The organism is Aquabacter spiritensis, assembly GCF_004346185.1.
GTDB lineage: Bacteria > Pseudomonadota > Alphaproteobacteria > Rhizobiales > Xanthobacteraceae > Aquabacter > Aquabacter spiritensis.
Window position 1 is genome coordinate 1 of sequence record NZ_SMAI01000014.1, and the last position, 109929, is coordinate 109929.

110 protein-coding genes and 2 tRNA genes (1 of these 112 only partly in view) are annotated in these 109929 nt (G+C 67.8%); 46 read left to right on the top strand and 66 right to left on the bottom strand.

Features of this window, described 5'->3' with window-relative positions; translation table 11 throughout:
- Positions 1–230: 230 nt before the first annotated feature.
- Positions 231–701, bottom strand: a complete 471-nt coding sequence (locus EDC64_RS18655) for a Ros/MucR family transcriptional regulator (protein WP_274594957.1) — start codon at positions 699–701, stop codon at positions 231–233.
- Between the two features lie 311 nt (positions 702–1012).
- On the opposite strand from EDC64_RS18655, the gene EDC64_RS18660 reads away from it, so the two are divergent.
- A complete protein-coding gene (locus tag EDC64_RS18660; RefSeq protein WP_132034191.1) occupies positions 1013–1249 on the top strand; it encodes a hypothetical protein in 237 nt (78 codons plus the stop codon).
- Positions 1250–1340: 91 nt separating this feature from the next.
- Here the strand turns inward: EDC64_RS18660 and EDC64_RS18665 are convergent, their stop codons facing one another.
- The 5 genes from EDC64_RS18665 to EDC64_RS18685 all read right to left on the bottom strand — a co-directional run bounded on the left by EDC64_RS18665 (position 1341) and on the right by EDC64_RS18685 (position 5627).
- Positions 1341–1832 (bottom strand): YciE/YciF ferroxidase family protein, encoded by a 492-nt coding sequence (locus EDC64_RS18665; protein ID WP_132034193.1) that lies wholly within the window; start codon positions 1830–1832, stop codon positions 1341–1343.
- A 116-nt stretch (positions 1833–1948) separates the two neighbouring features.
- Positions 1949–2692, bottom strand: coding sequence for a DUF2243 domain-containing protein (locus tag EDC64_RS18670; RefSeq protein ID WP_132034195.1), 744 nt, complete (start codon positions 2690–2692; stop codon positions 1949–1951).
- Positions 2693–2719: 27 nt separating this feature from the next.
- Complete coding sequence (locus EDC64_RS18675) at positions 2720–4108, bottom strand: NAD(P)/FAD-dependent oxidoreductase (protein ID WP_132034197.1); 1389 nt, start codon at positions 4106–4108, stop codon at positions 2720–2722.
- 97 nt (positions 4109–4205) lie between these two features.
- Positions 4206–5084 carry a manganese catalase gene (locus tag EDC64_RS18680; protein ID WP_132034199.1) on the bottom strand — a complete coding sequence of 293 codons (879 nt, stop codon included), beginning with the start codon at positions 5082–5084 and terminating at the stop codon, positions 4206–4208.
- A 33-nt stretch (positions 5085–5117) separates the two neighbouring features.
- Positions 5118–5627, bottom strand: coding sequence for a ferritin-like domain-containing protein (locus EDC64_RS18685; protein ID WP_132034201.1), 510 nt, complete (start codon positions 5625–5627; stop codon positions 5118–5120).
- A 377-nt stretch (positions 5628–6004) separates the two neighbouring features.
- On the opposite strand from EDC64_RS18685, the gene EDC64_RS18690 reads away from it, so the two are divergent.
- Entirely contained in the window at positions 6005–6286 is a 282-nt protein-coding gene (locus EDC64_RS18690; RefSeq protein ID WP_132034203.1) for a hypothetical protein, read from the top strand.
- Between the two features lie 58 nt (positions 6287–6344).
- A complete protein-coding gene (locus tag EDC64_RS18695; RefSeq protein WP_165933816.1) occupies positions 6345–6602 on the top strand; it encodes a DUF2934 domain-containing protein in 258 nt (85 codons plus the stop codon).
- Between the two features lie 79 nt (positions 6603–6681).
- Here the strand turns inward: EDC64_RS18695 and EDC64_RS18700 are convergent, their stop codons facing one another.
- The 7 genes from EDC64_RS18700 to EDC64_RS18730 all read right to left on the bottom strand — a co-directional run bounded on the left by EDC64_RS18700 (position 6682) and on the right by EDC64_RS18730 (position 13285).
- Entirely contained in the window at positions 6682–6993 is a 312-nt protein-coding gene (locus tag EDC64_RS18700; RefSeq protein ID WP_132034207.1) for a hypothetical protein, read from the bottom strand.
- An 816-nt stretch (positions 6994–7809) separates the two neighbouring features.
- Positions 7810–8763: an amidohydrolase family protein gene (locus EDC64_RS18705; protein WP_132034209.1), complete on the bottom strand. Its 954-nt coding sequence runs from the start codon at positions 8761–8763 to the stop codon at positions 7810–7812.
- A 378-nt stretch (positions 8764–9141) separates the two neighbouring features.
- Positions 9142–9216, bottom strand: a tRNA-Thr gene (locus EDC64_RS18710).
- Between the two features lie 139 nt (positions 9217–9355).
- Positions 9356–10093 carry an SDR family oxidoreductase gene (locus EDC64_RS18715; RefSeq protein ID WP_132034211.1) on the bottom strand — a complete coding sequence of 246 codons (738 nt, stop codon included), beginning with the start codon at positions 10091–10093 and terminating at the stop codon, positions 9356–9358.
- Positions 10093–11427, bottom strand: coding sequence for an FAD-binding oxidoreductase (locus tag EDC64_RS18720; RefSeq protein WP_132034213.1), 1335 nt, complete (start codon positions 11425–11427; stop codon positions 10093–10095). Before EDC64_RS18720 ends, EDC64_RS18715 begins: the two co-directional genes overlap by 1 nt.
- Positions 11424–11837 (bottom strand): GtrA family protein, encoded by a 414-nt coding sequence (locus EDC64_RS18725; protein WP_132034215.1) that lies wholly within the window; start codon positions 11835–11837, stop codon positions 11424–11426. Before EDC64_RS18725 ends, EDC64_RS18720 begins: the two co-directional genes overlap by 4 nt.
- Positions 11837–13285, bottom strand: coding sequence for a UbiA family prenyltransferase (locus EDC64_RS18730; protein WP_132034217.1), 1449 nt, complete (start codon positions 13283–13285; stop codon positions 11837–11839). Before EDC64_RS18730 ends, EDC64_RS18725 begins: the two co-directional genes overlap by 1 nt.
- A gap of 209 nt (positions 13286–13494) precedes the next feature.
- On the opposite strand from EDC64_RS18730, the gene EDC64_RS18735 reads away from it, so the two are divergent.
- The 3 genes from EDC64_RS18735 to EDC64_RS18745 are packed head-to-tail and all read left to right on the top strand — an operon-like array spanning position 13495 to position 16404.
- Complete coding sequence (locus EDC64_RS18735) at positions 13495–14661, top strand: ABC transporter ATP-binding protein (protein WP_132034219.1); 1167 nt, start codon at positions 13495–13497, stop codon at positions 14659–14661.
- Between the two features lie 10 nt (positions 14662–14671).
- Positions 14672–15589 carry an ABC transporter permease gene (locus EDC64_RS18740; RefSeq protein WP_132034221.1) on the top strand — a complete coding sequence of 306 codons (918 nt, stop codon included), beginning with the start codon at positions 14672–14674 and terminating at the stop codon, positions 15587–15589.
- A complete protein-coding gene (locus EDC64_RS18745; RefSeq protein ID WP_132034223.1) occupies positions 15586–16404 on the top strand; it encodes an ABC transporter permease in 819 nt (272 codons plus the stop codon). Before EDC64_RS18740 ends, EDC64_RS18745 begins: the two co-directional genes overlap by 4 nt.
- A gap of 166 nt (positions 16405–16570) precedes the next feature.
- Here the strand turns inward: EDC64_RS18745 and EDC64_RS18750 are convergent, their stop codons facing one another.
- From EDC64_RS18750 to EDC64_RS18765, 4 genes are read right to left on the bottom strand one after another with little or no spacing between them, the layout of a single operon-like run.
- Entirely contained in the window at positions 16571–18637 is a 2067-nt protein-coding gene (locus tag EDC64_RS18750) for a hypothetical protein (RefSeq protein WP_132034225.1), read from the bottom strand.
- A gap of 55 nt (positions 18638–18692) precedes the next feature.
- Entirely contained in the window at positions 18693–21566 is a 2874-nt protein-coding gene (locus tag EDC64_RS18755; RefSeq protein ID WP_132034227.1) for a DUF4159 domain-containing protein, read from the bottom strand.
- Positions 21563–22492 carry a DUF58 domain-containing protein gene (locus tag EDC64_RS18760; protein ID WP_245504778.1) on the bottom strand — a complete coding sequence of 310 codons (930 nt, stop codon included), beginning with the start codon at positions 22490–22492 and terminating at the stop codon, positions 21563–21565. The genes EDC64_RS18755 and EDC64_RS18760 overlap by 4 nt, the downstream gene beginning before the upstream one ends.
- Positions 22493–22500: 8 nt before the next feature.
- Positions 22501–23502, bottom strand: coding sequence for an AAA family ATPase (locus EDC64_RS18765; protein ID WP_132034229.1), 1002 nt, complete (start codon positions 23500–23502; stop codon positions 22501–22503).
- Between the two features lie 260 nt (positions 23503–23762).
- Between EDC64_RS18765 and EDC64_RS18770 the strand changes: the two genes are divergently transcribed.
- Genes EDC64_RS18770 through EDC64_RS18785 form a run of 4 tightly spaced genes read left to right on the top strand, consistent with a single transcriptional unit; the run spans position 23763 to position 26501 of the window.
- Positions 23763–24332, top strand: a complete 570-nt coding sequence (locus EDC64_RS18770) for a DUF1285 domain-containing protein (protein ID WP_132034428.1) — start codon at positions 23763–23765, stop codon at positions 24330–24332.
- Positions 24329–25021 (top strand): CoA pyrophosphatase, encoded by a 693-nt coding sequence (locus EDC64_RS18775; protein ID WP_132034231.1) that lies wholly within the window; start codon positions 24329–24331, stop codon positions 25019–25021. The genes EDC64_RS18770 and EDC64_RS18775 overlap by 4 nt, the downstream gene beginning before the upstream one ends.
- Positions 25018–25278, top strand: a complete 261-nt coding sequence (locus tag EDC64_RS18780) for a DUF6111 family protein (RefSeq protein WP_132034233.1) — start codon at positions 25018–25020, stop codon at positions 25276–25278. The genes EDC64_RS18775 and EDC64_RS18780 overlap by 4 nt, the downstream gene beginning before the upstream one ends.
- Positions 25275–26501: a CCA tRNA nucleotidyltransferase gene (locus EDC64_RS18785; RefSeq protein WP_132034235.1), complete on the top strand. Its 1227-nt coding sequence runs from the start codon at positions 25275–25277 to the stop codon at positions 26499–26501. The genes EDC64_RS18780 and EDC64_RS18785 overlap by 4 nt, the downstream gene beginning before the upstream one ends.
- Positions 26502–26525: 24 nt before the next feature.
- Here EDC64_RS18785 and EDC64_RS18790 read toward each other — a convergent pair whose 3' ends face one another.
- The 3 genes from EDC64_RS18790 to EDC64_RS18800 form a co-directional block, all read right to left on the bottom strand.
- Positions 26526–26765 carry a YodC family protein gene (locus EDC64_RS18790; protein ID WP_132034237.1) on the bottom strand — a complete coding sequence of 80 codons (240 nt, stop codon included), beginning with the start codon at positions 26763–26765 and terminating at the stop codon, positions 26526–26528.
- A gap of 86 nt (positions 26766–26851) precedes the next feature.
- Complete coding sequence (hemF, locus tag EDC64_RS18795; RefSeq protein ID WP_207916140.1) at positions 26852–27736, bottom strand: oxygen-dependent coproporphyrinogen oxidase; 885 nt, start codon at positions 27734–27736, stop codon at positions 26852–26854.
- A 120-nt stretch (positions 27737–27856) separates the two neighbouring features.
- Positions 27857–28330 (bottom strand): tRNA (cytidine(34)-2'-O)-methyltransferase, encoded by a 474-nt coding sequence (locus EDC64_RS18800; RefSeq protein ID WP_132034241.1) that lies wholly within the window; start codon positions 28328–28330, stop codon positions 27857–27859.
- Between the two features lie 364 nt (positions 28331–28694).
- Between EDC64_RS18800 and petA the strand changes: the two genes are divergently transcribed.
- The 3 genes from petA to EDC64_RS18815 are packed head-to-tail and all read left to right on the top strand — an operon-like array spanning position 28695 to position 31368.
- Positions 28695–29219 carry a ubiquinol-cytochrome c reductase iron-sulfur subunit gene (gene petA, locus EDC64_RS23865; protein ID WP_245504779.1) on the top strand — a complete coding sequence of 175 codons (525 nt, stop codon included), beginning with the start codon at positions 28695–28697 and terminating at the stop codon, positions 29217–29219.
- Between the two features lie 38 nt (positions 29220–29257).
- A complete protein-coding gene (locus EDC64_RS18810) occupies positions 29258–30517 on the top strand; it encodes a cytochrome b (protein WP_132034245.1) in 1260 nt (419 codons plus the stop codon).
- A 20-nt stretch (positions 30518–30537) separates the two neighbouring features.
- Positions 30538–31368 (top strand): cytochrome c1, encoded by an 831-nt coding sequence (locus tag EDC64_RS18815; protein ID WP_132034248.1) that lies wholly within the window; start codon positions 30538–30540, stop codon positions 31366–31368.
- A 125-nt stretch (positions 31369–31493) separates the two neighbouring features.
- On the opposite strand, the gene EDC64_RS18820 is transcribed toward EDC64_RS18815, so the two are convergent.
- A complete protein-coding gene (locus EDC64_RS18820) occupies positions 31494–31907 on the bottom strand; it encodes a VOC family protein (protein WP_132034250.1) in 414 nt (137 codons plus the stop codon).
- Between the two features lie 149 nt (positions 31908–32056).
- On the opposite strand from EDC64_RS18820, the gene EDC64_RS18825 reads away from it, so the two are divergent.
- The gene (locus EDC64_RS18825) at positions 32057–32602 is read left to right on the top strand and encodes an adenine phosphoribosyltransferase (protein WP_132034252.1); all 546 of its coding nucleotides are present in this window, start codon (positions 32057–32059) and stop codon (positions 32600–32602) included.
- A 51-nt stretch (positions 32603–32653) separates the two neighbouring features.
- Here the strand turns inward: EDC64_RS18825 and EDC64_RS18830 are convergent, their stop codons facing one another.
- From EDC64_RS18830 to EDC64_RS18840, 3 genes are all read right to left on the bottom strand, one after another.
- Positions 32654–33346 (bottom strand): fumarylacetoacetate hydrolase family protein, encoded by a 693-nt coding sequence (locus EDC64_RS18830; RefSeq protein ID WP_132034254.1) that lies wholly within the window; start codon positions 33344–33346, stop codon positions 32654–32656.
- A gap of 147 nt (positions 33347–33493) precedes the next feature.
- Entirely contained in the window at positions 33494–34150 is a 657-nt protein-coding gene (msrA, locus tag EDC64_RS18835) for a peptide-methionine (S)-S-oxide reductase MsrA (protein WP_132034256.1), read from the bottom strand.
- A 188-nt stretch (positions 34151–34338) separates the two neighbouring features.
- Entirely contained in the window at positions 34339–34641 is a 303-nt protein-coding gene (locus EDC64_RS18840; RefSeq protein WP_245504780.1) for a hypothetical protein, read from the bottom strand.
- A 222-nt stretch (positions 34642–34863) separates the two neighbouring features.
- Between EDC64_RS18840 and EDC64_RS18845 the strand changes: the two genes are divergently transcribed.
- Both EDC64_RS18845 and ppa read left to right on the top strand, forming a co-directional pair.
- Positions 34864–35373: a GNAT family N-acetyltransferase gene (locus EDC64_RS18845; protein WP_132034260.1), complete on the top strand. Its 510-nt coding sequence runs from the start codon at positions 34864–34866 to the stop codon at positions 35371–35373.
- Between the two features lie 45 nt (positions 35374–35418).
- A complete protein-coding gene (gene ppa / locus EDC64_RS18850; protein WP_132034262.1) occupies positions 35419–35946 on the top strand; it encodes an inorganic diphosphatase in 528 nt (175 codons plus the stop codon).
- Positions 35947–35989: 43 nt separating this feature from the next.
- Here ppa and EDC64_RS18855 read toward each other — a convergent pair whose 3' ends face one another.
- Positions 35990–36703: an alpha/beta hydrolase gene (locus EDC64_RS18855; RefSeq protein ID WP_132034264.1), complete on the bottom strand. Its 714-nt coding sequence runs from the start codon at positions 36701–36703 to the stop codon at positions 35990–35992.
- A gap of 119 nt (positions 36704–36822) precedes the next feature.
- Here EDC64_RS18855 and EDC64_RS18860 point away from each other — a divergent pair, with 119 nt between their 5' ends.
- The 3 genes from EDC64_RS18860 to EDC64_RS18870 all read left to right on the top strand — a co-directional run bounded on the left by EDC64_RS18860 (position 36823) and on the right by EDC64_RS18870 (position 40644).
- Positions 36823–37176 (top strand): winged helix-turn-helix transcriptional regulator, encoded by a 354-nt coding sequence (locus tag EDC64_RS18860; protein WP_132034266.1) that lies wholly within the window; start codon positions 36823–36825, stop codon positions 37174–37176.
- A 161-nt stretch (positions 37177–37337) separates the two neighbouring features.
- Entirely contained in the window at positions 37338–38939 is a 1602-nt protein-coding gene (locus EDC64_RS18865; RefSeq protein WP_165933817.1) for a nitrilase-related carbon-nitrogen hydrolase, read from the top strand.
- Between the two features lie 7 nt (positions 38940–38946).
- Positions 38947–40644 carry a formate--tetrahydrofolate ligase gene (locus tag EDC64_RS18870; RefSeq protein WP_132034271.1) on the top strand — a complete coding sequence of 566 codons (1698 nt, stop codon included), beginning with the start codon at positions 38947–38949 and terminating at the stop codon, positions 40642–40644.
- Between the two features lie 108 nt (positions 40645–40752).
- Here the strand turns inward: EDC64_RS18870 and EDC64_RS23870 are convergent, their stop codons facing one another.
- The gene (locus tag EDC64_RS23870; protein ID WP_245504781.1) at positions 40753–41109 is read right to left on the bottom strand and encodes a hypothetical protein; all 357 of its coding nucleotides are present in this window, start codon (positions 41107–41109) and stop codon (positions 40753–40755) included.
- Positions 41110–41121: 12 nt separating this feature from the next.
- Complete coding sequence (locus tag EDC64_RS23875) at positions 41122–41421, bottom strand: ArsR/SmtB family transcription factor (protein ID WP_245504782.1); 300 nt, start codon at positions 41419–41421, stop codon at positions 41122–41124.
- 341 nt (positions 41422–41762) lie between these two features.
- On the opposite strand from EDC64_RS23875, the gene EDC64_RS18880 reads away from it, so the two are divergent.
- Together EDC64_RS18880 and EDC64_RS18885 are read left to right on the top strand one after the other, a co-directional pair.
- Complete coding sequence (locus tag EDC64_RS18880) at positions 41763–43787, top strand: sensor histidine kinase (RefSeq protein ID WP_165933818.1); 2025 nt, start codon at positions 41763–41765, stop codon at positions 43785–43787.
- Positions 43788–43820: 33 nt separating this feature from the next.
- Positions 43821–44531 carry a response regulator transcription factor gene (locus tag EDC64_RS18885; RefSeq protein ID WP_132034275.1) on the top strand — a complete coding sequence of 237 codons (711 nt, stop codon included), beginning with the start codon at positions 43821–43823 and terminating at the stop codon, positions 44529–44531.
- Between the two features lie 58 nt (positions 44532–44589).
- Here the strand turns inward: EDC64_RS18885 and EDC64_RS18890 are convergent, their stop codons facing one another.
- From EDC64_RS18890 to EDC64_RS18920, 7 genes are all read right to left on the bottom strand, one after another.
- A complete protein-coding gene (locus EDC64_RS18890) occupies positions 44590–45834 on the bottom strand; it encodes a M20/M25/M40 family metallo-hydrolase (protein ID WP_132034277.1) in 1245 nt (414 codons plus the stop codon).
- Between the two features lie 92 nt (positions 45835–45926).
- On the bottom strand, positions 45927–46703 hold the full coding sequence (locus EDC64_RS18895) for an NAD(P)-dependent oxidoreductase (protein ID WP_165933819.1): 777 nt from the start codon (positions 46701–46703) through the stop codon (positions 45927–45929).
- A 319-nt stretch (positions 46704–47022) separates the two neighbouring features.
- Positions 47023–48108 (bottom strand): FAD-dependent monooxygenase, encoded by a 1086-nt coding sequence (locus tag EDC64_RS18900; RefSeq protein WP_132034281.1) that lies wholly within the window; start codon positions 48106–48108, stop codon positions 47023–47025.
- 148 nt (positions 48109–48256) lie between these two features.
- A complete protein-coding gene (locus tag EDC64_RS18905; RefSeq protein WP_132034283.1) occupies positions 48257–49156 on the bottom strand; it encodes a polysaccharide deacetylase family protein in 900 nt (299 codons plus the stop codon).
- 184 nt (positions 49157–49340) lie between these two features.
- Positions 49341–50207, bottom strand: a complete 867-nt coding sequence (locus EDC64_RS18910) for a substrate-binding periplasmic protein (protein WP_132034285.1) — start codon at positions 50205–50207, stop codon at positions 49341–49343.
- A gap of 32 nt (positions 50208–50239) precedes the next feature.
- Entirely contained in the window at positions 50240–51010 is a 771-nt protein-coding gene (locus tag EDC64_RS18915) for an amino acid ABC transporter ATP-binding protein (RefSeq protein ID WP_132034287.1), read from the bottom strand.
- Positions 51007–51672: an amino acid ABC transporter permease gene (locus EDC64_RS18920; protein WP_165933820.1), complete on the bottom strand. Its 666-nt coding sequence runs from the start codon at positions 51670–51672 to the stop codon at positions 51007–51009. The genes EDC64_RS18915 and EDC64_RS18920 overlap by 4 nt, the downstream gene beginning before the upstream one ends.
- 583 nt (positions 51673–52255) lie before the next feature.
- Here EDC64_RS18920 and EDC64_RS18925 point away from each other — a divergent pair.
- Positions 52256–52999 carry a GntR family transcriptional regulator gene (locus EDC64_RS18925; protein WP_132034291.1) on the top strand — a complete coding sequence of 248 codons (744 nt, stop codon included), beginning with the start codon at positions 52256–52258 and terminating at the stop codon, positions 52997–52999.
- A gap of 64 nt (positions 53000–53063) precedes the next feature.
- Positions 53064–53654 carry a flavin reductase family protein gene (locus EDC64_RS18930; protein WP_132034293.1) on the top strand — a complete coding sequence of 197 codons (591 nt, stop codon included), beginning with the start codon at positions 53064–53066 and terminating at the stop codon, positions 53652–53654.
- A 265-nt stretch (positions 53655–53919) separates the two neighbouring features.
- Here the strand turns inward: EDC64_RS18930 and EDC64_RS18935 are convergent, their stop codons facing one another.
- The 13 genes from EDC64_RS18935 to EDC64_RS18995 all read right to left on the bottom strand — a co-directional run bounded on the left by EDC64_RS18935 (position 53920) and on the right by EDC64_RS18995 (position 65885).
- The gene (locus tag EDC64_RS18935; RefSeq protein WP_207916133.1) at positions 53920–54765 is read right to left on the bottom strand and encodes a porin family protein; all 846 of its coding nucleotides are present in this window, start codon (positions 54763–54765) and stop codon (positions 53920–53922) included.
- Positions 54765–56237 carry an arylsulfatase B gene (locus EDC64_RS18940; protein WP_132034295.1) on the bottom strand — a complete coding sequence of 491 codons (1473 nt, stop codon included), beginning with the start codon at positions 56235–56237 and terminating at the stop codon, positions 54765–54767. The genes EDC64_RS18935 and EDC64_RS18940 overlap by 1 nt, the downstream gene beginning before the upstream one ends.
- A 12-nt stretch (positions 56238–56249) precedes the next feature.
- Positions 56250–57233 (bottom strand): formylglycine-generating enzyme family protein, encoded by a 984-nt coding sequence (locus EDC64_RS18945; protein ID WP_420808969.1) that lies wholly within the window; start codon positions 57231–57233, stop codon positions 56250–56252.
- 153 nt (positions 57234–57386) lie between these two features.
- Entirely contained in the window at positions 57387–58430 is a 1044-nt protein-coding gene (locus EDC64_RS18950) for an AraC family transcriptional regulator (RefSeq protein ID WP_132034299.1), read from the bottom strand.
- A 71-nt stretch (positions 58431–58501) separates the two neighbouring features.
- Entirely contained in the window at positions 58502–58840 is a 339-nt protein-coding gene (locus tag EDC64_RS18955; RefSeq protein ID WP_132034301.1) for a hypothetical protein, read from the bottom strand.
- A gap of 198 nt (positions 58841–59038) precedes the next feature.
- Positions 59039–59632 (bottom strand): VOC family protein, encoded by a 594-nt coding sequence (locus tag EDC64_RS18960; RefSeq protein ID WP_207916134.1) that lies wholly within the window; start codon positions 59630–59632, stop codon positions 59039–59041.
- Between the two features lie 132 nt (positions 59633–59764).
- Positions 59765–60976, bottom strand: a complete 1212-nt coding sequence (locus tag EDC64_RS18965) for an NAD(P)-binding domain-containing protein (RefSeq protein ID WP_132034305.1) — start codon at positions 60974–60976, stop codon at positions 59765–59767.
- Positions 60973–61290, bottom strand: a complete 318-nt coding sequence (locus tag EDC64_RS18970; RefSeq protein ID WP_132034307.1) for a YciI family protein — start codon at positions 61288–61290, stop codon at positions 60973–60975. The genes EDC64_RS18965 and EDC64_RS18970 overlap by 4 nt, the downstream gene beginning before the upstream one ends.
- Positions 61291–61299: 9 nt before the next feature.
- Positions 61300–62034, bottom strand: a complete 735-nt coding sequence (locus EDC64_RS18975) for an ABC transporter ATP-binding protein (RefSeq protein ID WP_132034309.1) — start codon at positions 62032–62034, stop codon at positions 61300–61302.
- On the bottom strand, positions 62024–62743 hold the full coding sequence (locus EDC64_RS18980) for an ABC transporter ATP-binding protein (protein WP_132034311.1): 720 nt from the start codon (positions 62741–62743) through the stop codon (positions 62024–62026). Before EDC64_RS18980 ends, EDC64_RS18975 begins: the two co-directional genes overlap by 11 nt.
- On the bottom strand, positions 62740–63690 hold the full coding sequence (locus EDC64_RS18985; RefSeq protein ID WP_132034313.1) for a branched-chain amino acid ABC transporter permease: 951 nt from the start codon (positions 63688–63690) through the stop codon (positions 62740–62742). Before EDC64_RS18985 ends, EDC64_RS18980 begins: the two co-directional genes overlap by 4 nt.
- A complete protein-coding gene (locus tag EDC64_RS18990; RefSeq protein ID WP_207916135.1) occupies positions 63687–64568 on the bottom strand; it encodes a branched-chain amino acid ABC transporter permease in 882 nt (293 codons plus the stop codon). Before EDC64_RS18990 ends, EDC64_RS18985 begins: the two co-directional genes overlap by 4 nt.
- Before the next feature lie 51 nt (positions 64569–64619).
- On the bottom strand, positions 64620–65885 hold the full coding sequence (locus EDC64_RS18995; protein WP_207916136.1) for an amino acid ABC transporter substrate-binding protein: 1266 nt from the start codon (positions 65883–65885) through the stop codon (positions 64620–64622).
- Positions 65886–66048: 163 nt separating this feature from the next.
- Here EDC64_RS18995 and EDC64_RS19000 point away from each other — a divergent pair, with 163 nt between their 5' ends.
- The gene (locus tag EDC64_RS19000; protein WP_132034314.1) at positions 66049–66426 is read left to right on the top strand and encodes a nuclear transport factor 2 family protein; all 378 of its coding nucleotides are present in this window, start codon (positions 66049–66051) and stop codon (positions 66424–66426) included.
- A 15-nt stretch (positions 66427–66441) separates the two neighbouring features.
- Entirely contained in the window at positions 66442–67311 is an 870-nt protein-coding gene (locus EDC64_RS19005) for a fumarylacetoacetate hydrolase family protein (RefSeq protein WP_132034316.1), read from the top strand.
- Positions 67312–67327: 16 nt separating this feature from the next.
- Here EDC64_RS19005 and EDC64_RS19010 read toward each other — a convergent pair whose 3' ends face one another.
- The 3 genes from EDC64_RS19010 to EDC64_RS19020 all read right to left on the bottom strand — a co-directional run bounded on the left by EDC64_RS19010 (position 67328) and on the right by EDC64_RS19020 (position 69722).
- Entirely contained in the window at positions 67328–68044 is a 717-nt protein-coding gene (locus tag EDC64_RS19010; protein WP_132034318.1) for a GntR family transcriptional regulator, read from the bottom strand.
- Positions 68045–68410: 366 nt separating this feature from the next.
- Positions 68411–68486: transfer RNA gene (locus tag EDC64_RS19015), tRNA-Phe, on the bottom strand.
- Positions 68487–68714: 228 nt separating this feature from the next.
- Positions 68715–69722 (bottom strand): MDR family oxidoreductase, encoded by a 1008-nt coding sequence (locus EDC64_RS19020; protein WP_132034320.1) that lies wholly within the window; start codon positions 69720–69722, stop codon positions 68715–68717.
- A gap of 178 nt (positions 69723–69900) precedes the next feature.
- Here EDC64_RS19020 and EDC64_RS19025 point away from each other — a divergent pair, with 178 nt between their 5' ends.
- Positions 69901–71340 carry a class II 3-deoxy-7-phosphoheptulonate synthase gene (locus EDC64_RS19025; protein ID WP_132034322.1) on the top strand — a complete coding sequence of 480 codons (1440 nt, stop codon included), beginning with the start codon at positions 69901–69903 and terminating at the stop codon, positions 71338–71340.
- Positions 71341–71377: 37 nt separating this feature from the next.
- On the opposite strand, the gene EDC64_RS19030 is transcribed toward EDC64_RS19025, so the two are convergent.
- Both EDC64_RS19030 and EDC64_RS19035 read right to left on the bottom strand, forming a co-directional pair.
- Positions 71378–71881, bottom strand: coding sequence for a GNAT family N-acetyltransferase (locus EDC64_RS19030; protein ID WP_132034324.1), 504 nt, complete (start codon positions 71879–71881; stop codon positions 71378–71380).
- Between the two features lie 262 nt (positions 71882–72143).
- Positions 72144–72788 (bottom strand): hypothetical protein, encoded by a 645-nt coding sequence (locus EDC64_RS19035; RefSeq protein ID WP_132034326.1) that lies wholly within the window; start codon positions 72786–72788, stop codon positions 72144–72146.
- 126 nt (positions 72789–72914) lie between these two features.
- Here EDC64_RS19035 and EDC64_RS19040 point away from each other — a divergent pair, with 126 nt between their 5' ends.
- The 5 genes from EDC64_RS19040 (at position 72915) to EDC64_RS19060 (ending at position 76737) form a co-directional block, all read left to right on the top strand.
- The gene (locus EDC64_RS19040; RefSeq protein WP_245504783.1) at positions 72915–73292 is read left to right on the top strand and encodes a DUF4212 domain-containing protein; all 378 of its coding nucleotides are present in this window, start codon (positions 72915–72917) and stop codon (positions 73290–73292) included.
- Positions 73293–73304: 12 nt separating this feature from the next.
- Positions 73305–75266 (top strand): sodium:solute symporter family protein, encoded by a 1962-nt coding sequence (locus EDC64_RS19045; protein ID WP_132034328.1) that lies wholly within the window; start codon positions 73305–73307, stop codon positions 75264–75266.
- A gap of 244 nt (positions 75267–75510) precedes the next feature.
- Positions 75511–75825, top strand: a complete 315-nt coding sequence (locus tag EDC64_RS19050) for a YggT family protein (protein ID WP_132034330.1) — start codon at positions 75511–75513, stop codon at positions 75823–75825.
- Positions 75822–76145: a hypothetical protein gene (locus EDC64_RS19055; RefSeq protein WP_132034332.1), complete on the top strand. Its 324-nt coding sequence runs from the start codon at positions 75822–75824 to the stop codon at positions 76143–76145. The genes EDC64_RS19050 and EDC64_RS19055 overlap by 4 nt, the downstream gene beginning before the upstream one ends.
- Before the next feature lie 226 nt (positions 76146–76371).
- Entirely contained in the window at positions 76372–76737 is a 366-nt protein-coding gene (locus EDC64_RS19060) for a hypothetical protein (protein ID WP_132034334.1), read from the top strand.
- Here the strand turns inward: EDC64_RS19060 and EDC64_RS19065 are convergent, their stop codons facing one another.
- From EDC64_RS19065 to EDC64_RS19085, 5 genes are all read right to left on the bottom strand, one after another.
- The gene (locus tag EDC64_RS19065) at positions 76738–78903 is read right to left on the bottom strand and encodes a DUF294 nucleotidyltransferase-like domain-containing protein (protein ID WP_132034336.1); all 2166 of its coding nucleotides are present in this window, start codon (positions 78901–78903) and stop codon (positions 76738–76740) included.
- 27 nt (positions 78904–78930) lie between these two features.
- Positions 78931–79275 carry a hypothetical protein gene (locus tag EDC64_RS19070; protein ID WP_132034338.1) on the bottom strand — a complete coding sequence of 115 codons (345 nt, stop codon included), beginning with the start codon at positions 79273–79275 and terminating at the stop codon, positions 78931–78933.
- Positions 79276–79403: 128 nt separating this feature from the next.
- Positions 79404–80168: an HpcH/HpaI aldolase family protein gene (locus EDC64_RS19075; RefSeq protein ID WP_132034340.1), complete on the bottom strand. Its 765-nt coding sequence runs from the start codon at positions 80166–80168 to the stop codon at positions 79404–79406.
- Between the two features lie 96 nt (positions 80169–80264).
- Positions 80265–80675, bottom strand: a complete 411-nt coding sequence (locus tag EDC64_RS19080) for a carboxymuconolactone decarboxylase family protein (protein ID WP_132034342.1) — start codon at positions 80673–80675, stop codon at positions 80265–80267.
- Positions 80676–80748: 73 nt separating this feature from the next.
- Positions 80749–81723, bottom strand: coding sequence for a tripartite tricarboxylate transporter substrate binding protein (locus tag EDC64_RS19085; RefSeq protein ID WP_132034344.1), 975 nt, complete (start codon positions 81721–81723; stop codon positions 80749–80751).
- Positions 81724–81857: 134 nt separating this feature from the next.
- On the opposite strand from EDC64_RS19085, the gene EDC64_RS19090 reads away from it, so the two are divergent.
- Positions 81858–82778, top strand: a complete 921-nt coding sequence (locus EDC64_RS19090; RefSeq protein WP_132034346.1) for an amidohydrolase family protein — start codon at positions 81858–81860, stop codon at positions 82776–82778.
- Positions 82775–83452, top strand: coding sequence for a GntR family transcriptional regulator (locus EDC64_RS19095; RefSeq protein WP_132034348.1), 678 nt, complete (start codon positions 82775–82777; stop codon positions 83450–83452). The genes EDC64_RS19090 and EDC64_RS19095 overlap by 4 nt, the downstream gene beginning before the upstream one ends.
- A 51-nt stretch (positions 83453–83503) precedes the next feature.
- Here the strand turns inward: EDC64_RS19095 and EDC64_RS24055 are convergent, their stop codons facing one another.
- Both EDC64_RS24055 and EDC64_RS19100 read right to left on the bottom strand, forming a co-directional pair.
- A complete protein-coding gene (locus tag EDC64_RS24055) occupies positions 83504–83629 on the bottom strand; it encodes a hypothetical protein (RefSeq protein ID WP_274594958.1) in 126 nt (41 codons plus the stop codon).
- Positions 83630–83727: 98 nt separating this feature from the next.
- Entirely contained in the window at positions 83728–85902 is a 2175-nt protein-coding gene (locus EDC64_RS19100) for a primosomal protein N' (RefSeq protein ID WP_132034350.1), read from the bottom strand.
- Between the two features lie 81 nt (positions 85903–85983).
- Here EDC64_RS19100 and obgE point away from each other — a divergent pair, with 81 nt between their 5' ends.
- The 3 genes from obgE to EDC64_RS19115 all read left to right on the top strand — a co-directional run bounded on the left by obgE (position 85984) and on the right by EDC64_RS19115 (position 89845).
- Entirely contained in the window at positions 85984–87021 is a 1038-nt protein-coding gene (obgE, locus tag EDC64_RS19105) for a GTPase ObgE (RefSeq protein WP_132034352.1), read from the top strand.
- A gap of 163 nt (positions 87022–87184) precedes the next feature.
- A complete protein-coding gene (proB, locus tag EDC64_RS19110; protein ID WP_132034354.1) occupies positions 87185–88366 on the top strand; it encodes a glutamate 5-kinase in 1182 nt (393 codons plus the stop codon).
- Between the two features lie 222 nt (positions 88367–88588).
- A complete protein-coding gene (locus tag EDC64_RS19115; RefSeq protein ID WP_132034356.1) occupies positions 88589–89845 on the top strand; it encodes a transglycosylase SLT domain-containing protein in 1257 nt (418 codons plus the stop codon).
- A gap of 126 nt (positions 89846–89971) precedes the next feature.
- Here the strand turns inward: EDC64_RS19115 and cls are convergent, their stop codons facing one another.
- The gene (gene cls / locus EDC64_RS19120; RefSeq protein ID WP_132034358.1) at positions 89972–91417 is read right to left on the bottom strand and encodes a cardiolipin synthase; all 1446 of its coding nucleotides are present in this window, start codon (positions 91415–91417) and stop codon (positions 89972–89974) included.
- A 200-nt stretch (positions 91418–91617) separates the two neighbouring features.
- Here cls and EDC64_RS19125 point away from each other — a divergent pair, with 200 nt between their 5' ends.
- Positions 91618–91938 carry an ArsR/SmtB family transcription factor gene (locus tag EDC64_RS19125; RefSeq protein ID WP_132034360.1) on the top strand — a complete coding sequence of 107 codons (321 nt, stop codon included), beginning with the start codon at positions 91618–91620 and terminating at the stop codon, positions 91936–91938.
- Positions 91935–92399, top strand: a complete 465-nt coding sequence (locus EDC64_RS19130) for an SRPBCC family protein (RefSeq protein ID WP_132034362.1) — start codon at positions 91935–91937, stop codon at positions 92397–92399. Before EDC64_RS19125 ends, EDC64_RS19130 begins: the two co-directional genes overlap by 4 nt.
- A gap of 32 nt (positions 92400–92431) precedes the next feature.
- Here EDC64_RS19130 and EDC64_RS19135 read toward each other — a convergent pair whose 3' ends face one another.
- From EDC64_RS19135 to EDC64_RS19160, 6 genes are all read right to left on the bottom strand, one after another.
- Positions 92432–94072, bottom strand: coding sequence for a hydantoinase B/oxoprolinase family protein (locus EDC64_RS19135; RefSeq protein WP_132034364.1), 1641 nt, complete (start codon positions 94070–94072; stop codon positions 92432–92434).
- A gap of 1 nt (position 94073) precedes the next feature.
- A complete protein-coding gene (locus EDC64_RS19140; RefSeq protein WP_165933821.1) occupies positions 94074–96113 on the bottom strand; it encodes a hydantoinase/oxoprolinase family protein in 2040 nt (679 codons plus the stop codon).
- Between the two features lie 55 nt (positions 96114–96168).
- Positions 96169–96969: an ABC transporter permease gene (locus EDC64_RS19145; protein ID WP_132034366.1), complete on the bottom strand. Its 801-nt coding sequence runs from the start codon at positions 96967–96969 to the stop codon at positions 96169–96171.
- Positions 96966–97808 carry an ABC transporter permease gene (locus EDC64_RS19150; protein WP_207916137.1) on the bottom strand — a complete coding sequence of 281 codons (843 nt, stop codon included), beginning with the start codon at positions 97806–97808 and terminating at the stop codon, positions 96966–96968. Before EDC64_RS19150 ends, EDC64_RS19145 begins: the two co-directional genes overlap by 4 nt.
- A gap of 96 nt (positions 97809–97904) precedes the next feature.
- Positions 97905–98969 carry an ABC transporter substrate-binding protein gene (locus EDC64_RS19155; protein ID WP_132034368.1) on the bottom strand — a complete coding sequence of 355 codons (1065 nt, stop codon included), beginning with the start codon at positions 98967–98969 and terminating at the stop codon, positions 97905–97907.
- An 82-nt stretch (positions 98970–99051) separates the two neighbouring features.
- On the bottom strand, positions 99052–100128 hold the full coding sequence (locus EDC64_RS19160) for an ABC transporter ATP-binding protein (protein ID WP_132034370.1): 1077 nt from the start codon (positions 100126–100128) through the stop codon (positions 99052–99054).
- 135 nt (positions 100129–100263) lie between these two features.
- Here EDC64_RS19160 and EDC64_RS19165 point away from each other — a divergent pair, with 135 nt between their 5' ends.
- From EDC64_RS19165 to EDC64_RS19200, 8 genes are all read left to right on the top strand, one after another.
- Positions 100264–100881 (top strand): cupin domain-containing protein, encoded by a 618-nt coding sequence (locus EDC64_RS19165; RefSeq protein WP_245504785.1) that lies wholly within the window; start codon positions 100264–100266, stop codon positions 100879–100881.
- 71 nt (positions 100882–100952) lie between these two features.
- A complete protein-coding gene (locus EDC64_RS19170; RefSeq protein ID WP_132034372.1) occupies positions 100953–101303 on the top strand; it encodes a RidA family protein in 351 nt (116 codons plus the stop codon).
- A gap of 31 nt (positions 101304–101334) precedes the next feature.
- Complete coding sequence (locus EDC64_RS19175) at positions 101335–102594, top strand: NAD(P)/FAD-dependent oxidoreductase (protein ID WP_132034374.1); 1260 nt, start codon at positions 101335–101337, stop codon at positions 102592–102594.
- 136 nt (positions 102595–102730) lie between these two features.
- Complete coding sequence (locus tag EDC64_RS19180) at positions 102731–103726, top strand: Gfo/Idh/MocA family protein (protein WP_132034376.1); 996 nt, start codon at positions 102731–102733, stop codon at positions 103724–103726.
- A gap of 14 nt (positions 103727–103740) precedes the next feature.
- On the top strand, positions 103741–104886 hold the full coding sequence (locus EDC64_RS19185; RefSeq protein WP_132034378.1) for a DegT/DnrJ/EryC1/StrS family aminotransferase: 1146 nt from the start codon (positions 103741–103743) through the stop codon (positions 104884–104886).
- Positions 104887–105074: 188 nt separating this feature from the next.
- A complete protein-coding gene (gene murJ / locus EDC64_RS19190) occupies positions 105075–106637 on the top strand; it encodes a murein biosynthesis integral membrane protein MurJ (protein WP_132034380.1) in 1563 nt (520 codons plus the stop codon).
- Positions 106638–106774: 137 nt separating this feature from the next.
- Positions 106775–107965 carry an efflux RND transporter periplasmic adaptor subunit gene (locus EDC64_RS19195; RefSeq protein WP_132034382.1) on the top strand — a complete coding sequence of 397 codons (1191 nt, stop codon included), beginning with the start codon at positions 106775–106777 and terminating at the stop codon, positions 107963–107965.
- 10 nt (positions 107966–107975) lie between these two features.
- Positions 107976–109929: the 5' portion of an efflux RND transporter permease subunit gene (locus EDC64_RS19200; RefSeq protein WP_132034384.1), read on the top strand. 1238 nt of this gene lie beyond the right edge of the window; 1954 of the gene's 3192 nt are visible here — the first part of the coding sequence; it begins with the start codon at positions 107976–107978; its stop codon lies beyond the right edge, outside the window.

A 109929-nucleotide genomic window follows, 5' to 3' on the forward strand; every position in this document is an offset into this window, starting at 1 on the left:
CCCCAAAATCGACCGACGCCATAGCCAAAAACCGACCGGCCCCAACCCAAACAAAAACCCCGCCGAAAAATCGACGGGGTTTGTCAGCGGTCTGAAGCCCCGCGTCAATGCGGGGCTTTTTTGTTGCCTTTCGGCAGGCTGGTCTTCGGGAAAGTCCGGGACCGCGGATCAGTCCCGGATCCCCGAGACGCCCCCCGCGAGGGCGGCGTTCGGGTTCGGGGTGCGATGCGTCAGGACGCCTTGGCGCGGCGGGGGGCCGGCTTGGCCGGCTTGGTGGCGACCGGCGCCTTGCGGCGCTGCTGGCCCAGACCCATCTGCTTGGCGAGCTCGGAGCGCGCCGCGGCGTAATTGGGCGCCACCATCGGATAATCCGCCGGCAGGTTCCACTTCGACCGATAGGCCTCGGGCGTCATGTCGTAGGTTGTACGCAGGTGCCGCTTCAACGACTTGAACTTCTTTCCGTCCTCGAGACAGATGATGAAGTCGGGCGTCACGGACTTCTTCACCGGAACCGCCGGCTGCTGCGGCTCGGCCGAAGGCACTTCCGCCTTGGTCAGCCCGGTGAGGGCGGCATGCACCGAATTGATCAGCGCCGGCAACTCGGCCGCGGACACGGAATTGTTCATCACGAACGCGGAAACCACGTCCGCCGCAAGGCCCAAGTAGTCGGGTTCGCTCACAGTCTTCAGTTCGTCTGCCAATGCTGCCTCCTTGTAGGTAAATTTCAGGAATGACCGAATGAAACGGCGCGTGCAATCTACCTAAAGTAAAAAGTGCTTGTGTCCAATAAATAAATAGCACCGTCCCGCGCGATTGCGCGCACCGGCCCAAAAGGCTTGGCGCCCAAGGGATCTCGGTGCCTCCGATTCGGCGAAGACGGCGCCGGAGCCGGCATGGCGCGCGAATCGGCGCGGCAGAATCAGCGCGGGACGGCGGATTTGCAGGCTTCCCTCAGGCAACTTTGACCGTCGGCGGGCGTTGACAGGTCATGCCGACAGATCAGGAGTCCGCCATGACGCTTCCGCCCCCGTCCACGCAGCCGCGTCCCGCGGCGCGGGCCGAACAGACCCGCAAGGACCAGACGCGCACCGAGGAGACCGGCGATCACGGCGGTCCGGCGCATGAGCAGAAGGCCGGGCCCGCCGACGCGCCCGGCAACCGGCCGCCACCCGAGGCGGAAGTTGCGAACGCCAAGGCGGGCGGGTTGCGCGGCGCGCCGAGCCCGGTCGGCGAGAACGATCTCGCCTGACCGCGACAGGGCGTTGCCGCGCGCGGGCGGTTTGCGGTGCCGAGGATCGGCCCGGCGGCCCCGAGGCCGCCGGGCGAAGCAGAAGCGGGGATCACGCCGCCTTGGCGTTCTCGCCGCTCTGCGCGAGCTGGGTGAGCAGCTTGTCGGTCTTGATTTCTTCCTGGAGCGTCTGGTCCAGCAGGTTCGCCGCTTCGGCCATGCCGAGTTGCTTCGCCCAGGTCTTGAGCGTGCCGTAGCGGGAGATCTCGTAATGCTCGACCGCCTGCGCCGCCGAGAGCAGGCCGGCATCGAGCGCCGGGCTGCCGGCGAAGTCCTCCAGGATTTCCTTGCCCTCCTCGATGATGCCGAGGATCGCCGGGCACTGCTTGCCGCGTGCCGGCTTGCCGAGCATGTCGAAGATCTTCTCCAGGCGCTCCACCTGGATCTCGGTCTCGTCGTGATGGGTCTCGAACGCCTTCTTCGCCTCGGGCGACTGCGCGCCGCGCTGCATCTTCGGCAGCGCCCGCAAAATCTGCTTCTCGGCGTAATAAATGTCCTTGAGCGTGTCCAAGAACAAATCGTGCAGCGTCTTTTCCTTGGCCATGGGTCGTCTCCGGGTGTGTGACCTCGCAACCCGGCGGGCGAAGGTTTGTTCCGCGCGGCGGGGGCTTTGCCGGGCCGCGGCGGCGGCCAGACGCCGCCGGGACGAACGTCTCGCCCTCAGCTCGGCTGGCTCCAGGCGAAGCAACCGAGTCCGCCGGTGGTGCCCGAGACCATTAGGGCGCCGCGGCGGAAGAATTCGGAGCGCCGCGCGTGGGGCAGGTCGACGACGACCACGCCCATTGCGGGATCGGCCCAAACCAGCCGGGCATCGAGCGCACCGATCGCATTCATGGCCGATCCGGGGGAGACGCCGGGCGCGAAGACCACCACCGTCAAGGGCTGGCCGGGCGGTGGTCGGAGCGACCAGGCGCCGGTGCCGATGCTCGCAAGGGTCGCGAGCAGCAGCGGCATTGCGCGGCGAGCCGATGGCGGGCCGCCCCCGCGTGCCAGAGCTTGGCCCAGGCCGAATGGGACCAGCCCGAACAGCACGACCCAGCCGAGATCCCACGCCAGCGGCACAGGGCTGTCGACCCGGATGCGGTGGATCCCCAGCAGCCAGTGCGAGAGCACGGCATCGACCATGTGCCAGAGCCCAAAGCCGGCGAGCAGTCCGGCTGCGAGCAAGCGTCCACTCTGCCCCGGCCTGCGCCAGAGCTGCCAGAGCGCAATGGCTGCAAGGCCGTACATCGACGCATGGAAATAGCCATCCCAGAGGACCTGCAGGCGCAGGTCGGCCACCTCCGGAACGAGACTGAGCAGATGATGCCATTGAAGGATCTGGTGAAGCAGAATGCCGTCGAAGAAGCCGCCCAGGGCAAAGCCGAGCGTCGCGGTCCACAAGCCTCTCACTGATCGTTCCATGGCGCGGCGCTCCGCTCGGACATCGGGTCAACCGGGCGGCGGGCCACCCTGTTCCCCAACGACGTCCCTCGTTTGCGCCGTCATCGGTGGCGCCGTTCCCCGTGGCAACGTCTCGAGCTGGCGCTGGGTGCCGGTGATGAGCCGGGCTCCGCGCTGATAGGTCAGGTAGTTCCAGAGCCAAGTAAAGGCGACGGTGAGACGGTGGCGGGTGCCGACCAAGAAGTAGATATGCACCACGCTCCAGAAGGCCCAGCCGACAAATCCCTGCAGTTCGAGCCGCCCGATCTTGGCGATGGCCGACTTGCGGCCGATCGTGGCGAGGTCGCCCTGATGGCGATATCGGAACGGATCCGGCGCCGGGAGGCCGCGCGCGCGGGCCGCGATCACCCCGGCCACATAGGCGCCCATCTGCTTGGCCGCCGGCGCGATGCCGGGCACCGGCCCGCTCGCCAGCGTCACGCGTGCCGTGTCTCCGATCGCGAAGATCTCGGGATGGCCAGCGACCGAGAGGTCCGGCAGCACCTTCACCCGTCCGGCCGGATCCCGCTCCGCGCCGATCCACACGCCCGCCTGCGATGCCGCGACCCCCGCCGCCCAGATGATCGTCTCCGACTCGATGACGCCGTCCTCCAGCTGCACGCCGGAGGGGCCGATTCCGGTCACGCGGGTTCCGGTGCGCACCTCGACGCCCATCCGCTGGAGACTTTGGGCCGCGGCATCGGACAGATGGGGGGGAAAGGCGGAGAGGATCCGCGGTCCCGCCTCCAGCAGGACGACGCGGGCCGTGCGCGGATCGACGTGGCGGAAGTCGAGCGGCAGCGCGTGATGCGCCAGCTCGCGGACCGCCCCCGCCATCTCGACTCCGGTCGGGCCGCCGCCCACGATGACGAAGGTCAGCAGGCGTTCGCGCGCCTCCGGCATGAGTTCGGCCCGCTCGAAGGCAAGCAGAAGTCGGCGGCGGATCTCCGTCGCGTCCTCGATCCGCTTCAGCCCCGGTGCCGAGGACGCCCATTCGTCATGGCCGAAATAGGCGTGCGTCGCCCCGGTTGCGAGCACGAGGATGTCATAGGGAATTCCGCCCGCCCCCGTGAGCACGCGACGTGCGGCGATGTCGATTCCGGTCGCCTCCGCCATCAGGACCGTGGTGTTGAGTTGGGGACCGATAATGCCCCGGATGGGCCAGGCGACGTCTGCCGGCGACAGCGCGGCCGTGGCGACCTGATAGAGGAGCGGTTGGAAACAGTGATGGTTCTGTCGGTCGATGACCGTCACGTCCACCGGGGCTTCGCGCAATCTCTTGGCGACTTCCAGCCCCGCAAAGCCCGCGCCGACGACGACGATGCGGGGGCGGCGCCCCGCATCCGGTTCGTGACCCGCATCCGGTTCGTGAGAAGGGGCACCCTCAAGGCCGGACATGACACCCTCGAGACTGGATCGGGGCCACGCGGCTTTCCCGCGCCGCCCCGACCGGTTTTCAGCGACAGAGCGCGATTTCGCGCGGCCAGCGCCCCGATTATTCCGCGGCGATCGGCGGCACCGGGGCAGGCGGGGTACCGTACATACGCGGGTCGATCTTTCCCAGCTTGCCGTCGTCGTTCGCCAGCGGCTGGATCTCGGCATAAGAGAATTCGCCGCGCCCGTCGGGCGAAGGACCGTTCGCCCACGGACCCTTGCGGCTTTCGCTGCCCGACGACGCGCCGATGAACTGGTAGGCCACGTCGACCATTTCCTGGTCCTGCGGGAAGTTCGACGGCACCGGCGTCATTTCCAGCCCGTCTTCCTCCAGTTCGCGGATGGCCGCCAGCCATTGGTTCTGATGCATGGTATCGCGCGCGATCAGGAAGGAAAGCATGTCGCGCACCCCCCGGTCCTCGGTCATATTATAGAGGCGCGCCACCTGGAGCCGTCCCTGGCTCTCGGCCGTCAGATTGAAGCGGAAGTCGGCCAGCAGGTTGCCGCTCGCCGCCATGAAGCCGGCAGTCCACAGATTCCCGGCACTGTCGACGGGACGCGGGCCGGAGCCCGCCACGATGACGTGCTGCGGGTTCATCCCGGCGAGGATCGCGTCCTCGATCCGCGCCCCGCCCATGATGGCGCCGACGGCGCTGTTTTTGGCGGCCTCTTCCTGCGTCTCGACCGGAGAGGTTTCCAGCAGCCGGGCGATCATCGTCGCGAGCATTTCGACGTGGCCGATCTCTTCGGTGCCGATGTCGAGGATCATGTCCCGATACTTCTGGGGTCCCCGGCATGACCAGCCTTGAAACAGATAGGTCATCATGACGCTGATCTCGCCCCACTGACCGCCGAGAGGCTCCTGGAGCATTTTGGCGAACTGGGGATCGGGCTTGTCGGGTTTCGCCTGATACTGCAAATGCTTGGTGTGGGTGAACATGCTGTCCTCCTTTCGCCTGAACGAGGATGTGGATCAGCGCTGCGCCGCGGCGCCCTGTTCCTGAAGGCTGAGATAGCGGTCGGTGACCCGCGGGAGATGGTCGGCGAGCCAGCGCGCCATCGCCTCTTCCTCGGTGAGCGTGGCGCTCAGGAGCGGCACCGCCGCATTGAAGCCGCCGGCCTCCGCCATGGAGATGAGCGACCGGTAGGCGGCGATCTCGTAATTCTCGAAGGCGAAATCCGCGAAGGCGTTCTTCAGGATCTCGTCGTCCGCCACGGTGTGGCCCAAGGCGGCCATGCTTCCCATCATCGACGCGGCCGTATCCTTGAACGTGGAGGACTCCTCCCCGAGTTCGTGCAGGATCTTATCGAGACGATCCAACTGGCCGTTGGTCTCCTCGACATGCCCCCGCAGGCGGTCGGCCAATTCGGGATAGCTCTCCAGCCGTTCGATCTGCCGATTCATGATCGACAGTGCTTCGTTCTCGACGGCATGCGCGTTTTTCAAACCGACGACGAACACATCTCGGACGCTTTGCGCCATCTGCTTGTCCTCCTGTGACCGGTTGACCACCACGCCGGGCAGTCGGCGGGTAAAGTCTCTCCCAAACCGGGTGTTCCACTTAAGTGTGCAGATATGCATCTCGATGCGTAAGAATTTGAAGTTCATTGCGAAGGTCAAGACTGCCTTATTCGCCCGTTTTGCTGTCCAGCTCATGGTTCGAAGACGACAGAAGCCGCCAGAAAAGCGCAAGTCGGACCCGGCGGGCGGGGGGGTGAACGCCTCGGCGGGACGCACCGGACGGGAGGCGAGGCGAGCGTCGGAACATCGCACCGGGGGGGAGGGTTGGTTTCGAGACGGCGCCCGGCGCACCCCGAAAGCGCCGGAGGTGCCTGCGCGCGGGGGCGAGAGGAATGAGCATGACCGATCGAGACGATGTCGCCCCGCGGTCCCAGGTGAATCTGGATGCGGCGATCGCCGCCCACCGGCAATTGCTGGTCCTGATGTTCCGTGTTCTCGGCCATGACCCGGCGCGGCGGGACGCGCTGGTCGAAGCGATCGACCAGAAGCTGACCTTTCACGACGGGCACGAGGATCCGGGGCTCGAAGCCGACGGCGCCTTCGCCTTCGAGCGTCGGGTCAATGCGGAGTTCCGGCGCGTTCTGGAAGATGTCCGGGCGGGATTGGGGCGCGCCGCGTGAGGCCCGCCGCCGGTAGAGGTCCCATCGTCGTGAGGAGGCAGATATGGATCGGAACGAAATGACCGAGCGCGAGACGCGCATTCGGGAGAAAGCCTTTGAGCTCTGGCGGTCGGAGGGGATGCCGGAGGGCCGCGAGGCGCTGCATTGGGAGATGGCGTCCGAGATCGTCGGCCTCGAAGACGCGGCCGGGACCGCGCGCATTCCCTTTGGGGCGAGCGCGAAGCCCGCCGTCGAGCCCCAGGAGGCGCTGAGCAATACCGGGGAATTTCCCACCCTCACCGACCAGGGCGAGATGCAGCCGCCGAAACGGCGGTGAGGCGCTTCGGTCCGACCGGTCCCGCAGCCGAAGCTGCGGGCCGGCTCGGGCGGCCCTCGGCCCCAAGGCCATGGTCACATCATCGGGCGATGACCCAACTGACGGTGGCCATGATCACCAGCAGGCCGACCACGGCGCCGAATACGGCGACCCAGGTGCCCGAGGTCGGGTGGGTGCGGGGCGGTGCGCGATGGTCCTCTTCGCTCTGCGGGCCGCTGTCGGACGGAGACGCCACCGGGCGCCCGCCCGTGCCCTCCACCGCCGGTCTGGTCCCCGCCGCCTCGTCGTCGGTGCCGAGCGGCGCCGCCGCCGGATCGGGATAGGACACCTTGTCCCGGGTTTCCCCCGCATCGATCGCGGCGCGCCGTCTGGCGCCGTCGGAGCCGGTCATCGCGGGCCTCCCTCGGCGCGGCGGACTTTCGTGCCCGGGTCCCGGTGGTGCAGGGCCGGGGCACACCCCCCGCCGCCCCTTATTGGCGCAGCCGCGGGCGTGAGCAGGTTTGTCATGGACCATCTCCGGGGTTCCGGGAGCAACACGACCCGGCGCCCGATTGTTCCGACTGCCGGGGATCGGCGGGACCTCGCTGAGGACGACCTGCGATGGGGTGAAGCGGTCGGGGAATTCCCGAGGGGTGAAGTATGCCGATGTTCTGTCGACGGAAGAGCGGAAAGCGCGCGCGGTCGCGTGCGACCGCAAACCCGACGGCGCCCGAAAATTCACTACGTTCTCAAAGACTTGGATCTGGCCAAGATCGACGAAAAATTCGACGTCGCGTCGGTTCGCACGGCATTGAACACCAGCCGGACCTCGTCAGGCATCTCAACGACGTCGCTTGACCACTACATCAATGGATCCAAGGTGCCCGACGTCATTGGCGTTCACATCTCCCTACCAGAACGTGGCGAATCGGTAGTAACGCTGCCATCCTGTGCATGCCAGGGTTGTGGGGGCGCCTCGATGTCTGGGAATCCCGGTGTTTTTCGGCGACGCCCGGTCGGCTCCCCCGCCGTGATCGCGCCAGAGATCCGCGGGACGCGGCCGGCTTCCCTGCTCGGCATGAGCGAGGGCCTCAGGGGGCGGTGGGCTGCGTCGCGGCAGGAGACGATAGGCGCCTGCTCCATCTTCCCGCCGTTCGGCGAGCCATCGGAGGAGAGCGAATGACCCGCCTGCGAGCGCCCGAGGGCGATCGAGCTTTCTCCGCGCAATCTAGAGGCGCAGCAGCCGTTCGGCGTTGCCGTGGCAGATCTTCGCGCGGATTTCTTCTCCGATCGGCGCGGATTCGATGAAATCGGAGGCGACCTGCGGATCCTCATACGGATAGTCGACCGAGAACATCACGTTGTCGTCGCCCAATGCCTGGAGGGTCGCGTTGAGCGCCACAGGGTCGCATACCCCCGAAGTGGTGACGGCGATGTTGCGCTTGATGATCGCCGAGGGGAGATCGTCCGGCGCGAGCTTCTCGCCCAGGTCGAACTCCCGCCGGCTGTCGAGGCGCCAGAGGAGGAAGGGCAGCGTCTCGCCCATATGGCCGAGAATGATCTTCACGCTGGGAAAGCGGGTGAGCGTGCCACCAAACACCAGCCGCAGCGCGTGGGCGGCGGTTTCCGCGGTCCAGGCCCAGATTGGACCGCCGAGTTCGGGGCGATGCGCAAACATGGCGGGATGGTCGGCCATGCTGCCAGGATGCAGATAGACGGGGACATCGAGTTCCTGCACACGCTCCCAGAAAGGGATGTACTGGTCCTCGTCCAGATAGTGTCCGTTGGTCTGGCCGTTGATCAGCGCGCCCCGAAAGCCAAGCTCCCTGACGGCGCGTTCGAGTTCGGTTGCGGCGGCCCCGGCGTCCTGCATCGCCAGATGGGCAAAGCCGGCATAGCGATCCGGCCGCTTCTGCACCTCCCGCGCGAGGAAATCATTGGCGTCGCAGGCGAGCCGGATCGCCTCCTGGGCATCGCGGACGCCCTGAACCCCCGGCGTGGTGACGGAGAGCACCATCACCTCGATGCCGGTCCGGTCCATCATCTCGAGCCGCAGCGCGTCGAAATCGGCCAGACGACGTTCGACATCCGCGAAGAGCGCGTCGCTTTGCGTCGGCCTTGCCACGTATTTCCCGGCGAGCCCCGGCGTCGTGAAGTGCTCTTCAAGCGCGATTTTGCGCATGTGTCCGCTCCTCTTGGGTCGTCGCGTGGCGCCGTGGGCCATTGTCCCAGTGCGAGCACCTGTAACATGAAAACTCCGGGGAGGCCTGCCGCCGGTCCCCCGCGAAGCGCGCCTTACCCTGGCCGGCGAAAGGGGGGAGCGATATCGCCATTGTCACGGCAAAGACCAAGCCGCTCCGGCGATCGGCGGCGGTTCCTTTTGGCTGCGCGTCGCCGTCGCCGCGGAGGATGACCCAGGAACGCTCGAAGCGCCCGGAGGCGGCGGCCGGCGGAACGCCTCGTGAACGGGCTTCCCCAGTTTTCCCCCAGACCGGGGCGCGCGTTCTTGCCGTGTTCTGCCTGTCTGTGCGCGGACGATGCCGGGAAACGGCGAGAAAGCTGGTGCTGCGAGAGAGGATTGAACTCTCGACCTCTCCCTTACCAAGGGAGTGCTCTACCACTGAGCTACCGCAGCAAACCTGATCCGGGGCCGAGGGGTCGGCGCTGCCCGCGAGCGCGGGACCGGATGCGGCGGATGCACCGCCGCGAGCGCGCCGTTCCTGCCACAAGCGCGCGGGGTGCGCAAGCCTTCCCGCTGCGGCGCGCCGCGGCGTTCACAGTTTCAGCCGCTTGAACAGCGGTTCGGGAAGCAGCCGCACCAATGTCATGACGAGGCGCCAGACCGGCCGGGCATAGACCACGTCGCGCCGCCCGGCCATCGCCGCGGCCACCGCCTTGGCGACGTCGTCCGGCGTCGCGGTGAGGAGCGGCGGCAGTTTCAGATGCGCCGTCATGCGGGTGCGCACGAAGCCGGGCTTCACCGTGATCACCCGGATGCCGCGCGGCGCGAGCCGGTTGCGCAGGCCGGACAGGAAGGCGGTGAAGCCGGCCTTGGCGGCGCCGTAGAGATAGTTCGAGCCGCGCCCCCGCTCCCCGGCGACCGAACTCACGCCGATGATGGCGCCCGTGCCGCGCGCCGAAAAGCGCGTGGCGATGGCGCCGAGCAGCAAAGCCGGTCCCTCGAAATTGCTGCGCAGGACCAGCCGGGCATGCGCCGGGTCGATCTCGCCGCGCGCCTGGTCGCCGAGCAGCCCGACGACGCAGACCGCCGCGTCCGGCAGCGCCGGCAGGCCGTCGAGGAAGGCCGGGAAGGCGTCGTCCTCCAGGATGTCGAGCCGGTGCAGCGTCGCCGCCGCACCGGTCCGGGCCGCAACGTCGTCGGCGGTCCGGGCGGCCTCGTCCAGGTCGCGCGCGGCGAATTGGAGCCGCCAGCCGGCGGCGGCGAAGCGCAGGGCGATCGCCCGGCCGATGTCGGACGTGGCGCCGATGAGGAGAAGGGTCTGCGGGGCCATCAGATGGCGAGCCTTTCGGAGAGGCGGGAGGCGATGCGCCCGGGCGCGCCGATGTCGCGGCGCAGGGCCTGGAAGCCGGGCAGGCCGGGATAGCCCGCCGCGAAGGTGGCCGGCGCCTGCCGCGCATCCTTGGCGAGATAGAGCCGCCCGCCGGCCGCGACGACGAGGCGGTCGAGTTCGTCGAGCAACGCGAAGACCGGCCCGGCGGCGGGCAGGTCGAGGGTCAGAGTGAGCCCTTCCATCGGAAAGGAGAGCGCGCCGTGCCCCGGCCCCAATTGCTTGAGCACCGAGAGGAAGGACGCCGCGCCGTGGTGCGACACGCGCTCGATGACGGCGCCGACCAGGGCGCCCGCCCCCGGCCCCGGGACCACGAACTGATATTGCAGGAAGCCGCGCCGGCCATAGATCCGGTTCCACCCGCCGATCGCGTCGAGCGGGAAGAAATAGCGATCCCACGGCACCAGGACCGGCGCCCCGGCCTGCCGCGCGCCGGCGCGGAAATAGAGCGCGTTGAACGCCGCGACCGAGAGCCGGTTGAGGGTTCCCGAAGGCAGATCGCACGGCACCGCGAGCCAAGCCGGCCGGGCCGCGGGAAAGCGCGGCGCGGTGGGCAGGCCGGCGGCGAGGTCCGCCAGCGCGGCGTGTTCCCCCGCAAAGACCAGGCCGCGCCCGAGGCCGGCGCCGCGCGCCAGCGTGTCGATCCAGGCGACGCAATAGGGCGCCGTCCCCGCTGCGGCCAAGGCCGCGAGCGTGGCGTCGAGATCGGCCGTCGCGACCGTATTCTGGCGGATCCAGCCGGTCGCGATCGGCCGCAGCCGGAAGGTCAGATCGAGAATGGTCCCGGTGAGCCCCATCCCGCCGATCGTGGCGCGGAACACAGCGGCGTTTTCGTTCGGTCCGCAGACGAGCGTCCCGCCGCCCGGCAGCGCGAGCGTCAGCGCCTCGACATGATCGCCGAACCCGCCGTCGCGATGGTGATTCTTGCCGTGCACGTCGGCCGCCGCCATGCCGCCGAGCGTGACGGCCATGGTGCCCGGAACGACCGGGGGAAACAGGCCGAGCGGCACGGCGAGAGCGAGAAGGTCGCAGAGCAGCAGGCCCGCTTCGGCGCGGATCCGTCCGGTTTCCCGGTCGAAGGCGCGGATGCGGTCCAGCGCGCCGGTGCCGAGCGTGGCGGCGGCGCCGATCGCGGCATCGCCATAGGCCCGGCCGTTGCCGCGCGCGATCAGGCCGGCCTGCTGCGCCATCAGACCTTGCACCGCGCGAGGCGTGGCGGGGTGCAGCAGCCGCGTCGCGTGGCGCGGATAGCGCCCCCAGCCGGACAGTTCGGTCATGTCCGCCGCTCCGTGAAGACGAAGGCGCGGTCGAGCAGGAATTTCGCGCCGTACCCGATGGCGAGACCGATCACGGCGCCCGCATATTTCGCGAAATCGGTGCCGAAGAGCGTCCAGAAGGCGATTTCGAAGGCCCAGAAGACCAAAGTCGTCCCCACGCTGAAGGCGCCATAGACCAACACTTTGCGCAGTTCGCGGCCATGGCCGGAATAGGCGTCGTCGAACACGAAGATCTTGTCGAGCAGATATTTGAGCACGAAGCCGGCGGCGGTGCCGGCGAGGATCGAGAGTTCGAGACGCGCCCCGGGGATCTGGAGCACGGCTTCCTGCGCGGCGAGATTGGCCAGGGTGGCGAGCGCCGCGAACAGCAGATAGAGGCGGAACATGGCCGCCGGCGCGCGCGGTGCCATCAGATGCTCGCGGCGACCACGAGCGCGCCGGAAAGGACGACGATCTGGCTGACGCGGTCGGTGACCGCGAAGATCACCGGATCGTCGTGCATCGCGCCGCGATGCGTCAGCAGGCAGATGCGGCTGACCCAATAGAGCAGCAGCACGCAGAGCAGCCACAGGGTCGAGGGATGGCCGTAGAGCGGCCGCACGTCGGCGCTGGTGACGTAAAGCGCAAGGATCAGCACCGCGACATAGCCGCTGGCGAGCGCCATGGTCTGGAGCAGCGGCAGATCGGCGATCCGGTAGGCGCGCCCGACCGGGTCGCCCGAGCCCGCGGCCTTCAGGGCGGTGAGTTCCGCGCTGCGCTTCACCAGAGCGAGGCTGAAGAACAGGAAGGTGGCGAAGGCGATGAGCCAGTCGGAGATCACGATCCCGGTCGCGGCGGCGCCGGCCACCATGCGGGTGCCGTAGAGGCAGGCCAGCATGACCACGTCGACCAGCAGCCGCCGCTTCAGGACGAGGGAATAGGCGCAGGTGCTCAGGAAATAGAGCCCGAGCACGCCGGCGAAGGCCGCCGGGAGCGCCAGAGCCAGCACAAAGGCGGTGATCAGCAGCGCCGGGACCATGGCCGCGCCCCAGGCCGGCGCGATGCGGCCGGCCGCAAAGGGGCGGTGGCGCTTGCGCGGATGGGTGCGGTCGCCCGCGAGATCGAGCAGATCGTTGAGGATATAAACGCTCGATGCGCACAGGCTGAAGCTGACGAAGGCGAGCATCGCGGCGAGGAGCGGCCAGCCGAACGCGTGGGCGGCGAAGACCGGGATGAAGATCAGGACATTCTTCAACCATTGATGCGGGCGCATTGCCGCGAGCGCGGCGCGCCACCGCGCCGGCCGCGCGCTTGCGGAGGCGTCCTGCGCGGCATCCCCGGCCCGCAGGGTTTCGGGGGCGAGGATGCCTGCGGCCGCGGCGCGTATCGGATCCTGCGGGGGCACCGTGCCGACCAGATCGAAGCCGCCCGGGCCGAAGGCCGCGACGAGCCTCTGCGCCCTCTGCACGCCCGCGAAGCGCGTGCCGCCCTCCGCCCCGAAGCTGCCCGAGACGAAGCCGAGCATGGCGGCGAGCGCGGCCACATGGCGCGCGTCGGCCGAGGCGGCGAGATAGATCGGCCGGCCCTGCGCCGCCTGTTCGCGCAGCGCGGCGAGCATTCCGGTGTCGAGCGGGAGGCTGGTCGCGTCGAGCACCACCAGATCCGCGATCCGGCCGGCCAGCGCCGCGCGTCCCGCGCCGATCGCGCCCGCGGTCCGCACCGCCAGCAGCGGACGGGTCGCCAGCAGGTGCAGAAAGGCCTCCGTGCCGAGGCCGGTGCGCAGGAGGGCGGTGTCGAGATCGACCACGAGCGGGCGTCCGGTCGCCGCCGGGGCGTCCGGCGCGGCATCATCCGTGGGGACATCGGCGCGCTGCGCCATCGGTCGGCCAAGCTCCGGAACCAGGGGGCTCCAGTCATGCCCCAGGTCTCGGGCCGGAGGAAGGGACTTATCGGGATGCCGCGCCGGCGCACTGCCCGATCGCGGTGCAATCCCGCTGCAGCGCGCACTTTTTTTGCGCCTGCACAAGGCTTGAGCGGCGCGCGGCGCGGGTCTAGCCTCTCCTCGGGGCAATCGGGGCGGTGGGGCTCATGGCCAAGACGCGGACGCAGACCATTGGCGCCGTCCGGCGCACTTTCTCTCCTTGGACCGACGCGACCGCGACGCCGCTCATCCGGTTCGAGAATGTGGTGAAAAGGTTTGGTGCCTTCACCGCCGTCAACAATGTCAGCCTCGACATTTACGAGCGCGAATTCTTCGCGCTGCTCGGCCCCTCGGGCTGCGGCAAGACCACCTTGATGCGCATGCTGGCCGGGTTCGAGGATCCGACCGAAGGGCGCATCACGCTGGCCGGTCAGGATCTTTCCGGCGTCCCGCCGTATCGGCGGCCGGTCAACATGATGTTCCAGTCCTACGCGTTGTTCCCGCATATGAGCGTCGCCGACAACATCGCCTTCGGCCCGAAGCAGGCCGGCATGGCGAAGGCCGACATCGATGCGCGGGTCGAGGAAATGCTGACGCTGGTGAAGCTCGAAAGCTTCGCCAAGCGCAAGCCGCACCAGCTCTCCGGCGGCCAGCGCCAGCGCGTCGCGCTCGCCCGCTCGCTGGCGACGCGGCCCAAGGTCCTGCTGCTCGACGAGCCGCTCGGCGCGCTCGACAAGAAGCTGCGCGAGGAGACCCAGTTCGAGCTGATGGATCTCCAGATGGAGCTCGGCATGACCTTCCTGATCGTGACCCACGACCAGGAAGAGGCGATGACGGTGGCCGACCGGATCGCCGTGATGAATCACGGCGTGCTGGTCCAGGTCGATCCGCCGGCGGCGATCTACGAGCAGCCGGCGACGAAATACGTCGCGGACTTCATCGGCGACGTGAACATCGTGGAATGCGTCGTCGATGGCTGTTTCGGCGGCGATCTGCGCCTGTCGACCCCGATCACGCCGCATCCGCTCCAGATCGCGCAGGGCGATGCCGGCGGCGTCAAGACAGGCGACAAGGTGTGGCTCGCCATCCGGCCGGAGAAGCTGCGCATCTCGCTCGAGGCCCCGGACGCCGCGGCGGGCAACTGCTTCGCAGGCGAAATCTTCGACATCGGCTATCTCGGCGATCTCTCCGTCTATCATGTCGAACTGCCCTGCGGCACCCGGATCAAGGTGTCCCAGCCGAACCTCTCGCGCATGGTGGAACGCCCCATCAGCTGGGAGGACAAGGTCTATGTCACCTTCACGCCGCATGCCGGCGTGGTGCTGAGCCGATAGGGGGCGCGCCATGGCCACCGCGGGGGAAAAGGGGATCGGCCGGCTGTTCGTGATCGCCGTGCCGTATCTCTGGTTGCTGGTCCTGTTTCTGGTGCCGTTCCTGATCGTGCTGAAGATCAGCCTGTCGCAGGACGTGATCGCGCAGCCGCCATATGCGCCGCTGCTGGACCTGTCGCAGGGCTGGGCGGGCTTCGTCGATTTCCTGTCCCAGCTCAATTTCGACAATTATGTCTACGTGCTGGACTGGAACAACGAGTTCCTCGACGCCTACGGCTCCAGCCTGATCATCGCTGCGGTCTCGACCGTGCTCCTGCTTCTGGTGGGCTATCCGATCGCTTATGCCATGGCGCGGGCGCCGCGCACGCTCCAGCCGACTTTGCTGATGCTGGTGATCCTGCCGTTCTGGACCTCGTTCCTGATCCGGGTCTATGCCTGGATCGGCATCCTCTCGCAGGATGGGCTGCTCAATCAGGCGCTCCAAGCGCTCGGCCTGATCGATGCGCCGCTCGAAATCCTCAACACCGATCTCGCGGTCTATATCGGCATCGTCTATTCCTACCTGCCCTTCATGGTCCTGCCGCTCTATGCCGCGCTGGAGAAGCTCGACGGGACTCTGCTGGAGGCGGCCGAGGATCTCGGCTGCCCGCCGATGCGGGCCTTCTGGCTCGTCACCTTCCCGCTGTCGCTGCCCGGCGTCGCCGCCGGCTGCCTGCTCTGCTTCATTCCCGCCGTGGGCGAGTTCGTGATCCCCGATCTGCTCGGCGGCTCCGACACGCTGATGATCGGCAAGTCGCTATGGACGGAATTCACCGTCAACCGCTCCTGGACCGCCTCCTCGGCGGTGGCGGTGCTGCTGCTCATCGTCCTCGTGGTGCCGATCGTGATCTATCAGAACATCCAGGCGCGTCAACTGGAGGCCGGGAAATGAGCAAGAGCCTGTCCTGGTTCAACGTCACCGCTTTGGTGCTGGGCTTCGCCTTTCTGTACATCCCGATCCTGCTACTGGTGATCTATTCGTTCAACGCCTCGCGCCTCGTCACCATCTGGGGCGGTTTCTCGACCCAATGGTACGGCGCGCTGCTGGAGAACGAGCAGCTTCTCGACGCCGCCTGGGTGACGCTGCGCGTCGCCTTCCTGTCCTCGCTGGTCGCCACCGTGCTCGGCACCATGGCGGCGCTCGCGCTCACCCGCTACGGCCGCTTCTTCGGCCGCTCGCTGTTCTCCGGCATGACCTATGCGCCGCTGGTGATGCCGGAAGTGATCACCGGCCTTTCGCTGCTGCTGCTGTTCGTGGCGATCGGGCTCGAGCGCGGGTTCTGGACCATCACGCTCGCCCACATCACCTTCACCATGTGCTTCGTCGCGGTGGTGGTGCAGTCGCGCCTCGTCACCTTCGACCGCTCGCTGGAGGAGGCCGCGCTCGATCTCGGCTGCCCGCCCTTCAAGACCTTCTTCATCATCACCCTGCCGCTGATCCTGCCGGCCGTGGTGTCGGGCTTCATGCTGGCCTTCACCTTGTCGATGGACGATCTGGTGATCGCCTCCTTCACCACCGGGCCGGGTGCCACCACCCTGCCGATGCGGATCTATTCGCAGGTGCGCATGGGCGTGACGCCGGAGATCAACGCCATCTGCACGGTCATGATCGGCATCGTCACGGTCGTCGTGGTGTTCGCCTCGATCATGACGAAGCGGCAGGAAGCCCAGCGCAAGCGCGACGAACAGGCCGCGGCCGCGCATTGAGGACCCTCGGATTCTCTTGCCGGGACCTGTCGGCGCGCACGCCTGCGCGAGGCCGACGATTGCGGCCCGCCTCAGGTCGGGCGACCTGCGCCGGAGCCGGCCCGATAGGAAGCCGGCCCGATAGGACGGGTGCGGTGCCGGACGACCGCCGCGCGACCGCTCCCTCTCAGCGGCCCTCGCGCACCCAGCTCAGGGCCAGCAGGCCGAGCAGCAGCATCAGGCCCGACAGGCCGGCGAACACCGGGAACAGGCCGATCCCGGTCACCACGCTCACCTCGCGGGTGCGCAGGCCCATCCAGTCCGCGCCCGCGAGCCGGTCGCCCGACGTCACCGGCACGATGCGCGGCACGCTCCCCGAGAGATCGGCGAGGCGCCACAGGCCGCCGCCGGTGGCGGCGGACACCGGCACCAGCACGTCGCGGGTCGAGGTCACCTCGGCGAATTCCTTCGGGTTGAGCGGGCCGATATTCACCAGCGCGTTGAGCGGCCCGTTGGCGGCGCGCCACAGGCCGAGCTGGTCGGCCGGGGTGGTTGCGCGCCACAGGCCGGGCTCGGCCTGGGTGAGGGTGAGGGTGCGCGCCGGCCCGGTCGGCGGCGTCACCTGCGCCACCGGGACGGTATCGCCCATGGTCTGGCGCTCGACCACGAGGTCGCGGCCCGACGTCGAGAGCTTGAGGCGCTCCTCCTCGAGGTCGGGCTCCTTCATCAGCCAGTGCGACAGCCGGCGCAGCAGGTCGATATAGGGCCCGCCGCCCTCATAGCCGCGCGCCCACAGCCAGATATGGTCGGACAGCAGCAGCGCGACGCGGCCCTCGCCGACCCGGTCGAGCAGCAAAACCGGCTTTTCGTCCGGCCCGGCGAGGATCGCGGTCCCGGAGCGGGCATTGGCGTCGATGACGCGGAAGAAGCGGCTCCAGTGCGGCGGGGTCTGCTCCGAGCCGGGCAGCGCCCGGGTCACGGGATGGCGCTTTCCGGGGTCGGTCAGGCGCGCATGATAGGGGATTTCGGTCGTGTTGCCGGTCGGCACGCCGGGCAGGATGTCTTCGAGCGGCGTGTTGTAGAGCGAGCCGGGCTCGACATAGTCGGTCCCCGCCGCCACCAGGACCGCGCCGCCGGCCCGGACATAGCGCACGATATTGTCGAAATAGATCTGCGGCAGCACGCCCTGCTGGGAATAGCGGTCGAAGATGATCAGGTCGAAGTCGCGGATCTTGGTCTGGAACAGTTCGCGCGTCGGGAAGGCGATCAGCGACAATTCGTTGATCGGCGTGCCGTCCTGCTTCTCCGGCGGGCGCAGGATGGTGAAATGGACGAGGTCGACGTTCGCGTCGCTCTTCAGCAGGTTGCGCCAGGTGCGCTCGCCGACATTGGGCTCGCCCGACACCAGGAGCACCCGCAGCTTGTCGCGTATGCCGTCGATCGAGACCGCGGTGCGGTTGTTGATCGGCGTCAGTTCGTCGGCGAGCGGCGGGGCCTCGATCTCGACGATGTTCGGCCCGGCATGGGCGATCTCCACCTCCACCGTCGCGCTCTGGCCGGCGGTGACGATCGGCGTCGCGATGGTCTCGCCGTCGCGCCGGACGGTGATCGGCACCCGCGCGCCGGCCGGGGCGCCCTCGTCGGTGACGCGGAAGGTGAGGCTCTGGCGCTGGCCGACAATGCCGAAGCGCGGCGCCTTCTCCAGCGCGACGCGCCGGTCGCGCTCGCCGGCGCGCCCGGTGACGAGGCCGTGGACCGGGGCGGCGAAGCCGAGCCCGGCGGCGTCGGCCGGAGCGTCGTGGACGCGGCCGTCGGTGATCAGGATGGCGCCGGCGACCCGCTCGGGCGGCACGTCCGCGAGCCCCGCCGCGAGCGCCGAGAACAGCCGCGTGCCGTCGCTCTCGCCGTCGCGGGCATTGGCCTCCAGCGTGCGCACTTCGAGCCCGGGGATGCGCGCGAGGCGCGCGGTGACTTCGGTGCGGGCGGCCTCGGTCTGGGCGGTGCGGTCGCCGAAATCCTGGCTCGCGCTCTTGTCGACCACCACCGCCACCACCGAGGAGAGCGGCTCGCGCTCCTCCCGCGTCAGCGAGGGATTGGCGAGCGCGGCGAGACCCGCCGCCAGCGCCAAAGCGCGGAAGGCGGCGCCGCGGGTGCGTGAGGCGAGCAGCAGGCCGGCGAGCAGCACGGCGAGAAGGCCGAGCGCCGCGAGCACCGGAAGCGACACGAAGGGATCGAAGGCGAGGCCGTAGGTCATGCGTTGCTTTCGGGTTCCGCGCGGCCGTCCGGACCCCCGGTTCGGACCGCCGGCGTCATTGTCCGAGCCGTTCCAGCAAAGCCGGCACGTGCACCTGGTCCGCCTTGTAATTGCCGGTCAGGACGTACATGGCGATGTTGACCCCGGTGCGGAAGGCGAGTTCGCGCTGGCGCGGCTCGCCCGGGGTCAGCGGCAGAAGCGGCTCGCCGGCGGGCGAGACCGCCCAGGCGCCGGCGAGGTCGTTGCCGGTGATGATGACGGGCGAGACGCCGTCACCGGCGCGCGCCGGACGGTCCTCGCCCTCGCGGGCCGTCGGCAGCGCTTCCACCCAGGTGGTCGCGCCGGTGAAGCGGCCGGGAAAGTCGCGCAGGAGATAGAAGGCCTTGGTGAGGACATGCTCGCGCGGCACCGGCGCCAGTTCGGGAATGTCGAGGCCGGACAGGATTTCCCGCAGCCGCAGCGCGGCGGGCGTGAGGGGGCCGTTGCCGCCGGGCACCGTCTCGAGCGCATCGCGGGTGTCGAAGATCACCGTGCCGCCCTGCTTCATGAAGGCGTCGACCCGCGCCAGAACCGCCGGAGGCGGGGCGGGGGTGTTGGCGAGGATCGGCCAATAGAGCAGCGGGAAGAAGGACAGTTCGTCCCGCGCGAGATCGACCGCCATGGGTTCGCCGGCCTGCAGAGCGGTGCGCTGGCCGAGGAAGGTGGTGAGCCCGCCGAGCCCCGCGCGGCTGATCTGGTCGGCCTCCGCATCGCCCGTCGTGACATAGGCGAGCCGGGTCTGGGCGGTGGCCTTGACCGCGAATTCGTTGGCGGCCGGGCTCGGCGCCGCAGCCCGCGGTGCGGGGGTCGCGGCCGGCGGCGGGGGGCTTTGCGCGCCTGCGGGGTGCGGAGCGAGGGCGAGGAGCGCCGCCCCGAGGCCGGCAGCGGCCAGCAATGCGGCGGTGCGGGCGCGGCGGCCGCCGAAGCGCGCGAGCCCGCCGGCCAGCAGCAGAACCGCCAGCGCGTCGAGCAGAAGCAGGCCCATAATGCCGAGCAGGAGCGGGCCGCGCAGATCGCGGGGCGCGCCGATGCGCAGCGGCTCGACGCTGGCGCCGAGCGGGCCGAGATCGAGCGGCAGCGGCCGGTCGTCCGGCAGCAGGGCATTGACCGCGACCAGTCCGTCCGGCGGCCCGTAAAAGCCCGGCGGGTGCTCGGCGCTGGCGCGGCCGGCAAAGCCGGCGGGCAGCGGCCGGGCCCGGGGACCGGCGGGCTGGAAGGCGCCGAACCCGTCCAGCAAACGGCTCGGAGGAATGGCGACTTCCGGGCCGCGCGCAGCCGCGGTTCCCGCCGGCGCGTCCTCGGCGATGGCGGCGGTGTCGGCGAGCGCGATCACCCGGCGCAGCATCTCGACGAAGGTGCCGGAAAGCGGGAGGTTCGACCAGGACGTGTCGGCCGTGACGTGGAACAGCACCACCATGCCCTTGCCCCGCTGCGCCCCGGTCACCAGCGGCGTGCCGTCGCGCAGGGTCGCCCAGGTGTGATCGCCGAGCGCGCCGTCGGGCTCGGCCAGGACCTGCCGGTTCACCATGATGTCTCCGGGAAGCGGAAGGTCGCGGAATGGACCGTCCGAGGTGAGGCTGCCGAGCGGCTGGGGCGTCTCCCAGGAGAGCGAGCCGCCGAGAACCCGACCGCCGCGCCGCAGCCGCACCGGGAGCAGATCGTCCTGCGCATTGGCGAGGCGCGGGCCGGCGAAGCGCACCAGCACGCCGCCCTCCTCGACATAGCGGGCGAGGCGCTGGCGGGTTGCGGGGGGAATGGTGCCGACATCGGTCAGAACGATCACCGGCACGCGCTGCTCGATGAAGCGGGTGATCGCCTCGCTCGGCGCGCGGCTGTCTGCGAGGCGCACGTCGGCGAACGGGCCGAGGGCGCGGGCGAGATAATAGGTCGGCGCGAGCAGCGGCTGGCCGGTATCGGTGCTGGTGCCGGAGACCACGCCCACCGCGCGGCGGCGCCAGCGTTTGTCGAGCAATTGGACCGCGCCGGCCGAGCGCTCGCCGACGATCTCCAGCCGCGCGACCTCGTTGCGGATCTCGACCGGCAGCGTGAAGCTGGCCTCCGTCTCGCGCGCGCCGGGCGCAAACGCGAACGGGGCCTCGCCGAGGCTCAGGCCCTTCAGGTCGCGCGCCTCGACCCGTCCGCCCCGCGCCGCGCCCTCGTCGGGGCGCAGCACCTTCACGGTCAGCGCGCCGGCCGCATTGTCGGGTGCGGCGAGGGCGAGGGGTGTCGCGACGCCCCCGGCTATCACCAGCGGCGGCCGCGCCGGCTTCAGGGCCGCGAGGTCGGTTGCGAGCGCCGCATCGGTCTTCAGGTCGACGCCGTCGCTGATGAAGACCAGTCCCGCCTGCGGCTCCGCCGCGAGATGCCGGCCGGCGAGAGCGAGCGCCTCGCGCCGCGCCGGGGTGTAGGGAACCGGGGTGAGCGAGCGCAGCCGGTCGCGCGCCTGGGCGGGCAGGAGCAGGGTCGCGTCCTTCGGCACGTCGCCGGTCGGCACGATCGCGACGCCCCGCCCTTGCGCTTCGGCCTCGTCGACGAGGCCGGCGGCGGCGGCGATGCGGGTCTCCCAGGTGCTGGCGGCCGCCCAGCCCTGGTCGATGATCATGACGGTCGGCCCGTCGCTCGCCGAGGTCGCGGCGGGCGGGTTCCAGATCGGGCCGGCGGCGGCGAGGATGATGATGGCGGCGAGCAGCAGGCGCAGCGCCGTCAGCCACCACGGCGTGCGGGCGGCGGTCTCTTCCTTCGGGTCGATCTCGAGCAGCAGGCGGGTCGGCGGGAACACCACTTCGCGCGGCTTGGGGGGCACGACGCGCAGCAGGAACCAGAGCAGCGGCAGCGCCAGGAAGGCGGTGAGGATCAAAGGCGACGCGAAGCCGAGGGGCAGGCCCATCATGAGGCGGCTCCTTCAAGCGGCTGCGCCTCCGCAAGCGCGGATCCGGCCGTGCCGCCCGCGCCCATGCGGGCATGGAGCGCGAGGAGCAGTTCGCTCGCCGGCCGGTCGGTGCGGTGCACAACGAAGCTCCAGCCGAACCGCGCCCCGGCCGCGCGGATCGCCTCGCGATGGGCGGCGAGGCGAGTCTGGTAATCGGCGCGCCAGGTCTCGGCGCGTCCCACCGTCAGCGTCGCGCCGTCGGAGGCGCCCCGGAACTCGATTCGGCCGGAAAACGGGAACGCCTCCTCGGACGGATCGACCACCTGCACGACTTCGCCGTGGGCGCCGGTGCGCGCGAGTTCGGCGATTCGCGCGCCGACCTGTGCGGTCGGGCTGAAAAAATCACCGACGAGCACGATCTCCGATTGCGGCGAGGGGTGGAAGAGCGGCGGCAGCGCCGGGCCGCTCGGCGCGTGCATCACCGCTTCCGCCATGCGCTCGACGATGCGGCGGCTGGCCGACGGGCGCATCAGTTCGGGAATACCCACCCGCTCGCCGCCTTTCACCAGCAGTTCCGCCAGGGCGAAGGCGATGATCAGCCCCCGCTCGCCTTTGGGCGCGAGGCGGCCGGAGGCATAGTCCATTGAGGGCGACAGGCTCGGCCAGATCCAGACCGTATGGGCCGCCTCCCATTCGCGCTCGCGGACATAGAGAAGATCGTCGCGGGCCGAGCGGCGCCAGTCGACGCGCGCCGCCGGTTCACCATCGACGAACCGCCGATACTGCCAGAAATTCTCGCCGGTGCCGACGCGGCGCCGGCCGTGCAGCCCGTGCTGCACGCTCGACGCGATGCGGCGCGCCTCCAGCACCAGACGCGGCATGGCCGCGGCCAAGGCGGCGGATTGGCTGGTCGCCCGCTCGACGGTCTTTTGGGGCTGGTCCGCCACGCCGCGCCTCAGCCGATCCGGTCGACGAGACGCCGCACGATCCGCGTCACGCTCTCGCCCTCCGCCCGGGCTGCGAAAGTGAGCGCCATGCGGTGCTTCAGGACGGGTTCGGCGAGTGCGGCGACGTCGTCCACCGACGGCGCATAGCGTCCGTCGAGCAAAGCGCGGGCGCGCACCGCCAGCATCAGGGCCTGGCTGGCGCGCGGGCCGGGGCCCCAGGCGATCAGCCGCTGTTCCGGTCCGTCGGCACCCGGACGGGCGGAGCGCACCAAGGTCAGGATCGCCTCGACCACCGATTCGCCGACCGGCAGGCGGCGCACCAGACGCTGGGCGGCGAGCAGGTCTTCCGCCGTCATGGCGGCGCGCGGCTTGGTCTCCTCGGCGGCCGTGGTGTCGAACAGGATCCGCCGCTCGGCGTCGCGGTCGGGATAATCGACGTCGATTTCCATCAGGAAGCGGTCGAGCTGCGCCTCGGGGAGGGGATAGGTGCCTTCCTGCTCCAGCGGGTTCTGGGTCGCGAGAACGTGGAACGGCTTCGGCAGATCGTGCCGTTCGCCCGCCACGGTCACGTGATATTCCTGCATCGCCTGGAGCAGAGCGGATTGGGTGCGCGGACTGGCGCGGTTGATCTCGTCGGCCATCAGAAGCTGGGCGAAGACCGGCCCGCGGATGAAGCGGAACGCGCGCTTGCCGCCGGCGCTTTCCTCCAGCACCTCGGCGCCGAGGATGTCCGAGGGCATCAAATCGGGGGTGAACTGGACGCGGCGCGCATCGAGGCCGAGCACGGTGCCCATGGTTTCGACGAGCTTGGTCTTGGCGAGGCCGGGCACCCCGACGAGAAGCGCATGGCCGCCGGCGAGGATGGTGATGAGGGCACGATCGACCACGGCCTCTTGGCCGAAAATCACCGTCCCGATGGCGGCGCGGGCGGCCCGCACGCTGGCCCCCGCGGTCTCCGCATTGCGGATGATCATCTGGTCTAGGTCGAAGGTCTCGCTCGGTGCCGACATGCACGCCTCTCCGCTTCGACCACCATCTTCACGCCGAAAGAGGCCAAGACGAGGCCGGACAAGTCCCCATGCAAGAACCGGAGCAGGCCGCTTGCGGCGGGGACGAACGGTCAGCTTACGATAAGTTGCGTCGGCGTCGACAGGCCGACGTGCCCATCCACCGGGCAAAGTTGTCAACTCATTGCGAGGTCGGAAACGTGGCGGAGAACGAAAGCACGGAAAAAGACGGCGGAAGCGGCGCGGCGCGGCTCGAAGGCCTGATGGCCGCGGTGTCCGCGGCGGGCGGACGGGGTCCGGCGCCGGTCGAGCGCTGGAACCCGCCCGATTGCGGCGACATCGACATGCGGATCGCGGCGGACGGCACCTGGTTCTATGGCGGAACGCCGATCGGCCGCCCCGCTCTCGTGAAATTGTTCGCCTCCGTGCTGACCCGGGAGGGCGCGCGCTTCGTGCTGAAGACGCCTGCCGAGAAAATCGGCATCACGGTCGAGGATGCGCCCTTCCTCGCCGTCGATCTCGCCGTGGACGATGCCGCGGCCGAAGCGGGCGGAGCGCGGGTTCTGGTGTTCCGCACCAATCTCGACGACCTCGTGCGGTGCGGCGACGGGCACGATCTGCGCTTCGCGCCGGGATCGGAGCCGGGGGAAGTGGTGCCTTATCTACATGTCCGGCGGGGCCTGGAGGCGCGCTTGACCCGGGCGGTGTTCATCGATCTGGTGGATCTGGCGGAGGAACGCGAGGTGGAGGGCGTGCGGATGTTCGGTGTCGCGTCCGGCGGACGCTTCTATCCCATGATGCCGGCCGGCGATCTTCATCGGGCCTCGGCATGACGGGCGCGCCTGCACCACCCGCCGGGCTGCGGCCCGCCGACGCGCCGGTGGAAACGGGGCTCGCGGACTTTCTCGCCCGCGCCCGCACCCGGCTTCTCGCCGCGCCGCCCACCGTGTTCTCGCGGGCCGAGATCGGCCGGGTGAACGGCGACCATGCGCTGGCGCCGGATCCGGCGGCCGACGCCTTCGACCGCGAGCCGCGCCATGCGGCGGTGCTGGTGCCGGTGATCGCCCGGCCGGAGCCGGCCATCCTCCTGACGCTCAGATCGACGACGCTGTCGCACCATCCCGGCCAGATCGCCTTTCCCGGCGGCCGGCTCGACCCGGAGGACGCCGACGAGGTCGCGGCGGCGCTGCGCGAGGCCTGGGAGGAGGTCGGGCTGGACCGGAAATTCGTGCGGCCGATCGGGTTTCTCGACGGCTATCTCTCGCGCACCGGCTTCTGGATCACGCCGGTGGTGGGGATCGTGGCGCCCGATTATGCGCTGACGCTCAATCCAGGCGAGGTCGAGGAGGCGTTCGAGGTGCCGCTGCATTTCCTGATGACGCCGGGCAACCATCACCGCCACGCCGCCGAGCGCAACGGCGCGCTGCGGCATTTCTATGCTATGCCCTATCAAGGCCGGTACATCTGGGGCGCCACCGCCGGCATGCTGCGCAACCTCTATGAGAGGATTTACGGCGCATGATCCGTACGCTCCTGATCGAAGCCGCCCTGTTCCTGACGCCGTTCGTGATCTATGGCGCGATCCTGATGGCGACGCGCGGCTCCCTCGTCCCTGCGAACTGGTCGGCGCGGGCGGTGCTGGTCTGCGCGCTCGCCGCGGTCGCCTTGATGGCGCTCGGCCTGTTCGTGTTCGAGGCGGACAAGGGCGCGCCGCCCGGCAGCCGCTATGTGCCGGCGCAGATGAAGGACGGCGTGTTCGTCCCCGGCCGCTACGAATGACCAGCCTCGCCGGGGCCGCCTTCCTCGCCGAGCCGCGGCTCGCGCGGGTGCTCGACGTGCTGAACGGGGAGGGGGAAGAGACGCGGATCGTCGGCGGCGCGGTGCGCAACGCGCTCATCGGCGCGCCGGTCGACGAGGTCGACCTCGCCACCACCGCCATGCCCGCGGAGGTGGTGCGCCGCGCCGCGGCGGCGGGGCTGAAGGCCGTGCCGACCGGCATCGCCCACGGCACGGTCACGGTGGTCGCGGACGGCCGGCCGCTCGAAGTGACGACGCTGCGCGAGGACGTCGCGACCGACGGCCGCCATGCCATCGTCCGCTTCGGGCGCGACTGGGCGCGCGACGCGGCGCGGCGCGACTTCACCATGAACGCGCTCTACGCCACGCGCGAGGGGGCGGTGATCGATCTCGTGGGCGGGCGCGACGACCTCGCGGCGCGGCGGGTGCGCTTCATCGGCGATCCCGACCAGCGGATCCGCGAGGACTATCTGCGCATCCTGCGCCTGTTCCGCTTCCACGCGGCCTATGGACGGGGCCCGCTCGATCCGGCGGCATGCGCCGCGGCGATCCGCAACCGCGCCGGGATCGCCGGCCTCTCGCGCGAGCGGGTGCGCGCGGAAATCCTGAAACTTCTCGCGGCGCCGGGCGCGCCCGCCATGGTCGAGACGCTGAGCGAGACCGGTTTTCTCGACCGGATCCTCGCCGGCATCGGCGATCTCCCCGCTTTGCGCCGGCTCGCCGCCTGGGAGCACGCCGAGGGCGTGCCGGCCGATGCCGTCCTGCGGCTCGGCATATTGGCGGTGCGGGTTCCGGAAGATGCCGACCGGCTGCGGGTGCGCCTGCGGCTGTCGGGGCCGGAACATGCGCGCCTCACCGCGCTCGGCGCCGGGCCGATCGCGCCCGACCTTCCGCCGTCCGCCCTGCGGGCGCTGCTCTATCGCGCCGGCGCCGGCGCGATCCGCGACCGCGTCGCGCTCGCCGTCGCGCGCGGCGCGCCGCCGCCCGATGCGGCGCGGCGCGCAATGCTCCAGACCTGGGTGAAACCGGTCCTGCCGGTGCGCGCCGCCGATCTTCAGGCGTGCGGCGTAGCGCCGGGCCCCGCGCTCGGCGCCGCCCTCAAACGGGCCGAGGCGGCCTGGATCGCGGCCGACTTTCCCGCCGATCCCGCCGCGGTCCCCGATCTGATCGCGCACGCCCTCGGCGATGCGGCGCGCCGGGACTGAAAACGGCGCGCCGGGCCTCCGCCCTCAGTGCTTGTCTTCGTCCTCGTCCTCGTCCTCGTCGCCTTCTTCTTCTTCGCCGTCCTCGAGGTCGAACTCCTCGACTTCGAGTTCGTCGAGAGCGATGGCGGGCAGGGTCTGGGTGCGGAATTCCGCCACGTCTTCCGCGAACCACACGATTTCCACCCGGTCGCCGTCGACGGCGACCACGGTCAGGGGCGGGCTGCCGGATTTCAACTGGACGATCATTCCCGGTGCGAAGGCCATGTGGTGATCTCCTCGATGCTCGAAGAGGGCTTAGACGCCTTCCGTGACAGTCCCATCACACCCGCGCCGGGCCGACGCCCGAGGCGTCACGGCCATTTGACCACGGGCGGCATGGAGGACAGAATCGAGGCGACGTTGCCGCCGGTCTTCAGGCCGAAGACCGTGCCGCGATCATAGAGCAGATTGAATTCGACATAGCGCCCGCGCCGGACGAGCTGCTCCTCGCGCTCCGCCTCGGTCCAGGGCGTGGCGAAATTCGCCCGTACCAGTTTCGGATAGATGTCGAGGAAGGCGAGGCCGACATCGCGGGTGAAGGCGAAGTCGGCGTCGAAATCGCCGCTGTCCAGCCAGTCATAGAAGATCCCGCCGATGCCGCGCGGCTCGTTGCGGTGCTTCAGGAAGAAATATTCCTCGCACCAGGCCTTGAGCCGGGCATAGTCGGCCACTGCATGGGGCGTGCACGCCGCTTCCATGGCGGCGTGGAAGGCGATGCTGTCGGGATCGTCCTGGGTGCGCCGGGCGTCGAGCACCGGCGTCAGATCCGCCCCGCCGCCGAACCAGCTGCGGGTGGTCACGACGAAGCGCGTATTCATATGGACCGCCGGGACGTGCGGGTTCGTCATATGGGCGATCAGCGAGATTCCGGACGCCCAGAAGCGCGGATCCTCTGCGGCGCCGGGGATCTGGTCGCGGAATTCCGGCGCGAACTCGCCGTGCACGGTCGAGGTGTGGACCCCGACCTTCTCGAACAGGCGCCCGCGCATCAATGCCATCGTGCCGCCGCCGCCCGCGGCGCCGCTATGGTCGGTGCGCACCCACGGGGTGCGCTCGAACCGGCCGGGCGCGCCGGGATAGAGAGCGGCCGGCGCATCATCCTCCAGCGTCTCGAAGGCTTCGGTGATGCGCCCCTGAAGCGCCTCGAACCAGGGACGCGCTGCGGCCTTACGGTCTTCGATGTCGGGGCTGAGCATAGCCATCTTTCCGGTTCGCCTCGGGGCCCCGGGGGGGGCGGCCGAGACGGTCTGCATTTCATCAGCGAATCGTCCCGCGCCGCGTCCGATCGCGGGCGGCCGAGCTGTCCCGACCCAGCTCTAGCGCCGATCGGCGGCGCCGGGGAAGCCGCCGGTCTGGCGCAGCGCCTCCGCCAATGCCATTCCCGCAGCCACCGCGACATTGAGCGAGCGCAAATTCGGCCGCAGCGGGATGATCAGCCGCGCATCAGCCGCGGCGTGCACGTCCTCGGGGACGCCCGCCGATTCCCGGCCGAACAGCAGCGCGTCGTCGGGCCGGAAGGCGAAGTCGAGATAGCTCCCGTCCGCCCGCGTGGTGAACAGGACGAGGCGGCGGGCTTCCCGGCGCAGCAGGTCCTGGAACGCGCCGAAACCGGCGTGGCGCACGAAGGTCGCATGGTCGAGATAATCCATCCCGGCGCGCCGGAAGGCGGCATTGCCGACCGGGAACCCCGCGGGCTCGATGATGTGGACGGGCACGCCGAGACACGCGCCGGTGCGCAGGCAGGTGCCGGCATTCTGGGCGATGTCGGGACAATAAAGGCCGAGAATCATGCGGCGCGGTGCCTGGATCGGAGAAAGCCGGGAGTGTCGCCTTTCCCTTGGCGGGTTCGCGTCCGCGGCACAAGAGGCGCCCCCGCACGCCTGCCGCGCGGGCAGGTGGGGAGGGGGCGCGCCAGGTGCGCCCCGCTTGCGCTTTCATGCCGCCCCCTCAGGACCGCGTGCCGCACGGCGGCGATCTGGACAAGGGCGGAAGAGGGTGCAATTAGAGGCAATCGAATGTGGCGGTTCGCGGGCAGCGGACGCGTCGCAAAAGGCCTCGCGACGCGCGCGGACAGGGGGTTTCCGCGCACGGAGCTTCCCCCCGCAGCAAAGCGCGCCGCGACGGTCTGGTCGGACACGAGTGAGGACAAGCGCCGTGGCACATGCGGAGACCTCGGGAACCACACGTCGGGACTTTATCTATATCGCCACCGGCGCGGTCGGCGCGGTCGGTGTGGCTGGCATGGTGTGGCCCTTCGTTTCCCAGCTTCAGCCCGATCAATCGGTGCTCGCGCTGTCCACGACCGAAGTGGACCTGTCGCCGATCGCCGAGGGCCAGATCGTAACCGTGCAGTGGCGCGGCAAGCCGATCTTCATTTTCAACCGCGCCCCCAAGGACGTGGAGGCCGCGCGCGCGGTGCCGATGAGCCAGCTCATCGATCCCCAGCCGGACCAGGACCGGGTGAAGTCTGGCCACGAGAATTTTCTCGTCGTGGTCGGCATCTGCACCCATCTCGGCTGCGTGCCGCTCGGCCATCAGGGCAATTATGACGGCTGGTTCTGTCCCTGCCACGGCTCGCAATACGATTCGTCGGGCCGCGTGCGGGTGGGGCCGGCCCCGCTCAATCTCCCTGTCCCGCCTTATACCTTCACCTCCGACACCAAGATCGTGATCGGCTGACGCGCGCGCGTCGCCTCGCTCAATAAAGGTTGGCTTCCATGGAAGGACATTCCACCTACCAGCCCCAAGGAAAGGTCGCGCGCTGGTTCGAGAGCCGGCTGCCGATCATGGGACTGCTGCATTCCTCGGCGGTGGCCTATCCGACGCCGAAGAACCTCAATTATCTGTGGACCTTCGGCGCCATCCTGACCTTCATGCTGGGCTGCCAGATCGTCTCCGGCATTGTGCTGGCGATGCATTACACCGCCTATGCGCCGGTCTCGTTCGCCCGCGTCGAGCACATCATGCGCGACGTGAGCTATGGCTGGCTGATCCGCTACATCCATGCCAACGGCGCCTCGATGTTCTTCATCGCGGTCTATATCCATATGTTCCGCGGCATGTATTACGGCTCCTACAAGGCGCCGCGCGAAGTTCTGTGGATCCTCGGCGTGATCATCTATCTGCTGATGATGGCGACCGCCTTCATGGGCTACGTGCTCCCCTGGGGCCAGATGTCGTTCTGGGGCGCGACCGTCATCACCAATCTGTTCTCGGCCATTCCCGGCATCGGCGAGACCATCGTGCAGTGGCTGTGGGGCGGCTATTCGGTCGGCGATCCCACGCTCAACCGCTTCTTTTCGCTGCATTATCTGCTGCCGTTCATGATTGCGGGCGTGGTCGTGCTGCACATCTGGGCGCTGCACCATGTCGGCCAGAACAATCCCGACGGCCTCGATGTGAAGAGCGTCGCCAAGGACACCGTGCCGTTCACGCCCTACGCGACCATCAAGGACATTTTCGCGATGGTGGTGTTCCTGCTGTTCTTCAGCTGGTTCATCTTCTACATCCCGAACTATCTCGGCCATTCGGACAATTACATCCCGGCCAACCCGCTCGCGACGCCCGCTCATATCGTTCCGGAATGGTACTTCCTGCCGTTCTATGCGATCCTGCGGTCGATCCCGGACAAGCTGGGCGGCGTGCTCGCCATGTTCGGCGCGATCGCGGTCCTCGCCTTCCTGCCCTGGCTCGATACGTCCAAGGTCCGCTCGGCGCGCTACCGCCCGCTGTTCCGGCAGTTCTTCTGGATCTTCGCGGTGGTCTCCGTCGGCCTCGGCTATCTCGGCTCGCAGCCGGCCGAGGGCGGCTACGTGATCGCCTCGCGCATCCTCACCGCTTATTACTTCATCCACTTCCTCGTCATTCTGCCGCTGCTCGGTCTGTTCGAGCGGCCGAAGCCGCTGCCTGCCTCCATAGCGGATGCGGTGCTGGCGCGCGGGGCGAAGGGCGCGACCGCGCCCCACGCCAAGGCCTGACGGAGCACTCGGAGAGAGAGATGATCAATCGCAGCATTCTCTTCGGTGCCCTGGCTTCGGCGCTGCTTCTGGCAGCGCCCGTCAAGGCGGCGGAAGGTGGAGACCGGCCGCACCGGGAATCCTGGTCCTTCGCGGGGCCGTTCGGCACCTACGACCAGGGCCAGCTCCAGCGCGGCTTCAAGGTGTTCCGCGAAGTGTGCGCCTCGTGCCACTCCGCGAACTTCCTGTATTTCCGAAACCTCGCCCAGGAGGGCGGCCCCGGCTTTTCGGAAGCCCAGGCGAAGGCGGTGGCCTCGGAATACCAGATCACCGACGGGCCGAACGACCAGGGCGAGATGTTCCAGCGTCCGGGGCGGCTCTCGGATCATTGGCCCGCGCCGTTCCCCAACGAGCAGGCGGCCCGGGTCGCCAATGGCGGTGCCTATCCCCCCGATTTCTCGGTGCTCGCCAAGGCGCGCTCCTACCATATCGGGTTCCCCGGCTTCATCACCGACGCCTTCATCCAGTATCAGGAGCATGGCGTGGACTATATCCACGCGCTGCTGACCGGCTATGTCGAGCCGCCGGCCGGAACCACGGTCCAGCCGGGCCTGCACTACAACAAATATTTCCCCGGCCACCAGATCGCGATGCCGAAGCCGCTGTCCGATGGCCAGGTGGAATATACCGACGGCACGCCGCAGACCGAGGATCAGTATTCCCGCGACGTCTCGGCCTTCATGATGTGGATGGCGGAACCCCATCTCGACGCGCGCAAGCGCATGGGCTTTCAGGTCTTCATCTTCCTGATCCTGTTGTCCGGCCTGCTCTACTTCACCAAGAAGAAGGTGTGGAAGAACGTCTCTCACTGAGTGCCGACCGCCGGCCCATCGGGCCGGCGTCGCCGGGCTCGGCGGCACGGTGTGACGATTGCGCCGTGCGCCGCCGCGTCGAAGTCCGGCATGCGTTCAGTCTTTTCGCGTGACGTTCACGACGCTCAGCCCGCGCCGGCGGGTTCCGCCGCGAGGGGATCGTAGGTCCCGAAGCTCCACAAATGGCCACCCGGATCCCGCAGGGAATATTCCCGGGAGCCGTAAGGCGTGTCCTGGAGCGGCATGACGATGTCCGCGCCGGCCGCCAGCGCCCGCGCATGATGCGCCTCGATGTCCTCCACCCGCACATAAAGCCCCATCGCCGCCGTGCCCCAGGGGTTGGCGGGGTCCGCAGGGGTGGCCGAAGCCAGCATGATCAGGCCGGGGCCGAACGTCATCTCGGCATGGGCGATCGCGCCTTCGGCATCGGACATCACCATGCGCGGCACGAAGCCGAGCATGGCCTGAAGGAAGGCGACGGCCGCCGGCCCGTCGGTATAGCGCAAAGCGGGGAAAATGTTCGGTCGCGCCTCGGTCATGATCGGGCTCCTTGGCCGCCGGTTCCTGAGGGGCAGGCTCCGACGCCCCTGCACCCGGCGCGCCGCGGCGGCACGGCGATTCCGACTGGCCGCAGGGGGCGACGAATGATAGGCGAGGATGCAGCCCGCAACAGTCCGGATCGCCGCGCATGACCGACTTTCTCGCCGCCGACCTTGCCGCTTCGATCAGGACCATCGCCGATTATCCCAAGCCAGGCATCCTGTTCCGCGACATCACGACCCTGCTCGGCGATGCGCGGGCGTTTCGCCGGGCGGTCGACGAACTGGTCCAGCCCTGGGCGGGCTCCAAGGTGGACAAAGTGGCGGGAATCGAGGCGCGCGGCTTCATCATCGGCGGCGCGGTGGCGCACCAGCTCTCCGCCGGCTTCGTGCCGATCCGCAAGAAGGGCAAACTGCCCCACCAGACCGTGCGCATGGCCTACGCCCTGGAATATGGCCAGGACGAGATGGAGATGCATGTCGACGCGGTGGCGGCGGGCGAGCGGGTGATCCTGGTGGACGATCTCATCGCGACCGGGGGGACCGCGGAGGGCGCGGTGAAGCTCTTGCGCAATATCGGCGCGCGGGTCGAGGCGGCCTGCTTCATCGTCGATCTGCCGGATCTCGGCGGGTCGGACAAGCTGCGGGCCATGGACGTGCCGGTGCGCACCCTGCTGTCGTTCGCAGGCCACTGATATCCCCCGATGGGGGGAAGCGGGACCGCGTCGGCGGTCCCGCCGGTCGCCTCAGCCGATCTTCACCGCGATATCTCCCACCCCGGCGACGCCGCCTTCCAGCAGATCGCCCGCCTTGCAGGGGCCCACCCCGGCCGGCGTCCCGGCGAAGATCAGGTCGCCGGGCATCAGCCGGAACAGGGTCGAGAGTTCGGCGATCATTTCGGGGACCTTCCAGATCATCTGGTTGAGGTCGCCCTCCTGCTTCACCGTGCCGTTCACCGAAAGCCAGATGCGCCCGGCGGCGGGATGGCCGATCGTCTCCGCCGGCACCAGGGCGCTCGCCGGGGCGGACAGTTCGAACGCCTTGCCGACCTCCCAGGGACGGCCCAGCTTCTTCGCCTCGCCCTGGAGATCGCGGCGGGTGAGGTCGATCCCCACGCCATAGCCGTAGACGCAGTCGAGCGCGGCGGCGAGCGGGATGTCCTCGCCGCCGGCCTTCAGCGCGACCACCAGTTCGATCTCGTAATGCAGGTCCGCCGTCCGCTTCGGATACGGCACCGCCCCGCCGGGGGGGACGAGATTGTCGGGGTTCTTCTGGAAGAAGAAGGGCGGCTCGCGCGAGGGATCGTGGCCCATCTCAATGGCATGGTCGGCGAAGTTCCGGCCGACGCAATAGATGCGGTGGACCGGAAACAGAGCCGGGCTTCCCGAGACCGGAAGGGTGGCGATGGAGGGGGCGGGAATGACGAACGCGCTGGCCATGACTGCTCCTCGCGCGGCCGGACCGGCGCGCGCCTCGTGCGACGATGACGGCATAAGATAAGCTGCGCCGTCGCAGAGCAATGCGTCAGGTCGCGCGCCGCACTCGGGCGCGCGACCCCGGTGATCCGCGCGGGCGGGGCCTCGGGCCTATTCGGCCGCCGCCGGGAGTCCGATCGGGCAGGAGACGCCGGTGCCGCCGAGGCCGCAATAGCCCGAGGGATTTTTGCCGAGATATTGCTGGTGATAGGCCTCGGCGAAATAAAACGGTCCAGCATCGCGGATTTCGGTCGTGATAGGGCCGTAACCGCGGGTTTTCAGGGCGTCTTCATAGCGCGCTTTGGAGGCCTTCGCCGCCTCCAGGCGGGCGGCGTCGGAGACATAGATGGCCGAGCGATATTGCGTGCCCACATCATTGCCCTGCCGCATGCCCTGGGTCGGATCGTGGCTCTCCCAGAACACTTTCAGCAGCTCGGCGAAGGAGACCTGCTTGGGATCATAGACCACCAGCACGCCTTCGGTATGGCCGGTGCGGCCGGAGCACGCCTCTTCATAGGTCGGATTGGGCGTATGGCCCCCGACATAGCCCACGGCCGTAACGAGAACGCCCTTCTGCTGCCAGAACTTACGCTCGGCGCCCCAGAAGCAGCCGAGCGCGAACACCGCCTGTTCGCTGCCCTCGGGATAGGGGCCTTGCAGGGCGGCACCGGTGATGAAATGGGCGGCCGCTGTCGGGATCGGATCGGGGCGGCCCTTCAAGGCCGTCTCGGGTGTCGGCAGGTCAAGCGGCTTGCGGGACCAGAACATGGTGCGCTCCTCGCGCGCGTTCCGCGCCTTTGCCGGCGCGGGCGGCACGCTCGATCGGGGTTTCGGGCCGGATCCGTGAGCCGTCTGTCGAAGCCACCGATCGTGCGATGCGGGACCCGTCCGAGCCGGCTCGAACGGCTCGCTCCCCAATATGGGGCGCCGCCGCCCGCTTTGCGAGAGGCGCGGCCTCAGCCGACCTCGTAGCGCGAGCGCCGGCGCGCCCGGCCGATGGCCAGGAGGAGAAATCCCAACCCGCACAGCAGAACGAACAGCGGCAGGCCGAGGAGCGGCGCGGCGACGTCCGGCCAAGCCCAGGTGGAAAGATCGGTCAGGCGCGCGCGGGCCAGCGCGAAGGTGTCGGGCGACACCGCGCTCCAGGCATCGGCTGCAGAGGTGAAGGTGAGGCGCGCGGCGGCGATCGAGCGTGTTCCGTCGACGATCAGGGCGACGAACCCGCCCGCCAGAATCCAGAAGCCGAAAAATCGAAACACGAACCGGATCATCGCGCCAAAACCCCGCCGCGCCCGCACATCATGCGTCTATCTATCACGACGACGTGGCCGCGACACCAGGCGCGGACGCAAACGAAGGCGTGGGCATTCAAGGGTTTAGCCTATTTCCGGAAAGTGTCGGCGCAAAATCGGGATGCCGGGGCGGGGAACGGTGCGCCCAAGGGACTTGATGAGGCGCCCCTTGTTTGCTTCCATTCGGCTATGGGCACTGGACTCATAGAGATCCGACGCGCACGCACGCAGGACGCTTCCGCCGTGGCGGAGGTTCATGATGCGGCTTGGCGCACGGCCTATCGCGGTCTGATCCCCGGTCTCGAACTCGAGCGCATGGTGGAGCGTCGCGGCCCGCTCTGGTGGGAACAGGCGATCCGCCGCGGCAGCCGCGTGTCGCTGCTGATCGCGGGGGAGGAAGTGGTTGGCTACGCCAATTATGGCGGCAACCGCGCCAAGGCCCTGCCCTATGGCGGCGAGATCTACGAAATCTATCTGAAGCCGGTCTATCAAGGGCTCGGTTTCGGACAGCGGCTGTTTTCGGCGGCCCGGCGCGATCTCTCTCTCGCCCGTTTGAGCGGGCTCGTCGTGTGGGCACTCAAGGACAATTCCGGCGCGGTCGGCTTCTACGAGGCGCTGGGCGGGCAACGCGTCGCAGCCTCGACCGAGCGTTTCGGGACGAAAACCCTGGACAAGATCGCCTTCGCTTGGCAGCGGTAGCCGCGCTGCGCTGCAGCGAAACCGACATTTCAAGTGAGTGGCGACATGCGCATCGACGCGATCAAGATCGGCAAGAATCCCCCCCACGAGGTCAACGTGGTGATCGAGGTGCCGATCGGTGGCGAGCCGATCAAGTACGAGCTCGACAAAGAGGCCGGGACGCTGTTCGTCGACCGCTTCCTCTATACGCCGATGCGGTATCCCGGCAATTACGGCTTCATCCCGCACACATTGTCCGGCGACGGCGATCCCTGCGACGTGCTGATCGCCAATACCCGGCCGATCATTCCCGGCGCGGTGATCGCGGCGCGCCCGGTCGGCGTGCTGCTGATGGAGGACGAGGGCGGCGAGGACGAGAAGATCATCGCCGTTCCGGCCCACAAGCTCACCAAGCGCTACGACAAGGTCGAGACCTATTCGGACCTGCCGGACATCACGATCCAGCAGATCGAACATTTCTTCGCCCATTACAAGGATCTCGAGCCCGGCAAATGGGTGAAGATCGTCCGCTGGGGCGGCGCCGAAGAGGCGTTCCGGCTGATCAACGAGGCGATCGAGCGCGCCAAGAAATAGGACTTTGCGCGCCTCCGCTTCCGGCGGGGGCGCGCTGTCGCGCTCAGACGGGACCGTTGCGCCGGACGGACTGTGGCGCGAGAAAGAAGTCGACCGCGAGCGAGACGATGGGCGGCTGATATGCGTGCGGCCCGTTATATTCCATGTAGGTGACGTCGTAGCCGGCCTCCTTCAGGAGCGCGGCATGCGCCCGTCCGCTGCGCGCGATCGGGATCTGCTCGTCATTCACCCCGTGCGAGAGAAAGATGCGCGGCGCGCCCGCCTGCTTCTGCACCGTCATGAATCCGGCCGACGACACGATCAGATGGGTCACGAACTGGCCGTTGGTCAGACCGAGCGACAGCGCATAGGAGCCGCCATCGGAATGGCCGGCGAAACACAGATGCGCGGGATCGAGGGCGTGGCGGGCCGCGACGGCGGCGAGGGCAGTGTCGAGCCGCTCCCGGTCCGGGCCGTTTCCGGCAATGACGATGTCCCAGGTGGGAAACAGGGATTGCGGCACCAGGAGCAGGAAGCCGCGCGCCTGCGCATGCGCCTCCATCATGGGCAGGATCTTCTCGGCATGGCCGCCGCCGCCGTGGAACAGGACCATCAGCGGCGTGGGCACCGAGGCATCGTGCCCCTCCGGCACCACCAGCAGCGCGTCGCGCTCGGGAAACAGTCCGAGCCAGTGCCGTCCCGGCGGCAGGCCCGGGAGGTCGCGGATCGCCGCCGCTGGGGTGAAATCCAGATGGCCGGCGAGATGGGGATCGAGCATGGGGCCTCCGGCAGACGTCGGGCATACCGTATATCGAGGCGATCCGGCCGCGCAAAGCGGCGAGTGGCGGCGCGGGACGCCCTGGCTTATCCTGGCACGCCGGCGGAGGGACGGGAGCGATGGCGAAGCGCCATATCGGCTATTGCTATGCGGGGTGCCCGGTCGAGGCGGCACTCGAGATTATCGGCGCCAAATGGAAGGGCGGGACGATCTACCACCTCCTATCGGGCGAGAAGCGCTTTTCCGAGCTGCGCCGCCTGATGCCGAACGTCTCGCAGCGCATTCTCTCCAAAGCGTTGCGGGAACTCGAGGCGGACGGGATCCTGCTGCGCACCGTCTATCCCGCGGTGCCGCCGCAGGTCGGCTACCGGCTCACCGAGAAGGGCGAGGCATTGCGGCCCGCGGTCCTCGCCCTGCGCAGTTTCGGCGCCATGCATCTTCCCGCGCAGGACCGGCCGGTCGCGGCGGAATAGACGGAACGGTTGCCGGAGCCGGGTCGGAGGCCGCGATCTGTGCGCCGCCCCTTTCCCCGTCCCGCCGCATTCTCTAAACCTCGGGTCATGACCGCCCGCCGGCAATGCCCCCCTTCCTCCTTCGTCCGCACCGGTGCGCCGGGCGGGCGCGCTCGAGCATCATGACCACATTCCTCCCCTCCGATCTGTTGCGCATCGTGGTGGCGCAGGTCGATTGCGTGCGCGGCGACGTCGCCGGCAATGCCGCCCAGGTCCGTGGGATCCGCGCGGAGGCGGCGCGTCAGGAGGCCGATCTCATCGTGTTTCCCGAACTCTTCCTGTCCGGGGCGCCGCTCGGCGATCTGGTGCTCGATCCGTCCCTGGAGGAGGCATGCCGCGCCGCCGCCATAGCCTTGGCCGCCGAGACGGCGACCGGGCCGGCACTGCTCGTGGGCACGCCCTGGCGCGACGGCGGCCGGCTGTTCAATGCCGTGCTGCTGCTTGCCGACGGCGGGATCTCGGCGGTCCGGTTCCAGGTGGAGGCCAATGGAGCGGCCGAGCCGTTCGCCGCCGGGCCGATGCCCGGCCCGGTGCCTTTCAAAGGGATCCGGCTCGGATTGCCGGTGGGGGCGGATATCGTCACCGGCGACGTGTGCGAATGCCTTGCCGAGACGGGCGCGGAAATTCTCGTCGTCGCCGCAGCCGAGCCCTATCATCGCGCGGTGCATGATGCGCGGATTTCCGCGGTGGTCGCGCGCGTGGTCGAGACCGGCTTGCCGCTGCTGTTGGTCAACCAGGTGGGTGGCGAGGACGGGCGAGTCTGCGACGGCGGATCGCTGGCGCTCAATGGCGACCGCACCCTCGCCATGCAGCTCCCGAATTTCCAGGAGCGGGTGCGCATGACGCTCTGGCAGCGTTTCGAGACCGGCTGGCGCTGCATGGAGGCGCCGGTCGCCGAACGCAGCGAGCGGGAGGAGGCGGATTACGGCGCCTGCGTGCTCGGCCTGCGCGACATGGTGCGCAAGACCGGACGATCCGGGGCGGTGGTCGGCCTGTCGGACAGCCTCGGGAGCGTGCTGACCGCAATTCTCGCGGTCGATGCGCTCGGAGCGGAGCATGTCCAGTGCCTGGTTTTCCCGACCGCGGCCGCGGCGGAACCGGCTGTCCAAGAGGTCGCGCGGCGGCTCGGCCTGCATTGCCTTTCGCTTCCGCTCGCCCCCGCTCTGGATGCCATGGAGGGGCTTCTTGCCCCCGCGCTGGGCGAGACGCCCCAGAGCGACACGGCGCTCGGCGGCCGGCTGCGCGGACTTCTTTCCGGCGCGGTGGCTGATGCGTCCGGTGCCCTGGCGCTCGCCGCCTGCAACCGCACCGATCTTGCTCTCGGCCGCGCGGCTTCCGAATCGGCCGGCGACTTCGCCCCGATCCGCGACCTGTTCGCAACCGAGGTCGTGACGCTCGTCCGTCTGCGCAATCGCTGGAAGCCGCCGGCTGCGAAAGGACCGGACGGCGAAATCGTTCCTGCAGCGTTGCTGGTGCGTTCTTCCGGCGACGATCCGCCGCCTTCGGCGGAGAGCGATGCGATTCTCGCCGGGCTCGCCGCCGGTGCCGGGATCTCAGCCATGCAGGCCCAGGGCTTCGACGGCGCCGACGTGGAGCGGATCGCCCGGCAGGTGGCGCAGGCCGGGCGGTCCCGCCGTCGGGCGCCGCCGGGGGTGGGGCTCGCGCGTCGGCCCGGCGCAGCCGGCTCTTTTCCTTTCACTTCCCGTTTTCAGGATGAAGGCTGACAGGCTCATGGACCAGACGAGCGCCCGCCGGATCGATCCGAACAGCGATGCGGCGATTGCCGGCAGCGTCACCCCGTTCCCGATCGAGGACATCGCCGCCCGGCTCGGCATTCCGGCAAACGGAATCTTCCGCTACGGCCCCTACAAGGCGAAGCTCGCGCACGATTATGTGCGCACGCTGGAAGAGCGAGCGCCCGGCAAGCTGATCCTGGTCACCGCCATCAGCCCGACGCCGGCCGGGGAGGGCAAGACGACGACCACGATCGGCCTCGGCGACGCGCTGGCGCGGATCGGCAAAAAGGCGGCGATCTGCCTGCGCGAGCCCTCGCTCGGGCCGGTCTTCGGCGCCAAAGGCGGGGCAACCGGCGGCGGCCGGGCGCAGATCGTCCCGATGCAGGACATCAATCTGCACTTCACCGGCGACCTCCACGCCATCTCCGCCGCGCACAATCTCCTGTCCGCCTTGATCGACAACCACCTTTATTGGGGCAATGCGCTCGATCTCGACACCCGGCGCATCTCCTGGCGCCGGGTGGTCGATCTCAACGACCGCGCGCTGCGACAGGTGGTGGTGGGGCTCGGCGGAGCCGCCAACGGCTTTCCGCGCGAGGACGGGTTCGACATCACGGTGGCGAGCGAAGTGATGGCGATCTTCTGCCTCGCGAAAAATCTCGAGGAGTTCGAAGCCCGCCTCTCGCGCATGGTGATCGGCCAGACGCGCGGCAAGCGCATGGTCGAGGCCGGTGCCCTCAAGGGGGTCGGGGCCATGCTGGCGCTGTTGCGCGACGCGTTCCAGCCGAACCTCGTCCAGACCATGGAGCACACCCCAGCCTTCGTGCATGGTGGGCCTTTCGCCAATATCGCCCATGGCTGCAATTCGGTGATCGCCACCCGATCGGCGCTGGCTTTGGCCGACTATGTCGTCACCGAAGCGGGGTTCGGCGCGGATCTCGGGGCGGAGAAATTCCTCGACATCAAATGCCGGCAGGCCGGCCTGACGCCGGCCGCCGCCGTGGTGGTGGCGACCGTGCGGGCGCTGAAGATGCATGGTGGCGTCGCGGTCAAGCAGCTCGGCACGCCCGACGTCGCGGCGGTGCGGAGCGGCGTCGCCAATCTCGCGCGCCATGTGGAAAATCTCCAGAAGTTCGGCCTGCCCGTCGTGGTGGCGCTGAACCGCTTCCTGTCGGACACGCCGGAAGAGATCGAGGGCGTTCGCGACGCCCTCGCCCCGCTCGGTGTGTCGGTCCATGTCTGCAGCCATTGGGCGGAGGGCGGCGCGGGCGCCGAGGCTCTTGCGCAGGAGGTGATCGCGCTCGCCGACCGGCCGAGCGCCTTCCATACGCTCTATCCCGACGCCCTCCCGCTGCGGGAGAAGATCGAGACCATCGCGCGCGAGATTTACCGCGCGGGAGAGGTGAGCTTCACCGCCGCGGCCGGGGCGCGCCTCGCCGAGATGGAGGCCGCCGGCTTCGGCCGCCTGCCGGTTTGCATGGCGAAGACGCAATATTCCTTCTCCGCCGATCCGGCTTTGCGTGGTGCGCCGAGCGGTCATGTCCTTCCGGTGCGCGAGGTGCGGCTATCGGCCGGTGCCGGCTTCGTCGTGGCGTTGACCGGAGACGTCATGACCATGCCGGGCCTGCCCTCGGTGCCGGCCGCCGAGGGCATCTTCGTCGATGCCGCGGGGGTCATCGGCGGGTTGTCCTGAGCCGCCGGCGGGTCTGAAACGAAAGCGGCCCCGGCGCGCCGGGCGCCGGGGCCGCTTTCAGGCCGGTTGCGAGATCGATCCGCCACCGGGTCGGACCTCGCCTTGCACTCAGCCGCGCACCAGCTCGACCGGGCCGTGATCGTCGCAATGGTCTCCATGCGGGTGATGCAGGTGGCCGTCGACGAGATAGTCGATGTGGTCGCCGTGCGGCACCGCCTCATGGCCGCAGCCGGGACCATGCACATGCCCCGTCTCGTGGCCGCCGCAATCGTGCTGGGGCGTGCAGCGGTCGGGATTCGTGGCACTCACGTCGAGAGCGTGTTCGTCGACATGGTCGCCATGCGGGTGATGCAGGTGCCCATCATGCAGATAGTCCACATGATCGCCGTGGCGGATGGCGGTATGGCCGCAGGCCGGGCCGTGGGCATGGGGGTGGTCGGGATGGACCTTGCAGTCGCCGGACATGATCGAACTCCTTCAGTGGTCTTCGCAGGCATGATCCACGGCGCTTGCCACAAGGGCCATCACGTGGTCGTCCGCGAGGTGGTAGAAAACCTGCTTGCCTCTGCGCATCCGGCCAACCAATCGGGCGCCGTAAAGCACCTTCAAGCGGGCGGATACGGTGGTCAATTTCTCCCCCAGCGCGTCGGTCAGGTCGGAGACCGACATCTCCCCCGGTCCGAGGCGAAGCAGGATTTTGAGCCGCGCAGGGTCGGCGAGGGCGGCGAACATCCCCGCCGCTTCCTCCAATTCCTCTTGCGTCACCGCCTGTCGCATGGCTTCAACTCACTTTTATAATCTATAAATCCATGGAATATTAGAGTCAAGCTTCTGCGCAAGCCCTTTGTCCCCCGACTGTCCGCGTCGGCCGCGGTGCGCTTTTCATGACCGCCGGTTTGACGGCTATAACGATGGCTTGGCCGCGCGCGATTGCGGATCAGGATTATTTTGAGCGAAATGACCGGCATATTTGCGGGCGGGATTTTTGGAGATGTTTTATGGGCGGGGCGGATCCCGAACGGCCGATTTTCGCGGGCGCAGCTCTACGGGCCGGATGCGACCCGCAGTGCGCGAGGTCGGCGGTCGCCACCCTCGGAGTCCGATCCGCGCTGCGTCGCGTGGCGCTTGCGCTGATCCTTCTGCTCGTCGTCACGGCCACCGCAGCGGCTGCGCCCCTGAGTCTGTCGGCACGCGACGAGATCGCGCCCACTTCAGGTCATCTCTCGGTTCTGCACGACCCGAGCGGGCGTATGACGCGCGACGAGGTGATGGCTCGCAGCGAAGCGTTCGAGCCAATTCCCGGCACCTTCAATGCCGGGACGGCGCAAAAGGGAGCCTGGTGGCTGCGGCTCACCGTCGAGCCCGAGGCGGGCAGCGGCGGCCTATGGCTGATGCAGATGTCGGCGCCCTATACCGATTATATCGACGTCTACGCTTCTGACGATGCGGAAGGCGGGCAGGGGCCGGTCGCCGCCAAGCGCACGGGAAGCCTGGTGCCGCTCGGCGAGCGCGAAATCTTCTCGCACCTGTTCGTCGTGCGCCTCGACCTGCGGGAGGGTCAAAGGCAGGACATCTATATCCGCATGGCCGGCAGCCGGTCCCTCTCGGCCGCACCAGTGCTGTGGCGCGTATCGCCCTTTCTCAGCGAAGTGACGTTCAATCTCTTCACCGTCGCTTATATCGTGGGGGCGGCGAGCATCATGGCGCTGGGCGCTGTAATCTTCGGCGTGTGGCTAAGGTCGGCCGCCTTTGCATGGTACGGGGCATATCTGGGATGCGCCGCCCTGGTCATTCTTGGAAATACCGGCTTTGCCACCCTGCTTTTTCACCCGCTATCGCCGGTCGTCGTGGTGCGGATGCAGGGCATCTGGGGGTGCTGCGCCGTCGCTGCGGCCGCCTTCGTGGTGCGCGCCATCTTCTGCGCCGACGGGCATCATCCGCTCTTGCGGCGGGGCATCACCGCGCTCGGGCTCCTCTCTGCTGGCTATATGGTGGCATCCGCCTTCGGCCTCTACGGCGCGATCGCCCCGTATCTTCACATCAACCTGTTCCTTTTGTGCCTGACGCTGCCTTGGCTCGCGGCGATGCGCGTGCGCCGTGGAGAACCCGCATCCTGGTGGTATTTCGTCGGATTCTCGGTCTATGCCCTCTCGGGCATCTGGCTCACCCTCATGGTTCTAGGCGTGCTGCCGGCAAGTCCCGCCGGGACGAGCGGCTATCAGATTGCGAGCATCTTTACGATGGTGGCCGTCCTGGTGGGTCTTGCAACCTCGGTGCGCGCCGGCGCGCGGGAGCGGCGCGACCTTCAGGTGGAAGTGCTGCGCGCCTCCCAACGCAAGGAGCGGGAACTGGAGGAGGCGGTGGCGCAGCGGACGCATGCCCTAGAAGGGGAGGTTGAGGCGCGCCGCACCGCAGAGGGGGCGCTGATCGTCGCTCTGCGCGAACAGCGCCATTTCCTCACCATGGTCAGTCACGAATTCCGCACGCCGCTGGCGGCGATCCAGGTGGCGATCGCCAGCCTGGAGCCGAGGGTCGCGGACATGGATGCCGCCGTCCGCCGCGAGGCGCGCCGAATTGCGCGCGCCGCGCGGCGCATGTCGCACCTCATCGACGCCTTCTTGACGGAGGAGGTGCTCGACCGCAGGGTCATGCACCTGCGCCGCGCGCGCACGGATGTCGCGGCCCTCGTCATGGAGATCTGTCAGGACATGGCGCACCAGACCGGGCGCGATATTCTGGCGGAGACGCACCTCGCGGATGCCGACCGCGCGATCCTCGAGGCGGACGCCGATCTGCTGCGCGCGGCGGTGGAGAATCTCGTCGGAAATGCCGTCAAATACGGTGGCGGGCCGATCCGGGCGCGCCTTGCACAGGTGGGGGAGGGGCTTTCGCTCGCCGTCACGGATTCTGGACCCGCAATCCCGGAGACGGAGCAGCCGTTTCTCTTCGACCGTTATTTTCGCGGGGCGGGTGCGAATTCTCAAAGCGGCCTCGGCATCGGCCTTAATATCGTTCAGAGGATCGCTGCCGCGCACGGCGGCTCGGTGCGGGTGGAAACCGTGCACGGGGCCGGAAATACGTTTACGATCTGGCTACCTTACGCCAGGGAAGACATCATTGATCAGCCAGGCGCGGGGGCATAGCCTAATCGGCCGGCGGACTATCGGATATTGAGCATGTCAATTCGTGTCTTACTTGTAGAGGACGATGCGGATTTTCGCGTCGGTTTGGAAGGCTTCCTCTCCGGCGTCGGACACAGCGTCCGTTCGGTCGCCGATGCAGAGCACCTTGAACACGAGTTGGAAGCGCATCCCCCGCACATCCTCGTGCTTGACCTGAATCTGCCCGGACCCGACGGCTTCTCGGTTGCGCACGCACTGCGTGAGCGGACATCGATCGGCGTCGTCGTGCTGACGGGCCGCACGGCACGCGAGGATCGCGTCCGCGGCCTGGAACTCGGCGTCGATCACTATTTTACGAAGCCGTTCGATCCGGCCGAACTCGATTTGGTGATCCGCAACCTGCACCGGCGCCTGACGCAGGCCGCCATGCCCGCGCCCGTCGACTCTGCCCGGCTCGGAAAGTGGGCTCTCGACGGCGCCCAATGGGTTCTGGTGAGCCCCGAGGGCACGCGCGTCCGGCTTTCCAGCACCGAATACCAGCTCGTTTCGCGCCTGGCGGCACGGCAGGGGCGGCCGGTGGCCCGCGCCGACCTGATCCAGCGGAACGACGCCCGCGACCCGCTCGTCGCCGAGCGGGGTCTCGACGTGCTGGTGTTCCGCCTGCGCAAACGGGTGGAGGCGGAGTGCGGGTGCAAGCTCCCGGTCATGTCCGTGCGCGGGCTCGGATACGTCTTCGACGCCCCCATCGAGATCCTGCCGGCCTGAGCCGGGGACCCCTCCGCGATGCATGTGGGACGCGCCAGCGGCACCCGTCGCCCGGGGTTCACCGGCTCAGATAGTCGAACGCGGACAATGCGTGGCACTTGACGATATGGATGAATTCCTCGACGGGCACATGTTCGTCGACACTCCCCATGCCGCGCGGCGCCGGCCCGTACACGATTGCCGGGAGGCCCTTGTAGCGCCAGAGGCGCGCGTCCGTCGCGCCGAGGCTGATGATCGGTGCCGGATCGACGCCGGAAAGCCGCTTCGCATTCTGGCGCACATAATCGACCATCTCGGCGTCCGGTGAGGTCCAGGCCGGCTCCTCGGACAGGATCACGCGGTACGTCACGCCCGGGTGGCGGGCGGTAATCTCGTCGATGCGCGGGAGAATGTCCTTCGCGGTGAGGCCATTGGGCACGCGGATGTCGACCTGCACCCGGCACTCGGCCGCCACCATGTTGACTTTGATGCCGCCTGCGACGAGGCCGGGATTGACCGTGACCTTGCGAATGATGCTCGCGGCGCCGGCGCCATATTCGCCATCGATGACCGTGGCGGCCGAACTGATGGCGGATTCGAGGTTGCCGAGATCAGGCACCACGGTGTCCTTGAGTTTGGACAGTTCGGCGATGAGCTCGCTCGCGATGACCGTCGCGCTCGCGCTCATATGCGTATAGGCGCCGTGCGCGCCCGGCGTGCGAATGAGGAATTCGAGCCAGAGCGGCCCCTTCTCGCCGAAGCGCACGGTGCTGACGCCGCTCGGTTCGCCGTTCAGGCAGCAATCGCCGAAGACTTCGGGGCGGTGCTCGGCCAGATAGCGCGCCCCCCAGGGCCCGAAGGTCTCCTCGTCGGACACCACGACGAGCGTGAGGCGCCCTTTGAGTTGCGCGCGGATGCGATGCAGGTAGGCATAAGCGAAGATGGAGGCGGTGGTGCCGCATTTCATATCGGCGGACCCGCGGCCATAGATCTTGCCGTCGACGAGGGCGCCGCCCCAGGGGTCCTGGCTCCAAGTGCTCTCGTCTTCGACGGGAAACACGTCGATATGCCCATTGAGCGCCAGATGGCGCCCGGCGGCGCCGCCCTCGAACGAGGAGACAATGTTGGGCATCACCGCATTGGGCGCGATGATCTCATAGGGGAGATCATGGGCATCGAGGAAAGCGCGGACATGCTGTGAGGCCTCGATCGTATCGCCGGGGGGATTCGGGCTGCGGCACCGGATGAAGTCCTGGGCGAACTTGATGAGGACGTCGCGGTCCGCCTCGACCCAGGCTTCGATCTCTTGCTTTGTAACAGTCATGGCCGGTCTCCAAAATTATGCGTTCGCGTGGGGGGAGGGCCGCATGTTCCTGTTCGATGCGGTGCCGTTTGGAAGAAACGAGGCCCGAGCCATCAGTAGCCGGCGCCGGGATCAACGAGGTCCAGAGGTCTCAAACCCGCCATTGCAAGCCGGATGTTTTCGGTGATCCGATCAAGGGCAGTGTCCGGGTTCGTGGCGCTGGAATTGTGCGGCGTCACCGTGATCCTCGGATGGATCCAGAAAGGGTGGTCGGCCGGAAGCGGCTCCTGTCGGAAGACGTCCAGCACGGCGTGCCGCAGCCGCCCGCCGTCGAGCGCGGCGATGAGATCGGCATCCTCGACCAGCGCACCGCGGGCGACATTGATCAATGTCGCGCCGTCCTGCACGTCCTCGAGAAACCGCGCATCCACGAGGCCGCAGGTCTGCGCCGTCAAGGGCAGCAGAAGCACGAGAACATCGCATTGACGGCGAAACGCCGAGAGTCCGCCTGGTCCGGCATACGTCTCGAACCGCAATCCCTCTTTGCGCGACCTGCTCCAGCCGATCACTTTGAAACCGACACCCGAAAGGGCGGATGCGCAGGACAACCCGAGTTGGCCGAGGCCGAGAATGCCGACGCAGCACCGCTCGGGCGGCGCGGGGGGGATGAAATCCCACCGCCGGTCTTTTTGCGCCCGCGCGGACATATCCAGCCGGCGGTGCAGGGCGAGCGTATGAAGAAGCACATATTCGGTCATGCGGGCCGTGAGCCCGGGATCCACGAGGCGGGCGATCGGCACCCCCTTGGGCAGCCGGGTGTCCGCAAGGACATGGTCCACCCCGGCCCCGAGCACCTGGATCAGCCGCAGGTTCGAAAGCGGTTCGAGCATTCCGGGTGGATGTTTCCAGACGATGGCGGCGACCACATCCTCGGGCGGGATTCCATCCAGGGTCCTGCGGACCTCGAAGTCCGGCAAGGCGCGCCCAATCGCATCCGGCCAGCGGGGGTCGCTGGATTCGCTATGAAAAAGGATCGTCCGAGGCCGGGATGCGGTCATGTTCGTCGCCATTTCAGGCAGGGTGGATTCTGGTCCCCCGGCTCTCGCGGGCTTGGGGGAAGGCGAAAAGCGGCCCCCGCGAATCTCTTCAAGTCACCCCGCACGCTTCAGCAATGCCGCACGGACGCCCCGCTGCGAGAGGCAGGACATCTCACGCAGCTTGGGTCTCGATTTCCTGCACGTACCGGACGGCCACGGGACTTACGTTGTTCCGCCCGAGGAAACTCCCCCGCTGGGAACATTTCACCACGTAATTCGCGGCGGGGCGTCGCTCCGCCTCGTAGTCATGAAGGGCCTGATCGATATCCTTTGTCTTGGCGCAGGCATCCCGCAGCGCCAGGGCGTCGATAAAGGTCTGACTGGCCCCCTGGGCCATGTCCGGCATCATCGGGTGGGCGGCATCCCCGAGCAGCGTGACGCGGCCGTGGGTCCATTTGTAAGGCACGCCATCCACGTCGAAGAGCGGGCTTTCGACGATCGTGTCGCGCGGCGTGATGCGCAGGGTTCGCGGGATATGCGTGTTCGTCCAGGTGCTGAAGAACGCGATGAAATCATCGAGGGATTTCGCACCGGAGACCGAGCCGAACCAATAGGCCTTGCCGTTTCCGATCGGGATCACGGACAGCCATCCGCCCGACGTGTAGAAGCCGGTCTGCGCGGCGGGATCGACATCGACGTCTTTGAGATCGATGACGGCGCGCCACCGAAAGGCGTGGTGGTCATTGGGACGAAAATTCACGCCGCCGATCAGCTTCTCGCGGATGACGGAGTAGATGCCGTCGGCACCGATGATGACATCGCCCTCGTAGCTCGCGCCATTCGTGAAATGGCAGACGGCCTTGTCACCTTTGTCTTCTATGGACTGAACCTCATGGCCGAATTTGATCTTATCCCGACCGAAGGCGTCGGCGAGCATGGTGCTCAAGGCAAGTCGATACACGCCGACCGAAGGAGCGCCGTACGTCTCCGGCCAGTTGCTGGTGTCGTTATTGAAAAGCGGCGTTCCATCAGAGCTATATCCGAGATAGCGGTCCAGCTTCACGGAAATGGCGTCGTATTGGGCGCGCAGACCGAGCCCGTATAATGCCCGCCCGGCATTGGGCCAAAGATTGAGGCCCGCGCCTGTCGCCCTCAGGGTCGGTGATTTCTCGAACACCTCGACATCGAAACCAAGGGATGCCAACCCGATGGCGGCAGAGAGCCCGCCAAGTCCGCCGCCGCAAATCCCAACCCGCATGTTGATCTTCCTTCGTTAGACTGCCGCCCGCGCCGCCGCCAGCCGAGAACCGCATGATCAGTTGCCGCATTCCCCGCCCGCTTCGGGCCGTGCATCCGCCTCTCCACAAGAGGGGAGCGGCATGGGAAACCTTTAAGGATGGCAGGAGCTAAGGCCGCCGGCTCCAGGCATCGGCCACCGCATCGTGATAGGGGATCTTCTCTCTGGCGGGACTATATTTGCCGCTCGCGGTCATCTGTTTGACATGCGCCGCAATGTCCTCGAGCGTGGCAAACCACACGCCGCCCTTTTCCAGCATGTATTGAATCATCCTCTCCATGTAGACGGCCCGGGAGAGCCGGCCCATGACGAAGGGGTGCCAGACCGCGATCCATAGACCGCCATATTGCCAGGCGGCCTCGAACTCGGCCATGAAGACATCCATCGCCCGCTGTGGGGAGTTCACCTGCATGGCATAGTTCAGATCAGAATTGATCGTGAATTGCGGCCAGTCATCCAGGCCCCAATGGGTCGGAAGCTCGATCAGGCTGCCCTTGTCGCCTTCGATGATGTACGGGACGTCGTCGCCCATCAGGGAGGAATCGTAGACGAAACCTTCGCGTGCGAGATAATTCAAGGTGTTCTTGGAGAAGCGGTAGCTCGGCGCGCGGAACCCGCGGGGGCGCATGCCGGTGACCGTCTCCAGCGCCTCCAGGCTGCGCATGAACCAATAGTCTTCCGTCTCGGCCGACAATGTATCGAGCCGCTCATGAAGATACCCATGGGCGCCGATCTCGTGGCCGCCATCCATCATCTGTTTGATGGTGTCGGGATAGCGTTCGGCGGTCCAGCCGGGCACGAAGAATGTCTGCGTCAGGCCATATTTCTTGTAGATCTTGAGAATTCGTGGGACGCCGACAAGATCATAGCGCAGCAGAGACGCCGTACCGATCAGGGTGTCCGCCGTGTGCCGGTGGGCATAGTGCAGAAGACAGTCCGTATCCATGTCGAAAGTAATGGCCACCGCGCATTTTGCGCCGTTGGGCCACGGGATGGGGTTTTCGATCATGGTCCTTCTCCATTGCCGGCTGAGACGTTTTTGAGTGTCCGCGGCCGGTCACGGGCCTTGCGCCCGACCGCAGAGGGCCGCACCACGGTTTGCGGGAGCGGTGGCCGCGCAATGCCTGTCCTGTCATGCGCGGCCGGTGCTCCGGGGCCGGCGGACCGTGATCGAGACATCCGGTCCGCAGGGCTCACTTCTTCTCTGGCGCCGGGGTTTCCGTGACGGTGCCGAAGGCGATCAGGTTGGGCCGGTCATAGAAACGGCCCGTCATGCCATAAGCATTGGCCATGCGCTCCCAGCGGCCCGTCAGCAGCATGAAGTCGATGGCGGTGTTCATGAAGTTGAGCAGGTCCTGGTTGCCGCGCTTCACGCTCCAGGCAATCGGCAGAAGATTATAGGGGTTGTCCTGAAAGAGATCGGTCACCCCCTGCTGCTGGGACGCATAGCGCCGCGCCTGCCAGGCGTCCTCGATGCCGACATCGGCGCGGCCCGCCGAGACCTCCACGAACGGCGCGGTGAGATTCCCGGTGCCGAGCGCGACCATCGTGGCATTCGGAAAGTTCTCCTTGACGTATTCCTGCGCCGCGCCACCTTGCACGACGGCGATCTTGAGCCCGGCTTTGTTGAAGTCGGCGAGCGCCTTGAAGCGCTCGTCGCCCTTTTTCACGATGGCGCTATAGCCGAGATAGTGGATGGGTTTGGTGAACTCGACGGCCGCGGCGCGCTGGATCGTGGCGAATGTGCCGGCCATCGAGAGATCGAACTGGCCAGACTGCAATCCGGCAGCAAAGTTCGCCCAAGTGGTTTCGACGAAGACCGGTTCCACGCCGATCGTCTTGAAGATGTAGCGCACGCCGTCGACGTAATAGCCTTTTACTTCGCCCGATGCGGGATCCTTGATGGTGCCGGGCGGCGAGGGGATATAGCCGATCTTGATCTGACGATCCTTCAGAACGCGGTCCATGACCTGCGCGTTCGCCGGTGCCACGGCGGCGGATGCGACGAATGCAGCCAGCACACCTCCGAGGAGAACGGTACGGCGTAAGATTTTCTTCATGGCGGGGTCCTTTCGTTTGGCTCTCAAAGCGGTCAGCGCAGGACGCGTTGCAGGAACTCCGCCGTGCGCGGATGGGACGGGTTCGTGAAGATCCTCTCGGGCGTGTCGATTTCGACGCGATTTCCGTCGTCCATCATCATCACGCGGTCGGCGACCTCCCGCGCGAAGCCCATCTCGTGGGTGACCACGGCCATGGTCATGCCGTCGGCGGCCAGCGACCGCATGACGTCCAGGACCTCGCCGACGAGTTCCGGATCAAGGGCCGAAGTCGGTTCGTCGAACAGCATCAACTCGGGATTCATGGCGAGGGCGCGCGCGATCGCCGCCCTCTGCTGTTGTCCGCCCGACAGGGTCTCCGGATAGTCATCGACCTTCGCCGCGAGGCCGACCCGATCGAGCAGGACCTTGGCCTGCGCGATCACCTCCGCGCGGTCGCGCCTCTGGACGACGGTGGGTCCCTCGATGACGTTTTCCAGCACGCTCATGTGCGGGAACAGATTGAAATTCTGGAACACCATGCCCATGCGGGTCCGGATCGCGGCGATGCGGGAGGCCTTGTCCTTGACCAGGCTGCCATTGGCCGCCTTGCGATAGCCGACCAGTTCGGTGCCGAACCAGATCTCGCCGTGGTCGTACTCCTCCAGAAAATTCATGCAGCGGAGAAACGTGCTCTTGCCCGAGCCGCTGGGGCCGATAATGGCGAGCACCTCGCCTTTGGTGATGTCGAGGTCGATGCCCTTTAAGACGTGATGGGTCCCGAAGGATTTCTGCACGTTGCGTGCCTTGATCAGGATCTCCGTCATTGGCGCAGCTGCCAGCGCTGTTCGAGCCGCTGCGACGCGTAGATGATGGGGTAGATGATGACCGCGAAGGCGAGGGCCAGGACGGTGTAGACCTCCAGCGGCCGATAGGTATTGTTGATGAGGTTGTTGGCCTCATGGAGCAACTCGTAGACGGCGAGGGCCGAACCCAGCGTCGTCAGCTTGATCAGCGAGGCAAACTCATTGATGAAGGGCGGGATCATGCGCCGCACGGCCTGCGGCAGGATGATCCGGCGCATGGCTTTGCTGTAGCTCATGCCGATCGCGCGCGCCGCGTCCCACTGTCCCTTGCTGATGGAGTTCACGCCGGCCCGGAAGATCTCGGCGAAATAGGCGGCCGCATGGAGGCCGAGGCCGATGGAGACGGACGTCGTGTTGCTCAATTGCAGGCCGGTGAGGATCGGCAGCGAATAATAGATCCAGACAAGCTGCACGAGCGCCGGCGTCGACCGGAAAAGTTCGATGAACGTCGCGGCCGGAGCGCGCAGGAGGAAGAACTCGCTGCGACGCATGAGGCCGAGCGCCAGGCCGAGCGTCAGCCCGATCAAAGTCGCCCAGAACGTAATTTGCGCGGTCATGATCGCGCCCCGCACGAAGACCGCGCGATAGTCCCAGACGATCTGGAAGTGCCACGTATAATCCATAAGCTGCAGACCACCTGTCCTTGCTACTGCGCTGCGCCCTGAGTGCTGCATGCTGCATGCAGGATTATGGTCGCAAGAGGCGTGCCATGTAAGCGAAGGCGGGTCCTGCCCGGCATTTCTCGGCGGCGCCGCCGCCCGGCCGGAGCCAAATCCCGCAATACGGTGCCGGCTTGCACAATCTCCTTGCATCGCATGCCGCAGAGTTAATCAGGCGCCGGTTTGAGGTGGGCGCGCAGGTGCAGTTCCCAAGGAGAGGGCGATCTGGGTGCTGCTTGACGCGCGCGCGGCGCCGCACCTATGGTCCGGCTGCATGCAGAATGCAGAATGCGTTGCGCACTCGTGGAAGAGCCGTGAGTCCCTGCTTGAGGAGCCAATGCCCATCTGCGTCAAGCGCCCCGCCCTCTGCCCTCTCAAGCCCCGGGGCCCCGGCCCACACATCTGCTCCCGCTGCGGGCCCGCGGAAATGTCGGGCGCGGGCAGCGGGCCGTCCTCGCCGCAGGCAGGGGCGTGCCTGGGCAAGTTGCGCGCCCGCGGGCTTCGCGTATGTGTCCAAAGCAGATGACCAATTCGTAAGGGACCGGGAATGCGCACCACGGCTTCAAAACATCGAAGCGCCGGGCAACCGAGCGACGTCTCCGCCGTGTCCCAACCAGATCGCTCGTCGAACGCGGCTCCCGCTTCGGCTCTGAAGCCCGCCACCGTCATGCGGGCCGCGCGAGTCGCAGACCAAGTGTATCGACATCTCCGTCGGGCGATTATTTCCGGCGAGATCGAGTCCGGCATGCGCCTGCGGGAAGTCGAGATCGCCGAGGCGTTGAACGTCAGCCGAACGCCTGTGCGGGAAGCCATATCGCGCCTCATCGGCGATCGCCTGGTTCGCGAGCATGAGACGATCGGCGTCGAAGTCGTGGATATGGCCCGCGATATGGTGGATATCCATCATATCCGCGAATCCCTGGAGCTTTGCGCCGCGCGCTTGGCCGCCGAGCGCATTACCGAAGCGCAGATCGAAGTCCTTCAGGATCTCGTCAGACAGGGAGAGAAGGCTTCGGCCGCGGATCGCGTGCACATCAATCATCAGTTTCACCTGACGATTGTCCAGGCGTCGAGCGCGCCGCGTCTGATCGACATGCTGAAAAGCTTCAATGAATACTTTCTGCACCCGAGATGGATCACCCGGACGCAAAAGAAGCAGGTCGATCAGGCCCTGAAGGATCATCAGCAGATCGTCGACGCCTTGCGCGCCCACGCGCCCGACCGGACGGAGCGGATCCTGCGCCGCCACCTGAAGCTCGGCCTCATGCAGCTGATGGACAGTCCCGACTGAATGTTCCGCATATATCGGTCGTGTCGCGAGGACTGATATTTCCACTCCTGTTGGGGCGCATCCCATGTCTAAGATTTTTGCGCGCGATCTGGACGAGGCAGGTGCTTACAAGCTCTTGACCGGCGTCGTCGTACCCCGTCCCATTGCCTGGATTTCAACCCGATCGAGGGCGGGGATTTCCAATCTGGCGCCGTTCAGCTGTTTCACTTTCGTGTCCTCGGACCCTCCGATGATCGGCGTCAATTGCGGATTGAGAGACGGGTCCCGCAAGGACACGGCGCGCAACATCGCCGAGACCGGGGAGTTCGTCGTAAACATCGTCGATGACGGGTTTCTCGAGAAGGTTCACGTGTCCGCGGCGGATTATTCGGCCGACGTGAGCGAGCTGGAGGTGCTGAACCTGGACTGCGCGCCGTCCGACAGCCTCGCCGTGCCGCGCATCCTGTCCTGCCCGATCAATCTGGAATGCACGCTGGACCGCATCATCCCATTTGGGCGCGCCGGGTCGGAATTCTTCGTCGGCGAGGTCAAACTGTTTCACATCAGGGATGGCCTGCTTGCGGATGGCAAGGTGGATTCGGAGCTTCTGCGGCCCCTCGGGCGGCTCGCCGGGCCGGTCTATGGCAAGCTGGGAGAGGTGATCCGCATGAAATAGGCCCGTTTAGGGCCCTTTTACCGGCTCGGTGGCGCGAGGGCGGCCGCAGCTTCGGCCGGCCATCTCGGACGAGAACATGACCGTCTCCGTGACGGGACAGGACGCGTCCCGGACCGCCAGCGATGCCAAGCACCCGGCCGTTCGGGCCGAGGAGTCACCTATTCTCGCCCAGGTTCATCTCCCACTGTGCACGGCGGGAGAGCGTGATGAAAAAATATTATAAATCAATGATTTGTAAAGATCACGCAACGCCGCTGCGGATCTCTCAAAACCGGTAGGTCGCTCCCAGAATGGGTCCTTGCATGAGAACATCGTAGAGGAAGTCGCCGTTTTGGTAGTCTACCGACAGGGCGCGATAGCCGGCACGCAGCGCCAGATTTTCGTTCCACTGATAGTTCACGGTGCCGATGACCTGCCAGGTGAGGCGTGCGCCGAGGTCGAAGCCGCCCACGTCGCCCAGAAGGACCACGCTCCAGGGGCCGCCGAGCCGGGCCGAAACCCGCCCCGCCAAGATCGGATCGAGCCAGCTCTGAGACACGTCGTGCGCAATACCGGCGGGCGCCAGGCCCGGCCCGATGGTCAGGCGGTTGTCCAGGTTCCAAAACCTCAGGCCGGCGCCGGCATCGATGTCGAAGGTCTCCGATGCGTAGAGGCGATAGAGCACGTCGCCCTGGACCGTGAGGCTGCGCGATCGCACCGAGACGTCCGCGGCGAAGGGGCCGGGCATGGTCGTGCCGGGAGACACCTGGGTGAACATCACGTCGCCGATCACACTCCACCGGCCGGCGCGCATCTCCACGGCCCCCATCAGGCCGCCATCGAAATTCTTCAGCACGTCGCCGAACGACAGGTCCACATTGGCCGCCGGCAGTGGTGGCAGGGTGGAGGTCGTGCCGCTCAGTCCGCTCGCCCACAGATAGAAGGTGCCGAAAAAGACCGGCGCGTCCCTGTCACTCCTCCCTGCGGGGGCAAACTGCGTGGCAGGAGGATCAAGATCGGCCGCCGTCGCGCAGGTGGCCAGGACCGCAGCGCAGGCTGCACCGGCCCAGATAACGCGCAGTGTCGCGGCAAGGTGGTGTGCGTCCGCACGGATGCGAGCTGCGATCGGCATCAATCGTCCCCCAGGCCCATCTCGTAGAGCGCGGCGCCGGGGGTGGCGAGCGGCGCGGAGAGGGTCGCCTTCAACGCTGCGGAATAGAAGAGCGGCGGCGCCATGGTGCGGGCGAGGCCGATGACCTTGTCCTGAAGCGCCTGCACCTTGGCGGGATGCTGCGCCGAGAGGTCGGTCTTCTCCGAAGGATCGGCGTCCAGGTCGAACAGCTCCACCTTGGGCGGCAGCACCACGTGCCAGACAAGTTTCCATTTCCCGTCGCGGACCGCACCTTGGGTGGGCTCCACATTGTAGACCACCTCGCCGCGGCCAATTTGGCCGGCGGAGAGTGCAGGCCACACATCCTGGCCATCGAGGGGCTTGGAGCGGGCGAGGTCGGCGCCGGCGAGCTTGGCCAGCGTGGGCAACATGTCCACTACGTGCATCACGCCGTCTGATTGGCCCGGCGCGATGCGTCCGGGCCAATTGGCGAGGGCCACCACGCGGATGCCGCCTTCATAGAGGGAGCCCTTGCCGTCGCGGTAAGGCGTATTGCTGGCTGGCAGGTCGCCTGCGACCGCGCCTTCGCCCACGAACATCTTGTTGCGCGTTCCGCCATTGTCGGAATGGAAGACGATCAGCGTGTCGCGGCGCATGCCGCGCGCCTCCAGCGCCTGCACCACGTTGCCGATCTGATGGTCCATGGCGGTGATCATCGCCGCATATGCGCGCCGGGACGGGTCGGCGATGTGGCCGTAGAGGTCGAGATAGCTCTGCGGCGCCTGAAACGGCGTGTGGGGCGCCGTGAAGGCGAGGTAGAGGAACAGCGGCGTCTTCGGATCGTGGGCGCCAACGAGCCGCGCCGCTTCGGCACCGAACAGGTCGGTGTCGTAGCCCTCCTCCTTCACCAGTTCGTTGTCGCGATACCAGTCGGGGACGCCATGGGCTTCGTGCTTGAAGTGGTCGATCTCGCCCACCAGCGGACCATAGAAGCTGTCGAACCCGCGCTGCCGAGGCCAGTATGTCCTGTCCGCATGACCGAGGTGCCATTTGCCCACCAGGGCGGTGCGGTAGCCCACCTCCTTCAGCGCCTGCGGCAGCAGGAACTCGTCGGTGGCGAGGCCATAGCTGGCACCGGAGGGAATGACGCCCACCTGCAGTCCGTAGCGCAGCGGGTAGCGCCCGGTCATGAGCGCGGCGCGGGTCGGAGTGCACAGGGGCTGCGTGTAGAATTGCGCGAGCCGCGCCCCGCCCGCCGCGAGCCTGTCGAGATGCGGGGTCTTGATATCCGAACCGTGAAAGCCGACATCGGCGAATCCGAGGTCGTCCGCGAGGATGTAGAGAATGTGCGGGCGCGGTGCGTCCGCCGCCCGCGCTCCGGGGGCGAGCAGAGACAAGCCGGCCACCGCGGCCAGGAAGCCGGCCCCGCCAGCGAGGACATCGCGCCGGCGTGGAAAAGCCGGGTCTGCGATGGTGTCATGTGCGTCGGTCATGGAGGGTCCTCGTCAGGGGCAGACACGGCGGACACATCGGAATCCGATATGCACAGAGCCCGTGTCGATGGTCTGCGGCTGGCGGGCGGCGGGGCGGTAGCGCCGGCAAGAGTTGGGCGCGCACAGATGCGAGCCGCCCTTCAACACCTTGCGCGGCAGGGGACGGCCTGGCCCGTCTGGGTCGAGGCTCTCCTCCGGGCTACCCGCACGGGGAGCGCGGGGCAGGCAGCATGGTTTGGCTGAGGGTGCCGCGTGGCGGGGCCGGAACCAGTCGTCCGTCCATTCCCACACGTTGCCGATCATGTCGAAGAGACCGTAGCCATTCGGCGGGAAGGCGTCGACCGGCGATGTGCCCTTATAGCCGTCGAGGGCCAGGTTCTCTTGCGGAAAACGACCCTGCCACGTATTGGCCAGATGCACGCCCCCCGGCGCCAATTCGTTGCCCCAGGCAAACGCTGCGCCCTTTAGGCCGCCGCGCGCGGCAAATTCCCATTCCGCCTCGGTGGGGAGCGCCTTGCCACGCCAGCGCGCATAGGCGGCGGCATCGGCGTGGCAGACATGGACCACAGGGTGGTCGTCCAGCCCCTCGAGATCGCTGTCCGGCCCCTGCGGGTGGCGCCAGCTGGCACCGGTCACGAACTGCCACCAGCGTGTCCAGTCCTGCGGATCGCCCGGCCCTCCGGAGGGGGCGAACACAAGGGAGCCGGCCACCAGAAGGCGTGGATCGGCGTTGGGATAGTCCGCCGCGTTTGGGATCTGCTCGGCCAGCGTGACGTGGCCGGTCGCCGCGACGAACGCGGCAAAATCTCGGTTGGTGACGGGCGTGCGGTCGATGAAGAAACCGTCCACGCGGACCGCATGAGCAGGGGCCTCTTCAGGGTAGTGCGCGTCCGAGCCCATGAGAAAATGCCCGCCGGCAAGCCACACCATGTCGTCGGCCCGGCCAGGTTCCGTCACCATAGAAAGGGACGTGACGAGATTCCCCAGCCCGCGCATCGCGTCTACTTTCGTCTCCTGACCTCTGGCCAATTCGGCAGCCTCGAACCACGGGCCCCGGCCACCGCCAAGGGTCTCGGTTTAGCCGGAGGCCTAAGGGACCCTCAATTGCCATTTGGCGCCAAACGAGCAGCGGCCCGTGCGCAGCGCGGCTCAACGGGCCTCGGTCAATTCGCCGTGAATGGCAACGCGGAAGGCGCGGGGCGTGCGGCCTTCCCACCGCCGAAATGCGCGGATGAAGTGTGACGGATGCCCATAGCCAAGGGTCCGGGCGACCGAGCCGATGGACAGTGTGTCCCCGGTAAGGTGAAGCCGAGCCTGGGCATGGCGCCACGTATCCACTTCCCTCTCGAAAGACGTGTCGAGCCCGGACAGGCGCCGCTGCAGGGTCCGCGGCGACACGCCCAGGCTGCGGGCCGTATCGACGAGGGAGAGCGCCCCGCTCATGGCGGCGCTCGCGACCAGGCGATGGATCATGGCAAGCAGGGCGGCATCGTCGCGCCATATCCCCTGGTCAAGCCCAGCCGCGGCGGACCGCGGGCCGGGGTCGAAAGGCGTCGCGGCGTCGAACAGAAGGCTGGGCCGATCGAGCCACGCCGCGTCGAAGGTCAGGGCGATCCCGTCGCCCGAACCGAAGGTCACGCGCGCGCCGAGCTTGTCTTCGTAGACGCGCGCAGGCCCTTGACGACGATGGGGAAAGTGGACGCCCGCCTGCTCCGATCCGATTCCTGCGATCCGCGTGACGGCTCGGAGCATGAAGGCTGCGATACCCTCGTTGAGCACGCGGGCGTGCTCGCGATCGCTGTCCGAGAAGCTGTGGCGCCACGAGGCCGTTCCGTTGCGTTCCTCCAGCCGGAGCGCGACGCCGCCCTGCAGGTCGGGCATCTGCCTCGAGAGTGCGACAAGGCATTCGCGCAGCGTGCGTCCCGAGAAGAGCGCCCATCCGGCGGCGCCCAGCTGACGCGGGTTGGCCGCTGCCGCGAGATCCAGGCCGACGGTGGGCTCCCCGCTGCGCCGCGCGAATTGCCGCAAAAGACTGCATAGCTGGCCCCGAGCCACGACATCGGCGCCGACAAACCGCTCGTCGGTGGCCAGTCCTGCTTGGGCCAGAAGGGGCACGAGCGCGACGCCCCGCTCTTCGGCGACGCCGGGCAGCATGTGCAACAGCGAGAGGCGAACCGGGTTGCCGTCCCACATCGAACTGTCGCTACCGCTTGTCCGGAAGCAAGGCAGCCTGCCATCCGGTAGGTTGAAGTCTACCCGGCATATCAGGGCTGTGTGGTGAGGCGGTCAAGCTGGACGAGAAGACGCCGCCCTTGCTCGGTCTGCACACTGAGGTGGCCCTCAAGCCCCGCGATCAGGCCTTTATGGGCCGGGATCAGATTGGACAAGCGCCGCGCCCGAATGTCCGTTTCAGGCGAAGCGCCAAAGGCGGAAACTGGTCCGACACCTCCTATCAAAGCGTCATCCATTGCCCAATCCCAACGTTGATCGATCACGACGGCCGGCTTGTCGCCCGCCTGCCGGGCGCCGGCCTGGAGATAGCAATAGGCGAGCGTGGTGCCGGACAGGTCACCGACGAAATGGCCATCCTTAAGGGTCATCATCACCCTGTCGCCGTTTTTGACTCGGTTCAGATGAAGGGTTCGGACGTGACCGCGCCGCCGGAGCATTCCGACCTCGACGGTCGAGGCGTCTTTACGGCGATCGCGCTTTATTGGGCAGCCGATGCCCGGTATGGGGTGAGTCCCGGGCATCTCGTGAAGGCGAGAGCAGTAGAATCTTCGCCTGCGATCGTGTCGGCGTCACACCGGCAGGTGCAGGTCGCCCGGCACATCCGGCCGGAACTCGCCGGCACGGGTACGCTGGTGCAATTCAGCCACCGACATGCCGGCCTTGCGGGCCGCAATCATCTTGGGCGGGTCGCACTCCTCGCCGATCGGGTTGCGCACGAATTCCGGCGAGGTCCGGGTCCATTCGCTGGACAGGTTCCAGTTTCCGAAATTGTCGCACTGCAGCTCGACGCTGTTACCGTCGGGATCTTCGTAGTAAAATGAAGTTGTCAATCCATGGTCGAGGCAGGCATGGGGCAGGATCCCGGCCTCTGCCAGACGCGTGTAGTTCGCCAGCAGCGCATCGAGGGTCGTGAACTCGAACGCCATGTGGTGCAATCCGGCATGGTGGAGCTTGTCGGGGTCGTTGCGGATCGCCGGCGTGTGCAGCAGTGCGATCCGATGGTTCGCGGCATCGTTGGTCGTCCACGCGCCGCCGTCGAACTTAAAATTCGGCACGCAGCCGACGACATCCTTGTACCAAGCCAGCATCTCCTCCAGCCGCGTCGTCTTCATCGTGACATGATGCAGAATTGGCCGTTCCTGGATTTCCTTCACGTTCTTCATCATTTCCTCCCCGTGGTCAGATTTGACTTACGTAAATGAGCGCCGGAAAGTGTCCTTTGCTCCGGGCACTGCATGCCAATCGGCCCCCGCCGCGCCATTTCCACCTGCCGCGACACGGGTCACGGCCAGCGATCATCCCCTAGGCGCCGATTGCACGCAGATCAGCCGCCAGCGCCCCGATGCCCGCGACCAGACTGCCAGCGCCCGCGACTCGATCTGCTTCGGCGTTCCATTGACAAGGATGTCGATGCTCAGGCGGTTCAGCACGAGCGCGGCATCGCCCGAAACCTGAATGCTCTGCTCGCTGCGGGCGATATGCCGATAACGGAAATGCCCGCTGGCGAAACCGGCGAGATAGCTTTCCTTGCTGTCCGTGCCGCCGCTGGAATGAATGTAGCGGAGCGCCGGGTCGAGCAGGCGGTCGAGCTTCGCGGTGTCGCTGGCCAGCATCGCGGCATAGCGCTCGTCCTCCAGCGCCGCGATGGTGACGACCGGCTCCTGAGCGGGGAGCGCGGCGAGCGCGCTCATGTCCCGCCCACCCCAGCCGGCGGCCTCCGCCTCGGCCAGACGCGACCGGTTCAGCGCGGCGAGCGGCATCGCCAATCCCTGCGCCGCGGCAAGCTCCAGCACCATGTCCAGATCCTTGCTGATCAGGTGGACCGTCGCGGCCGGGGTCCAATCCTGCGTTTTCAGCTTTTCCACTTTCGACGCGATATAGGGTGAGGCTGCGGCGCTCCCCGCGATCAGTTCGATGGCGGCGGTGCGGTCGAGCCCCGCCCCCTCGGCCAGATGCAGCGCCTCAGCCAGCGCTCCGTTGATCGCCGCGACCAGGGAGTTGACGATCAGCTTGGCGGCCCGCGCTTCTTCCGCCGGACCGAGCCAGGTGACGCGGCTGCCCAGGACATCGAGGATCGGCCGCTGCGCCTCGAAGACATCGCGCGCGCCCGAGATGAACAGGCTCAGGGCGCCGTCGGCCGCCAGTCCGGTGCTGCCGGAGACCGGGGCTCGCAAATAGGCCACGCCGGCCTTCTCCAGCACATCCGCCCCTCGTGCCGAGGCGCCCGGCGACAGCGTGCTCATCTCGATCAACGTCATTCCGGGCCGCAGCGCGGGGGACATCTCGGCGAGCATCGCCAGAAAGGCGGCGTCATCGGAGATGGTGGAGATCAGAACCTCCACGCCGGCCGCAAGATCTGCCAGCGAAGCCGCTGCGGGCAAACCGCAGCCAGCGGCTCGGGCCGGGTCGATGTCGTAGTTCATGACGGGCCAACCTGCCGCCGCCAGACGCGGCGCCATAACCGAACCCATATGGCCCAGCCCGATCCAGCCGACCCGCGGCCTCATGACTGTGCGCCGTCATGGCTGCCGGGGCCGAGCCGATCGTCCCAGCGCTTCTTGAATACGGTGATGCTGATGGTCCCCCAGACCCCGGCCTTGTTGAAGGGATCGCCATGGTTGAAGGCCTCGGCCGTGGCGCGATCCGGGGCCTCGATCACGAACATGCTGCCGACAGCCGTCTCGCCATCGTCGGCAAGAAGCGGCCCGGCCACCACCAGTCGCACGGTGGCGGCCTTCAGATAGTCCTGGTGGGCCTGAAAGTGCTGCGCCCGCATTGCGCTGCGATCGCCGCCGTCGAGGCAGTGAATGCTGTAGAGCATGGTCTCTCCCTAGGTTCCCAGATAGAATTGCCGAACGAGATGGTTGTCGCCGAGGCTTTCGGCCGTTTCCCCCTCGAACGCGATGCTGCCGTGAACCAGCACCGAGCCGCGGTCGGCGATCCGGATCGCCTGGGTGAAATTCTGCTCGGCCATCAGCACGGTCAGTCCGAGCTTCGCCTTCAGGGCGCCTATGGTCTCGATCGTCTGCTTGACCATGATCGGGGCGAGGCCGACCGAGGGCTCGTCGACCAGAAGGATGCGGGGCATCGACATCAGCGCCCGGCCGATGGCAACCATCTGCTGCTCGCCCCCGCTCATGGAGCCGACGCGCTGCCGCCGTCGCTCCCCCAGCCGCGGGAAGGTCTCGAAGCACAGACGCAGGTTGCCCGATATCTCTCGCCGGGCGCAGGCCCGCCAAGCGCCGAGGACGAGATTCTCCTCCACCGTCAGATCACGGAACAGACGCCTCCCTTCGGGCACCAGAACGACGCCGAGGTCGACGATCTCTTCCGTTGCCCTCCCGGTCAAATCCACCTCGCGGCCGTCGAGCCGCGCACGAACCGTGCCGCGCGTGGGCTTCACCAGGCCCAGGATCGCCTTCATCAGAGTGGACTTGCCGTTTCCGTTGGTCCCCAGCAGGGCTACGATCTGCCCCTCCGGCACCCGCAGCGACACGCCGTGCAAGACCCTGACCGCGCCATAGCCGGCATCCAAATCGCGAACGACCAACGCATCATATGCCAAGATATGCAGCCTCCACTTCGGGGGTTGCCAGGACCGTCCGCGGGTCGCCTTCGGCGATCTTGCGCCCGGCCACGAAGACCGCCAGGCGCTGGGAAAATGCGGTGACGGCCCGCATGACGTGCTCGATCATAATGATCGCCGTACCGCGCACATTCTGCGCGAAGAGGAGGTCCAGGATCTGGTCGACCTCCGAATGGGAAAGGCCCGCCATCACCTCGTCGGCGATCAGGAGCGCCGGCTCCCGCACAAGGGCGCGCGCCAACTCCAGCTTGCGCAGATCCACCTGCGTGAGGCTGTGGGCGTAAGAGCGGGCTTTGTCGTGCAGTCCCACCAATTGCAGGCACGCGCACGCCCGCGCCTCCGCGTCCGCCATCGCCAGCGGGGGCACGGAAAACCGCAGCGGCACCGCCACGTTTTCCAGCACGGTCAAGCTCCGGAACGGCCTCGGCAATTGAAAGGTGCGGGTCAGTCCGAGCCGGGCACGCTCATGCGGCTTCATCCCGGTCAGCGGCTGGTCTTTGAACAGCACCACGCCGCTATGATTGAGGAAGTCCCCCGCTATGCAGTTGACGAATGTACTCTTCCCCGAGCCGTTGGGTCCGATCAGGCCGAGCCGCTCGCCGGGGGCGACCGCCAAGCCGATGTCGTTGAGCGCCGTGAAGCCGCCGAAGGTCTTGCCGAGACCGCGCACCTCGAGGATCGCGCTCATGCCGCGCCGCCTTTCCCGCGGGAGGCCTGGACGAGGCCAAGGATGCCCTTGGGTGCCAGCATCACGAACAGGATCAATACCCCGCCCACGATGAGCAGGTTCCCGGCGGAGGAAATCGTCACCGTCGCCCCCTGCTGCAGCGCGCTCAGCAGCACCGCGCCGATCACCGGACCGACCCAGCTCTGCGTTCCGCCGATCAAGGTCATCGCCATGGTGTTGATGGTGTAGGTCAGCGAAAAAGCCGCCTCGGGGTTGAGATAGGAGGCATAGTAAGGCAATGGCGCCCCGGCCATTCCCATCATCGCGCCGCTGATCGCCGTGGCGATCAGCTTCAGCCGCAGCGTCGGCACCCCGGCGGCGGCCGCCGCTCGCTCATCGTCGCGAATGGCGGCAAGACCCATGCCCAGGCGCGACCGCTCGATCCACGCCGCCGCAGCAATTGCGCCGAGCGCCAGGACGAGCATCAGCACGAACAGGAACTCGCTGTAATTGCCGAACAGGTTATTGCCCTGCGGGCGCATCGTGTAGGCGCCGGATGACCCGCCCGCATAGGACCAGTTCACCACCAAAGTCTGCAGCACCACCGCCAGCGACAGCGTGGCGATGGAAAAATAGACGCCGCGCAGGCGCAGCGTCAGCCATCCCACGGCGAGCCCCAGCCCGCCGCTGATCAGACCCGCCGCGAGCACGCACAGGACCAGATCCAGGTTCAGGGACTTGGTCAGAAGGATCGTCGTATAGGCCCCGGTGGCGAAGAAGGCCGCGGTGCCGAAGTTCACATAGCCGGCATAGCCCGCAAGGACGTTCCAGGCGACGGACAGAAGCACATATTGCAGGATCACATAGCCTGTATACCAGGCATAGTCATTGCCGATCAGTCGCAACGCAAAGATCAGAACGATGCCGGTTGCTGCCAGGCCCAGATGAAAGCGAAGGAGGCGGCTCATGTGTGGGCCCCTCCGAATATGCCCTGCGGGCGCACCGTCAAGACGGCGAGGAGAAGGCCGAAGGCTACAGCGGGCGACCAAGCCGGTCCCCACAGCGTGGCGGCAAGATTCTCGATCACGCCGAAGAGCAGCGCGGCGACCAGCGTTCCGGGCAGGCTGCCCAGGCCGGCGAGGATCACGATCGCAAGGATGCGCCCGATGAAGACGTGACCCGAATGGGCGTCCACCGGCTGGACCACGATCAGGCAACCCGCCGCGATGGCGGCCAGCGCCACTGAAATGCCGAAGGCCACAGCCTTGATCCGTATCGGATTGATGGCGAGAAAGCGCAGGGCGTCGCGATCCTGTGCCACCGCCGCCACCGCCCGGCCCGTGAAGCTGCGGCGCAGCCAAACGAACAGCGCGCCGATGCATGCCAGCGACATCATCGCGGGAAGCAGCATCCGCAACGGCAGGTCCACCGGACCGAGGCTGAGAGTGTGCCCACCATAGCTGGTTTCGACCCAGCGCTGGTCGGCACCATAGATCAGAACGAGAGAGACTTCGATCAGGATCATAAGTCCGAAGAAAAATGCAAGTCCCTGCATTGCTTCGTCACCACTCTGCTCAAAAAAGTGGTGGTAGACCCTGTAGAGTCCCACGCCCAGAAACCCGAAGGCGGGCGCGACCAATAAAGCGGTCAGAAGCGGGTCGAGTCCCGACTGCGAACAGAGCCCGGCGATCACGAAACTCGCCAGCACCATCATCGCCGGGTGGGCGATGTTCACCACGTCCAGCATCCCGAACGACACCGCCAGCCCCATGGAGGCGATGGCGTAAAGGCAACCCAGCAACAAGCCGGAGACGATCGCATTGACGATCAGCACGGGGTCCAGCATCTGGTCTCCATCCATGAAAGAGGCCGTCCCGGCGTCAGGGCGGCGGGCGCGTCAAGCGGCGGGGAAACCCGGGCGCAGCACACCCGATTTATACTGAGGAGGATAGAGAATGACTTGGACTCCCGGCTTTTTGAACTGCTGTAGGTCGTTGCCGACGATGCCCTGATACTGAACGTAGACGTTGCGTTCCTCCACCCATTCTCCTGTCTCGTCGAAGCGCAACTCGCCGATGATGGTGGGGAAGCTGTCGCGGTGCAGCTCCGCGCCGATGGCCGCCTGGTCCAGGGAGCCGGCGCGCGTCACGGCCTGCTCGAGCACCTGCATCTGCGCATAGGCGAGTGGCGGAGCGTAGAGGCCCAGCGTCTCGGCCCCCTTTGCTTCGGCGACGGCCCGGTAACGATCGAGGAAGGCGGTGGTGCCCGCGAAGTCCATGGTCGGTTCCGGGGCATAGACATCCCAGCAGACGAGATTGTTCAGTTGCGCGCCGAGCTGCGCCTTGATCGCCGTCACCTGCGGGCCGACCATGCCGCCGCCCAGCATTTTCGCCGTCAGCTTCAGCTCGCGCACGGCCTTGAGCAGCCCCACCGAGTCCGGTGGATAGGAGGCGAAGAACACCAGGTCCGGCGTGGCCGACTGAATCGCGCGCACGATGGGCGAGAAATCCACCGTCGAGGGTGGGTAAGCGCGATCATAGACCACCTTGATGCCGCGCAGCTTCGCCTGGGTGCGCGCGCTTTCCATGGCGCGGTTGGAAAAATCGCTGTCGAGGCCAGCGATCGCGACGGTGGTGGGGGCCGGATCGAGCGCCTTTGCGACCTCGAAGAAGCCTTTGGCGAAATCTTCGTTCATCTTACGGCCGACGGGGCTGATATTGGCCGCGCGGCCATATTTGAACATTTCGTTCGTGCCCGACCCGAGAAGCGAGATGAACGCCATGCCGTGGCGCACGATCACCGGCATGGCGGGAGCGATCAGGGCCGTGCCGTAGGAGGAGATGACCAGATCGACTTTATCTACATCCAGCAATTTGGTGTAGATGCCGGGCACGCTCGCGCCGTTGCTCTGATCATCATAATATACCAGCTTGACCGGCCGCCCCAGCAGGCCGCCACGGGCGTTGATGTCGTCGCCCCAAACCTGCTGCGCCAGGAGCGCCGAGCGGCCATTTCCAGCCAATCCTCCGCTGAGTGGCGTCGAGAACCCGATCCGTATCGGCTCTCCCGAGGCAGGCTGCGCCAAGCTCTTCTTCCCCGCAAAGCTCGCGACTGCAGCGGTGGCAAGAAGCCCAAAGCTTCGCCGTGTCATTTCCCTGTTCACCGGCATCCTCCCCGTTGTGGCTGACGCGCTTTGGTACGGTGCGGCAGCTCTTTTTTGCACCATCGCCATGAATATATGAATTGTCAAATAAAATATAAATTCTGTTGACGCCATTCCCGTCGGTCCCGAGGATGGGAGCGAAGCCGCGGGCGCGGAGGGCACGATGACGCTGGAGATTTCGATGCTTGAAGAGGTGGAGGCGCGCCGCTGCGCTGCGCTGATGGCCGGAGATGCCGGGGCGCTGGAGGCGATGCTGGCCGCCGATCTGGTACATATCCACCTTGACGGGCGGGTGGACGACAAAACGGGCTACATGGCCGGCTTCCGGGAGCAATACCTGTTTCGCGATGTCGTCCGGGGGGCCCTCAACATCCGAACCTGGGGCGACAGCGCCGTCATGGTGGGGCCGCTGACGCAGCGGCTGACACTTCGCAAGAGCGGGGAGGAAATCGCTGTGCGCGCCATCACCACCCAGACGTGGCAGCGCTCAGGCGGCGAATGGCTGCTGACCACCTGCCACAACGCGCCGGTCGCCAGCTGACAGGGGGAGAATACGATGCCTTTGGCAGTCTTTTCGCTTGATGACGACATGCCGAAGCTCGGCAAGGTCTTCGATGATGGGGTGGTCGATCTCTCGGTGGCGGCGCCCGGCCTGCCCAAAGATGTGATCTCCTTCCTGAGAGCGGGCGAGCCTGCACTTGCCGCATACCGCGCCGTGGGACCGGACGCCGTGGGCCGGCTGCCGCTGTCATCGGTCCGCCTCCATCCGCCGGTGCCGGCTCCCGAGAAATACCTCGCTATCGGCATGAACTATTCCGACCACGGCGCGGAGGCCAGGCAGCTCGGCCTGGAGGTGCCGCCCTATCAGCTCTGGTTCAACAAGCAGGTGTCATGCATCGTCGGTCCCTATGACGATGTCGTCCTGCCCAGGGTTTCGGAAAAGCTGGATTACGAGGCGGAGCTGGCGGTGGTGATCGGCAAGGCCTGCCGCTATGTCACGCCGGAGGCGGCGCCTTCGGTCATTGCCGGCTATATGGTGGCGAACGACGTATCGGCCCGCGATTGGCAGTTGCGCACCGGCACCATGACTTTGGGAAAGTCCTTCGACACCCACGGCCCGACCGGTCCCTGGCTGACATTGGCGGAGGAGATCGCCGATCCGCACGATCTGGAGATCCGCATGCTGGTCAATGGCGAGGTGCGCCAACACGGCTGCACATCCCAACTGATCCACAACATATGGGAGCAGGTCTCCTATCTCACGCAGGTGATGACGCTGAAGCCAGGCGACATCCTGGCCACAGGAACGCCTTCGGGGGTCGGCGTGGCGAAGGTGCCGCCGGTTTTCCTGCGGCCCGGAGATGTGATGTGGGTCGAGATCGCCGGGCTCGGCTATATCGAGAACCGGGTCGTGGCCGAGGCATGACCCGGGGGCGTGGAATCTATACCTTCCGCGCCCGCCATTGCGGCATCTCGGCCTCCCCAGCTTCCCGGGCCGCGGTAAGGAGAGCTTCGGCAGTCATTTTGAAATGCTCGGTGATCGCGATGCAGGCGGCATCGACGTCGCGACTCTGCGCCAGCGCGGCAAGCTGAATATGCTCCTCGCGCACGTCGCGCTTGCCCAAGGTCAGGCTCAAGGTCACCGACCAATAGCGATATCGCTCGCTCCGTTCATACAGCATCTCGCGCAGGTCCAGCAGGCAACGGTTCGGGCACGCTGCGACCAAAGCGCTATGGAATTCGCCGTGCGCTCCGAGCCAGGCCGGCGTTGGCCCCTGAGGGCCATTGCCTTGTCCCGCGTCATGCAACCGGGTCAGCCGGTGCTGGGCTGCGACGAGGCGGCTCTCCCATTCCACGTCGCCGTGCGCGATCGACTTGCGCAGGCAGGACACCTCGATCTCGGCGCGGGTCTCGGTCAGCTGCTCGAATTCTTCCCAGGAGATCGGGGCGACGGCAAACCCCTTCTGAGCCTCCATCGTCGCCAAGCCGCGCGCGGTCAGTCGCGACAACGCCTCACGCGCCGCTCCGAGACTGACGCCATACATCTCGCAAACATAACTGGACTTTATCTTCGCCCCGGGCAGGAGGCGGCATTCAAGAATGTCCCGGCGCAGATTCTGATAGACAAGTTCCGACTGGGTTGGCGATTTGTGATCCAAGCTATGCCCCCGCGAACCTCCGGAATAATATATATTTTCATTTGAAATGTGCAAGATTTCTCTCGGGCGGCATCTTCCTGTATGCGCCAGCCCGGTGTCTTCGCGGTTCGCGATGTCATTGCTCTTAAAGTGCCCGGTATCGGCAGGACGCAGCGGCTGACGACCTGGGCAGATCGGTAGCGTGATGGGCCGCTCGATCCGGCTGCTATCGCCGGCAGCGGATGAAGCCTTGATGGGCGTGACATAGGGGATGCCGGCTATCCGGATCCAACGATCCGGGGCGAGGCCACGTGATCCGCGCCACGCCGCGAGAAGCGGTGAAAATGCTCGCTTCTCAGACTGAATGAATTGTCATGAAAAAGGAAATGGTGCCCAGGGGCGGAATCGAACCACCGACACTGCGATTTTCAGTCGCATGCTCTACCAACTGAGCTACCTGGGCGCCGGAGCTGCCTTGGGCAAGGCGTCCGGAGCGGCGTGTATAGAGAGTTCGGATCGGCCTGTCCAGACCTCCATATCCGGCCTGTGGAGGGCCGGTTCTGCGTCGGGGTCCCTCGGTCAGGGGTCCTCAGTTTGGGGGGCGGCTTGAGGACGCGGTTCGAGGGCTTGGCTCGAGGGTTTGGCTCGAGGGTTTGGCTCGAGGGTTTGGGTTGGGCGGCGCCGCGGCGTCTCAGGCCGCCCCTTCGGTGGCGAGGTCGATCACCACGCGGCCCCGCACCTGGCCGGCGATGATTTCGGCGGCGATTTCGGGCAGGCGGGCGAAGGGCTCGACCCGGGTCATCGCGGCGAGCTTCGCACGATCGAGATCGCGGGCGAGGCGCGCCCAAGCGCGCGCCCGCTTCGCGGCCGGGGCGAAGACCGATTCGATGCCGAGGAGCGAAACCCCGCGCAGAATGTGCGGCATGACGGTGGCCGGAAGATCCGGCCCGCTGGCGAGCCCGCAGGCCGCGACGGCCCCGCCATAGGCGGTTTGGGCGAGCACATTGGCGAGGGTCGTCGAGCCCACCGAATCCACCGCGCCCGCCCAGCGTTCCTTCTGCAGCGCCGGCCCCTTCTCGGCGAGCGCGGCCCGATCGACGAACCCGGCGGCGCCGAGATCGGCGAGATAAGCCTGGGTTTCGGGACGGCCGGTGGCGGCGATCACCCGATGCCCGGCTGCGGCGAGCAGCGCAACCGCCATCGAGCCCACCCCGCCGGCGGCGCCGGTGACCAGGATTTCGCCCGCGCCGCGGGCGCAAATGTCCCATTCCTCCAGCGCGTCGGCGCTCAAGGCGGCGGTGAAGCCGGCAGTGCCGATCGCCATCGCCTCCTTCAGCGAGAAGGCCTCGGGCAAGGGGGTGATCCACTCCGCCTTGACGCGCTGATAGCGGGCATAACCGCCCCATTCGGTCTCCGAGAGGCCCCAGCCGGTCACTATGATCTTGTCGCCGGGCCGGTAGGCGGGGTTGCGGCTCTCGACCACCGTTCCCGCAAGGTCCGCGCCGGCGACCATGGGCAGACGCCGCGCGATGCGCCCCCGTCCGGTCAGTGCGAGACCGTCCTTGTAATTGACGCAGGAATAGGCGACCTCGACCAGCACCTCATGGTCGGGAAGGTCGGACAAAGCGAGGGTGCCGAAGGCGGCCTTGGGTTTTCCGCCCACGTCCGCAACGATCATGGCCTGGAACCTGTCGGACATGCCTGTCTCCTTTCGGCTGCGCCCGGCCCTCCTCGGGGCGCCGGTTGCCGGCGGACCGTCGCCCGGTGGCGGGTGACTTGCGCCGTCGCTCTCGTGTATAAGCCGCGTTTCCGGCAGAAGGACAAGCCGCGCCGAAACGTCTGCGCGGCGCCGCCGGATTATGATGAGGGAGAGTAAGATGCCGACCCGTCCCGTCTCCGACCGCACCCCGAGCGCCGCGACCCCGTCTCGCCGCGCCGAAGGCTGGCGTCCGGATACGTGGCGATTTTATCCCTCCGTGCAGATGCCGTCTTATCCCGATCCGGCCGTGCTCGCCGCGGTCGAGGCGAAGCTCGCCACCTATCCGCCGCTGGTCTTCGCCGGCGAGGCGCGGCGCCTGAAGGCCGAGCTCGCCAAGGTGGCGCGCGGCGAGGCCTTCCTGCTCCAAGGCGGCGACTGCGCCGAGAGCTTCGACGAGCACAGCGCCGACAACATCCGCGATTTCTTCCGCGTCTTCTTGCAGATGGCGGTGGTGCTGACATTCTCGGCGGGTTCCCCCGTGGTCAAGCTCGGCCGCATCGCCGGTCAGTTCGCCAAGCCCCGCTCGTCGGATTTCGAGACCGTCGACGGCGTCGATCTGCCGAGCTATCGCGGCGACATCGTCAACGACATCGCCTTCACCCCCGAGGCGCGGATCCCGGATCCGCGCCGCCAGATCGAGGCCTACCGCCAGTCGGCGGCGACCCTCAATCTGCTGCGCGCCTTCGCCTCGGGCGGGTATGCCAATCTGTCCAACGCGCACCAGTGGATGCTGGGCTTCGTGAAGGACAGCCCGCAATCGCACCGCTATCAGGAACTGGCGGGCCGGATCACCGAAGCGCTCGATTTCATGCGGGCCTGCGGCATCGATCCCCAGTCGCACCCGGAAATGCGGACGACCGATTTCTTCACCAGCCACGAGGCCCTTCTGCTCGGCTACGAGCAGGCGCTGACACGGGTGGATTCGACCTCGGGCGACTGGTACGCGACCTCCGGCCACCTCTTGTGGATCGGCGATCGCACCCGCCAGCCGGATCACGGGCACGTGGAATATTTCCGCGGCGTGCGCAATCCGATCGGCATCAAATGTGGTCCGTCTCTCACCCCCGATGGCCTCATCCGCCTGCTGGACGTGCTCCAGCCGGACAATGAGGCGGGCCGGATCACCCTGATCTGCCGGTTCGGCGCCGACAAAGCGGGCGAGAGCCTGCCGGCTCTGGTGCGGGCGGTCGAGCGCGAGGGCCGGACCGTCGTGTGGTCGTGCGATCCCATGCACGGCAACACGGTCAAGGCGGCGTCGGGCTACAAGACCCGTCCGTTCGAGCGCATCCAGTCGGAGATCCAGACCTTCTTCGACGTCCATGCGGCCGAGGGTACCTATGCCGGCGGCGTGCATCTCGAAATGACCGGAAAGAACGTCACCGAATGCACCGGCGGCGCGCGCGCCATCACCGACGAGGATTTGCGGGACCGCTACCACACCTATTGCGACCCGCGCCTCAATGCCGACCAGGCGATCGAGATCGCTTTCCTCGTCGCCGAACTGCTGAAGCGCGAGCGGCTCGCCCGCGGCCGTCCCGAAGTGGTGGCCGCCGAATAGACGGCGCCGCTCTCCCGCGAAGACAGACCGCCCCGGCTCAGGCCGGGGCGCCCCGCGCCGCACCCGTGACGCCGTCGAACGCTCCAGGCACCAGTTCCGCGACCAGAAGACGGTCCGGATCGACCGGCCCCGGCATCACGATCCGGCCTGGTGGAACCGGTTGGAAGCCGAAGCGGCCGTAATAGGGCGCATCCCCCACCAGAATGACGAGCTTGTGGCCGGCTGCCTGCGCCGCCGCCAGCGCGGCGCGCATCAGGCGCGCACCGATGCCGTGCGTGCGAAACGGCGGCTCCACCGTCAGCGGTCCGAGCAGAAGCGCAGGCACGGTGCCGATGGCAATGGGGGTGAGCCGCACCGATCCCACCATCATGGTGCCGATATGCGCCGTGAAGGACAGGGTCCGGTCGTGCGGCACCCGTTCCCGCAGCCGGAACGCGGTGCGGGTGAAGCGCCCCGGGCCGAAGGTGCGGCGATGCAGCTTTTCGATCGGATCGGAATCGGCTTGGGTCTCGGGCGCGATGGCGATGGGCAATTCGGTCATGGATCAGGGCCAGGCAGGAGCGGACGGCCCGCTCCGGCTTCGGCCGGTCAAGCGGGCAGGCGAACGGAGGCGGGCGCCGCACGGCGCGCGGGGTCCAGTCGTCGTCGCTGCATTGCCTGAAACATGAAGCCCTCGTGCGGGCCTCGTCGACCACGCGGGCGGCGCGATAGCATGCGGGCGCGGGCGGGTCCAGCCCCGCCGCCGCCGAAGCCGGGGCCGAAAGCGGCGCGGCGCCCCGGCACGATGCGGCGGCGCCCGGCGATCAGGACGGAAAGAGCAGCTCCGCCGCCGCGGGCGCACTCGGCGCGCCGCCGCCCGCGATCAGTGTGGCCATGTGGGCAGGGGAGGTGCGGGCCGCGAGGTTTTCGTGCATGGCCAGAAGATTGGAGCGCAGATTGGCCTGCACCAGGGCGAAATCGTTCGACTTGCGCGCATCGTGGAACGGCAGGGCGTCGAACACCGCTTGGGAATACGCGAACGGGATGTCCTTGACCGGCTTCGCCGCCCGCGCAGGGATCTGCACCGCATGCGCGATCAGGGCGGCGCGGGCTGCCGTCCAGGCCTCGGGCGCGATGCTGGGCGGCGGGGTGTGGCGGTCGAATGCCTCGGCAGCCAGCTCGGCGAATCCGTCGACCCGGTAGCCCCCGGCACGCAGGAAACTATCGAGCATCTCGGTGACCATGGTGACGCCGAGCGGGTAGAGGCTCCAGCGTGACTGCGTCAGCGCATCGTTGAAATCCGCCTCCTTCATCAGCGCCGTAAAATGCGGCCCCGAGCGGCCGCGGGCATAGTCCATGATGTTCTTCTGGACCAGGAACGCGCCCCGGCTGTCGAGGAAATCGACAAGATCTCCGCGGCTTGCGATCGGCGGGGTCCCGCGGGCGATGTTCAAGATGCGACGCAGCATGCCTTCAGTTTAGGGTACATCTTCCGCAGTGTCATGCTGCAACGCACAAAGAAAAACGTCTGCGACGAAGGTTGAATACGGTAGGGGAACGCTTGGTGTTAGCTTGTACCGTGGCCAGAGGAAAAAATGGGCGAAGGCCGGCCCGGGGGGAGTTCAGCCGATCGCGGCTTCGAAATCCTCCAGGATCGGTCTTTGCGGCCGCAGATTTTCGGGGTCGAAACGCCAATCAACGGGAGGGCTGGATCCATGCTGACATCGCAGGATGAGGTCTACTGGACGAGAACACGAAAATTGATGTTCGTGATGCTCGGCCTGTGGATATTTTTCGGCTTCATTGTCCACTTCTTCGTCAACGCCTTGAACAAGATCGTGATTTTGGGCTTCCCACTCGGCTTTTACATGGCCGCGCAGGGCTCGCTGATCGCGTTCGTCGTGATGCTGTTCTGGTTCGCACGGTCCCAGGAAAAGATCGACCGCGAATGCGGCGTCTCCGAAGACGAATAGGGGGGAGCGACAATGTCGACACAAAGCACGTCCCCCGCAGGCGGGGATTTCGTTTCCAATCTCGGTCGCATCTACACCATCTATACCGGTGGCTTCATCGGCTTCGTGGTGCTTCTGGCGGTGCTCGAACAGTTGGGGGTGCCGAATCGCATCATCGGCTATCTGTTCGTGTTCTTCACGCTGGGCGTCTACGCGCTCATCGGCGTGATGTCCCGCACCATGGCCGTGTCGGAATATTACGTCGCCGGGCGACGCGTTCCGGCGATCTATAACGGCATGGCGACCGGCGCCGACTGGATGTCGGCGGCCTCCTTCATCGGCATGGCCGGATCGCTGTATTTCCTCGGTTATGACGGCCTCGCCTTCGTGCTCGGCTGGACCGGCGGCTACGTCCTCGTGGCGATCCTGGTCGCGCCGTTCCTGCGCAAGTTCGGTGCCTATACCGTGCCCGACTTCATGTCGGCGCGCTTCGGCGGCAACTTCGCCCGTTTCCTCGCGATCATCGTTCTGCTGTGCTGCTCCTTCACCTATGTGGTGGCGCAGATCTACGGCACCGGCATCATCGCCTCGCGCTTCCTCGGCATGAGCTTCGAGTTGGCGGTCTATGTCGGGCTCGCGGGCATCCTGGTCTGCTCGATGCTCGGCGGCATGCGGGCGGTCACCTGGACCCAGGTGGCGCAATATATCGTCCTGATCATCGCCTATCTCTTGCCGGTGGTGATCCTGTCGGCGCAGAAATACGGGCTGCCCCTGCCGCAATTCACCTATGGCCAGGCGCTGCAGGACATCACGCGCCTGGAACAGGGCATGATCACGTCGGGACTTGCGGGCGCCAGCCTGAAGGAGCATGTCGCGCCCTTCACCAGCTATTCGCCGCTCAACTTCTTCGCGCTCATCCTCTGCCTGATGGTGGGCACGGCTTCGCTGCCCCACGTCTTGATGCGCTACTTCACCACCCCGTCGGTGCGTGAGGCCCGCGTCTCCGTCGCCTGGTCGCTGCTGTTCATCTTCCTGCTTTACTTCACCGCGCCGGCCTATGCGGCGTTCTCGAAGCTGGAAGTGTACCAGAACGTCATCGGTCAGCCGCTCTCCAGCCTCCCGGCCTGGATCTACACGTACGGCAAGCTGGAACTGGTGAAGGTCTGCGGCGTCAACGCCATCGACCCGCAAGCGATCATGGCGGCCTGCGCCAAGATCGCCAATCACGGCGACTTGCTGCGCCTGCCCGATCTCGCGATCAACACCGACACGATCGTGATCTCGACCCCCGAGATTGCGGGCATGCCCTATGTGGTTGCCGGCCTCGTCGCCGCGGGCGGCCTCGCCGCCGCCCTCTCGACCGCCGACGGCCTGCTGCTGGCGATCGCCAACGCCCTCAGCCACGACGTCTATTACAAGATGATCGATCCCAACGCGCCGACCCAGCGCCGCCTCGTCGTCGCCCGGGTTCTGCTCGTGATCGTGGCCGTGCTGGCCGCCTTTACCGCCTCGACGCGGCCCGCCGACATCCTCGCCATGGTGTCCTGGGCCTTTTCGCTGGCGGCGGCGGGCAATTTCCCGGCCCTGGTGCTGGGCGTCTGGTGGAAGCGGGCCAATACGGCAGGCGCCATTACCGGCATGATCGCCGGGTTCGGGGCCTGCCTCTTCTATCTCGTCGTCTCGCGCTATTACCCCGCGCTCGGCGCCTCCTCGTTCGGCATGACCTCGCTGCTCAATCCGATCACCGGCGCCCCGGTGGTGGACGTGGCGAAGGCCCTGGCGAACCCTGCGACGGCGGACGCGGTCCTCGCCTCCAAGGTGGGCTGGTTCAACGTGAACAACATCTCCTCCGCGCTGTTCGGCCTGCCGATCGGTTTTGCGGTGATGATCATCGTGAGCCTCCTCACACCGGCGCCGTCGCGCGAGATGCAGAACTTCATCGACGAAATCCGCAAGCCGCGTGGCGGGACGATGCTCAAGGAGAAGTCGGCCTGATCATCGGTCGCGTCGCGATCCAGGGGCGGGGCCGCAAGGCCCCGCCCATTTTTTCGCCTCCCCACCGAGCGGTCGGTGATCTTCTGGGCCTCTTGCAGGATCCGCCCGCCGGGCAGAAGAGGGCGTGGCTCGGGCATCTCCGCAGCGGCAATCGGCTATCAATCCCGGCACGAGAGTGTTTTATCGTCCAGACGACGCTTCCGTCCGACCGGACCGTCTCCCGCGGCGCAGACAGGAAACCCCGATGGGCACAACGTCTCTTTTTTCCGCCTGGGCCTTCCAGCTCCCCAATTTCGTGCTCGCGGCCTTGATGTACACCTTGCTCGGCCGGTTCCTGCTCTCCTTCTTCTTCGGCCCGGCCTCGACGAATTACATCTGGCGCGCCTTCGTCAGGATGACCGATCCGGTCCTGCGCGTGGTCGCCGCCATCACCCCGCGCGCCGTTCCGGACGTGGTCATCCTCGCCTTCGGCGTGCTCTGGCTTCTGGTCGCGCGCGTCGCCTTGTTCGCCGCCTTTGCGGCAGCCGGCGCCATGCCCGCACCGGGAGGCGCGGCATGAGCCGGATCCAGCCTTATCTCTTCCCCATCCTCGGCATCGCCGCGGTCAACGGAATCTTCTCGCCGCTCGTCCTGCCGGCCGCCATCCTGATGGCGCCTTTCCTGCCCGGCTTCTTCACCAGCAGCGTGTCGGTCCTGTTCTTCCTGACCTCGCTCGTGATTTCCACCTGCACCATCATGGTTGCGGGCGTGCCGGCGGCGCTGTTCGAGCGCGTCACCGGCCGGAAGGAGACCGACGAGGTGACGATGTGGATCTGGCTCGCCGGGACGGCGGTGATTTCCATGCCGGCGGTCTCGCGGTTCTTCACCGTCGGCTTCTGAGCGAACGGCCGGCCCAGCCTTAGCCTGTTGTGCGCTGCAACATAAATTGACATTCGCCGGCTTGACGTCGCGGCCGCGTTGCAGCCAGCATACGGGGCGGGATGGATCAAAATTGGCCACCGGCCCGTTATGGCGTCGAGTGGTGGTTCGGCAGTGCATCGCAGCGCGCGCTCCCGGTTGAGCGACGACAGGGGAGGCGGCGCGGCCGGTCCTTTGGAGTGCGAACATGGAAGACATCAATCGCCTCGCGCAGGTGACGGTTGCGCGCGCGTGCGCCTTCGCGTTCCTGGGCATCGCCTGCGTCATGGTCGGCCTGAGCTTCGACCCCAGGGCCTCGTTCGAGGCCGGCGGGGTTCTCACGCTCGTCCTGACCTTCGTCCTCATCCTGAAGGCCAATGGTGCGTCGCGGACCAATCACCGCCGCACCGAATTGTGGTCCTATCTTCCCGAGCGCGCTCGTCCCGCCGAGCCGCAGGCGAAAGTGATGGTCAGCCTGGCGCTGCGCGAGGCCTATTTCACCTTCGCCCGCCTGTCTGCCGCGCTCGCGAGCGGCCTGCTCGCTCTGTCTCTCCTGCTGGGCCTGATCGGCTGATCAGCGCCCTCCCGCGTCCGGCGTCCGCTGCGCCATCAGAAGGGTGTGCAGGACCGCGTCGGCGCCGGCGGCGATACGCAGCGCCTCCTTCAGCGTTGCCCGGCGTGTGGCATCGAGACGGCCGGGCTCCACTTTGTTGGAGGGCGCCACGCCGCGGCCGGCGTCTTCGATCTGTTGATGAAGGATCTCCGCGAGCAGGATGGCATGCGCGTGGATGAGGTCGGAGAGGTCCCGCGCCGCCCCGAGCCCGGCCTGCGCGAGCCCATCGAGCCGGGCCGGGGTGGCGTGCGCCCGCACACCATGCGCGATGGCGAGGATGCGCGCCGCCCGCACGATCGGGAACAGGCCGCAGCGTTTCAGGTCGACGCGCCCGTTTTCGGTGCGGATCGCCCCGAACAGGCCGAGCGCGGCGGGGCTCTCGCCACCGGCCTCCGCGAGCAGCTTGAGAAAGTCGAAATGCCCCCGCGTCGCCGCATAAGCATCGGCGAACAAAGCGGCGGCGGGCGCCGGTGCGCCGTGGACGCAGGCGAAATCGTAGAAGATATCGACGCTGAGCAGGTCCTGGGGCCGCGCGCGGCGGATCCATCCTTCGAGCCGGTGGCGCCAGCTTTGCGGCGTGCCGCGCCAATCCGCCTCGCGCGCCATCACCCCGCCCGGGCAATAGGGCACGCCCACGGCATGCAGAATGTCCGCGACGCGGGCGCCGAAAGCCGCGAACCAGCCGTCGACGTCCTGGCCGGGTGGCGCGTCGATCAGCAAGGCATTGTCCTGGTCCATGGCGAGCAGCGATTCGCCCCGCCCCGCTGAGCCCAGCACGAGCAAGGCATAGGGCGCTGGCGGCGGCCCGAGTTCCGCCTCCGCGAGCTCGGCGGCGCGTGCCGTGAGGGCTCCGAGCTCGCTGGAAATCACCGCCGCCACATCGCGCGCCGGCACGCCGTCCGCGACCAGACCGCCTGCGACCAAGGGAAGGCCCGCCCAAGTCTTGGCGAGCTCGGCCGGGTCTTCGCCGGCCGTGATCGCGTCATCGAGCGCGAAGCTGCCGCCGACGCGCGGCCGCAGCACGTCGCGCACCGACAGCATGCCGCAAATCTCCCCCGCCGCGTCGAGCGCGGCGAGATGGCGGATGCCGCGCCGCTGCATCCGGCCCGCGGCACGATAGAGAAAAGCGTCGGCCGGCAGCCCGCCGACCGGGCGCGATGCGAGATCGGAGACCGGCCGCTCCAACAGACCGGCGCCGTACCGCGTCAGGCCCCGCAGAATGTCGCGCTCCGTGACGATGCCGGTGTCGGCGGGCGCCAAGGGTGCGTCGGTCTCCCCGCGAACCAGGACCGAGCCGAGGCCGCGCTCGGCCATGAGGCGTACGGCCGCTGCGACGGTCGTGTGTCCGGGCAAAGCGAAGGGCGGCACCGTCATCACGTCCCGGATGCGGTGCCGGTAGAGCTGCGAATCGATCCGCACCAAGGCCTCGGCCGCCCGCATCTGCGCGGCATGACTGGCGGCCGGTGCCGCCGCGGGCTCGGCATAGCCGGCGCGATGATGCGCTTCCATGACGTCCGGTCGACTGCGGCAGGCCGCCTCCGCCTCGCCGAGGGTTCGGATCCCCGCCTCGCGCAGGAGCGGGACGAATACCGCGAACAGGCGGGCGGCGGTCTCGGCGTCGCCGAGCGCGCTGTGCCGCGGCCCGGGCGTCACCTCGAAGAAACTCGCCAGGGCGTCGAGCGAGACGTCGGCCAGCCCGGGGTGCACGACATGGGCGAGCAGCCGGACATCGAGCCGGCGGGGCGCTTCGAATGGCAGACCGGCCCGGCCGCATTCGCGCTCCAGAACCGCGATGTCGTAGCCGAGAGTATGACCGATCAAAATTCTGCCCGTCAGCAAAGGCGCGAGGCGATGCCATACGTCCCCGAAGGGCGGGGCCGCGGCGAGCGCGGCGTCGTCGATGCCGTGCACCCGCGTCGCCGCTTGCGGGATCGCAACGCCCGGCGCGACGCGGTGGCTTTCCGCACCCGCGGGTTCCGCCGCGATGCCGCGACCGGGCAGAACGGCGATTTCGACGATGCGCGCGACGCGGGGATCGAGGCTCGTCGTCTCCGTGTCGAGGGCGACCCAGTCGAGGCCCAGAAGCGGGGTCGAGGTGAGCGGGGAGGAGGTGAGCGGCGCGTCCATGGCGGCACCCGCATTCGGGAGAGGACGTCAGATCTTCATCGGGTCGGACTTCGGGGCGGGCGGCGTCGCGGGATTGGGCGTGGCCTGCGGGGGCACCGGCGCGGGTTTGACGCGCCGGATCAGGATGTCGCCGTTCGGCAGGACTTCGGGCATTTCGTAGGGCAGGGTGGCGTCCAAGGCCTGATCGAGCCGGTCGAGGCCGCGCTGCAGCGCGTCCGTCACCGCCCGTTCGATCCGAGATATCGCACTCTCCGAGGCCGGGGGCGCGGGCGGCGGGCTCGTCTGGGCGAAGGCAAGAGACGGAATGGCCAGGGCCGCGCAGACGAGCGGCAAGCCGGCTTGACGCACCAAATGGCGCAGCGGGCGAAGCATGGGCGCCTCCTCTCGCGGCGGCACGCAGTTGCCGCCGACCACGCTCACGCTATCACAGGCGGGCCTGCGCGGCACGCCCGCCGCGCAGGCCCGCAGAAGCGTCCCGTCCCCGAAGCGAACGGGGCAGATCAGGATTTGAAGCGCTTGGCGAGCGCGTCCGCGGCATTGCGCAGCAGGCCGAGATCGGCACCCACCGCGACGAAGCGGTAGCCCCAATCGATGAAGCGGCGCGCCTCCTCCTCATTGGCGGTGAGGATGCCCGCCGGCTTGCCGATCTTGGTGAGACGCGTCACGGCATCCTTCAGCACGGCCTGCATCTCCGGCCCGGTCCAATTGCCGGAATGGCCGAACGAAGTGGACAGGTCGGCCGGGCCGATGAACACACCGTCCACGCCGTCGACACCGGCAATCGCCTCGAGCTGGTCGAGGGCTTCCCGGGTCTCCACCTGGAGCAGGACGCAGAGTTCGCTCTCGGCCTTCTGGAGATAGCCGCCGACCCGGCCATAGCGGCTGGCGCGGCCTGAGGCGGTCACCCCGCGAAAACCGGCAGGCGGATAGCGGGTGGCGGCTACCGCCCTGCGGGCCTCCTCCACGCTCTCGATATAGGGCAGGAGCAAGCCCGGCGCGCCGATGTCGAGCAGGCGCTTGATCTGCACGGGATCGTTCGCGCTCGGCCGCACCAGCGGCGTCGCGGTGCCGCCCCGGGCCGCCTGGAGCTGGGTCAGGATTGCCGGAAGCTCGTTGGGCGAATGCTCGGAATCGAGCAGCAGCCAGTCAAAGCCGGAATCCGAGACCAGATCGACCGTGATGTTGCTGCACAGGCTGCACCACAGGCCGATCTGCAGGTCGCCCGCCGCCAGGGCGTGCTTGAAGGCGTTACGCGGAAGGTCCATCGCTGCGGTTCCTTGCGGGGTCTGTTCGGACGGGCGTCTTCGTCGCTGCGGCGTCGCGCAGGACGTCCGCCCTCCTGCATTCGGCCGCGGGCAGGGTCAATCCTTCACGGGCGTCGAAGTCTGAGCCTGGTCGGGAGCGGGAAACAGGTTGCTGAGGAGTTCGCCCGCCATGTTGAAGGCGGCGACGCCACGGAACAGCGTGGCGATTCCGGCGCTCGCATGCAATTCCTCAAGGGTGGCCCCAGCCTTGATCGCGGCGCGGGCGTGGTTCGCCGCCGCCTCGGAGGTCTGGGAGAGGAGGATGGCGAAGCACATGAGCTGCACCGTCTTCTGATCCAGCGCGTCCGGCGTCAAGGCGGCGATGCGCCAATCTTCCAGGGCGCCGACCAGATCGGGGTCGACCGTCATCGAGAGCTTGAGGCGCTTGGCGATTTTCGGCGGGGTGAAGCCGAGCATGTCCTCGTAGCGGCGTTCCAGGTCTTCGAGCGTGCGGGGGGCGCTGGCCATCGGGTCTTCCAGGTGCGGGATTGGGCCGGGGGCGGACCCCCGGCGGCAGAGGGCGCGGAAATGCGGCGGGCGGTCAGTCGACCTTCACATTGGCATCCTTGACCACCTTGGCCCATTTGGCATTCTCGGCGGCGAGGAAGCGGCCGAAGGCGGGGCCGGTGAGGGTGCCGGGCTCGGCGCCGAGATCGGCGAATTTCTTCGCCATTTCGGGGCTTTCGAGCGCCTTGCGGGTCGAGTCCACCAGGATGGCGAGCACGTCCGCCGGGGTCTTGGCGGGGGCGACGAGGCCGAACCAGGCGGTCGCGTCGAAGCCGGGCACGCCGGCCTCGGACATGGTGGGCAGTTCCGGGAAGAGCGCCGAGCGCTGGCTCCCGGCCACCGCCAGAGCGCGGATCTTGCCGGCCTGCACCTGCGGGCGCACCGCCGGCATATTGTCGAACATCATCGGAATGTGTCCGGCGACGAGATCGTTCATGGCGGGTGCTGCGCCGCGATAGGGGACGTGCACGATGTCGATCCCGGCCATGGTCTTGAACAGTTCGCCCGCCAGATGATTGGTGGAGCCGTTGCCCGACGAGCCGAAATTCAGCTTGCCCGGTTCTGCCTTGGCGAGCGCGATCAGCTCCTTGACCGAATTGGCCTTCACCGCGGGATTGACCGCGAGCACGATCGGCACCGACGCGACCAGCGCGATCGGCGCGAAATCCTTCAGGGGATTGAAGGCCAGGTGCGGAAACAGCGAGGGATTGATGGCGAGTGGGCCGGGGGCCGCAAGAAGCAGGGTGTAGCCGTCCGGCTCGGCGCGCACCACGGCCTCGGCGCCGACATTGCCGCCGGCCCCCGAGCGGTTGTCGACGATCACCGGCTGCTTCCACTGCTCGGACAGATTTTGCGCCAGCAGGCGCGCGATCACGTCGTTCGACCCGCCTGCCGGGAACGGGACGACAATGCGGACCGGACGGTCGGGAAAGCTGGTCTGCGCGCCGACGAGGCCGGGCTGCAGAACGAGAAGAGCGCCCGCGAGGGCGAGAAAGGTACGACGGATCATGTCTCCTCCAAATCATCGATTTTTATAAAATCATCGATTATATGTCTTGCACCTCTCGCCGCCCGCGTCAAACCGGGCGCGCCGCGGGCCTGTTGACAGCCCCGCTTGTTTCGATGTCCTGCTGAAAGTCCGCCATGATTCCAGACGCTCCCGCTCAGTCTTCCGGCCGCCCGCTCCATGCCTGCCCGGGACCCGACCGCAATCCGCGCACGCCGTCCTTCGCGCTGCCGCCCGGCGCCACGGATTGCCACGTCCATGTCTTCGGCCCAGCGGCGCGCTTTCCCTTCAGCCCCCAGCGCAGCTACACGCCCGAGGATTGCACCTTCGAGGATCTGATGGCGCTCCACGCCACGCTCGGGATTTCGCGCGCGGTGATCGTCCATGGCGGCGCCCACGGCACCGACAATCGCGCGACGCTGGACGCGCTCGACCGCGCCCCCGATCGGCTGCGGGGCGTCGCGGTGATCCCCTCCGGCCTGCCGCGCCGGGACTTGGAGCATATGCATGCCCGCGGCATGCGCGGCTGCCGCATGTCTACCGTGGTGAGCGGCGGCGCCTCCTTCGACCATCTGCAGCGGCTGGCCGACGAGACCTTCGACCTCGGCTGGCATCTCGTGCTGCATTTCAACCGGGCCGCCGAGCTCGTCGACGTCGCCCCGCGCCTCCAGGCGATCCGCAGCCCCTTCATCCTCGACCACATGGCGCGGATCGACGGGCGCGAGGGCGTCGGCTCCCCGGCCTTCGCCACCTTGATGCGGCTGCTCGACACCGATCGCTGTTATGTCAAGCTCGCCAGCCTCTACCGCCTTTCGGCGGAACCCTATCCGCACCGCGACATGCTGCCGATGATCGAGGCGGTGGTGGCGGCGCGGCCGGACCGGGTGCTCTGGGGCAGCAATTGGCCGCATCCGATCTGTCCGGTGCCGATGCCGAACGACGGCGATATCGTCGACCTCATCCCGCTCTGGCTGCCGGACGCGCAGGTGCAGCGTTTGGCCCTGGTGGAGACCCCGGCGATCCTCTACGGCTTCGGGGCGATCGAGCAGGAAAAATGACCGACCTTCGTTCCCAGGACAGCGCCGCCACCCTCTCCTCGACCCTGGTGACGCGGCTGCGCGCCGCCATCATGCGGGGCGAACTGGTGCCAGGCGGCAAGCTGGTCCTGGATCGGATCCGGGCCAGCTACGGCGTCAGCCTCAGCCCGCTGCGCGAGGCGCTCTGCCGGCTCGAGAGCGAGGGCCTGGTGGAGATCGTCGACCAGCGCGGCTATCGCGTGACGCCGGTCTCGCGCGCCAACCTCGCCGAGGTGATCCGCCTGCGGGTGGAGCTGGAGGGCATGGCGGTGCGCGAAGCGATCCGCCACGGCGATGCCGCCTGGGAGGGCCGCATCCTCGCCACTTTGCACCAGCTCGGTCGCTGCAAGCGCGGCTCGCGCTCGCTGGAGGAGCAGGAGGCGTGGGAGATCGCGCACCGCGCCTTCCACGCCGAGCTGATCTCGGCCTGCCGCATGCCGCTTCTGATGCAGTTCTGCGAGACCCTTCACGATCAGAGCGACCGCTACCGCCGGATCTTCCTGAAGGATCACGAACCGGACCGCGACGTCCCGGCGGAGCATGTCGCGATCGCCGGCGCGATCATCGACCGCAAGGCGGAGGAGGCGACGCGCCTGCTGCGCGACCATGTCGCGCGCACCGGCCGCAACATCCAGGCGGTCCTGCCGGCGGAGTGAGGGCGTCGTCTCGGCAGAAGAACCGTTCGGCGGGCCGGCGCCCGCTCCGGCTTATTGCGGGGCCGTTTCGGTGCCGCACGCCTTCGGCGTGTATTTGAACCAATTGCCACACTTGTCGCAGCCCGAAACCGCAAGGCCGAGCGCGACGATCAAGGCAAGACGGGACACTGCGCGCATCGGAGCCTCCATTTCGCGAGGACCATAGGCGATCCCCGCAGAGGCGCAAGGCGGCGCGCGTCACGGACCCGCGGCACGGCGGTCCGCGCGCCGACCCCTCACAGAAAACTCAGCGGGTCGACGTCGATGGCGACGCGCAGATTGCCGGTCGCGCGGGGGGCGGCGGCGCGCCAGGCGCGCAGATAGGCCGAGAGGTCGAAGGCGCGGGGGGCGCGGGCGAGCAGGCGCCAGCGGTGCCGGCCGCGCAGCACGGCGAGCGGCGCCTCGGCCGGACCGAGCACCCGCACCCCCTCGACCCGCGGCGCGCAGGCGGCGAGCTGGCGCGCGTGGCGCTCGGCGGAAGCGGCGTCGGTCGCCGAGACGATCAGGCTCGCCATGCGGCCGAACGGTGGCAGATGCGCCTCCTGGCGGGCGGCGATCTCGGTCTCGTAGAAGGCGGCGCGGTCGCCCTTCACCAGCGCCTGCATCACGGGATGCTCGGGCATGTGGGTCTGGATATAGCCGCGCCCTTCCGCCGCGCCGCGTCCGGCGCGCCCCGCCACTTGGTGGACGAGCTGGAAGGTGCGCTCGGCGGCGCGCGGATCGCCATGGCCGAGCCCGACATCGGCATCGACCACGCCGACCAGCGCGAGGCCCGGAAAATTGTGGCCCTTCGCCACCAATTGCGTGCCGACCACGACATCGACCTCGCCGCGGGCGACGGCGTCGAGTTCGGCCCGCATGCGTTCGACCCCGCCGGTGAGGTCGGACGACAGGACCAGGCTGCGGGCGGCGGGGAACAGGGTCTGGACCTCCTCCTGGAGGCGCTCGACGCCGGGGCCGCAGGGCATCAGGCTGTCTTTGGCGCCGCAGCCCGGGCAGGCCTCCGGCACCGGCGCCTGATAGCCGCAATGATGGCAGGCGAGCCGGCGGCGGAAGCGGTGCTCCACCAGCCAGGCCGAGCAGGACGGGCAGCGCATGCGGTGGCCGCAGGCGCGGCACAAGGTGAGCGGCGCATAGCCACGCCGGTTGAGGAACAGCAGCGCCTGCCCGCCGTCTTCGATGGTCTGGGCGATCTCCTCCGCGAGCCGCGGCGCGATCCAGCGGCCGCGCGGCGGCCCCTCTTTGCGCAGGTCGATCGGGGCGAGGCCCGGCACCTTGGCGCCGCCGAACCGCTCCGGAAGGGCGAGACGGCGATACCGGCCGCGCCGCGCATTCACCTCGGTCTCGATCGAGGGCGTCGCCGAGGCCAGCACGATCGGCGCCCCGCACAGCCGCGCGCGCACCACCGCCATGTCGCGGGCATGATAGGCGACGCCGTCCTCCTGCTTGTAGGCAGGGTCGTGCTCCTCGTCGACGATGATCAGGCCGAGATCGGGGAAGGGCAGGAACAGCGCCGAGCGCGCCCCGGCGACGACCCGGACCTCGCCTTCGGCGACGCCCTGGAGGATGCGGGCGCGACGCTTGGTGCCGACCGCCGAATGCCATTCCGCCGGGCGGACGCCGAAGCGCAGGGTGAAACGGTCGAGAAACGCCTGGGTGAGGGCGATTTCGGGCAGCAGGATCAGCGCTTGCCGCCCCGCCTTCAGCGCCGCTGCCACGGCCTCGAAATAGACCTCCGTCTTGCCCGAGCCGGTAACGCCGTCGAGCAGATGGACGGCGAAGGTGCGGGCCGCCACCGCCGCCCGCAGGATCGCGGCGGCGTCTTCCTGCGCGTCCGAAAGTTGCGGGGCGGCATGGTCCGCATCGGGCCGCTCCGCCGCCGGGGCGGGCGGCAGAACGAGGGTCTCGAGCGCGCCGTCATCGACCAGGCCGTCGACGACGGACGGTGACACGCCGGCCTCCCGCGCCGCCTCGCCTTTGCCGCGCACGAAGCCGTCGGCGAGCAAATCCATCAATTTGTGGCGCGCGGCGGTCATGCGGCCGGGGGACTTGCCGGTCGCCCGCACGCCCACCCGCTCGCGCGCGACGCCGGGGCTCTCGCCATGGCGCAGCGCCATGCGCAGCACCATGCCGCGCGGCGCCAGCGTGTAGTCGGCGATCCAGTCGATCAGCTGCAGCAGATCGGGCGGAAGCCGCTCGTAATCGAGCCGCGCCTTGACGCTCTTGATCTTGGCGGGGTCGACCGGCGCCGCCGCGCCCCGGCCGGGCCAGACGCAGCCCACCATGCCGCGCGTGCCGAGCGGGACGTGCACGAGATCGCCCGGCACGAGGTCCATCCCCTCCGGCACGGCGTAGGAATAGGGCGCGTCGAGGCCGAGGGGGAGCAGAATGTCGACCGTGCGGGGGCTCATGTTCCTCTTTTGGTCCAGGGCGCTGCAAACGTCAAAGGGGACGCCCTTGCCTTCCCGTCAAGGCGCGTCTACCTCCAGGACATGAAATTTCTGGATCAGGCCAAGGTTTATGTGCGCTCCGGCGACGGCGGGGCGGGATGCGTGTCGTTCCGGCGCGAGAAGTTCATCGAGTTCGGCGGGCCGGACGGCGGCGACGGGGGACGTGGCGGCGACGTGTGGATCGAATGCGTCGACGGGCTGAACACGCTCATCGACTATCGCTACCAGCAGCATTTCAAGGCCAAGAAGGGCGATCACGGCAAGGGCGCCAACCGCACTGGTGCGCGCGGGGCCGACGTCGTGCTGAAGGTGCCGGCGGGGACCGAGATCCTCGACGAGGACGAGGAGACGGTGCTGGCCGATCTCACCGAAATCGGCCAGCGCGTGCGGCTGCTCTCGGGTGGAAACGGCGGCTTCGGCAACGCCCAGTTCAAGACCTCGACCAATCAGGCGCCGCGTCGCGCCAATCCTGGGCTCGAAGGCCAGGAGCGCTGGATCTGGCTGCGCCTGAAGCTGATCGCCGATGCCGGCCTCGTCGGCCTGCCCAATGCCGGCAAGAGCACCTTCCTCGCCGCCACCACGGCGGCGAAGCCGAAGATCGCCGATTATCCCTTCACCACGCTCCATCCGGGCCTCGGCGTGGTGCGGGTGGACGACCGCGAATTCGTGCTGGCGGATATTCCCGGCCTGATCGAGGGCGCCCACGAGGGGGCGGGGATCGGCGATCGCTTCCTCGCCCATATCGTGCGCTGCGGCGCGCTGCTGCATCTGGTGGACGGCACGTCCGATCATGCGGGCAAGGCCTATAAGACCGTCCGTGCAGAGCTGGCCGCCTATGGCCATGGCCTCGTGGACAAGCCCGAGATCGTCGCGCTGTCCAAGGCGGATGCCTTGTCCCCTGAATTGCTCAAACAGCAGAAGGAGCGGCTGCAGCGCGCCGCCAAGAAGAAGCCCCTTCTGCTCTCTGCCCAATCCGGGCAGGGGGTGCAGGAGGCACTGCGCACGTTGCTCGGCATCGTCGAGACGGCACGTGCGGAGGCCGCAGAGGCCGCCAGGCCGGCGAAGGAATGGCGGCCCTGAGGCCCGAACGGTTCCGGTCGGCCGCCGTCGGTCGCGGCGTGTTCATCGCTTCGTTTGATCCGCCCGCGCCCGATCGGCTGCGGTTGTGCGCCGCGTCCCCGGCGGTCGTCCGGGCCGATTGCCCCATCCGCTGGCGCTTGGCCGTGGGCCGCCCCTGTTCCTGATGCGCCGCTTGGAGTATCGAGACGGCCCCGCACCACTGAAAAGCCGCGCCGTGACCGCCAAAACTCCCGCCCTCGCCGATTTCCGCCGCATCGTCATCAAGGTGGGGTCCGCCCTCCTGGTCGATTCCGACCGCGGGAAGGTGCGGCTCGCTTGGTTGACCGCGCTCGCCGAGGACATCGGCGCGCTGCACCGGCAAGGCAAGGAGATCATGGTGGTGTCCTCCGGCGCGATCGCGCTCGGGCGGACCGTGCTGGGGCTGGCCAAGGGGCCGCTGAAGCTCGAGGACAGCCAGGCCGCGGCCGCGGTCGGCCAGATCGCGCTCGCCCGCACCTGGGCGCAGGCGCTCGCCCATGAGGAGATCACCGCCGGCCAGATCCTGTTGACGCTGGGCGACACCGAGGAGCGCCGCCGCTATCTGAACGCCCGCTCCACTCTGGCGCGGCTGATGGAGTATCGCGCGGTGCCGGTGATCAACGAGAACGACACCGTCGCGACCACCGAGATCCGCTATGGCGACAATGACCGGCTCGCGGCCCGGGTCGCGACCATGGCGAGCGCGGACCTGCTCGTCCTGCTCTCCGACATAGACGGCCTCTATACCGCCCCGCCGGCCCAGGATCCGCTCGCCCAGCATATCCCGGTCGTGCCGCGCATCACGGCGGCGATCGAGGGGATGGCCGGGGCGGCGGGGTCGGAACTCTCGCGCGGCGGCATGCGCACCAAGATCGAGGCCGGCAAGATCGCGACCTCGGCCGGTACCCACATGGTGATCGCCTCCGGTCACGGGAAGAATCCCCTGCGGGCGGTGCAGGATGGCGGGCGCTGCACCTGGTTCCTGACCGGCGCGACGCCCGCCCGGGCGCGCAAGGCCTGGATCGGCGGGGCGCTCGAACCGCGCGGCGTGCTGCATCTCGATGCCGGGGCGGTGGCGGCGCTGCGCCGTGGAGCGAGCCTGCTGCCGGCCGGCGTCATCCGGATCGAGGGCCTGTTCGAGCGCGGCGATGCGGTGCTCTTGCGCGGGCCGGACGGCGCCGAGATCGGACGCGGCCTCGTCGCCTATGACAGCGACCATGCCGAGCGGATCATCGGCCGCGGCACGGCGGAGATCGAAGCCATTCTCGGCCTCGCCGGCCGCGCCGAAATGGTGCATCGCGACGACATGGTGGTCGGCGCGGGCTGAAGAGCCGCCGCGACTGGGTGGATTTGCGGCGCGATCGGGACGAGCCCGCGGGCGCATCTGAAGCGGCGCGACGCGGCTGGTGGGATCCAAGGGGGCGCCACCTTACCCTGCACCGGGACGCCCTCGCCGTGCGCCGACCCTCGCTAAAAGAGGTATTATTTACACTACCCCTCCATCAAAAGTTGTGGTGTATTTTTCAAGTGTGCCCTCGGAGGTGGTGAAATGTCGGTGACGTCGGCAAACCGCGATCTCTCTCTGCTCCATCCTGCAATGCGCACCCGCGTCACCCGATTGGTGGCGGACATCACCGCATCGAGACTGCCGTTTCGGGTCTTTGAGGCATGGCGGTCGCCGGAGCGGCAACGCTACCTCTATGCCCAGGGGCGCACGCGGCCGGGGAGCAAGGTGACGTATGCGCAGGCGTGGGAAAGCTATCACCAATACGGGCTGGCGGTCGACATCGTCGGCTTCGTCGACAACCAATGGACCTGGAATGTGCCTCCGGACGTGTGGGGTCAGATCCACGAAATGGGAGCAGCGCAGGGCCTGGAGCCCCTGGGGTTCGAGGCCCCGCATCTGCAACTCGCCGATCTGAAGATCGGCGACCTGATCGAGGGCGATTTGCCGGAGGGTGGGGATGCGAGCTGGCGGGACAATCTCGCCTCCGCTGCGGCGCAGTGGGGCGGAGAACCACCTGCGCCGCTCATCGACGGGAACGAACCAACGCGTCCACCCCTCGCGGCCTGGATCGGTGGGGAGCTGGATTGGTCGAAGACCCGGGGGGTTTATCCCAGCGACTGGCTTTCGATGTTCGGCGGCCAGCGGTGGCGCTATGATGAAGGCGGTGTTTATCTTGTCCCCCGGATGCACACTCCGCTTCGATCGGCGGGGGCACCGCTGACTTGCCAGACCATTCTCGATCTCTACGGACCGCAAATTTACCAAGCGTCCCTCGCGCACGGGATAGCGCCCGAATTGATCGTCATGACCATCGCCACGGAAACCGCATTTGCGCGCAAGGCGAAATTTACCGGTCCCACGACGTTCCGCTGGGAGCCGCATGTCGAAGTGACGGACACCGAGCCCCCGACGCTGGGCGATTACAGCGTCGGGCCGATGCAGACCTTGGCGACGACCGCGCGACAGGTGATCCGTCGCCGCAAGCTCCCCGCCTATCCCGCACCCTTTGCCATCGCTCCCTCTTATGTGGAGCGGCCGGATCCGGCCCCGGCGGATCATCCGCTCTACGATCCGGCAACGAATATCGATCTCGGCACCGCGGAGATCCGTCATCGCACGGATCTGACCGGTGACGATCCCATTCTCGTCGCAGCAGCTTACAATGCCGGCGGCCTCTATGAGAGCGACCGCAATGTCTGGCGCCTGCGCAGCCATGGCGACCATATCGACCGCGCCGCGCGGTGGTTCGGCGACGCCTGTTTCGTGCTCTCGAGCCTGCGCCAGGCGGCAACCAGCTAAGCCGCCGACTGACGCCGCCCTTGCCCCTTCGCGCGGCCGTGGTCGAGCACGGCGATCGGCGTGGGCACGGCCGAGCCGGCCACAATCTTCGCGCCGCGGTCTGACGTCACAAAGCGCTCGCCCGCGTCAGAGAACCGGCCCGAGCATCGCGATGGTGTTGTTCCAGAGCTGCCGCCACCGGCTATAGGCCTCGACCTGCGCCACCGTCACCGGCGTCGCGGCGTCGAGGAAGACCTGCTGGCGCGCGCGCAGGTCCCGCGTGAAGGCTTCGTCGTGCAGCAGGATGTTGTTCTCCGCATTCAATTCGAAGCTGCGGCGGTCGATATTGGCGGAGCCGATCAGGGTGATCTCGCCGTCGAGCGTGAGCGTCTTGGCGTGCAGCAGGCCGCCGGCATATTCGTGGATCTGGACGCCGGCCTCCAGCAATTCGCGGTAATAGCTTCGGCTCGCGGCCGCCACGATCCAGGAATCGTTGCGTTTGGGAAACACGATGGTGGTCGCGACCCCGCGCCGCGCGCTGGCGCATAAGGCGGCCTGGATCGGCTCGTCGGGGACGTAATAGGGCGTGGTGATCACGAGTTCGCGGCGCGCCGCGCTCATCAGCGCCACAAAGGTCTCCGGCATCGCCGAATAGCGCACGCCGGCGCCCGAGCCGATCGTCTGCGCGATGAAGCCGGGGGCCGGCGGCGGCAAAGGCTCCCCGAACAGGGGCGCGAGATCCTCGCTCGTCTCCGCCATCCAGCTGCTGGCGAACAGATGCTGCATCTGCCGGGCCACCGGCCCTTCGAACCGGGCGATTACGTCCACCCACGGGGCGAACCGCGCTTTCACCGCGAAGGCGGCGTCGGCGCAATTCTGGCTGCCGCAATAGGTGACGGCATTGTCGATCACCACGATCTTGCGGTGGTTGCGCATGTCGATCCGGCTCTTGAACAGGCGCAGGAGCGGGTTGCCGATCGGCAGCGCCGCCGCGAGCCGCACCCCGCTCGCCGCCATGTCGCGCCAGTGGGCGGAGCGGATCAGCGCCCGCGAGCCGAGATCGTCGGCCATGGCCCGGCAGACGACGCCGCGGGCGGCGGCGCGCTTCAGAGCTTCCGCCACTTTCAGGCCGCTCGCGTCGGCGAGCCAGATGTAGAACAGCACATGCACGCTGTGGCGCGCGGCGTCGATGTCGGCCACCATGGCTGCGATGGCGGCGGCGGAATCCGGCTGCAGCCGGGCCCGGTTGCCGGCGACGGGCACATAGTGGTTCACCGAAGTGCCGACGCGGAACAGCGGCACGAAGCGGTCGTGGATCGCCGGCTCCGCCGACGCACCTGCGATCTCCTCGGCGGGCGGCAGGCTGGCCAAGGCCGCCCGCAGGCGGCCGATCCGCCTGCGGCCCAGATTGACCTCGCCGAACAGCACATAAGCCAGGACGCCGACACCCGGCGCCAGCGCGATCACCAGCACCCAGGCGAAGCGCGAGGCCGGTTCGCGGTGCGGGCGCAGCAGGGCGCGGACGATGAAGACGAGCTGCAGGGCGGCCTGAGCGGCGAAGAGAATCCAGGCGAGAACGGCAGAATCATGCATTTCGGAGCACTGTGGTTGGCGGTGGGTCCGGCATTACAGCATGTTTGCCCGCGCCGTCGGCCTGCAGACCGTGCCTGACGCTCCGGCCCGGCCGTTCCTGTCGCCGGTTCCGCGCACCGCTCCGCCGCCGGCTCGCTCGGTCGCGGCTTGACATGCAGGTATTTGCCTGCATATTTTCGCCTTACAGTCGAGCGGAGCCGATGGACGCAGACAAGGTTTTCAAGGCGCTGGGCGATCCCACGCGCAGAAAGTTGCTCGACCTTCTCTGTGAGAAGAACGGGCAGACGCTCGGTCAGCTTTGCGAGAACCTCGACATGGCCCGGCAATCGGTGACGCAGCACCTCGAACTCTTGGCGGCCGCCAATCTGGTGAGCACCGTCAGGCGCGGGCGCGAGAAGCTGCACTTCATCAACCCCGTGCCGCTTCACGAGGTCTACGCGCGGTGGGTGCGGAAATTCGAGCGTCAGCGGCTCAGCCTGCTGCACGACCTGAAGACGGAACTCGAAGGAGAGCAGGAATGACCAGAGAGACGACCAAATTCGTCTACGTGACCTACATTCTCTCGACCCCCGAAAAGGTGTTCGAGGCGATCACCAAGCCGGACGTCGCCCGGCGCTATTGGGGCCATGAGAACGTGTCCGACTGGACGCCGGGATCGCAATGGGCGCATATCCGCGCCAACGACGCGCGGACCGTCGAACTCGTCGGCGAAGTGGTCGAGATTGCGCCGCCGACCCGCCTCGTCCTCACCTGGGCGAACGCCTCCCAGGCCGCCGATCCCGCGAGCTATAGCCGAGTGACGTTCGAGATCGTGGAATACGACGCCATGGTGCGGCTGACCGTCACCCATGACGAACTCGAAGCCGGCAGCGGCATGGCGAACGGCATCAGCAAAGGCTGGCCGGCCGTCCTCTCCAGCCTGAAATCCTTCCTGGAAACCGGCCGCGGCCTCGACGTCTTCGCCAAGCCGAAAGCCGCCTGACGCCGTGAGGGGCCGGGCTGGCCCCGATCCTGTCAGGCGGCCTCGTCCGTGAAGCCCTGCGCGGCATCGTGCGCGCGGAGCGCCGGGTCGCGGGTGCGCGGATCGCCGAAGCCGCCGCCGCCGCCGGTGGCGGAGATGACGAGGTCGCCGGCCTTCAGCAGCACCGTATCCTTCGACTTCACCTGCAGGACCGCGCCGTCGCGGACGATCTCGCAGGCGCCGCACGCGCCGCCCTCGCCCCCGGCGAGGCCGTTCGGGGGGATGCGGAAGCGGTCGGAATAGATGGCGAGCCGCGCCCCGTCCTTCAGGATGCGGTAGGCCCGCGCCGATCCGAGCCCGCCGCGATGGCGTCCCGCGCCGCCCGAACCGAGGCGCAGCGCGTAGGATTCCACACGGAAGAAGGGGAAGTCGGCATCCAGCGATTCCACCGGGGCATTGGTGCAGTTCGACAGCGGCCCGGCGACCGCGTCGCAGCCGTCGCCCTTCGCGGAGGCGCCATAGCCGCCGTCGCGCGTCTCGATATAGACCTGATAGCGCCCGTCCGAGGCATAGGTCAGGCAGATCGCCGTGGTGGTGTCGTAGCCGCAGGCGATCGCCCGCTCCGGGACCGCCTGGCCCAGCGCCTTCAGCACGCAATCATAGGCCCGGTAGATGGCCTCCATGCGGGCGCGCACCGGGGCGGGGAAGTTCGGGTTGAGCAGCGAGCCCTGCGGCGCCGAAATCGCGACGGCGCGGTTGGCGCCCTCGTTGAACGGCACGTCGTCGCCGGTCAGCACCGCCTTGACGCAGGCGAGCGTCGCCGAGACGGTGGAGGCGAAGGGGGCGTTGAGATGGGTGGCGACCTGGGGGCAGGTGCCGGCATAATCGATCGACAGGGCGTCGCCGGAGACCGTGACGGTGGCGCGGATCCGCAGCGGCGTGTCACCGAGCCCGTCATCGTCGAGCGCGTCCTCGCCGACATAGATTCCGTCGGGGATCGCCGCCACCGCCGCCCGGATCCGCCGCTCCACATAGTCGATGCTGTGCGCCATCACCGCGCGCACTTTGGCGGTGCCGTATTTGGTGCACAGGTCGCGCACCCGCGCGATCCCGGTGCGGCAGGCGGCGAACTGGGCGTTGATGTCGCCGATCGTCTGTTCGGGAACGCGGATATTGGCGGCGATCAGCCGCTCCAGCGGCCCGCCGTTCCAGTCCCGGTCGAGATTGTATTTCGACGGCGGCAGGATCAGCCCCTCCTGATAGAGGTCCGTCGCCGTGCTGTTGAGCCCCGGCGCGCCACCGCCGACATCGGTGTGGTGGGCGACCGCGGCGCTGAAGCCGACCAGTTCGCCCGCCACGAAGATCGGCATGAAGATCAGAATGTCCTGAAGGTGGTGGCCGCCGGCATAAGGATGGTTGGTGATGTAGAAATCGCCATCCTCCAGGGTTTCGACCGGAAACAGCGCGGCACAGTGCCGGAACGTGAGCGAGAGCGATCCGACCAGGATCGGGATCAGTTCGTCGCTCTGCGCGACCGCCGCACCCGTCGCGTCGAGGATGCCGGTGGAGGCGTCGCGGGCGTCGCGCACGATGGTCGAATAGGCCGAGCGATAGAGCTTCGCGCCCATTTCGCGGGCGGCGGAGAGCAGGGCCTGGCTGATGACGGCCTGGTCGACGAGGGAGGGCGCGGTCATGTCAGCGGCTCCGCGTGAGAATGAGGTTGCCCGCGACGATGCCGGCGGTCTGCCAGCCGCGCGGCAGATGGATGGTCGCGGTCGCGTCCTCGATCACGGCCGGACCCGGCAGACCCCCGCCTGCGGAAAGCGCGCCGCGCGTCACGCGCTGCCCGGCGACCGCCCCGCCGTCCTCGAACATCGGATGCGGCCGGGCCGCGCCGGCATCGTCCACGGGCGGCGTCGGCAGAGCGGGAACATGCGCCTGCGGCACCCGCAGATGGACGCGATAGGAGACGATCTCGACCGGCTTGCCCCTTTGGCCGCCGCCATGATGATAGATTTTCTGGTGCACCGCCTCGAACGCGGCGAGGAGATCGTCGCAGGTCAGCGTCGGCAGCGCCGCGAGCGGCAGCGGTACGGACAATTCGAACGCCTGCCCGACGAAGCGCATGTCGAGTTCCGCCGCCATGTGGCGCGCGCCCGCCAGGCCCAGCGCATCGCAGCGCGCGTCGAGTTCGGCGACCAGCGCACCCACGGTCTCGCGCACAGCGTCCGGGGCGGGCGCCGCGATCGGCGTGCGGCGGGTATGCCCGGCGTGGAAGCCGTGATCGGCGACCAGGAGCCCATAGGCGGAAAGAACCCCCGCGCTCGGCGGGACGACGACGGTCTCGATATCCAGCGCGTCGGCGACGGCGACGGCATGGAGCGGGCCGGCCCCGCCATAGGGCACCAGCGCGAAGTCGCGCGGATCGTGCCCGCGGCGGGTGGAGACCAGGCGGATCGCCGCCACCATATTCGCGACCGCGATGCGGATGGCGCTTTCCGCGAGCTGTTCAACGCCCATGCCGAGCTGCGCCGCGAGCGGGGCGAAGGCGGCGCGGGCCGCCTCGGCGTCGAGCGCGATGGCCCCGAGCGTGGCGTCGGCGGGGATGCGCCCGCACAGGATGTGGGCGTCGGTGAGGGTCGGGCGCGCGCCGCCGCGGCCGTAGCAGGCCGGGCCGGGATCGGCCCCGGCGCTGTGGGGGCCGACCCGCAGCATGCCGCCTTCATCGAGCCAGACGATCGAGCCGCCGCCGGCCCCGACCGTATTGATGTCGATCATCGGCATCATCACCGGCAGATCGTCGACCCGGCTCTCGCGCGTGAGATCCGGCCGGCCCTCATGGACCAGGCAGACGTCCGAACTGGTGCCGCCGATATCCAAGGTGATGATGTTGCGATGGCCCGACAGCCCGGCCTGATGCACCGCGCCCGTCACGCCCGCCGCCGGGCCGGACAGGAGCGCGGTCACCGCGCTGCGCCGCATCTCCTCCGCCGGCACCCGCCCGCCATTCGACTGCATGATGCTGAGGTCGCCGGAAAACCCCCGGCCGGCGAGGCCGTCCTTGATGCGGCCGAGATAGCCGTCGATCACCGGCTGGACATAGGCCGAAAGGGCGGTGGTGCTGGTGCGCTCGTATTCGCGGAATTCCCGCGTGACGTCGTAGGAGCAGGTCACGGCGAGGTCCGGCCGCAGCCGCCGGACGATGTCGCGCACGGTCAATTCGTGGATGGGATTGGCGAAGGCATTCAGCAGGCAGATGGCGACGGCTTCGCAATCGCGGCCGGCCAGGAAGGCGGCGATGCGCGCCTCGGTCTCGGCGGCATCGAGCGCCACGGCGTGGCTGCCGTCGGACAAAGTGCGCTCGCGCACGTCCAGCGTCTCCCGGCGCAGCACCAGAGGTTCCGGCTTGCGGTAGAACAGATCGAAGATGCGGCTGCGATCCTGGCGCTGGAGATGGAGCAGGTCGCGGAACCCCTCGGTGACGATCAAGGCGAGCCGCGCGCCCTTGCGCTCCAGCACGGCATTGGTCGCGACGGTCGAGCCGTGGACCAGTTCGTCGATCGCGGCGGCTGCGATCCCGGCCGCGTCGAGTGCGTCGAACACCCCGGCATCGGGCCGGCGCGGGACGCTCGGCACCTTGACGACCGTGAGCCCCTCCGGGCCCATCGCCACGAGGTCGGTGAAGGTGCCGCCGATCTCGATCCCGACGCGGGTCATGGCGGAAGCGTGCGTCATGGGCGGCAAGATCCTCGGCGAAGGAGACAAAGTGCGGGGCAGGCGGACGCGCGGCTCATCGCGACCGCTCGGCCTCGACGAAGAGTTCCAGTCCGACGAAGCGGTCGAGCAGTGCCACCAGCACCACCGTGACCAGGACCAGGAAGCTGGATATGGCGGCGATCACCGGGTCCGCGCTCTCCAGAATGTGCGCGAAAACCTGGGTCGGCAGGGTCGAGACACTCGGGCCGATCAGGAACAGCGTCACCGTCACCTCGTCGAAGGAGATGATGAAGCTGAACAGAAGCGCGGTGACCAGCCCGGGCCGCAGGAGCGGCAGCGTGACGTGCCGGAAGACGTAAGCGGGCTCCGCGCCGAGGCTCATCGCCGCCTCCTCGAGCGCCAGATCCATCTTGCGCATGGAGTTCAGGATCGGCCGGTAGGCGAACGGGATGCACAGGATGACATGGGCGAGGGCGACCGCCTGGAAGGTGCCGATCCAGCCCAGCGCCGCCACCACCCCGAGCAGCGCGACGCCGATCGCGGCGTGCGGGAACAGCAAAGGCGAGAGCAGCAGCAGCTCCAGCGAGCCCTTGCCGGGAAAGCGCAGGCGGCTGGTTGCGAAGGCGGCGAGGAAGGCGACCGCCGTGGTCGCCAGCGCGACCCCCACCGCCAGCACCGTGCTCGTCCCCAGCGCCTTCAGCCAGATCGGGCTCGACAGGAATTCGCCGTACCAGCGCAGTGAGAATTCCGTCGGCGGAAAGCGCAGATAGCCCGACCGCGAGAAGGAGGACACGATCACCACGAGGATCGGCGCCGGCAGGAAGGCGAAGATCAGGAAGATCCAGAGGCGCCAGAGCGCGCGGCCCAGGATCATGGGGCGACCTCCGAACCGCGCAGATGGCGCGTCAGGCGCCGCTCGATCACCCGCAGCGGCCAGACCACCGCGAGCGAGACGAGAGTGAGGATCAGCGCCATCGCGGCCGCCTTGGGGAAATTGAAGAGCTGGAACACGTCCTGATAGATCTGGGTGCCGAGCATGCCGCTGCGCGGGCCGCCGAGCAGAAGCGGCGTCACGATGGCGCCCGTGGACAAGAGGAAGACGATGGTGGCGCCGGTGATGATGCCGGGCGCGGTGAGCGGCAGGAGGACGCGCAGGAAGGTCTCGACCGGCCCCGCGCCGAGGCTCATCGACGCCTCTTCGAGCGCACGGTCGACATGCAGCAGCACGGTCAGGATCGAGATGATCATGAACGGGCAGAAGACATGGACGAGGCCGATGACGACGCCGACATCGTTGAACAGAAGACGGATGGGGGACGAGGTCGCCCCGGACCACATCAGGAAGCTGTTCAGCGTCCCGCGATTGCCGAGCAGCACGATCCAGCCATAGGTGCGCACCACCACGCTGACGAGCCAGGGCAGGATGACGAGGATCATCAGCAGGTTGCGATGGCGGCGGGCGCGGGCGATGGCATAGGCGGCGGGGAAGCCGATCAGGATGGAGAAGACAGTGGTCAGCGCCGAAAGCTCGATCGTGCGCACCAGCGCCGCGAGATAGTCCGGCCGCGCCGCGAAGGCGCGGTACTGGCCAAGCCCGAAGCCGGTCTCGCCCCAAAAGGACTGCAGCGAAAAGCCCACCAGCCCGGCCACGAAGACGAGCATCAGCAGGCCGGCCGGCGCGGCGAGAAGAAGGGCCCAGGGCGGAAGCTTCACGGCAATCTCCGGAGCTGGCGATGGCGGACGGGGCCGGCCCCGTCCGCGGGATGGAGGCGGCGGCCACCGGCCGCCGGTTGGGTCACGCGGCCGGCATCACCGGTTTTTGGCGAGGATCTGCTCGACGATGTTGGCGCGCTCGCGCTGCGCCGCGGCGATCACCATCCAGTCGGGCTGGATCAGCTTGGCCTTCAGCGCCGCCAGCGGCATGCCGAGCATCTGCTCTTCGGCGGCCGGCAGCTTCGCCGTGTCGTTGAGCGGGAAATAGCCGGACATGGCGGTGGCCCGCAGCTGCGGCGCCGTGGTGCCGGCATAATTGAGCCACTTCTTCGCGGTCTCGAGGTCGGGCGCGCCCTTCGGCACGACCAGGACATAAGGCAGCATCAGCGCGCCTTCCTTGGGCAGGACGAAATCGACGTCCTTCAGGCCCTCGCGCTTCATCGACCAGATGCGGGTCGAGTAATACGGCCCCGCCGCCACCTCGCCGCGCGAGATCAGCTGGTTCATCTGCGCCATGGAGCTGTAGACCGTCATCGCATTGCCGGCGATCTTGTCGAACAGCTCGATCCCGCCCGTCACGTCCTTCTCGTTGCCGCCCGAGGCATAAGCGAGGACGGTGAGGTCATAGGTCGAGGCATAGATCGGACGGGTTACCGCGAGCTGGCCCTTCCATTTGGCCGCGGCGAGGTCTTTCCAGGAGGCGAAATCGGACGGCTTGGCGAGGGCGGTGTTCACCGCGATGCCGTAATACATGAAATAGACCGGCATCCCGAGCAGCCGGCCGTCCGGCCCCGTGAGGCGGGACTTTGCCGGCACGTCGGCGATGATCGGCAGGTCTTTGTCGGAGAAGCTTTCGATCAGCCCGTCGCGATAAAGATTGGCGGCCTCGAAGAAGGTGACGATGGCCGCATTGTATTGCGGCGCGCCCTTCTGGGCGCGGATCTGCGCCTCGGGGCTCGGCACGTCGGTGACGGTCACCGGAATGCCGGTTTCCGCCTGGAACTGCTTGGCGAAGCTTTCGCGCCAGGTGGCGCCCACACCGCCGCCCCAGGCCGCCATCGAGACCTGCTGCGCGCCGGCCGGCGCGGCAAACCCCTGGGCAAATCCCAGCGCGGCAATCGTGGCGGCGAGGAACGCGCGCCGTCCAAACCGTGTCAGCATGGTCCACTCCTCTGGTTTGTCGTGGCGTCCGGTGACCGAGGCTCGGATCCGGACCTGTGTTGTCGTTTCGGGACGCGGAGCGTCAGGTCTGGTCCATCGGGGTCAGCACCGAACGTGCGTCGTCCCAGTCGATGACGACGCGGTCGCCCTTCGCGAAAGGCGGCGCCTCGCCGACGCGGCAGGGCATCGTGGCGACCAGATGTTCGGTGCCGACGGCGATCGAATAGCGCACGCTCGCGCCGGAATAGGTGTCCTCGACGATGTCGCCGGAGAGGGCGCCGTCCGCGGGCGCCCGTCGCAGGACGATGTTCTCGGGCCGGACCGCGAGCAGCGCTTGCGCCTCCGGCATGGCGCGCGGCGCAGTGCGCACGATGCCGAGCCGCGGCAGCCTGATCGCCCGCCCGGCGCCGTCGTTGCGCTGGGCCTCGAACAGATTGTTGTCGCCGACGAAGCGGGCGACGAAGGCGGTGGCCGGCGTGTCGTAGATTTCCTTGGCGGTGCCGAGCTGCTCGATGCGTCCCTGATTCATCACCGCGATGCGGTCGGACATGCCGAGCGCCTCTTCCTGGTCATGGGTGACGAAGATGAAGGTCGTCCCCACCCGGCGCTGCAATTGCTTCAATTCGATCTGCAATTGCCGGCGCAGCTTGAGGTCCAGCGCGCCTAGCGGCTCATCCAGCAGCAGCAGCGAGGGGCCGATGGCGAGGGCGCGGGCGAGGGCGACGCGCTGGCGCTGCCCACCGGACAATTGATGCACCGCCCGGTCCTTCAGATGCCCGAGCTCGACGAGTTCGAGGGCGCGCCGCACGCCCTGCTCGATCTCGCTCTGCGGCGCGCGCTTCACCTTGAGGCCGAAGGCGACGTTCTCGCCGACCGTGAGATGCGGAAACAGCGCGAGATTTTGGAACACCATGCCGAGATTGCGCCGGTACGGCGGCAGCCGGGTCGCGTCCCGGTCGGCGATGCGAATGGAGCCGCCAGTGACCGTCTCGAACCCGGCGATCATGCGCAGGAGGGTCGTCTTCCCGCAGCCGGAGGGGCCGAGCAGGGTCAGGAACTCGCCGCGCCGGACCGCGAGGTCGACCCCGCGCACCGCGAGGGCGGCGCCATAGGCTTTGGTGACGCCCGACACTTCGAGGATCGGTTTCTCCTCACCCATGCGTCCGGCCCCTTTCCAAACAATCCGCCTCGATCGTGAGCATGAGCAGAGAATAGGCGGCATATTTTGACAGTGCAATAGAATTTCATTATCGTGAAAAACAGATCATCGAATTTCACCAGGACGGGGAATTTCGTGGGCGCAGATGCTGACCTTGAAATCGACGACGCCCGCGCCGCCGAGCCGCTCGCCGATATGGATGTGCGCCTGGGGCAGCGGATCCGCCATTTGCGCAAGGCGCGCGGCCTCTCCCTGAAGGAGGTTGCGGAGCGCTCCGGCTTCTCGATCTCGTTCTTCAGCCAGATCGAGCGCGGCCTGTCCTCGCCCTCGGTGCGGGTGCTCGCGAGCCTCGCCCATGCGCTCAACGTGAATATCGGCAGCCTTTTCGCCGAGGACGACGAGGCCGAGGATGCGGCGGCGAAGATCGTGGTACGCAAATCGGAGCGCAAAGTGCTCTCCTTCTGGCGGACCGGCATTTCCAAGGAATTGCTCACGCCGGCCGCCTCGAATGCCCGCCTCGACGTCTATCTCGTGCGCATGGATCCCGGCGGCACCACCGGCGAGGAATCCTATTCCCACGATGGCGAGGAGGCCGGCGTCGTGCTCCAGGGCGAAATGGAGCTGGTCGTTGACGGCCTCACCTTCGTGCTAAGGGAGGGCGACGGATTCCGGTTCGAAAGCCCGCGTCCCCACAGCTTCCGCAATCTCGGCCCGAAAATGTGCCGGGTTCTGTGGGTCAACGCCCGGTTCTAGGTCCGGCGCCTCCGTCGTCCCGCGCCCGCGGGATCTCCTCCATCCAGCCTCCCTTCAGAAGGACAGATCACATGACCATCAAGCGCCTGGAGACCGGCGTCCGCCTCAGCCATGCCGTGGTGCACGGCGGAACCGTTTATCTCGCCGGCCAGGTTGCCCAGGACCGGTCCAAGGACGTCGGCGGTCAGACGGCGGAAGTGCTCGCGCAGATCGACGCGCTGCTGGCCGCGGCCGGCACCGACAAGAGCCGCATCCTGTCGGCGCAGATCTGGGTCAAGGACATCAAGGCCGATTTCGCCGGCATGAACGCGGTGTGGGATGCCTGGGTGCCGAAGGGCGAGGCGCCGGCGCGCGCGACGGTCCAGGCCGATCTCGCGGCGCCCGACATCCTGGTCGAAATCATGGTGGTCGCGGCTATCTGAGCCGCGGCGGGACGAGCAGGCGGCGGCCGACATGTTGATGACCTCGATCTGGGCGGCCACCGCGGATCCCGCCCCTGAAACGCCCTCGCTCGACGCGGCCGCGGAGGCCGACGTCGCGATCGTCGGCGCCGGCTATACCGGCATCGCCGCCGCCCTCCGCCTCGCGGCGGGCGGCGCGCGCGTCGTCGTCCTCGATGCCGGCGAACCCGGCGCCGGGGCGAGCGGGCGTAATGGCGGCCAGGTCATTCCCGGCCTGAAATACGATCCCGACGAACTCGCCGCTTTTTATGGCGAGGCCGGCGTCGCCTTTGTCGGGGCGACGGCGGATCTGGTGTTCGACCTCGTCGCCGCCCACGGCATCGCCTGCGATGCGGCGCGCGGCGGCTGGATCCAGCCGACCCTCAAGCATGCCCATCTTCCGAAGCTGCACGCCCGCGCCGCCCAATGGGCGAAGCGCGGGGCGCCGGTGGACATCCTCGATGCCGGCGCGACCGCGCGCCTCACGGGCAGCGCGGCCTTTGTCGGCGGCTGGATCGACCGGCGGGCCGGGCGGCTGCACCCGCTCAATTACATGCGCGGCCTGCTGCGCGCGGCCCTGGGCGCCGGCGTGCGCATCCACGGCTTCAGCCGCGCCACCGGCCTGCGGCGGGCGGGCGGGCGCTGGCGTCTTGCGACCTCCGCGGGGCCGGAGGTCACCGCCGCGCAGGTTCTGATCGCGACCAACGGCTATACCGACGATCTCTGGCCGCGCCTGAAGCAGACGGTCATCCCCGCCAATTCCTTCCAGGTTGCGACCAGTCCGCTCGATCCGGCGGTGCTGCGCCGCGTTCTGCCGGAGGGCAGCGTCGTCTCGGACAGCCGGCGGGTGGCGAATTATTTCCGCATCGGACCGGGCGGGCGGCTGATGATGGGCGGGCGCGGCTCGTTCGCCGAGCCCCGCACCGCCGCCGATTTTGCCGCGCTCGGACCTGCCGTCGCGGCTTTCTTTCCGGACCTCGCCGACGTGCCGCTGGAATTCGGCTGGGCGGGCCGGATCGCGCTCACCCGCGATTTCCTGCCCCATGTCCACCAGCCCGCACCCGGGATCACGATCGCGCTCGGCTATAACGGACGCGGCGTCGCTTTGGCGAGCGCGCTCGGCACCGCGCTCGGCGCGCATCTCCTCGATCCCACCGCCCCGCTGCCGCTGAAGCTGACGGACATCTCGCCTTTGCCGCTGCATCCGCTGCACCGGTATTATGCGACGGCGATGATTCATTATTACCGGCTGCGCGACCGGCTCGAGCGGTGAAGGCGGGCGCCGCGCCGCCGTAATATGCGGACGCAATTGTTGAACGCAGGACACGGCTCGGGACGGCCGTCCGTCTCGCGCCCGACCCGCATCCCGTGATAGAGCCGACCACAACGTCTCAGGAGCGAGGGTTCACATGGCGTATCAGCCGGCTGCCGAGGCCGTTCGGCCCCTGCGTGTGGGGGTGACGGGGATCGGCATCATGGGCTCCAACCATGCCCGGGTTCTGTCGCAACTGCCTGGCGCGGAGCTTGTCGCGGTCGCCGATCCCGACCGGGCGCAGGCCGAGCGCGTCGCCGGCTTTCTCGGCTGTGGCGCCGTCACCGACCACCGCGCGCTGCTCGATCTCGGCTTGGACGCCGTGATCGTCGCCGCGCCGACCCATCTGCATCATCCCATCGCCCTCGACGTGATCGCGTCCGGCACCTCCGTTTTGGTGGAAAAGCCGGTGGCCTCGACCGTCGCCGAAGGCCGCGAGATCGTCGCCGCCGCCGACCGCCGCAAGGTCACTTTGATGATCGGCCATGTCGAGCGCTTCAACCCGGCGGTCCAGGCGGTCAAGGACGCGATCGCGGGCGAGGAATTGCTGTCGATCGCCATCACGCGGGTCGGCCCGTTTCCCCCGCGCATGTCCAATGTCGGCGTCGTCATCGATCTGGCGGTGCACGACATCGACCTGATCCGCTGGTTCACCGGCTCCGACATCGTCGAGGTGCAGCCCCAGACCTCCTCGGCCATGGCCGAGCGGGAGGACATCGCGCTGCTCCAGTTCCGCACCGCCTCCGGCGTGCTCGCCCACATCAACACCAATTGGCTGACGCCGTTCAAGGCGCGCACCGTCCATGTCGCGACGCGCAAGAAATACGTCATCGGCGATCTTCTGACCCGCCAGGTGACCGAGTGCTTCGACTATCGCCCCGACGGCTCCTATTCCATGCGCCATCTGCCGGTCGCCTATGCCGAACCGCTGCGCGCCGAGCTGGAGCAATTCCTCTCCGCGGTGCGCACCGGGCGGCCGCCGGCGGTGACGGGCGACGAAGGCGTGGCCAGCCTCGAAATCGCCATTTCCTGCCTGACCGGCCGCTCGGAAGGGAGCTTCCGCTCCGCCGATCTGCGCCGCGCCACCGGCTGACCCGGGCGACCCTGATGACCTCCCACGTAAAGAGCGCGATGACCCCCATTCCCTTCATCGACGTCGCGGCCCAGCGCGCCCGGCTCGGTGCCCGCATCGACCGGGCCGTCGGCGCCGTCCTCGACAGCTGCCGCTTCGTGAACGGCCCGGAAGTGGCGATCCTCGAGGAGCAGCTCGCGGCCTTCGCCGGCGCGCGGCATGCGGTCGCCTGCGCCAGCGGCACCGACGCTCTGGCCATGCTTCTGATGGCCTGGGGAATCAAAGCGGGCGACGCGGTCTTCTGCCCGGCCTTCACCTTCTGCGCCACCGCCGAAGTGGTGCCCTGGGTCGGCGCGACCCCGGTCTTCGTCGACGTGAAGGCCGACACGTTCAACATGGATGCCGACAGCCTTGACCGCGCGGTCGCGGTCGCCAAGGCGCAGGGCCTGACGCCGCGCGTCGTGATCCCGGTCGATTTGTTCGGCCAGGCGGCCGATTACGACGCCATCCTTCCCGTCGCCGAACGGCACGGGCTGAAGGTGCTGTGCGACACCGCGCAGGGCTTCGGCGCGGCGTGGCGCGGACGGCGCACCGGCAGCATCGGCGATGCCTCGGCCACCTCCTTCTTTCCGGCCAAGCCGCTCGGCTGCTATGGCGACGGCGGCGCCGTCTTCACCGACGACGACGCCTTGCTGCCGATCCTGAAAAGCGTGCGCGAGCACGGCCAGGGCACCGACAAATACGAGAATGTCCGCATCGGCATGACCGCCCGGCTGGACACGATCCAGGCTGCGATCCTTCTGGAGAAGCTGGATATTTTCGAGGGCGAGATCGCCGCCCGCCAAGCCGTGGCGGCACGCTACAACACCCTGCTCGCCGATGTCGCGACGGTGCCCGTCCTCGCCGAGGGCGCAACCTCGGTCTGGGCGCAATACACCATTCGTCTCGCCCCCGGCCGACGCGACGCGCTCGCCGAGGCCCTGAAGGCGGACGGGGTTCCGACCGCGGTCTATTATCGGATCCCGATGCACCGCCAGCCGGCCTACAGCGCCTTCCCGGGAGACGCGCTGCCGGTGTCCGAGGCGCTGTGCGCGGAGGTCATCAGCCTTCCCATGCACGCGTATCTCGACGAAGCGACGCAGGACCGCATCGTCGCGGCGGTCCGTCGGGCGCTGGCCTGAGCGTTCCGCGGCGCGGCGGACATGGCGGGCGCGGACGTGCTCTTCTGGGCGGATCGATCCGCCCGGCCGGCGGCGCCAAGTGAAAGCTAAGATACGGCCTCTAAATCGAGAGACCGGCGCGCGGATCTGGCGTTCACCCTGATCGGATCCGGCTCTACCCTCGTCAGACACTGCGAATCGGCGGGCCCATGTTCCGTTCCATCCTTTCGGTCGGCGGACTGACGCTGCTCTCGCGCCTCGCCGGCTTTGTGCGGGACGTGATCATGGCGGCGGTGCTGGGCGCCGGCCCGGTCGCCGATGCCTTTCTCGTCGCCTTCCGCCTGCCGAACCATTTCCGCGCGATCTTCGCGGAAGGGGCCTTCAACGCCGCCTTCGTCCCGACCTATGCCCGTCTGCGCGAACAAGGTGGTCCGGGGGCGGGGCGGGGCTTCGCGGACGAGATCCTGACCGCAATGGCGCTGCTTCACGGCGTCCTTCTCGCGCTCGCGCTGGCTTTCACCCCGCAATTCGTCGGCCTCCTCGCCCCCGGCCTCGCGGAGGACGGCGCAAGGTTCGATCTGGCGGTGACACTGACCCGCATCACCTTCCCCTATCTCGCTTTGATCTCCGTCGCGACGCTGATCTCCGGCGCCCTCAACGCCTCGAACCGGTTCGCCATGGCGGCGGCGGCCCCGATCCTGCTGAATGTCTGCATGATCGGCACCCTGCTCGGCGCCGCGCTGTTCCCGACCGCCGGCCATGCCGCCGCCTGGGGCGTCCTCGCTTCGGGGGTGCTGCAGGTGATCGTCCTCGCCTGGGATGCCGAGCGCGCGGGCATCGGCCTGCGCTTTTCGGTGCCGCGGCTCGATCCCGGCACGCGCCGCTTCCTGAAGGCGCTCGGCCCGGCCATTATCGGCTCGGCGGGGGTGCAGATCGCGCTGTTCGCCGACACGATCATCGCCACCTTCCTGCCCTCTGGCGCGCTCTCGGCGCTCTATTATGCCGACCGCATCAACCAATTGCCGATCGGTGTCGTCGGCATCGCGGTCGGCACCGTGCTGCTGCCGGAAATGTCGCGCCGGCTCGCCGCCGGCGACGATGCCGGGGCGGCGCACGCGCAGGCCCGCGCGATCGAATTCGCCGTGCTGCTCGCCGCGCCCTTCGTGGTCGCCTCGCTGCTCATTCCCGATCTCACCATGCGCGCATTGTTCGCGCGCGGCGCCTTCACGGCGGGCGATGCGGCGGCCGCGGCGGCGACGCTCCAGGCCTATGCGGTCGGGCTGTTCGCCTTCGTCGTCCTGCGGGCCTTCATCGCGCCGTTTCATGCGCGCAGCGACACGACGACGCCGATGATCGCCTCGCTGAGCGCGGTGGCCGTCAATGTCGCCTTGAAGCTTGTTTTGGTGGGGGCGCTCGCCCAGGTCGGGCTCGCGCTCGCGACCGCGATCGGCGGCTGGATCAATCTCGGCCTGCTCATCCTGTTCGCGCGGCGGCGGGGCCTGCCGCTCGGCGACAGCCGGCTCGCCGGGCGGCTCGTGCGGCTCCTGCTGTGCGCGCTGGTTCTGGCGGGAACGCTCGTCCTGGTCGAGCCGTACGCGCGCAGCCTCGCGGCGCGGCTCGCCTTCGGACGTGAGGAGGTCGTTCTGGCGCTGGTCGTCTTTGCCGGCGGCCTGGTCTATGCCCTTGCCGTGGCGGTACTTCTCGGCCGGCAGGTGATCGCGCCGCTGCTCGCCCGCCGCGCCAAGCCCCCGCCGCCGCCCCCCGCGAATTGATCGAACCGGGCATTTTGCATTGCGAAGAGCTGTGCTATTCGACCGCAGCGGAAGCGGCTTCGACGGTTGCGGGAGGCGCCGCGCTTCGCTCAGACACCCCCTCGTGGCGCCTTTGGCGCGCGATCGGAGCCGTTCCCATGTTGGTCCCCCCGCGCCTGTCCGCAGCCCTTCTTCCGTTCGCCGCCGCTTTGCTTCTCGCCGCCTGCGGGCAGCCGCAGCAGCAGCAGCAGGCCGCTCCGCCGCCGCCGACCGTGACGGTCGCGAAGCCGCAGACCCGAACCATCACCGAGTATGACGAATATGTCGGCCGCTTCGTCGCCATCAACCATGTGATGGTGAATGCGCGGGTCTCGGGCTATCTCGACAAGATCAGCTTCACCGACGGCCAGATGGTGAAGGAAGGCGACCTCCTCTTCACGCTGGACCAGCGGCCCTACAAGATCGCGCTCGATCTGGCCCAGGCCAATCTCGCCCAGGCCAAGGCCAATCTCGACTTCGCGACCACCGATCTCGAGCGCGCGCGCAGCCTGCTCGAAGACCGCAATTCGACCGCCATCTCCAAGCAGACCTTCGACCAGCGCACCCAATCCCAGCGCACCGCCGCCGCGACCGTGCAGGCCCAGGAGGCCACTGTCGCCCAGGCGCGGCTCGATCTGCAATTCACCGAATTGAAGGCGCCGGTCGGCGGCCGCATCGGCGACCGGCGGGTATCGGTGGGCAATTATGTCATCGGCGGCGCCGGTGCGACGCCGACCCTGCTCGCCGTCATCGTGTCGATGGATCCGATCTATTTCGAGTTCACCTTCGACGAAGGATCGCTCCTGCGCTACCAGCGCATGGCCGGCGACGTCGCGGGGGCACCGGTCGATCTGAAACTGATCGACGACACCGGCTGGCCCTATAAGGGCAAAATGGACTTCCTGAACAATGTCGTCGACCGCGAGACCGGGACGATCCGCGGCCGCGCCATCTTCGACAACAAGACCGATCTGTTCCGGCCGGGCGTTTTCGGCCGTATCCGGATCGCCTCGACGCCGCCTTATCAGGCGCTGACCGTGCCCGACACGGCGATCGGCAGCCAGCAGCTTCAGAAGTTCGTCTATGTGCTCGGGCCGGAAAATGTCATCCAGGTGCGGCCCGTGGTGCTGGGGCCGCTCGAAGGCGACCGGCGCGTCGTGAAATCCGGCCTCGGCCCGGACGACGTGCTGGTGGTCAACGGCCTGATGCGGGTGCGTCCCGGGGTCAAGGTGACGCCGCAGGAGGAGAAGCCGCCGCAGGCCGGCCCGGCCGAGGCCAAGGCCGGGTCGCCCGCGACCCCGGCGAAGTGAGGGGGGCACCATGCGCCTGTCTCACTTCTTCATCGACCGGCCGATCTTCGCCTGGGTCGTTTCCATCATCGTGCTGATCCTCGGGGCGGTCTCCTATCTCCGCCTCCCGGTCGCGCAATATCCCGAGATCGCCCCGCCGGTGATCAACGTCACCGGCCAATATCCCGGCGCCAGCGCCGAGACGGTGGCCGAGACCGTCGTCGCGCCGATCGAGCAGCAGATCAACGGCGTCGAGGGGATGATCTACATCTCCTCCAACTCCACCGCCGACGGCCGCTTCTCGATCGCCGTGACGTTCGATCTCGGCACCGATCTCGACATCGCCCAGGTCCAGGTCCAGAACCGGGTGGCGATCGCCCAGCCGCGCCTGCCGCAGGAGGTGCAGCAGATCGGCGTCATCACCGCCAAGAGTTCGCCGGATCTGATGCTCGTCGTGAGCCTCTATTCGCCGGACGCCTCGCGCGATCCGCTGTTCATCTCCAACGTCGCCAACGTCCAGATCAAGGACGTGCTGTCGCGCATCGACGGCGTCGGTTCGATCACCGTGTTCGGCGGCCGCGACTATGCCATGCAGGTCTGGCTCGATCCGACGCGGCTGCAGACCCTCAATCTCACCGCCGGGGACGTCGTCGCCGCGCTGCGGGCGCAGAACGTCCAGGTCGCATCCGGCGTGCTGAACCAGCCGCCGGTGCCGGAGCAGCGCGCCTTCCAGGTGGCGGTGCGCACGCTCGGCCGCCTCTCGGATCCGACCGAGTTCGGCAATGTCGTCATCAAGCAGACCGCGACCGCTTTGGTGCGCCTGAAGGATGTCGCCCGGGTGGAGATATCCGCCCAGGACTATGCCTCGACCTCCTATCTCGACAAGGACCTGTCGATCTCGCTCGGCGTGTTCCAGCGGCCGGGCTCCAACGCGCTCGCCACCGGCAATGCGGTGGTGGCGGCGATGGAGCAGCTCGGCAAGGACCTGCCGACGGGGGTCAAATACGCGATCTATTACAACCCGACCCAGTTCATCCAGCAGTCGGTCGAGGCGGTCATCCACACCATCGTCGAGGCGATCGTCCTCGTCGTGCTCGTGGTGATCCTGTTCCTCCAATCCTGGCGCGCCGCGATCATCCCGATCGTCGCCATCCCGATCTCACTGGTCGGCACTTTCTTCTTCATGTCACTGTTCGGCTTCTCGCTGAACAATCTGTCGCTGTTCGGATTGGTCCTGGCGATCGGCATCGTCGTCGATGACGCGATCGTGGTGGTGGAAAATGTCGAGCGCAACATCGCGGCGGGCATGTCGCCGCGCGATGCCTCCTACCGCACCATGGACGAGGTCGGCGGCGCCTTGGTCGCGATCTCCCTGGTCCTGTCCTCGGTGTTCATCCCGAGCGCCTTCATCACCGGCATTTCCGGCCAGTTCTACCGGCAGTTCGCGCTCACCATCGCGGGCTCGACGCTGATCTCGCTGCTGGTCTCGCTCACCTTGTCGCCGGCCATGTGTGCGCTGCTGCTGAAGCCGCACCGCGAAGGCCACAAGGTGCCGTGGTACGCGCGGCCGGTCACCGGCTTCTTCCGGTTGTTCAATCGCGGCTTCGAGGGACTCGGCAACGGCTATGCCTGGCTCACCGGGCGGCTGGTCCGCGTCGTCGCGCTGATGCTCATCGTCTATGCCGGGATCGTGGCGTTCGGCGGCTATCTGTTCACGACGACGCCGCAGGGCTTCATTCCGCAGCAGGATCGTGGCTATCTCATCGTCGTCGCCCAATTGCCGCCCGGCGCCGCCATGCAGCGCACCGAGGCGGTGATGCAGCGCGCCGCCGATCAGGTGCTCGGCACGCCGGGCGTCGGCCATATCGTCAACATTGCCGGCTTTTCGGGCGCCACCTTCACCAACGCCCCCAATGCCGGCGCGATGTTCGTGATCCTGGAGCCGTTCAGCGAGCGCGGCGGCGATCCCACCCGCACCGCTTCGG

What these genes read in the sequence shown, in the direction of transcription:
- EDC64_RS18660 (WP_132034191.1), top strand. Translation starts at nt 1,013, where the DNA reads ATGACGCTTCCGCCCCCGTCCACGCAGCCGCGTCCCGCGGCGCGGGCC.
- EDC64_RS18665 (WP_132034193.1), bottom strand. Translation starts at nt 1,832, where the DNA reads ATGGCCAAGGAAAAGACGCTGCACGATTTGTTCTTGGACACGCTCAAG.
- EDC64_RS18670 (WP_132034195.1), bottom strand. Translation starts at nt 2,692, where the DNA reads ATGGAACGATCAGTGAGAGGCTTGTGGACCGCGACGCTCGGCTTTGCC.
- EDC64_RS18675 (WP_132034197.1), bottom strand. Translation starts at nt 4,108, where the DNA reads ATGTCCGGCCTTGAGGGTGCCCCTTCTCACGAACCGGATGCGGGTCAC.
- EDC64_RS18680 (WP_132034199.1), bottom strand. Translation starts at nt 5,084, where the DNA reads ATGTTCACCCACACCAAGCATTTGCAGTATCAGGCGAAACCCGACAAG.
- EDC64_RS18685 (WP_132034201.1), bottom strand. Translation starts at nt 5,627, where the DNA reads ATGGCGCAAAGCGTCCGAGATGTGTTCGTCGTCGGTTTGAAAAACGCG.
- EDC64_RS18690 (WP_132034203.1), top strand. Translation starts at nt 6,005, where the DNA reads ATGACCGATCGAGACGATGTCGCCCCGCGGTCCCAGGTGAATCTGGAT.
- EDC64_RS18695 (WP_165933816.1), top strand. Translation starts at nt 6,345, where the DNA reads ATGACCGAGCGCGAGACGCGCATTCGGGAGAAAGCCTTTGAGCTCTGG.
- EDC64_RS18700 (WP_132034207.1), bottom strand. Translation starts at nt 6,993, where the DNA reads ATGACCGGCTCCGACGGCGCCAGACGGCGCGCCGCGATCGATGCGGGG.
- EDC64_RS18705 (WP_132034209.1), bottom strand. Translation starts at nt 8,763, where the DNA reads ATGCGCAAAATCGCGCTTGAAGAGCACTTCACGACGCCGGGGCTCGCC.
- EDC64_RS18715 (WP_132034211.1), bottom strand. Translation starts at nt 10,093, where the DNA reads ATGGCCCCGCAGACCCTTCTCCTCATCGGCGCCACGTCCGACATCGGC.
- EDC64_RS18720 (WP_132034213.1), bottom strand. Translation starts at nt 11,427, where the DNA reads ATGACCGAACTGTCCGGCTGGGGGCGCTATCCGCGCCACGCGACGCGG.
- EDC64_RS18725 (WP_132034215.1), bottom strand. Translation starts at nt 11,837, where the DNA reads ATGGCACCGCGCGCGCCGGCGGCCATGTTCCGCCTCTATCTGCTGTTC.
- EDC64_RS18730 (WP_132034217.1), bottom strand. Translation starts at nt 13,285, where the DNA reads ATGGCGCAGCGCGCCGATGTCCCCACGGATGATGCCGCGCCGGACGCC.
- EDC64_RS18735 (WP_132034219.1), top strand. Translation starts at nt 13,495, where the DNA reads ATGGCCAAGACGCGGACGCAGACCATTGGCGCCGTCCGGCGCACTTTC.
- EDC64_RS18740 (WP_132034221.1), top strand. Translation starts at nt 14,672, where the DNA reads ATGGCCACCGCGGGGGAAAAGGGGATCGGCCGGCTGTTCGTGATCGCC.
- EDC64_RS18745 (WP_132034223.1), top strand. Translation starts at nt 15,586, where the DNA reads ATGAGCAAGAGCCTGTCCTGGTTCAACGTCACCGCTTTGGTGCTGGGC.
- EDC64_RS18750 (WP_132034225.1), bottom strand. Translation starts at nt 18,637, where the DNA reads ATGACCTACGGCCTCGCCTTCGATCCCTTCGTGTCGCTTCCGGTGCTC.
- EDC64_RS18755 (WP_132034227.1), bottom strand. Translation starts at nt 21,566, where the DNA reads ATGATGGGCCTGCCCCTCGGCTTCGCGTCGCCTTTGATCCTCACCGCC.
- EDC64_RS18765 (WP_132034229.1), bottom strand. Translation starts at nt 23,502, where the DNA reads ATGTCGGCACCGAGCGAGACCTTCGACCTAGACCAGATGATCATCCGC.
- EDC64_RS18770 (WP_132034428.1), top strand. Translation starts at nt 23,763, where the DNA reads ATGGCCGCGGTGTCCGCGGCGGGCGGACGGGGTCCGGCGCCGGTCGAG.
- EDC64_RS18775 (WP_132034231.1), top strand. Translation starts at nt 24,329, where the DNA reads ATGACGGGCGCGCCTGCACCACCCGCCGGGCTGCGGCCCGCCGACGCG.
- EDC64_RS18780 (WP_132034233.1), top strand. Translation starts at nt 25,018, where the DNA reads ATGATCCGTACGCTCCTGATCGAAGCCGCCCTGTTCCTGACGCCGTTC.
- EDC64_RS18785 (WP_132034235.1), top strand. Translation starts at nt 25,275, where the DNA reads ATGACCAGCCTCGCCGGGGCCGCCTTCCTCGCCGAGCCGCGGCTCGCG.
- EDC64_RS18790 (WP_132034237.1), bottom strand. Translation starts at nt 26,765, where the DNA reads ATGGCCTTCGCACCGGGAATGATCGTCCAGTTGAAATCCGGCAGCCCG.
- hemF (WP_207916140.1), bottom strand. Translation starts at nt 27,736, where the DNA reads ATGCTCAGCCCCGACATCGAAGACCGTAAGGCCGCAGCGCGTCCCTGG.
- EDC64_RS18800 (WP_132034241.1), bottom strand. Translation starts at nt 28,330, where the DNA reads ATGATTCTCGGCCTTTATTGTCCCGACATCGCCCAGAATGCCGGCACC.
- EDC64_RS18810 (WP_132034245.1), top strand. Translation starts at nt 29,258, where the DNA reads ATGGAAGGACATTCCACCTACCAGCCCCAAGGAAAGGTCGCGCGCTGG.
- EDC64_RS18815 (WP_132034248.1), top strand. Translation starts at nt 30,538, where the DNA reads ATGATCAATCGCAGCATTCTCTTCGGTGCCCTGGCTTCGGCGCTGCTT.
- EDC64_RS18820 (WP_132034250.1), bottom strand. Translation starts at nt 31,907, where the DNA reads ATGACCGAGGCGCGACCGAACATTTTCCCCGCTTTGCGCTATACCGAC.
- EDC64_RS18825 (WP_132034252.1), top strand. Translation starts at nt 32,057, where the DNA reads ATGACCGACTTTCTCGCCGCCGACCTTGCCGCTTCGATCAGGACCATC.
- EDC64_RS18830 (WP_132034254.1), bottom strand. Translation starts at nt 33,346, where the DNA reads ATGGCCAGCGCGTTCGTCATTCCCGCCCCCTCCATCGCCACCCTTCCG.
- msrA (WP_132034256.1), bottom strand. Translation starts at nt 34,150, where the DNA reads ATGTTCTGGTCCCGCAAGCCGCTTGACCTGCCGACACCCGAGACGGCC.
- EDC64_RS18845 (WP_132034260.1), top strand. Translation starts at nt 34,864, where the DNA reads ATGGGCACTGGACTCATAGAGATCCGACGCGCACGCACGCAGGACGCT.
- ppa (WP_132034262.1), top strand. Translation starts at nt 35,419, where the DNA reads ATGCGCATCGACGCGATCAAGATCGGCAAGAATCCCCCCCACGAGGTC.
- EDC64_RS18855 (WP_132034264.1), bottom strand. Translation starts at nt 36,703, where the DNA reads ATGCTCGATCCCCATCTCGCCGGCCATCTGGATTTCACCCCAGCGGCG.
- EDC64_RS18860 (WP_132034266.1), top strand. Translation starts at nt 36,823, where the DNA reads ATGGCGAAGCGCCATATCGGCTATTGCTATGCGGGGTGCCCGGTCGAG.
- EDC64_RS18865 (WP_165933817.1), top strand. Translation starts at nt 37,338, where the DNA reads ATGACCACATTCCTCCCCTCCGATCTGTTGCGCATCGTGGTGGCGCAG.
- EDC64_RS18870 (WP_132034271.1), top strand. Translation starts at nt 38,947, where the DNA reads ATGGACCAGACGAGCGCCCGCCGGATCGATCCGAACAGCGATGCGGCG.
- EDC64_RS23870 (WP_245504781.1), bottom strand. Translation starts at nt 41,109, where the DNA reads ATGTCCGGCGACTGCAAGGTCCATCCCGACCACCCCCATGCCCACGGC.
- EDC64_RS23875 (WP_245504782.1), bottom strand. Translation starts at nt 41,421, where the DNA reads ATGCGACAGGCGGTGACGCAAGAGGAATTGGAGGAAGCGGCGGGGATG.
- EDC64_RS18885 (WP_132034275.1), top strand. Translation starts at nt 43,821, where the DNA reads ATGTCAATTCGTGTCTTACTTGTAGAGGACGATGCGGATTTTCGCGTC.
- EDC64_RS18890 (WP_132034277.1), bottom strand. Translation starts at nt 45,834, where the DNA reads ATGACTGTTACAAAGCAAGAGATCGAAGCCTGGGTCGAGGCGGACCGC.
- EDC64_RS18895 (WP_165933819.1), bottom strand. Translation starts at nt 46,703, where the DNA reads ATGCTCGAACCGCTTTCGAACCTGCGGCTGATCCAGGTGCTCGGGGCC.
- EDC64_RS18900 (WP_132034281.1), bottom strand. Translation starts at nt 48,108, where the DNA reads ATGCGGGTTGGGATTTGCGGCGGCGGACTTGGCGGGCTCTCTGCCGCC.
- EDC64_RS18905 (WP_132034283.1), bottom strand. Translation starts at nt 49,156, where the DNA reads ATGATCGAAAACCCCATCCCGTGGCCCAACGGCGCAAAATGCGCGGTG.
- EDC64_RS18910 (WP_132034285.1), bottom strand. Translation starts at nt 50,207, where the DNA reads ATGAAGAAAATCTTACGCCGTACCGTTCTCCTCGGAGGTGTGCTGGCT.
- EDC64_RS18915 (WP_132034287.1), bottom strand. Translation starts at nt 51,010, where the DNA reads ATGACGGAGATCCTGATCAAGGCACGCAACGTGCAGAAATCCTTCGGG.
- EDC64_RS18920 (WP_165933820.1), bottom strand. Translation starts at nt 51,672, where the DNA reads ATGGATTATACGTGGCACTTCCAGATCGTCTGGGACTATCGCGCGGTC.
- EDC64_RS18925 (WP_132034291.1), top strand. Translation starts at nt 52,256, where the DNA reads ATGCGCACCACGGCTTCAAAACATCGAAGCGCCGGGCAACCGAGCGAC.
- EDC64_RS18930 (WP_132034293.1), top strand. Translation starts at nt 53,064, where the DNA reads ATGTCTAAGATTTTTGCGCGCGATCTGGACGAGGCAGGTGCTTACAAG.
- EDC64_RS18935 (WP_207916133.1), bottom strand. Translation starts at nt 54,765, where the DNA reads ATGCCGATCGCAGCTCGCATCCGTGCGGACGCACACCACCTTGCCGCG.
- EDC64_RS18940 (WP_132034295.1), bottom strand. Translation starts at nt 56,237, where the DNA reads ATGACCGACGCACATGACACCATCGCAGACCCGGCTTTTCCACGCCGG.
- EDC64_RS18945 (WP_420808969.1), bottom strand. Translation starts at nt 57,233, where the DNA reads ATGCGCGGGCTGGGGAATCTCGTCACGTCCCTTTCTATGGTGACGGAA.
- EDC64_RS18950 (WP_132034299.1), bottom strand. Translation starts at nt 58,430, where the DNA reads ATGTGGGACGGCAACCCGGTTCGCCTCTCGCTGTTGCACATGCTGCCC.
- EDC64_RS18955 (WP_132034301.1), bottom strand. Translation starts at nt 58,840, where the DNA reads ATGATGACCCTTAAGGATGGCCATTTCGTCGGTGACCTGTCCGGCACC.
- EDC64_RS18960 (WP_207916134.1), bottom strand. Translation starts at nt 59,632, where the DNA reads ATGAAGAACGTGAAGGAAATCCAGGAACGGCCAATTCTGCATCATGTC.
- EDC64_RS18965 (WP_132034305.1), bottom strand. Translation starts at nt 60,976, where the DNA reads ATGAGGCCGCGGGTCGGCTGGATCGGGCTGGGCCATATGGGTTCGGTT.
- EDC64_RS18970 (WP_132034307.1), bottom strand. Translation starts at nt 61,290, where the DNA reads ATGCTCTACAGCATTCACTGCCTCGACGGCGGCGATCGCAGCGCAATG.
- EDC64_RS18980 (WP_132034311.1), bottom strand. Translation starts at nt 62,743, where the DNA reads ATGAGCGCGATCCTCGAGGTGCGCGGTCTCGGCAAGACCTTCGGCGGC.
- EDC64_RS18985 (WP_132034313.1), bottom strand. Translation starts at nt 63,690, where the DNA reads ATGAGCCGCCTCCTTCGCTTTCATCTGGGCCTGGCAGCAACCGGCATC.
- EDC64_RS18990 (WP_207916135.1), bottom strand. Translation starts at nt 64,568, where the DNA reads ATGCTGGACCCCGTGCTGATCGTCAATGCGATCGTCTCCGGCTTGTTG.
- EDC64_RS19000 (WP_132034314.1), top strand. Translation starts at nt 66,049, where the DNA reads ATGACGCTGGAGATTTCGATGCTTGAAGAGGTGGAGGCGCGCCGCTGC.
- EDC64_RS19005 (WP_132034316.1), top strand. Translation starts at nt 66,442, where the DNA reads ATGCCTTTGGCAGTCTTTTCGCTTGATGACGACATGCCGAAGCTCGGC.
- EDC64_RS19020 (WP_132034320.1), bottom strand. Translation starts at nt 69,722, where the DNA reads ATGTCCGACAGGTTCCAGGCCATGATCGTTGCGGACGTGGGCGGAAAA.
- EDC64_RS19025 (WP_132034322.1), top strand. Translation starts at nt 69,901, where the DNA reads ATGCCGACCCGTCCCGTCTCCGACCGCACCCCGAGCGCCGCGACCCCG.
- EDC64_RS19030 (WP_132034324.1), bottom strand. Translation starts at nt 71,881, where the DNA reads ATGACCGAATTGCCCATCGCCATCGCGCCCGAGACCCAAGCCGATTCC.
- EDC64_RS19035 (WP_132034326.1), bottom strand. Translation starts at nt 72,788, where the DNA reads ATGCTGCGTCGCATCTTGAACATCGCCCGCGGGACCCCGCCGATCGCA.
- EDC64_RS19040 (WP_245504783.1), top strand. Translation starts at nt 72,915, where the DNA reads ATGGGCGAAGGCCGGCCCGGGGGGAGTTCAGCCGATCGCGGCTTCGAA.
- EDC64_RS19045 (WP_132034328.1), top strand. Translation starts at nt 73,305, where the DNA reads ATGTCGACACAAAGCACGTCCCCCGCAGGCGGGGATTTCGTTTCCAAT.
- EDC64_RS19050 (WP_132034330.1), top strand. Translation starts at nt 75,511, where the DNA reads ATGGGCACAACGTCTCTTTTTTCCGCCTGGGCCTTCCAGCTCCCCAAT.
- EDC64_RS19055 (WP_132034332.1), top strand. Translation starts at nt 75,822, where the DNA reads ATGAGCCGGATCCAGCCTTATCTCTTCCCCATCCTCGGCATCGCCGCG.
- EDC64_RS19060 (WP_132034334.1), top strand. Translation starts at nt 76,372, where the DNA reads ATGGAAGACATCAATCGCCTCGCGCAGGTGACGGTTGCGCGCGCGTGC.
- EDC64_RS19065 (WP_132034336.1), bottom strand. Translation starts at nt 78,903, where the DNA reads ATGGACGCGCCGCTCACCTCCTCCCCGCTCACCTCGACCCCGCTTCTG.
- EDC64_RS19070 (WP_132034338.1), bottom strand. Translation starts at nt 79,275, where the DNA reads ATGCTTCGCCCGCTGCGCCATTTGGTGCGTCAAGCCGGCTTGCCGCTC.
- EDC64_RS19075 (WP_132034340.1), bottom strand. Translation starts at nt 80,168, where the DNA reads ATGGACCTTCCGCGTAACGCCTTCAAGCACGCCCTGGCGGCGGGCGAC.
- EDC64_RS19080 (WP_132034342.1), bottom strand. Translation starts at nt 80,675, where the DNA reads ATGGCCAGCGCCCCCCGCACGCTCGAAGACCTGGAACGCCGCTACGAG.
- EDC64_RS19085 (WP_132034344.1), bottom strand. Translation starts at nt 81,723, where the DNA reads ATGATCCGTCGTACCTTTCTCGCCCTCGCGGGCGCTCTTCTCGTTCTG.
- EDC64_RS19090 (WP_132034346.1), top strand. Translation starts at nt 81,858, where the DNA reads ATGATTCCAGACGCTCCCGCTCAGTCTTCCGGCCGCCCGCTCCATGCC.
- EDC64_RS19095 (WP_132034348.1), top strand. Translation starts at nt 82,775, where the DNA reads ATGACCGACCTTCGTTCCCAGGACAGCGCCGCCACCCTCTCCTCGACC.
- EDC64_RS24055 (WP_274594958.1), bottom strand. Translation starts at nt 83,629, where the DNA reads ATGCGCGCAGTGTCCCGTCTTGCCTTGATCGTCGCGCTCGGCCTTGCG.
- EDC64_RS19100 (WP_132034350.1), bottom strand. Translation starts at nt 85,902, where the DNA reads ATGAGCCCCCGCACGGTCGACATTCTGCTCCCCCTCGGCCTCGACGCG.
- obgE (WP_132034352.1), top strand. Translation starts at nt 85,984, where the DNA reads ATGAAATTTCTGGATCAGGCCAAGGTTTATGTGCGCTCCGGCGACGGC.
- proB (WP_132034354.1), top strand. Translation starts at nt 87,185, where the DNA reads ATGCGCCGCTTGGAGTATCGAGACGGCCCCGCACCACTGAAAAGCCGC.
- EDC64_RS19115 (WP_132034356.1), top strand. Translation starts at nt 88,589, where the DNA reads ATGTCGGTGACGTCGGCAAACCGCGATCTCTCTCTGCTCCATCCTGCA.
- cls (WP_132034358.1), bottom strand. Translation starts at nt 91,417, where the DNA reads ATGCATGATTCTGCCGTTCTCGCCTGGATTCTCTTCGCCGCTCAGGCC.
- EDC64_RS19125 (WP_132034360.1), top strand. Translation starts at nt 91,618, where the DNA reads ATGGACGCAGACAAGGTTTTCAAGGCGCTGGGCGATCCCACGCGCAGA.
- EDC64_RS19130 (WP_132034362.1), top strand. Translation starts at nt 91,935, where the DNA reads ATGACCAGAGAGACGACCAAATTCGTCTACGTGACCTACATTCTCTCG.
- EDC64_RS19135 (WP_132034364.1), bottom strand. Translation starts at nt 94,072, where the DNA reads ATGACCGCGCCCTCCCTCGTCGACCAGGCCGTCATCAGCCAGGCCCTG.
- EDC64_RS19140 (WP_165933821.1), bottom strand. Translation starts at nt 96,113, where the DNA reads ATGACGCACGCTTCCGCCATGACCCGCGTCGGGATCGAGATCGGCGGC.
- EDC64_RS19145 (WP_132034366.1), bottom strand. Translation starts at nt 96,969, where the DNA reads ATGATCCTGGGCCGCGCGCTCTGGCGCCTCTGGATCTTCCTGATCTTC.
- EDC64_RS19155 (WP_132034368.1), bottom strand. Translation starts at nt 98,969, where the DNA reads ATGCTGACACGGTTTGGACGGCGCGCGTTCCTCGCCGCCACGATTGCC.
- EDC64_RS19160 (WP_132034370.1), bottom strand. Translation starts at nt 100,128, where the DNA reads ATGGGTGAGGAGAAACCGATCCTCGAAGTGTCGGGCGTCACCAAAGCC.
- EDC64_RS19170 (WP_132034372.1), top strand. Translation starts at nt 100,953, where the DNA reads ATGACCATCAAGCGCCTGGAGACCGGCGTCCGCCTCAGCCATGCCGTG.
- EDC64_RS19175 (WP_132034374.1), top strand. Translation starts at nt 101,335, where the DNA reads ATGTTGATGACCTCGATCTGGGCGGCCACCGCGGATCCCGCCCCTGAA.
- EDC64_RS19180 (WP_132034376.1), top strand. Translation starts at nt 102,731, where the DNA reads ATGGCGTATCAGCCGGCTGCCGAGGCCGTTCGGCCCCTGCGTGTGGGG.
- EDC64_RS19185 (WP_132034378.1), top strand. Translation starts at nt 103,741, where the DNA reads ATGACCTCCCACGTAAAGAGCGCGATGACCCCCATTCCCTTCATCGAC.
- murJ (WP_132034380.1), top strand. Translation starts at nt 105,075, where the DNA reads ATGTTCCGTTCCATCCTTTCGGTCGGCGGACTGACGCTGCTCTCGCGC.
- EDC64_RS19195 (WP_132034382.1), top strand. Translation starts at nt 106,775, where the DNA reads ATGTTGGTCCCCCCGCGCCTGTCCGCAGCCCTTCTTCCGTTCGCCGCC.